Below are 115,343 nucleotides of genomic sequence, written 5' to 3'. Positions count from 1 at the left end.
CTAAGTTTTGAGAGTTGCGTAAATAGTTCCTTTTCTTTTTCTGAAAGGTTTTTTGGAAGCACAATTTTATAGGTAATATAGAGATCGCCGTGCTGGTCTTCCTTTTTGTATTTTGGCAAACCTTTGCCTTTCAGTTTTACTTTCGTGTCGTTTTGGGTTTCTGGTTTTACGTTTAGTTTCACCTTTCCCGTAAGCGTTTCAACAGTTATTTCGCCTCCCAATAGTGCGGTATAAAGCGAAATTTCCTCGGTGGAATAAATATCACTTTCCAGCCTTTTAAATTGAGTATTGTTGAATATTTCGAAAGTGATAAAGAGATCACCTTTCGGCCCGCCGTTCATTCCTTCGCCACCGTAGCCCTTTATTTTTATTGTCTGTCCGTCTTCAACTCCAGCTGGAATGCTAAGCCTGATTTTTTTCTCGCCAATACTGATGGTTTGTTTTTGGCTAGTAAGCACATCAGTCAAATTCAACCGTAGCGTTGCGTTCACATCCTGTCCTTTGAACTGTGCGGTCTGCCTACGTCCACTGCCGCGACTAAAGCCGCCCCCGCCAAACATGGATTCAAAAAAGTCTGAAAATTGACTTTCATCAAAACCCTCACCACCGCCGGAATATGTTCTTTGTCCTCCAAAACCACCGCCAAAACCTTGGGAGCCTTGTTGTTGTTTGGCTTTTTCAAAAGCATCAGCATGTTGCCAATCCTTTCCGTATTCGTCATATTTTTTGCGCTTTTCGGGATCGCTCAATACTTCGTTGGCTTCATTGAGTTGTTGGAATTTCTGTTGTGCCGTTTTATCGTTCGGGTTTAAATCTGGATGTAGTTTTCGCGCCAGCTTTCGGTATGCTTTCTTTATTTCAGCCGCCGTTGCGTTTTTGTTCAGCCCAAGTACCTTGTAGTAATCTATAAATTCCATTTAAGCTTTTTGTTTGTGCTATGAAATTATAAAAAGAAATTCAACAAGTCAATGACAAAGCTCATTCTTGGGAAAAGTTTAGTAGTTGCCTTTATTTTTGGTTAATAAATTCCTTGGCTTTTCAATTAGATAGCGCATTTTATAGTTCTTTAAAGGAGTCTGCGATTTGCAGGAAAGTGTTTGTATATTTTTTTGAATATTTATTTAAGGTCCAGCCCATAATCATATAAAGATCATTTTCGCCTTCAATAAATGTCAAAATATAGGATATTTCATCATCTACGCCTGAAATCTTCCCGACAAATGCAACCTGTTCACTGTTCATCCCGTTAAAGGTCTTTTTTTCAGAAATTTTTTCGTTACTGATATTAATGTTCTCTCTTAAAAGTTGCATTTGTATGTCTCGGTAGCTTTCTATAGTAGATTGGGAAAATTCATTAATTCCTGCTTCATTTATTGCTGAAACAAACTGTTCCTTGCTTTCGTCAATTACAATTACATAAGTTTCCTTAAAAAGATTGTTGTATTGCAGCGAAGCTTCGTCATTTAACTGGTTTGTCTGCTTCATATAATTAGGAATGGACATCTGGTATTTCCCCTTTATTTTAACGGTTTTAAAATCCTTTTCCAAAGAAAGATTTTCCTCTTTATTGGGTTGTAAATAGTTACACGATGTAAATAATATGAAAACAAGTAGCAGACCGGAAATTTGATGGATTCGTTTCATTTTAAAAATTGAATTGATTTTGTTTTTCAATATATTGAATACAGGCAAATCGAAATTAACACTGACTAATTGTTCTTAACAAAACTTGAAGAATTATTGTTAATTACTTTCAGAAGTATTGGTTTCGCAAGTGCTCCCCTATATTTATATTAGCCAAAGTACAGTAAATTTTTATGACTGACACACAATACTGATACCCTTTGGATGAGTGGTTTAAGAACTATAAAGAATAAATTTTCCTCAGCGGACGCAAAGTATCTTATACCCGTAATTTTATTTTTAATAATAGAATTTTTTCTAACCATAAACACCCCTTTTTTTTGGGATGCATTAACCAAGGGATGGCGCGCAAGTTGGATTTACGAAAATAACTTTAGCAGCCTTATTGTTCCGGGGTATATGAATTCTGGCCATCCGCCACTATGGATCACAAGCTTGGCGCTAACTTGGAAGGTTTTGGGAAAAACGTTGTGGGCATCAAGATTGCTGCTGCTGCTTGTGAATATTGGCGTTTTTTACCAGCTATTTAGATTGGTAAAATCACTATTTGCGGAAAATGTTCCGCTTTTTCTTTTCTTTTTTATCTGTTTGGAACCCACCTTGCTGGCACAGACCACCAATTTGAATAATGACATGTTGCTGATGTTTTTCACATTAATGGCCTGCAACGCTTTGTTGAGAAATAAAGCTCTTTTACTGACCTTGGCGTTAGCAGGGGTGCTATTGACAAATTTGCGCGGCGTGTATATATTTATTGCAATAGCCCTTTGTCATTTCATATTAAATAAAAACAATTATATAAAAAACAGTAAAAAATTACTTTCTGCATATTTGATTGGCGGAGTATTATTTTCCCTTTTTGCCCTTTATCAGTATAGCGAAATTGGCTGGGCCATTATTACGAAGCAAACTAATTACGCACCACATAGAGAAGTGGCAACAGGCCAGCACATAATTAGAAATGTGTTTGCACATATAAAATTCTATTTGGATTTTGGGAGGATTTTTATTGTTGTTCCCTTACTTTTTCTACTTTGGAAATATCGAAAACCCACCGTAAAATTTAATACGGCAACCCATAAAACTTTTTTGATGTTACTGATTTTTATGATTGTGCTTTTCTTTGGAATCGCTCCATTCAGTAATCCTTCGGGCCCTCGTTATATGATGGTTGCCTATATTTTTGTAATGATTTTATTTGTCAATCTTTTATATGATAAAAATATGCAGACCAAAATTAAAAAATGGCTTATCCCTTTGGCCTGCATTGCTTTGATCACCGGACATTTTTGGATTTATCCCCCAAAGATTGCCCAGGCTTGGGATAGCTCCTATGCGTATCTTAATTATTTTCCAATGGAAAAAAAGATGCGAAATTATATAGACGCAAATAACATCCCGAAAAATGAAGTTGCAACCTATTTAAGCTGGAATTCAGAAGATTTTTTCAACCCTAGCAATAACAGTGAAAAGTTCGCTTTACCAAATAAAGATTTGAGTAAAAACAAATACATAATTGTTAGTAATGTAGAAAATTTTATGGAGGAAAAAACCTTGGATATCATAATGGATTCATGGACATTAAAACAAAAGTTCTCTCAATTGGGGGTTTTTATTTCCTTGTATGAAAATACCAATTATTGAAAGCATTTATATCAAACATTGGCTTTTACGTTATTGGCTGTAAAATTAAAAGTTAACAATTTGATATAATTTATTGTTAATTACTTTCCAAAGTATCGGTTTCACAAGTGCTAGCGTATATTTATATTAGCAACCCTACATAAATTATCATGGCCGAAACACAATACACCGAAGACAATATACGCTCGCTCGACTGGAAAGAACACATCCGTATGCGTCCGGGCATGTATATTGGGAAACTTGGTGACGGTTCTTCGCCCGACGATGGCATCTATATCCTTCTAAAAGAGGTTATTGACAACTGTATTGACGAATTTGTAATGGGCGCCGGAAAGACCATCGAAGTCCGCATAAAGGATAAAGAAGTAAAAGTACGCGATTACGGTCGCGGAATTCCGCTGGGAAAAGTGATAGACGTAGTTTCAAAAATGAACACGGGCGGAAAGTACGACAGCCGCGCCTTCAAAAAATCTGTGGGTTTGAATGGCGTTGGTACCAAAGCCGTGAATGCGCTTTCCTCATTTTTTAAAGTGGAATCCATTCGCGAAAACCAATTGAAAGTTGCCGAATTTTCGCAAGGCGAACTCACAAATGATTCCGCAATAGAAGAAAGCACTAAGCGAAAAGGAACCAAGGTAGTTTTTGTTCCAGATGATAGTATTTTCAAAAACTTCAAGTATCGCACGGAATATGTGCAAAAAATGCTGAAAAACTACGTCTATCTCAATCCGGGATTGACGATAGACTTCAACGGCGAAAAGTTTTATTCAGAAAATGGTCTGAAAGATCTTTTGATGGAAACCATCAGTGATGAAGATATGGCATACCCGATAATTCATCTTCGCGGCGAAGATATTGAAGTTGCCATAACACACAGTAAAACCCAATATAGCGAAGAATATCACAGTTTTGTAAACGGTCAAAACACCACGCAGGGTGGAACGCATTTAGCCGCTTTTCGCGAAGCATTAGTGAAAACTGTTAGAGAATTTTACAATAAAAATTACGATGCAAGCGATGTGCGAAAGTCAATCGTTTCTGCAATCAGTATAAAAGTGATGGAACCCGTTTTTGAAAGCCAAACGAAAACAAAACTCGGTTCTACAGATATGGGCGGCGATTTGCCAACAGTGCGAACGTTTATAAATGATTTCTTAAAAACGCAGTTGGATAATTATCTACATAAAAATCCAGAGGCTGCGGATGCTATACAGCGTAAAATTGTTCAAGCAGAGCGTGAGCGTAAAGAATTAAGCGGTATTCGAAAACTTGCAAAAGACCGTGCTAAAAAAGCAAATCTTCACAATAAAAAATTACGCGATTGCCGTGTGCATTTGGCCGATATTAAAAACGAAAGAAATTTGGAATCGACCCTTTTTATTACCGAGGGAGATTCTGCGAGTGGAAGTATAACCAAAAGCCGTGATGTTAATACACAAGCCGTTTTTTCACTTCGTGGGAAGCCTTTGAACACCTACGGAATGACCAAAAAAATAGTTTACGAAAACGAGGAATTCAATCTTTTGCAAGCTGCGTTGAATATTGAGGATTCGATGGAAGATTTGCGGTACAATAACATTGTAATTGCTACGGATGCTGATGTGGATGGAATGCACATTCGTTTGTTGTTAATTACGTTTTTCCTTCAGTTTTTTCCTGAATTGATAAAGGAAGGCCATTTGTATATTTTGCAAACGCCGCTATTTCGTGTTCGTAATAAAAAGGAGACCATTTATTGCTATTCCGAAGAAGAAAGAGTAAACGCCATAGAAAAACTAAAACCAAAGCCAGAAATCACCCGCTTTAAAGGTTTGGGGGAAATATCACCAGATGAGTTTGTGCATTTTATAGGGAACGACATTCGTTTAGACCCTGTAATGCTTGATAAATCGATGAGTATTGAGGAATTGCTTTCGTTTTATATGGGGAAAAACACCCCTGATAGGCAGGAATTTATTATTGATAATTTGAAGGTTGAGTTGGACAGAGTGGAGGAGTAAACTTTTCACCTCTGTGAAACTCAGCAAAACCTCTGAGCAACTCTGTGTAACAACTATAACGCAGAGGCGCACAAAGAATCACAGAGTTGCACGGAGAAATAAATAAAAATAGAGAATAGAGAATAATAGAATGAGTGACGAACTCAACAATAACGAAGAAGAACAAACAGGCCCAGACTATTTGGGCGTAAACGACGATACCTCCGGCGAATCCATAAAAAAGGTAACCGGAATGTACCGCGACTGGTTTTTGGATTACGCCAGCTACGTAATTCTGGAACGCGCCGTTCCCGCTATTGAGGACGGTTTCAAGCCTGTGCAGCGCCGCATTATGCAATCCATGAAAGATTTGGACGATGGGCGTTATAACAAAGTTGCGAACATCGTTGGGCATACCATGCAATATCACCCACACGGAGATGCAAGTATTGCAGATGCAATGGTGCAAATAGGCCAAAAGGATTTACTCATAGACACCCAAGGAAACTGGGGAAATATTTTAACCGGCGATGGCGCTGCGGCTTCACGATATATTGAGGCACGACTTTCAAAATTTGCGTTGGATGTAGTTTACAACCCAAAAATAACCAAGTGGCAAGCTTCCTATGATGGACGTAGAAAAGAACCTATAAATCTTCCAGTTAAGTTTCCGTTACTTTTAAATCAAGGTGGGGAAGGAATTGCGGTTGGACTTTCAACTAAAATACTTCCACATAATTTTATTGAATTGATTGATGCTTCCATCAAGCATTTGCAAGGCAAGAAGTTCACAATTTATCCAGATTTCCCAACGGGTGGAATTATGGATGTTGCCAACTATAACGATGGTTTGCGAGGAGGAAAAATAAGAAGCCGTGCACGAATCAACCAGCTCGATAAAACCACGCTTATAATTACCGAAATTCCCTTTGGAACAAATACTTCTTCGCTGATTGATACCATTCTGAAAGCGAATGACAAAGGAAAAATAAAAATTAAGAAAATTGAGGATAATACCGCTGCTGAGGTAGAAATCCAAATTCATTTGCCCAGCGGAATTTCACCCGATAAAACCATTGATGCACTTTACGCTTTCACGGCTTGCGAAACTTCAATTTCGCCATTGGGCTGTGTGATTGAGGATAACAGACCTTTGTTTGTGGGCGTTTCTGAAATGCTCCGCGTAAGTACGGATCGAACAGTTGAATTGCTTAAAAGTGAATTGCAGATTCAACTAGATGAATTGGAAGAACAATGGCATTTTGCTTCTTTGGAACGCATTTTCATAGAAAACAGAATTTATCGTGACATTGAAGAAGAGGAAACGTGGGAAGGAGTTATTGCTGCAATCGACAAAGGTTTGCAGCCGCATATTCAGCATTTGAAGCGTGCCGTTACCGAAGAAGATATTGTGCGTTTAACAGAAATTCGAATCAAACGTATTTCAAAATTTGATATAGATAAAGCGCAGCAAAAGATCGATGCACTGGAAGATAGCATTGCTCAAATAAAGCATCACTTAGCAAATTTAATTGAATATGCGATTGACTATTTTAAAAGACTAAAAAAGGATTACGGTACCGGAAAGGAACGTAAAACCGAAATCAGAACTTTTGATGATATTGAAGCGACCAAGGTTGTAATTCGAAATACAAAACTATATGTAAACCGTGAAGAAGGATTTGTGGGTACAAGTCTGAAGCGTGATGAATACGTGGCAGATTGCAGTGATATTGACGATATTATCGTTTTCACTGAAGACGGAAAAATGATGGTCACTAAGGTGGATCAAAAAACATTTGTAGGCAAAGGAATTATCCATGTCGCGGTTTTCAAGAAAAAGGACAAGCGCACCATTTATAATATGGTTTATCGTGACGGGGCGCGTGGTGCAAATTACGTGAAACGTTTTGCGGTTACTGGCACAACGAGGGATAAGGAGTATGACATGACAAATGAAACGAAAGGCTCCAAGGTGCTTTATTTTACGGCTAACCCCAATGGTGAAGCTGAGGTTGTAAGTGTTTTTCTTCGCCAAACCGGAAGTATAAAAAAATTAAAATTTGATCTCGATTTTGCCGATCAATTAGTAAAAGGAAGAAATTCAAAAGGAAATATTGTTACAAAGTATTCCATCAAAAAAATTGAACTGAAAGAGAAAGGTCTTTCAACATTAAAACCAAGAAAAATATGGTTTGATGATTCCGTGCAACGATTGAATGTGGACGAGCGGGGAGAACTGTTGGGTGAATTTCGAAAGGAAGATAGATTGCTGATTGTAAAGCAAAGCGGGATTGTAAAAACCGTAGTTCCGGACATTCAACTTCGCTTTGATGACGATATGATTATTTTAGAGAAATGGGATCCAAAAAAACCCTTGAGCGCCATTTATTGGGAAGGCGAAAAGGAATTGTTTTATGTGAAACGCTTTTTTATTGAACATCCCGACCGCGAGGAAATAATTATTACTGAGCATCCAAATTCCTATTTGGAAAAAATATTCACGGATTACCGTCCAATGGCCGAAATAGTTTTTGCCAAAAAAAGAGGACAGGAGCGCGAAGAAAATATGGAGCTCAATTTAGAGGAATTCATCGCCGTAAAAGGAATTACCGCAATGGGCAACCAGCTTACCAAAGATAAAGTTTTGGAAATAAATACTTTGGAGTCGCTTCCTTATGAGCCACCAACCCCAATAGAACCTGAGGAAATTGATGTTATTGATGAGGAGGACATGGCTTCAAATGATGAAGATTCCGAAGACACAAACGACTCTGGCGAAAATGACTCAAATGATGAAAACGACTCAAAAATAGATGAAGGCGGGCAAGGGTTGTTGTTTTAAATTCCCGTTAATCTACCTTTTGATATTTCAAAACTTCATTCCCGTCAGCGTCATAAAAATAAAGCTGTAAACCATCAAGTTTATAGGTTTTCGTTTTCCCAAGTGCTGAAGTGTATTTTGAGGAAAGCTCCATATTTGGACAGGCCATTTTGGTTCCGCCAATGGCTCCAAATGCTATATTTTTTTCATCCAAAGTTTCAATGCTACCAAACATATTGTTGCAGCCGTCATTTCCGAAGATTTTCATTTCATTTAAATGAATTTCTAGAACGGGTTGCTTTTGCAGCTTTTCACTATCAATCATTTCGCCGTCAATTGCTTTTACTGCCCAAATATCGTTGAGTCGCATTTTTTCATCTCTGTTTTTTTCAATCACTTTTACCAAAGAATACTTTAAAGTTGAAGCATCGGCAGGAACGGTTGCGGGATCCAATTTTTCTTTTTTCACGGAAAGTTTATAGATATATCCTGGCTCATATTCAAAACCTTCAATGTTTCCGTAGAAATTTTTCCAACCGTTTGGCTTGAATGTTTCGGATTCTTGTATTTGTAAACATTGCATTTTGCTAACACCAGTGCATTCTACTTTTGAACTGTTCACAAAAAGGATTGTTTCTGCATTTTTTTCTGAGGAATTATCCCCGCAAGTGTTTAATGCAATGGCAGAAATGAAGAAGGCTAATAGGAATTTCATAAAATATCTTTTTTCGAATTGAAAGAACAAAGTTAAATAGATGATTATCAGCTAAAATAATTTTGTGAAAACTTTAAAGAACAATTTATTTAAAGTTTTGAAAATCAAAAGAGAAATAGTATTTTTGCACCCCTCTTAGCGACGAGTCAAGAATAAGAGGAATTAAAACAAAACAAAAACAAACCCTTCTGTGGGATAGTCGCAGTAAAATCTTGTAACAGCACAGAATACAAAGCATTGGTTTTTTTAGGAATTGTATTTCTGAAAAAATCAATTTTACAAGCAAATGGCTGATAAAGCAAACAAAGAAGAAGTGCAGGTAGAAGATACTGCAACTCAAAACGAGGCAACTACAAAGCCTCAAAAGGAAGTTTCCCTAAAGGAGAGCAATCCAGAAAAATTTCTTGCAGATTTCAACTGGCACAACTACGAAGAAGGAATTGATCCTATCGACGATGGTAAGCTTGAGGAATTTGAAAAATTGGTAGCAGAGAATTTCGTTGACACTCTTGATGACGAGGTTGTTGAAGGAAAAGTGGTTTACATCACTGACCGTGACGCAATTATCGACATCAACGCAAAAAGTGAAGGTGTTGTTTCATTAAACGAATTCCGTTACAATCCAGATTTAAAAGTTGGTGACAAAGTAGAAGTATTGATCGATGTTCGTGAGGACAGCACTGGTCAGCTTATTCTTAGCCACCGTAAAGCTAGAACCATTAAGGCTTGGGATCGCGTAAACGCTGCCCACGACGAAGCTACAATCGTAAACGGTTACGTAAAATGCCGCACAAAAGGTGGTATGATCGTGGATGTTTTCGGTATCGAAGCTTTCTTGCCAGGTTCGCAAATTGATGTTAAACCAATCCGTGATTACGACGTTTACGTTGGTAAAACAATGGAGTTCAAAGTGGTTAAAATAAACCACGAATTCAAAAACGTTGTTGTTTCTCACAAAGCGCTTATTGAAGCGGATATTGAAGAGCAGAAAAAAGAAATCATCGGCCAACTTGAAAAAGGACAGGTACTTGAAGGTGTTGTTAAAAACATTACTTCATACGGTGTATTCGTTGATCTTGGTGGTGTTGATGGACTTGTTCATATTACTGACCTTTCTTGGTCACGTATCAATCACCCGAATGAAATCGTTGAACTTGATCAGAAATTGAACGTTGTAATTCTTGATTTCGATGAAGATAAAACACGTATTCAATTAGGTCTTAAGCAATTGAACGCTCACCCATGGGAAGCTCTTGGAGAAGAGTTGAAAGTTGGTGACAAAGTGAAAGGTAAAGTAGTTGTTATTGCAGACTACGGTGCGTTTATCGAGGTTGCTGAAGGTGTTGAAGGTCTTATCCACGTTAGCGAAATGTCTTGGAGCACGCACTTGCGCAGCGCACAGGATTTCGTAAATGTTGGTGACGAGGTTGAAGCGGTAATTCTTACAATGGATAAGGAAGAGCGCAAAATGAGCCTTGGTATTAAGCAAATGACTCCAGATCCATGGACTGATATCACTAAAAAATACCCAGTTGGCTCACGCCATAAAGGTATTGTTCGCAACTTCACCAATTTTGGTGTTTTTGTTGAATTGGAAGAAGGTATCGATGGTCTTATCTACATAAGTGATCTTTCTTGGACCAAGAAAATCAAGCACCCAAGTGAATTCACTAACATTGGTGATGAACTTGAAGTGGTTGTTTTGGAATTGGACGTTGAAGGCCGTAAACTTAGTTTAGGTCACAAACAAACTGAAGAAAATCCTTGGGATAAATACGAAGACGAATTTGCTGTTGGAACTAAGCACACTGCCAAGATTGACGAGGTAGTTGACAAAGGAGCAACTGTAAAATTCAACGATGATATCGTAGCTTTCGTACCAGGCCGTCACCTTGAAAAAGAAGATGGTTCTATGTTGAAGAAAGGTGATGAAGCAGAATTCCAAATTATTGAGTTCAACAAAGAATTCAAGAAAGTGGTTGCTTCACACATGAGCATTCACAAAGAAGAAGAAGCAAAAATTGTAAAAGAAGCTGTTAAAAAACAAGCTGCTTCTGCAGATGAGGCAAAACCAACCCTTGGTGATGCTAACGCTAAATTACAAGAGCTTAAAGACAAAATGGACGGTAAAAAATAATCGTTGCATTTATAAATAATTAAAAGCCTTTCGGAAACGAAAGGCTTTTTTTATGCCTTAGATTTAATCAATTTCAAATACATCACTTTAAAAAGCCAAAAAAAATGTATTTTTGCTTTCTGAATACAATTCAGAACTTCCTATGAGCCAAAAAGTGTTATTGAACGCAACCGAGATAAACATTGCGCTTAACCGTTTGGCTTGCCAATTGATCGAAAAACACGACGACTTTTCAAAAACAGTACTTATCGGAATCCAGCCTCGTGGCGTTTTTTTAGCAGAAAGGTTGAAAACGCTGTTGGAAAACGAATACAAAATCAAAAATATAAAGCTTGGCTATTTGGACATCACATTTTACCGTGACGATTTCCGAAGAAGTGAAAAACCGCTGGAAGCCAACAAAACCCGAATTGATTTTATTGTAGAAGATAAAAATGTTGTTTTTATAGACGATGTGCTTTTCACAGGAAGAAGCATCCGCTCAGCATTAACAGCGATGCAATCTTTCGGAAGACCTTTGGAAATAGAATTGCTGACGTTGATAGATCGCCGTTTTAGCCGTCATTTACCCATACAGCCCGATTATCGCGGAAGGCAGGTAGATGCTATCAACGGTGAAAAAGTAAAAGTATATTGGAAGGAAAATGATGGAGAAGATGCAGTTTATCTCGTTAAAAATTGAAACCGAAACTGAAATCGAAAGACCGACAACTGAAAACCGATAACCGATAACCGATAACAGAAAACCGAAAAATGAGCGAACTAAGTGTAAACCACTTACTGGGAATAAAATACATCACCGAAGCCGATATCCAACTCATCTTCGAAACGGCAGATCATTTTAAAGAAGTAATCAATCGGCCAATCAAAAAAGTCCCATCGCTTCGTGATATTACCATTGCCAATCTCTTTTTTGAAAATAGCACTCGAACCAAACTATCCTTCGAATTAGCTGAAAAAAGGCTTTCGGCAGATGTTATAAATTTCGCGTCATCAAGTTCTTCGGTAACCAAAGGCGAAACGCTTATTGATACCGTAAACAACATTCTTTCAATGAAAGTAGATATGGTGGTGATGCGCCACCCAAATCCTGGCGCAGGCGTATTTCTTTCAAAACACGTTGATGCAAGTATAATTAATGCTGGAGATGGTGCGCACGAACATCCAACACAAGCATTGTTAGATGCTTATTCCATTCGTGAAAAGTTGGGTGATGTTGCCGGAAAAAAGATTGTGATTGTAGGGGATATTCTTCACTCAAGAGTTGCTTTATCAAACATTTTCGCACTTCAAAAACTTGGAGCTAAAGTTAAGGTATGTGGTCCTAAAACCCTTATTCCGAAATACATAGAAAAAATTAATGTTGAAGTTGAAACCAACCTTCGCAAAGCCTTGGAATGGTGCGATGTAGCAAATATGCTTCGCGTGCAGAACGAACGGATGGACATTAGTTATTTCCCTACAACTAGGGAATACACACAACAGTTTGGCTTAAACAAAAAGCTGCTTGATTCCCTAAATAAAGAAATTGTAGTAATGCACCCAGGGCCAATAAATCGCGGGGTAGAAATTACAAGTGACGTGGCAGACAGCAAACAATCCATCATTTTGGAACAAGTACAAAACGGTGTTGCCATACGTATGGCAGTTATCTATTTATTGGCTTCAAAAATAAAACATCATGAAGATTGATAATCATCCAAATTACGTTGTCCTTGAAGATGAAAAGGACGATATCATTGACTTTGCATCGTTTATAGAAAGTCAGGTTCCTTCAAAATACAAAGGACAAAATGTAATTTTAAATCTTTTGAAATACGATTCATTAGATCTTCCGCAACTATTGCAGTTCCTTAAAACGTCTAATCTTCACCGAAAAACAAAGCAATCTTTCGTTATAGTAAATGACGCTATAGATATTGACGATGTTCCTTTTGAGATGATCGTTGTTCCAACCCTGCAAGAAGCGGGTGACATTGTTGAAATGGAGGAAATAGAAAGAGACTTGGGATTTTAAAAAAGTTTGCGGTCGCAGTAAACAGTCACAGTTTATATTTTAAAATTGAACACTACTGTAAACTGCGACTGCGACTGAAAACTTACAATTTAAAATGAAAATAACAATCCTAGGATGCCATTCCGCAACACCAACAGTCTCACAGCACCCAACGGCGCAGGTTTTGGAAATGAAGGGCCATCTTTTTTTGATTGATTGTGGAGAGGGAACCCAAACCCAATTACGGAAATACAGGATTAAATTTTCGCGGATTAAGCACATTTTTATTTCACATTTGCACGGGGATCACTTTTTTGGATTGCCAGGACTTATTTCTACATTTCTTCTTTTGGGAAGAGAGGCTGAGCTTCACATTTATGGGCCAAAAGGTATTAAAGAAGCTATTTTGCTTCTTCTAAAACTTGGAAAAACATACACGAATTATCCGTTATATTTTCACGAATTGGAAGACACTTCGTCTCAAATGATTTTTGAGGATGAAAAGGTTTCTGTGGAGACCATTCCTTTGGACCACAGAATTTACACCAACGGATTTCTTTTCAAAGAAAAACCAGATGATCGCAAGCTAAATGTGGAAGAAGCCAGAAAACTCAATATCGATTTAAGCTATTACAACAAAATAAAGCAAGGGTTTGATGTTGAAAACAAAGATGGAAAGCTGATTGCAAACAAAGACATTACTTTTGATCCGCCACCAACAAAATCCTACGCATATTGCAGTGATACGGCCTATAATCCACAGATGGTTCCGCAGATTGAAAATACTACAGTTTTATATCACGAATCAACCTTTTTGGAAGAACACCACCATCTTTGTGATAAAACCAAGCACAGTACTGCTAAAGAGGCGGCGGTCATAGCTAAAAAAGCAAAAGTAGAAACCTTAATTCTTGGCCATTATTCTGGCCGTTACGGCAATTTGGAACTTTTCAGAAAAGAAGCACAAGAGGTTTTTGAAAACGTTGAATTGGCGGAAGACGGCAAGCATTTTTCTTTTTAAAGTTTAATACATATTTAATATGTCAGTGTTTCAAAAAAAAATTTAAAACACTTAACTTGCATTAAAACTTGAACTATGGCTGAAAAGCTTCACCATTACCGAAAATCTTACGAAAAGGGAGAACTTTCTGAAACATCTGTAGATGAAAACCCGATGCAGCAATTCCGCACCTGGTTTTTTGAGGTGAAGGATAATGGCGGTGTAGATGAAGTGAATGCAATGACATTGACCACAATCGGCACAGATGGTTTCCCGAAAGGGAGAGTTGTTCTTCTTAAAAAATATGACGAAAACGGATTCTATTTTTATACTAATTACAACAGCGAAAAAGGCAAATCCATAGCCAATAACAACAGGGTCTCGCTTTCCTTTTTTTGGCCAAATATGGAGCGTCAGATTATTATAAAAGGAACCGTTGAAAAAACTTCGGAAGCAGATTCAACCAATTATTTTCATTCCCGCCCCAAAGGAAGCCAGTTGGGCGCTGCGGTTTCACATCAAAGTGAAGTTGTAGCCTCGCGTGAAGTTTTGGAAAAAAACCTGGCTGAGCTTGAAAAAAAATACGAAAATAAAGAAGTGCCAAAACCCACAAATTGGGGTGGTTTTGTGGTAAAACCGGTTTCCATTGAATTTTGGCAGGGCAGACCCAATAGACTACACGACAGGATTCGTTATACTTTGAAGGACGATGATTGGGTTGTTGAGCGTTTGGCACCATAGTTTTTAAATCCCAAATCCCAAATCCCAAATCCCAAATCCCAAATGTTATAACCTGAAACAAGAAACGAGAAATAAGAAAAAAGAAACCTTTTTATGAAAACACTTTATTTGGTAAGACATGCAAAATCATCTTGGAAACACGATGTTGACGACCATAAACGACCATTAAAAAAAAGAGGGGAACGGGACGGAAAATTGGTTTCTGAAAAAGTAAAGACAGAAATTGATCCACCGCAAAAAATGATCAGTAGCGATGCTACACGTGCTTTTTCAACTGCACAGTTTTTTAAAAAGGCGTTAAATATTTCGGATGCAAATTTTGAAACAGACCACGGCCTTTATGATTTTAGTGGTCAAAACGTTATGCGAATTATAAAAGCACTAAACAACAATTTAGATTCCGTAATGATTGTTGGCCACAACCACGCCTTTACTTCCATTGCAAATATGCTCGGAAACCGCTATATTGAAAACGTTCCAACTTGTGGCTTTGTAATGTTGCAGTTTGACGAGAAAGAATGGAGCGAAATAACAACGGGTAAAACCGTAAAAACAATATTCCCAAGGGATCTAAAATAATGACTGAAAAAGTAGCAACCCATCCACATGTTCGCAATCATTATAACAATAGGGAACTAAGCTGGTTACAGTTTAACGCCCGTGTTTTGCAGGAAGCGAATGATAAAAAAATTCCATTGATTGAACGGCTTCGGTTTTTAGGAATTTTTTCAAACAATCTTGATGAATTTTTCAAAGTTCGCTATGCTACCATTAAAAGAATTGTGGAAGCTGGAAAAATGGGGCGTAACTTTTTGGGCGGTATTTCCGCAAAGGACCTTTTGGAAGAAATTACCCAAACAGTTATAGATCAGCAGGCGCATAGTTTAAAGATACTGAGTGATATTCAAAAAGAACTTCGAAAGGAAAATATTTTTATAATAAACGAAACGGAGGTTTCACCACAGCAGAGCAAATTCATTTCAGAATATTTTGTGAGGCACGTAAGCCCTGCCATGATGACGATAATGATTGGCGAACTGGAAGAGTTCCCAAGCCTTCGCGACAGTGCCGCCTATCTTGCCGTAACAATGGTGATGAGCAAGGAGGATAATACTTTTGAAACAAAACATAATTATGCACTGATAGAAATACCAAGAACTATAGATCGTTTTGTGGTTTTGCCCCAACAAGGCGAAAAACAATATGTCATTATTCTCGATGATCTTATTCGTCATTGTCTGCACAATATTTTCAGCATATTTAAATATGAAAGTATTTCAGCACATATGATTAAAATTACACGGGATGCCGAGTTGGATATAGACAGTGATCTAAGCCGAAGTTTTATCGATAAAATTTCTAAAAGCGTAAAAAACAGGAGCACGGGCGACCCGGTGCGTTTTGTTTATGACAAAAGTATCGACAAAAAAACGCTTCAGTTTCTGCTCAACAAAATGGGCATCGATAAAACGGATAGTATTATCCCCGGTGGGCGTTATCACAACCGTCGCGATTATATGGATTTTCCACGTTTGGGAAGACCCGATCTTCAGTATGAGCCCAAGGAGCCATTGCCAATACCGGGATTAAGCTTACAGGGAAGTTTGTTTGATAAAATTTTAGATAAGGATTATTTACTGCATGCGCCCTACCAAACATTTATGTATGTGGTAAAATTTTTAAGGGAAGCGGCACTTGATCCGAAAGTAAAATCCATCAAAATAACCATTTATCGTTTGGCTGAAGTATCACACATTGCCAGTTCACTTATTAATGCGAAGAAGAACGGAAAGGACGTTACCGTACAGATTGAATTACAGGCCCGATTTGATGAAGAAGCAAATATTGAATATGCGGAGTTGCTCCAAAGCGAGGACGTGCGCCTCATTTTTGGTGTGAAAGGTTTAAAAGTGCACTGCAAGGTTTGCGTAATTGAAAGACTTGAAAATGACAAGTTGGTTCGTTATGGGGTTATAAGTACTGGAAACTTTAATGAATCCACTGCAAAACTTTATACGGATTACACACTTTTTACGGCAAATCAAAAAATATGCAAAGAGATAAACAAAGTGTTTGAGTTTTTTGAAGTGAATTATCAAGTGAAGAAATACCGCCATCTAATAGTTTCACCACATTACACCCGAAACGCACTTTATCATTTGATCGAGACCGAAATAAAAAACAAAAAAGCAGGCTTGCCCAGTGGCATCAAATTGAAACTGAATAGTCTTTCAGATTTCAAAATGATTGATAAATTATATGAAGCAAGTCGGGCAGGGGTAAAGATAAAAATGATAGTCCGCGGTATTTGCTGCTTAATTCCCGGAGTGAAGGGAATGAGCGAAAATATTGAGGCTATAAGTATCGTGGGGAAATATTTAGAGCATCCGCGTTTATTTATCTTTGAGAATGCAGGCGATACAAAGGTTTATATTTCTTCGGCAGATTTTATGGGAAGAAACCTTGATAACAGGGTAGAAATAACCTGCCCAATTTATGATGGGGATATTAAAAAGGAAATCCTTGAAAACTTTGAAATTGGATGGAGCGATAATGTGAAAGCGCGGGTTATAAGCATTAAGAACGACAATGCGTATCTTAAAAATAACAAGCCGCCGGTTCGTTCCCAATTTATGATGTATGATTATTATTTAAACAAACTTGAAGTAAACTAATTTGTTGAACATTGAAAAATATGGCGCGGTAGATATTGGTAGTAATGCCATCCGGTTACTCGTGGTTTCCGTGATAGAGCAGGAAGGAAAGGATACTCTTTTTAAAAAAACATCTTTGGTGCGCGTACCCATACGTTTGGGGGCTGAAGTTTTTCTTGAAGGAAAAATTTCTGATAATAGTGCAAACAGAATGGTTGACGCGATGACGGCTTTTCGGCTTTTAATGAAAACCCATAACATCAACCGTTTTCGTGCGTGTGCCACTTCAGCGATGCGGGAAGCTTCCAACGGGCGTGAAATTGCAGAAATAATCGAAAAACGTAGCGGCCTAACCATAAATATTATAGACGGTAACGACGAAGCTGCCATTATTGCTTCCACAGATTTGAAGAATTTAATTCAGGATGATAAGGTTTTTCTGTATGTAGACGTGGGTGGCGGTAGCACAGAGTTTACCGTTTTTGCCAATGGACATATTGTGGCTTCGCGAAGCTTTAAATTAGGTACAGTGCGCCTTATAAATGATCGGGTGGATGAAAGTATGTGGAACGATGTGGAAGAATGGATCAAGAATGTAACTAAAAATTTTCACAAGGTTTCTTTGATTGGTAGCGGCGGAAACATTAACAGCATCTATAAAAGCAGTGGAAAGAAGATTGGCAAGCCGTTAAGCTTTTTCTACCTTTCATCTTATTACGAATACATAAAATCCTTCACCTACGAAGAACGCATTACCGAACTGGATATGAACCCAGACCGTGCCGACGTTGTGGTTCCCGCCACGCGCATCTATCTTTCTGCAATGAAATGGAGCAAGGCGAAAAATGTTTTTGTTCCAAAAATTGGACTTAGTGATGGTATTGTTCGCAGTCTCTACAATGAAAAGATTGCTGCTGAAATTGAAGTCCAATAACGAGTTATTTCTAAAATTACCTTAACGCTCGGTTAGACTTAAAGCTCCCTTTTGAAGCAGAAATTTTTCCTGAATCAAGATATCGTTTTGTTACGGCGGCTCTGTTTTTTGCATCAGTCATTGGCGAATTGCCGTAGGTTTCGCGAACATTGAGGTACTGATTGATTACCTTCATTTCTTCTTTGTCTCCACCATTTTTTAGTTGTTCGTAGGAAAGACCGGAATTGCTTATTGCTTTCGCCACACAGGGCCAAAGATAACCCGGCCTGTTCACGTGGTTGTCTAAAAACAGCGCTGCCGCATATTCTGAAGAGAGCAGATCAAACAATGAATTACCGCCCAGTTTTTCTGTTTTGTTGAAATAGAAAAGATTGAAGCGATTGATGGCGTGCAAAATTTGTACGGCGCAAACCCGTTGATCCATTCCAGCCGCTACAAAGCGATAAGCCACAATGTTACTTCGGAAGAATTGCTTTTCTGCTGCAGTATCTACTTTGTTATTATTATGAATTAAATACCCATAGGTGGCATTCGTATCTGCAGAAACATCGACACCAAATTGTCCGCAGAACTGCTGAAAAGCATCTGGATATTTTTCCTTTACTAATTTAATAAGAGCTGGTAATTCTCCTTCGCCAGTTCCTGCGCCCAGCGTCCACTGAAACATTCCAAAACTCATAAAGGAATTGTCCCAAGTATTTACAGCATCCAGATTTCCTTCGTTTTCTGAAGTGGCCAATAAAGCATTCACTTCAGATTTACTGATTTTTAAATCTGCTAATAGATTTGGATTTTGCTGAATAAATGTTTCGGTAATTTGACTACCCGGTCTAAAAATTCCTTTTCGGAACTTTTTGCCTAAATATTTTCGGGTTGTATCGGTTTGATATTGATAATATATTCGTGGGTCTTCCTCAATAATAACAACATCCGCACGTTCGGTGCTGGGCGTGGGTTCACTTTCTATTGGCAATTGCAATATTTGGCCCACTTCAATTTTGCTTGGGTTTACAATATTGTTCAGTTCTGCAATTTCGCGCCACTTGGCGGTTGCCCCTAATTGTTTGAAAGCTATTAGCCCCAAAGAATCGCCGCTTTTTACTGTGTATGTTTTCATGGTAACATTTTGATTAGTTACCATTAAAGATACACAATATCAGATGTTTATGGATTTATATGTTGAGTTTTGTTTTATTGAATGAAAAGTAAGCGTTTTTGACCAAAATATTTATTGGAGTACTATTTTGTTTACTGTTACACCATCATCAGAAATCAAATTTATCAAGTAAATACCTTTGGTAACATCTGATAGATCTATTTGAGAACTAGCTTTCAATTCTTTAATTTTTTTTCCTGTAATGTCGTAAACCACAATTTTCTTCAAATTTTTATTTCCAATATTAATAATGCCATTTGAAGGATTAGGATATATTATCACTTTTTGATTATTAAAATCTTTAATTTCCAACAATGGTCCTTCAACAAATACTGTTTCAATATATTCAGATTCAACTTCGCCTGGATTATAAACGGCTGTTACGTGTGCAAAAAACCCCTGGCCGTTATTATAGAGTAGAAAATCTTCTCCACAATTTGATCCTTGTTCTAAATTATACAACGAATTTTCGGTTTGGAATCTGTAAAGCTCATTTTCCCTATAAACGTTATAACCTATTAATTCGTCATGGGGAATTGCTGGTTCTTCCCAAGTCAATTCAAAGAAGTTATTTGGGTAAATGTAATGATGGTCCCAAAAGAGATTAGTAATTGGGTTAATTTGCCCAATTGACTGAAACATACAAGTCAATGAAATTACGATTGTTAGCGAGAAGATTTTCATATTTTATTTTTTTAACGTTGGGGTGGGATCGTGGCTATGGATTTCGTTTGTAAAAAACTTTTTTAATTCAGAAATGCTTTTGATTGAATATTATATCCGGCTACTTTTATTTCTCCGTTTTCATTTTTAATTAGGGTGATTTTAAGGATTGCATTGTCATTTTCAAATTCCCCATTATAGGATAAATTATAAACACCTTGCTCAATCGCCCCTTCTGAAACCACTGTATTCCAATCAGCCAGCTCTGTACTTTTCAATCTACCAAGCTTTTTTTGAGTCGATTCAAAAATTTCCATTAAATCTCCTTTTGAAGTTACTTTATAAAATTCATCGCCAAAAAGTTCAGTCGCTTTTTCAAATTCAGAGTTTTTTATATAATCAAAAAGTTCAGCCGTAACTTTTTCAGCATTTTGTCGGTCAGATTCTCGATTTTGATATTTGTTACTAAAATGGCAACTAGTAACTAAAATTGGAAGGATTAAAATCAGTAATATTTTTTTCATTGATTTGGTTCTAAATGTTTGCTCAAGTGTAGATAAACACTTAATGTGCTTTTTCTACTAAATAATTCGGTTGTCAATTATTTTTTATAATTTTCAATAGTAAATTTTGTTGTTCTTTCTAGTTCACTTTTATCACAAATTTCATAAAGAATTTTGATAAGATTATTTGCTTCTTCTGGTGGAAACATGGATTGAAGAATTTTCTTTTTACCATCATAATAAACGATTATTGTTTTTAAGGAGCCGTCGCAACAGCTGACTCCATCAAACTCAATATTTTCTAAACCAATAGATTTAGTTTCTTTGTTTAATGCTAGAAAAATACTGTCTTTAGCAAATCCTGTAAAATAGCCGACTTTTGTAGAATCTATCTCATAGGATCGTCCAATTTTATCTTTGTAAACTTTTTCTGCATAAAGTTTGACTCTTTTATCTGAGTCAATTTCTAAATGATATGTGGGACAAGTTCCGAAACATTCTGATGTATGAAAAATTATTTTTTTAAATGCAGAAGTTGGCTCCGTTTTATATTTGTAAGATTCGCCGCAATTTGAAAATAATACTGACAATAATAGTATTAGAAGTATTTTATTCAAAACAATTTTATTTAAATATGAAGATACTTTATTTCTTAAACATAAAATATACAGAAAGTATAAGCAATACGAAGGCTATAACGTGATTAACCCGAAATGTTTCCGTCTTAAAAACCAAGAGTGTAAAACCTACAAAAACCACGAGTGTAATTACTTCCTGTATCACTTTTAATTGCAACAATGAAAACGGACCACCATTGCCACTGTAGCCCATTCGGTTTGCGGGTACCTGGAATAAATATTCAAAAAGGGCGATCCCCCAACTTATGAGGATTATGGCTATTAACCCGAGCTTGCTAAACCATTTCCATTCAGCAAATTTTAGGTGGCCATACCAGGCAAGAGTCATAAAGGAATTGGAAAGTACGAGAAGGCAGATGGTGAGAATTGCTTTCATAATGTATAATTATTAATGACAAATGAATAATAGCTGACTTTTATTCTTTGGTTTTTTGAAATTTTTTCTGTGTGCTTTTTCGTTCTTTTTCCTCCATCTGTGCGCCAATAAATGGAATTCGTGGTGCAAGAAAATAACCCGTTAAACTAGCAAAAAGTATGGGAATAAAATACGTAAACCCAGTGAGTGTTGCCAAAAGAATGGTCGTGCTCATCGGTGTGCGCGTTACACAAGCGTTTATCGCCGCCATACAGCTAACTATGGTCAACGAAAGGCTGATGGATGGAAAAACACTATGGATTAAAAGCCCGAGCGCAGTGCCACAGAAAAACAATGGAATTATAAATCCTCCGCGCCAACCAGAGGTTACGGTTATGGCGATAGCTATGATTTTAAAAATCAAGACAGCTGCCAAGAATTCCATGGTAAGATCGCCCTTAAGCAGTTCTTCAATTTCAAAATGGCTAAAATATCTGGTTAATGGAATGTAAAAAGCGATGGTTCCCAACAAAAGACCACCGATTAATGTTTTCACATAAATTGGCGTTTTCAGTTTTCCGAAGAGATTTTTAAAGAATTTGGTGCAGAAGATAAAACCCCAGCCCACGATGGTAGCTATAACGGCGAAAAAGAATGCCCAAGCAAAGTCGAAAACAGTTGCCATTTCATAGGCTGGCAAATCCCAAGCGGGGCCAAGTCCCAAATGTACAATAAGGGCAAAAACAATATAACTGAAACCACTTGCGACAAGGGCTGGAATGATGGCTTGGTAATATTCCACAGCGTGTTTGTGGTGCAAAATTTCCAAAGCGAAAAGACTTCCGCCCAAAGGTGCGCCAAACAATGCCGTAAACCCTGAAGCCATCCCAGCAATGCTTAGTGAGCGTAATTCTTCGCCCTTTAACCTGAAAACCTTGCCCATCCAAGAACCTGTAGAACCAGTAACTTGAACTAAGGGTGCTTCCGGACCTAAACTTCCGCCTGAAGCAACGCAGAGCAAAGAAGACAAAATCATGGAAGGATTATTTTTTGGATCCAGCTTTCCTTTGTTAAAACGGATGTTGTTTACAATAAGTTGCATTTCTCCCGGATCGCCTATAAAATAGATTATTAAACCCGCTAAAAGTCCACAGACGGCCATTACGGGAATAACGAGCCAACCTTGATAAACGGCTAAAAAATCGGTAAGAAACATCAACACAACCCAATAAGCGCCTGAAATTATTCCACCAATCAGCCCGAGAACGGCCCAAAGAATAAACATTCTGCTGAATACAAAAGGATTGAACCGAATGGGTTTATCCAATATGTCAGCATATTTAACCAGTTTTCTTCTTCTTTTAAGTTTCATCTCGAAGAATTTAAATGTTATCCGTGAATAGATTGGTGTTTACTGAGATCTTTCATTACTTCAGCTTCAAAAACAAGTAAGTCGTTCCATTTTTGGTCAACTTCTTTTCTATCGCCATATTGTCGCGCAAAACCGAGAAACATTGTGTAATGGTTTGCTTCGCTAACCATCAGTTTTCGGTAGAATTCTGCCAATTCTTTGTCTTCAAGTTCTTCGCTTAAAAGTCTGAATCGCTCGCAGCTTCGTGCTTCAATCAGAGCTGCATAAAGTAATCTGTGAACTAATTGCGTGGTTCGGCTTCCACCTTTTGGAAAAAATTGAATAATCTGCATTACATATTCATCTTTTCGGTCGCGACCCAAAACCCAACCGTTTTCAAGAATTTTGTCGTGCACCATTTTAAAATGGCTTATTTCTTCCTTTACCAAAGCAATCATTTCCTGTATCAAATCTGTATATTCAGGGAAGCTTACAATCAAAGAGACTGCAGTGGAAGCTGCTTTTTGCTCACACCAAGCGTGATCGGTAAGAATGTCTTCTATGTTTTTTTCAACTATGTTTACCCAGCGCGGGTCTGTGGGAAGTTTTAAACCAAGCATAAAAATTGTTTCAAGTTCAAGGTTTCAGGTTTCAAGTTTTTCTTTAAAAGAATTCGGTCGTTGCGCAAGCCCGAAACGATTATGTAATTAAATATCCAAATCAAATTCCTTCCGCAATTTTTCAATCATCGGATTCATTTCCTTCATTTTTTCAAACTTTTCACGCGTAGTGTAAGCGTAGCGCTTTTCGACGGTCTCGTTTACGGTGATGTCTAAATCTATATCGTAATTCTGAAGCTTTTCACGTAAAAACCCAAGCAATTCATACTTGGCACGTTCTACTTCAGTTTTAATGGTTTGGTTTGGAAATTCAAGATGAATGATGGAGCCATCCAATTTTGGAACGCCCATTGTTAAATGTGAAAGCAGATTGTATTTTCCGTCGCTTTCAACGCTTGTGGTGTATTCCGTCCAAGCTGCCTGCATTTCTTCTTCTGAAAATTCATTTGAAGGAAGATTTTCAGCATCAGGTTGGTTTGCAACCATTTCCTGCTTTATTTCCTGCTTTTTTTGAATGCTTTTCAGGGATAGTGCGGAAACTTTTTTGGCGTTTCTTTCAGCGAGAATCTGCGGGCGTTCAATTACTTTTTGTGGCTCGCTGCCATCTGGATTTTCTTCGGAATTATTATTTTCAGAAGGAATACTTTCTTTGGAAAGTTCTTCCGAAGGTTCGCTGACATTGGTAATTTCTATTTCTTCGGAAAGTTCCTTAGCCTTTTCACCCTTTTCTATAGATTTAGGGACAATGCTTCCAGCAGAAGTTATCTTCTCCGAAGTAAATTTTTCGCTCTTAAAATAGGAGGGAGGTATTACGAAACGCCCATCGTTATTGGAGTTTTTTTTTTCGCCCTGAAAAGTTAGGGAAGCAAGTTGCATTAAGCAAAGTTCGACCAAAAGTCGTTGGTTTTGGCTGTTTTTATATTTTAGGTCGCAGGTGTTTGCAATGTCAATTCCATCAATCAAAAATTGTGTGCTTGTTTTTTGCGATTGCTCAAAATACATTGTTTTCACTTGTTCGCCAACTTCCAAAAGATTTATAGTTTCTTGGTTTTTACAAACCAACAAATCGCGGAAGTGGGAGGCAAGACCCATAATGAAATGATGGCCGTCAAAACCTTTTGAAAGAATATCGTTATAAGTAACCAAAACCTGCGGGATGTTGTTTTCCAAAAGCAAATCTGAAATCTGGAAATACCAAGTGTAATCAAGTACGTTCAGGTTTTCGGTAACTGCTTCGCGGGTAAGGTTTTTTCCGGCGAAACTAACTACTCTGTCAAAAATAGAAAGTGCGTCACGTAAAGCGCCGTCCGCTTTTTGGGCGATTATGTGAAGAGCGTCGTCTTCGGCTTCAATGTTTTCTGCCTTTGCTACCTCGGCTAAATGTTCCTTTATATCGCGAACGCCAATTCTCCTAAAATCGAAAATTTGACAACGCGAAAGTATGGTTGGAATTATTTTGTGCTTTTCGGTAGTTGCCAAAATAAAAATGGCATGTTTTGGTGGTTCTTCCAATGTTTTCAAAAAAGCGTTGAAAGCTGCTGAGGAAAGCATATGCACCTCATCAATAATATAAACCTTGTATTTTCCAACTTGTGGCGGGATTCGAACCTGATCAATCAAATTGCGAATATCGTCAACGGAATTGTTGGATGCGGCATCCAATTCGAAAATGTTGAAAGCGAAATCTTCGCCTTCCTTTTCATTCCCGTCTGAATTTATTTTTTTGGCAAGAATTCTTGCACAGGTTGTTTTTCCAACGCCACGTGGACCCGTGAAAAGCAAAGCTTGGGCAAGATGGTTGTTTTCTATGGCGTTTTCCAAAGTATTGGTAATTGCCTGTTGCCCAACAACGTCTTTAAAAACGGCGGGGCGGTACTTTCGGGCTGATACAATGAAGTGTTCCATAGTGCGGAAACAAATATAAAGATGTACAACGGGTTTTAAAAAAATAGCTGTTCGTATTTTCCCATATTTATTAACATTGGAGTACTTTTGCACAGCAGGCCGCCTTATCGCTGCCGAATTTAAATTCGGGAGAGGAAAGTCCGGACACCATAGGGAAGCATAGCGGCTAACGGCCGTCGTCCTCCTTCGCTTAAGCTTAGGAGGATAGGACAAGTGCAGCAGAAAGTATGTACAGGTAATGCTGTAGTGAAACCAGGTAAACTCTATGCGGTGAAATGCCACGTAAACCTGTGCTTGAGGGTTCCCGCCCGATGCAGGAGGGTAGGCAGATTGAGCGTTTTGGTAACTTAACGCCTAGATAAATGATAAGGATTCGTCTTTTTTGATGGATACAGAACCCGGCTTATAGGCCTGCTTTTTTTTCTTCTTCAGCAACTAAGTCCGCAATCCATTGTTGGGCTTCTTCCAGATTTTTGAAAACTTCAAACGGCCAATTGTAAAACGATTTTTCAAAATTAGCATTTTTGATTGCACTTTCTGTATAGCAAACAATGGCAAGACCAACCATTTTAGGGTAGCGCGAATTGTAGAGTTCGGGGCTTAGGTTTATGGCGTACTGATGCGCTCTGTTGTCTATATATCCAAAATTTCTAGCGGAATAATATTTTGCAAAAACCTCGTGAAGTGCCGCAATATGGTCCAATTCAATCAAAACGCCTTCTTTCACAGTGGCAATAACACAATGCTCGGAAAGTTCCATGCGAACGAAACCTAAATCAATAGTTTTGTTAGTAAACGACAAGGTTTATTTTGTTTAATTAAAAAAACTAAATACGGAACTTCCGTATCTGCGAGCTTCTACAAAATGTGGAAGTGAGGAAAGATCATTTTGCTTTGCGTGCTCAATAATAAGCAATCCCTCGGGATTCAACAAAGAATTGTTGAAAATTTCTTCTGTCAAACCTTTTAGAACTTCAGAAGTAAAGTCATACGGTGGGTCTGCAAAAATAACATCGAATTTTGCTGAAGTGTTTTCCAAATACTTTTTTACATCAGATTTTATCGTTGTGATTGGGAATTCAAATTCTTCAGAAATTTTATTGATATACTGAACACAACCGTGATGGGCATCTACTGAGGTTATATTTGGAACTCCGCGCGAAGCAAATTCAAAACTGATGTTTCCGGTGCCACTGAAAAGATCTAAAACCACAATTTCCTCAAAATAATACCGAACGCGCAGAATGTTGAAAAGAGCTTCTTTCGCAAAATCGGTCGTTGGCCGCACGGGTAGGTTTTTAGGAGCGGTAAGCCTTCTTCCTTTGTATATGCCAGAAATTATACGCATTTAGATAGTGTTTTGGAGAATAAAATGCTTGTGTGCTTTATCTTCGGCATCAATATTTATTTGGAAATGCTTTGTGTCTGCAAACTCAATATTTCGAATATAGGTGTATGCAATTTTATAATTTTCATCTTCTTTTTCAATATCACCGCAAAGTATTACGGGAAGGTTTTCAGGATTCAAATTTAATTGTTCCATGCAGAAAAGGGTATAGTAGATGAAATCTTCCGGGGTTTTGTAAGTGTATGTATTGCAAAGCTGCAATTCACCATTCTTCAAAACCACACAATCAAAAGTGTTTTTCTGAAAGTGCAAATACATTTTTGGCAGCGAATATTTTTCCTTTTCGAGAATGGTTTTCAGAAGTACCGTTGTGGAATGGTAATAATTGAACGATCCATATTTTTCAAAGAAGAAATTGTTTATGTTCATAAAAGGAACGTACACCACCACGATGTTTATATCTTCCAAAACATCATGCGCCATATAATCATTTGCCAGAATTTTAGAATTGAATTTTAAATATTCACTGGCTTTTGCCTCATCAAAGAGCTGGGCAGGAACAAGGCTGTAAACGGGCGTTGAATAAATGACGGATACTTCAGAAAAGTTTGTGTTAAGAATGTCGTTTTTGAACATAATGGATTCTATATCCATCAACAATTCCTCTGGCGTAGTGCTATGGTCGAGGGTTTTTTCAATAAAAAAAACAACTTCTTTTTCTTCAGGGTTTGTCACCAAAAAAGAAAGCCCGTTCAAAGAAACTTGAACGGACAGTCTGTTTTGTAAAATATTTTCTATGTTATTTGTCTTTTGCAGAATCGTAAATTTTTGGCCAGTTTCCAGTAGTGTTTATATCTTCCAAAGAACCTACACTAATATAAGGACCATTAACACCAGCAACAGATTGAACCTGTTTTTCCTGAGCTAAAAGATCTTTGTTAAGATCACTTAAAATTACATCTTTTGCAACTTTCACTTCAAAAACAGAGTAGGTAGCATCGTTCTTCACAATTTTACCAGCTTTAAGATCAAACTTAGCATTTACACCTTCCACGGGAATGTTCATCATAGTTTTGTACCTGTCTGAATTTCCATAAAGTGAATCTTTTACAGCTGTAAAGCTCAAAGTATCTATAAGTGATTCTTCTATAAAGTAACCTTCATTGATACCGAAGGCTTTGTTTTTTGCAACATCGGCATAACTGGTATCGCGTCTTTGTGTGATAGCAAACTTTGCGGTATCAATGAAACGAACCAAACTGTCCCAATCGCCAGTAAAGCTTCCTGTAATTTCTTTATGCGCCAATTCTGCCGCCTGAATATCTTTTAAATTCGCAATTACTTTGGCATATCGCGCTTCTTTAACTTTATTGAATTCTACGGGGCCCATTACGGAGTTATATAGTTTCCAGCCCAAAAAGATGATGACAATCCAAAGAACAATCTGAATTACTAATTTCATTATTGATATTATTTAAGTGTTGATTTACTAAAAGGTCTATCGCAAATCTACAATTTTTTTTTGTTCACAAAAGTATATTGCGAAAAAATCATACCTATCTTTAAACCCTCATTGACAGCAGCAAATGATGAATGTATCAGAATTTTACAGTTTTTTAAAAAATGATTTTCCACATAACACAACTACCAAGCAGGATATTGCACTTCAATTATTAGCGAAATTTGTGCTGGGCACGAACAAAAATGAAACCTTTTTATTGAAAGGATATGCTGGAACCGGGAAAACAACTATTGTAGGTTCTTTAGTGAAAAATTTAGCGAAAGCAAAAAAGAAATCTGTGCTACTTGCCCCAACGGGAAGGGCTGCGAAGGTTATCAGTAATTATTCAAACAAGCAAGCTTTTACAATTCATAAAAAAATATATTTTCCAAAAAGTGGAAAGGGAGGTTCCATTTCCTTCACTTTACAGGAAAATAAACACCGTGATACTATTTTTATTGTGGATGAAGCTTCCATGATTCCAGATATAAATCAAGATTCAAAACTTTTTGAAAACGGTTCATTGCTTGATGATTTGATGCAATATGTTTACAGCGGAAACAATTGTAAACTTTTGTTGATTGGCGATTCTGCGCAATTACCACCTGTGCATCTTTCCATAAGCCCAGCATTGGACGCCAGGGTTTTGGAAAACCAATACAACCGTGAAGTAATTCTTCTTGAATTGGATGAAGTAGTACGGCAGCAAAAAGACAGCGGTATTTTAGAGAACGCAACAAAAATCCGTGAGCGTTTGGATGATGAACTTTATGAAGCGTTTAAATTTTCAGGAATTGATTTTCCAGACATCATTCGTCCAACTGACGGACAGGAAATCATGGATGCCATTAATGATAGCTATTCAACTTTGGGAAATGAGGACACTGTTATAATTGTTCGCTCCAATAAACGCGCAAACCTTTATAATCAAAGCATCCGTGAACGTATTCTTTTCCAGGAATCGGAACTTTCTGCGGGCGATTATTTAATGGTGGTGAAGAACAATTATTTTTGGGTGGACAATGCCAGTGAAGCTGGGTTTATAGCCAATGGTGATATTGTAGAGGTTTTGGAAATTTTCGCTTTTAAGGAATTGTACGGTTTTCGTTTTGCTGAAGTGAAAATAAGGATGGTGGATTATCCTAATATGAAACCTTTGGAGACAGTACTTCTTTTAGATACACTTACTTCTGAAAGCCCATCGCTCACTTATGATGAATCAAACAAACTGTATCAAGAAGTGATGAAGGATTACGCCAATGAAAAATCAAAATACAAGAAATTTCTGGCTGTTAAAAACAATAAATATTTCAACGCGCTTCAAGTTAAGTTCAGCTATGCCATTACCTGCCATAAATCACAGGGAGGGCAGTGGAACACTGTGTTTGTTGAACAACCCTATCTTCCAAATGGAATAGACAGAGAATATCTTCGCTGGCTTTATACCGCCGTTACGCGCGCCCGTGAAAAATTGTATTTAATAGGGTTTAAGGATGATTTTTTTGTAGCTTAGTAGTTAATGGAAACTTTTGAAATAACAATCAGTATCTTTTTGGGCATCGGTTTAGCGGCTGCTGTTGGTTTCCGTGTTTTTTTGCCTTTGTTAGTTTTAAGCTTGGCGGGATATTATGATATTATTCCTCTAAATGAAAGCTGGCATTGGGTGGGAAGCCTTACTGCGGTAATCACAATGGGAGTTGCTACTTTGATAGAAATTTTTGGGTATTATATTCCTTGGTTGGATAATTTGCTGGATACAATAGCTTTGCCCTTAGCTACCCTTGCAGGAACGGCCGTTATGGTAGCAACAGTTACGGATTTAAATCCCACAGTTACTTGGGCCTTAGCCATAATCGCTGGTGGAGGTACCGCAGCTGCAATAAAAGGAAATGCAGCCGCAGCTAGGCTTACTTCTAGTACAACCACGGGCGGCGTTGCAAATCCTGTATTAAGTACTGTGGAAACTGGTACTTCCATCGTTATGGCAATCGCCTCTATTTTTATTCCCATTATAGCATTCATCTTAGTTATATTTTTGTTTTTTGTAATTTTTAGGTTTTATAAAAAGCTTCGAAAAAAACGATTGCCAAGAACTTAATCTTCTTATTTTTGAAATCATTTTAAAAACTCAGTCTTGAAAATAATAGCAATGATTCCCGCGCGATACGGCGCCTCTAGATTTCCAGGAAAATTAATGCAGGATTTGGGCGGAAAACCCGTGATAGTAAGAACTTACGAAGCCGCAAAAGCAACAAATCTTTTTGATGAAGTTTATGTGGTGACTGATAGTGATGTAATTTTTAATGAAATTGAAACTAACGGAGGAAAAGCCATTATGAGCCAAAAAGAACACGACTGCGGCAGTGATCGTATAGCTGAGGCCGTTGAAAACATGGACGTGGATATAGTGGTAAATGTGCAGGGAGACGAACCTTTTACAAGTAGGGAAGGGCTGGAAAAAGTGCTTGCAGTATTCAACGAGCCGGATGCCGATAAAATAGATCTGGCATCTTTAATGACTGAAATCCACGATTGGAAGGAGATTAGCGACCCAAATTGCGTGAAAGTAATTGTTGACAAAAATAATTTTGCACTTTATTTTTCACGTTCGCCCATTCCATATCCACGTGATAAAAATGTGGATATTCAATATTACAAGCATAAAGGTATCTACGCCTTCAGAAAGCAAGCAATTATGGATTTTTACCGTTTGCCGATGCGATCTTTGGAGGCTGTGGAAAAAATAGAATGCATCCGCTATTTGGAATACGGGAAAAATATAAAAATGGCCGTTTCAAATACTACAGGGGTTGAAATTGACACGCCGGAAGACCTTGTAAAAGCGAATAAAATTTTAAAAGATAGTAAGCCAGATACCGTCAATAATAAATTCAGGAATTTCCCAATGGTGCCCAAAGTGGTTTTTGGGGAAGGCTGTTTTGACCAACTTTCGTCTATTCTCTCTTCACAAAAACAGGAAAAAGCACCGTTTATATTTTTAGTGGATGACGTTTTTAAAGAGAATAAAGAGTTTTTGGACCGCATACAACTTCGCTTCAATGATAAATTAATTTTTGTTTCTGCAGAAGAAGAACCGAAAACCTCACAAGTAGATAATTTGGTCAATGATATTAAAGCAGAATTCATTCACACGCCATCCGGAATTATAGGCATTGGCGGCGGTACAGTGATGGATTTGGCAAAGGCAGTTTCAATTATGCTTATAAACAAAGGAAGTGCAGCCGATTATCAAGGCTGGGATTTGGTGAAACAAAAAGCCGTTTATCATGTGGGCGTGCCAACAATTTCTGGAACTGGCGCTGAAGTTTCCCGAACAACTGTTTTAACAGGGCCTGTGCGTAAATTGGGGATCAATAGTGATTTCACGCCTTTTGATCAAGTAATTCTTGACCCAGCGCTGACTAAGGGTGTTCCAAAAAACCAATGGTTTTATACAGGAATGGATTGTTTTATTCATTGTGTTGAATCGCTAAATGGCACATTTTTGAATGCATTTAGCCAAAGTTATGGCGAAAAAGCCTATGATCTTTGTATGGAAATATTCTTGGGCGACACTCTTTCAGAAGAAGAATCGCGAGCCAAATTAATGATGGCTTCCTGGCATGGTGGTATGAGTATTGCCTATTCACAAGTGGGTGTTGCACATGCAATGAGCTATGGACTGGGCTACGTGCTAGGAACAAAACACGGGGTAGGTAATTGCATTGTTTTTCAACATTTGGGAGAATTTTATCCAAAAGATGTGGCGCTTTTCAAAGAAATGGTTGAAAAACACAATGTGGAAATTCCACAGGGAATTTGTAAAAACCTTTCAGAAGCACAGATGGATACTATGATTACCGTTGCAATGGGTATGGTTCCGCTTTGGGAAAACGCTTTGGGCAGTAATTGGGAAACTATTATTACACCTACAAAATTGAAAGAACTTTACCTTAAAATGTAAGTTCGAGAGCTGCCTTTTATGGGAATCACAAAATTTGTATTTGAAAAGTTGATGGGCTGGAAACTGGAAGGCTCATTTGATCCGGCAATAAAAAAGGCTGTGGTTATTGTTGTTCCGCATACCAGTTGGCATGATTTCTATATTGGAGCATTTACAAGAAAATTATCTGGCGTCGAAATTAATTATATAGCTAAAAAGGAATTGTTTCAATGGCCGTTTGGTTGGTATTTTAGATGGATGGGGGGAGCGCCATTAGACAGGACTTCTGGACAAAATAAGGTAGAAGCTATCGCTCAAATTTTTAAGGAAAAAGATGAATTTCGCCTCGCAATGGCTCCTGAGGGTACTCGAAAAAAAGTAACAATCTGGAAAACCGGATATTATTATATGGCTTTAGCTGCAAATGTCCCTATTATTTGTGTGGCTTTTGATTATCTAACAAAAAAGGTGATAATAAATAAACCTTTTTATCCAACGGGAAATATTGATGCAGATACTATTAAACTGCGCTCATTTTACAAAGGTATTATTGGGAAGAAAAAGGAATATTCCTAATTAAAAAAATGTTATAACAGAGTCAGTAAAAATTAACTAAGTTATTGATAATCAATAGTGTCTTGTTAAAAGTTAGTTAAGCATTTAGCATATTTTTATAAATTCAAAATCTTATTATTAACTATGTATAAAAATTTAAAATGATATGAAAAAAATAAAATTTTTACTTCCACTCTTTGCTTTAACCCTTACTTTTTTCTCTTGCAGCAATGATGATGACCCAGGTGGAGGTGGCGGAAATTTGCCACCAACAATTCTAGCAACTGTTTATGCTACAAGCAATACAAGCAATAATATTGGTATTTACAATTTCACTCCGGATGGTGTTCTGCTAAATTCAGTTTCATCGGGATCTAATGATAATGAAGGGATTTATTATGATGAAGATGCAGATGAACTTGTAGTGAACTCAAGAGCACAATCTGTTATCAATACTTATTCAAATGTAGAAAATATTGCAAATGGAGGAACGCTAAACTTATTTCTATCAAGCAATGGTGTTTTGGAAAGCCCTAGAGATATTGCTGTTAAGGATAATGTTTATATAGTTTCTGACAATGCAGATGCGGATGGTGATCCAAATACAGATGATGGTAGGTTTTTTGTTTTTGTACGCGATGCAAGTGGATACACCCTTCGTAATATTGTAACTGTTAATTATGCCGTTTGGGGAATCCAATTAATTGGAAACGACCTTTACACAGTAGTTGATAAGACTGCGGATGTTGCCGTATTGAAAAATTTCATTTCAACTTATACCACTGATGTTACAGCAACACCAGATAAACGAATTACTATTGAAGGAATTACACGCACCCATGGAATTGCCGAAGATGGTGGATTTGTAATTCTTACTGACATCGGCGATGCTGCAAATGAAAGCGATGGAGGGTTTAACTTCATTAATGGTTTTGTAACAAAATTTGATGCAACTCCCGATGGAGGAACCTTAACTTTCGCCGGAAACCAAATAAGGGTTTCAGGATCATTCACACAACTTGGAAATCCAGTTTCAGTAGAGTATGAAAGTACAAGCCAAACAGTATTTATTGCTGAACGGGCTAATGATGGAGGTAAAATTTTATTCTTCAGTGAAATTGGTGCTGGGGGTAATTTAACACCAACATTAAGCTCCCCGTTTGCGGGCGCGTCGTCTTTATATTTTATTGACCGATAAAAAACAATGAAGCTATAATTAAAAAGCCACCTTTTGGGTGGCTTTTTATTTTGTATTTTTTTATTCTTCCGAAGACTCCTCCATAGTATGATATACGTTCTGAACGTCATCATCCTCTTCAATTTTTTCCAAAAGTTTTTCTACATCTGCAGCTTGCTCTTCAGAAAGTTTTTTTGTTACCTGGGGAATACGCTCAAAACCGGATGAAAGTATTTCAATTTTGTTTTCTTCCAAATAAGATTGGATGGAGCCGAAGCTTTCAAAAGGGGCGTAGATCATTATTCCATCCTCATCCTCAAAAATCTCGTCAACGCCGTGATCTATCAATTCCAATTCCAGTTCTTCAATATCCAAACCTTCTGGGTTTATCCTGAAATTACAAGTATGGTCAAACATGAAAGAAACAGAGCCTGAAGTACCCATACTTCCATCACATTTGTTAAAATAACTGCGAATATTTGCAACTGTTCTGGTATTGTTGTCGGTAGCAGTTTCAATCAAAATAGCAATTCCGTGTGGCGCATAGCCTTCAAAAAGAACTTCCTTGAAATCGCCCAAACTTTTGTCGCTTGCACGTTTTATGGCGCGTTCTACGTTTTCTTTGGGCATATTCACCGCCTTTGCGTTTTGAATTACCGCACGCAGTCTAGAATTGGCATCCGGATCTGGGCCGCCTTCTTTCACTGCCATAACGATGTCTTTCCCAATACGCGTAAAAGCTTTGGACATTGCAGACCAACGCTTCATTTTTCTTGCTTTTCTAAATTCAAAAGCTCTTCCCATAAATATTATCTATTTCTATTGTTATTATTTATTCTTTAAAGAATGGCTCAAATATAAAAAAAACCATATCTCTGAGACAAATTCCAAATAACAAAAAACCAAATTCCAAATAAATATCAAACCACAAAATTCAAACGTTTTGGCGCTTGGCAATTGATTTTTGGAATTTATTTGTTATTTAGTGTTTGTGTTTTGGAATTTCTAACCAATAAGATCATCAATAATCTTTGCCAACTCAAAATCCTTTTCCGTAACACCGTCTGCATCGTGAGTTGATAAATATATTTCCAAAGAATTATAAACGTTGCTCCATTCAGGGTGGTGCTGCATTTTTTCGGCTTCAAAAGCAATTCTTGTCATTGCTGAAAATGCTTCCTTAAAATCCTCAAATTCAAAAATGGTATGCAGGGCGCCTTCGTGATAATCCCAACCTTCAAATTCCTTTAATTTTTCATTAATCTGTTTTTCTGATAAAGCTTTCATAGTATCTTTTTTTATTTAATTGACATAATTTCTTCGTTTAGGCTACATTCTTCAATAACCTGTGAAACAGTAATTTGCTGTGAATTGGGAAGTTTATTTTCCTTCGGAAGAATTGCATTGTATTTTTCCTCATTACTGCTAAAAACACTTTTAAAGATAGGCATTTTATCCCCCATTTTTGAAGTGATTTCCCGAAAAAGGTCTTCGTGATGCACCATATCGTTACTCGCCAAATGAAAAATTCCACGAAGCGATTGGTTAATTATATAATGAATTTGTTGGCAGACTTTGTTAATTGTGGTTGCGGTAATTATCATATTTGGAAAAACCTCAAAATTCGCATTGTGGCGAATGCATTGTCGTAAATGTATAATTTCTGGGGAATTTATTCCCAAAACCATTGGCAACCTTAAGATCGTGGCTTGTTGCGGAATTGTTTCCAATAATAATTTTTCAACTGAAATCTTGAATTTCCCCAACGCAGTTTCCGAAAGTGTTAAATCATTTTCATAGGACGGATGCCTAAATTTTCCATCAAAAACTTCTGAAGAAGAAAGATACAAAACCATGCAATAGTCATTAATCAACGCGTAATTTACAATTTGTTGATGTGCTTCAAGCTGACATTTAAAATCTCCGCTTATAGCCGAAATTATAATCGTCGGCTGTATTTCATTTAGCAATAAAAACATTGAATCCTCTTCAACACAGAATTTATTGAAAATCTGGTTTTCAGAAAATGCGCCGTGTTGTTGACAATAGGTGCAATGAACCTCAAAGTAGGAGAGAAGCTCTTTATAGAGCGCATTGCCAACGAAGCCACTGCCGCCCAAAATCAAAATTCGTTGCTTTTCTAATTTCTTTCGCATTAAAATCCTCTTCAAACTTTTTAAAAAATCGACAATTTCGTTTTAGTTGTGAATTGCTCCAAAGCCTGCATTCCCAAATAGGAATTTCCTTTCGGATTCAGCGCAGGCGCCCAAGTTGCAATGGTGAAGCAATGTGGCAATAACGCTACAATTCCACCGCCAACGCCGCTCTTTCCGGGTAAACCTACTTCAAAAGCAAACTCACCGGCTTCGTCATAAAAGCCGCAAGTGAGCATTATTGCGTTAATTCGCTTTACTTGGCTGGAAGTTAAATGTTGAATATTTTTCAAACACTTACCTTTGTTAGCGAAAACGAAAAAAGCATTGGTAAGTTGTCTGCAATCCATCATTATTGAACATTGGTGGAAGTAAAAATCCAAAACGTCTTCAACTTTATTGTGAAGATTGCCGTAAGCCTTTAATAGATTGGCGGCAGCGTAATTATTAAAACCCGTAATCCTCTCAGATTCGGCTATTTTAGCGTTATACGAAATGGTTTTATCGTGCGCCAATTCCCGAACGAAATTTAAAAAATCTTCTTTCGGATTTTTTAAATGTGAAAGCAAAACATCCGCAACAACAATTGCTCCCGAATTAATCAACGGATTTCTCGGAATGCCATTTTCAAGTTCCAAAAGCGAAAGATGGTTAAAAGGGTTTCCAGAAGGTTCCACGTCAACTCGCTCCAAGAGGTCGTTTCCAACCAATTGAAAAGCTTTGGCAAGTGAAAGTACTTTTGAAATACTTTGGATTGAAAATTTTTCGGCAGCATCCCCAACCGAGTAATTTTCACCAGTAATCAGTTGCAAATGGATTCCAAATTTATCTTTTGGAATATCTGCTAATTCTGGGATATAACTTGCAACTTCCCCAGTGTTTTCAAATTTTCTGAGCGACTCGTGAATTTCTTCTAAAATTGCTTGGTAATCCTGCATTAACCTTTATAAAATGGAGTTTTCACCACTGTTGCTGCAACGGGTTTGTTTCTAATTTGAATAAAAATTTCAGTGTCCGGAGCGCTATTTTCAACGGTTACATAACCCATGCCGATGCCTTTGTTTAAAGATGGCGCCATTGTTCCGCTGGTAACAATTCCGATGTTTTTTCCGTCTTTATCAACAATTTCGTAGTCGTGGCGTGGAATGCCCCGTTCGGTCAATTCAAAACCGATCAATTTTCTTTTTACACCTTCTTCTTTTTGTTTTTTCAAACTCTCTGAATTTGTAAAATCCTTTGTGAATTTGGTAATCCAACCCAATCCAGCTTCCAAAGGCGAAGTATTGTCGTTTATATCGTTTCCGTAAAGACAGAAGCCCATTTCAAGGCGAAGTGTATCGCGTGCAGCTAATCCAATTGGTTTAATGCCGAAATTTTTTCCAGCTTCAAAAACTTTATTCCAAACTTGCTCAACTTCAGAGTTTTTACAATAAATCTCAAAACCACCGCTACCTGTGTAACCAGTCGCGCTGATAATTACGTGTTCAATTCCGGCAAAATCGGCTATTTTAAAATGATAGAATTTTATAGCACTCAAATCTTCCGAAGTCAATGATTGCATAGCTTCAATCGCTTTTGGCCCTTGAATAGCCAATAGTGAATAATCTTCGGAAAGATTGCGCATAGTCGCGCCAGCGGAATTATTTTTTGAAATCCAATCCCAATCTTTATCAATGTTTGAAGCATTTACAACCAATAAGTATTCTTCATCTTTTAGTTTGTAAACTATCAAATCGTCCACAATTCCGCCTGTTTCGTTTGGTAAGCAATTGTACTGCGCTTGCCCATCCACAAGTTTTGAAACGTCGTTACTACATACTTTTTGAATCAAATCCAATGCTTTTGGACCTGTAATCAAGAATTCGCCCATATGGGAAACATCAAAAACGCCAACTGCTTTGCGAACGGTTTCGTGTTCAGCATTTACGCCTTCGTATGAAACTGGCATATTGTATCCTGCAAACGGCACCATTTTAGCGCCCAATTGTTCGTGTATGTGTGAAAGTGCTGTGTTTTTCATCTAATAAAATTTTTTACAAAAGTATTATAATAGAAAAAGTGAACGAGTGTTTAAAGAGTTTATTTTTGAATGAATAGAAAAGAAAAACTACGAATACACAAAGTTTTATCAAAACATTCGGGTATTCGTGGCAGAACAATAGATTATCCTTTCTTCAAAAATTCTTCTTTGCTTTGAATTTCAGGCTTTTGAATATTGTTCTTTTCCAAAAATGAATTGAATTTCACCCCTTCTTTCGCCATTATTTCTTCATAGCGTTTCTTTTCCTTTGAAAAATCATCTGCGATCAATTCATAATTTGCTTGTGAAGCGCCAGAAACCTTGTTGAAATTTGTTGCAACATTGCTATAAAGATCTGCCATTTTCTCACGCAATTCTGGATCTGCGGATGCTACGTAATTATCACCCGTTGTGATTACCAAATCTTTGAGAAGATTTTCCAAAGCGTCAAATAATTTCTGCGCATCTTTTTTTCCTTTTGGATTGTTGGCGATTACTTCTGAAGCTTTTACTTGGGTTTCGGTTATTTCGTAAACCATATATGCCAAATCCTCAACCATATTGTAGAGTTTTTTGGTGAGGGCTTCTTGCTCTTTTCGCTGTTCCAGTGTTGTTACGGATTTGTCATCATACTTCACTTCAATCTCGTGCGTGTAGGTTTCGTTCCCTTTTGTCATCAAAATCTTATACTTTCCTGCAGGAACTCTGGGCGATGCAAAACCACCGTAGGCAAGGGTTTTGGCTTGTGCTACTTTTGGATTTGTTCCAGTAAAATTCCAAGAAACTATATTAATTCCCTTAGATTTTCCGGGAGCGATTGTTGTTATTCTGTTTCCGTTCATATCTTGGATTTCCATTTCCATTTTTCCGAAGGTATGCCGCTTTTTTAAATAATAAACAATTCGGGCATCGGTGTTTTTATTTTCTCCAACAAATTGCGTTTCGGCTCCAAAACTTCCACTGAAATCACTCGCTTCGGTCATAGTGAAAGGTTTTGTTTCGAAGAAGTGAACTTCTTTATTCATTACTTCCGGTGTAAGTTCCCGCAAAGGGCTTATATCATCAATAATAATAACACCACGTCCGTGAGTTCCCATTACTAAGTCGTTCGTGCGTTTTTGAAGATCAATAAAATGAACTGCAACGGGAGGCATATTGTTGGTGAATTGCGACCAGTTTTTTCCGCCGTCAATAGTGATGTAAAGCCCGAATTCCGTGCCAAGGAAAAGCAAATCTTCATTCACATAATCTTCCTGAATATTTCTGACGAAAGCCTTTGAATCAATATCATCTGAAATAATTGACTTCCAAGTTTTTCCGTAATCTGTCGTTTTTAAAGCGTATGGTTTCATATCACCCGAACTGTGGCCTTCAAAAACCGCATAGGCTGTGCCTTTTCCGTGAACACTTGCTTCAATGTGATAAACCCAAGTATTTTTTGGAATGCCAACAAGATTTTGGGTAAGGTTGGTCCAAGTTTTTCCGCCGTCGGTTGTAAGTTGCACGTTTCCGTCATCCGTACCGACCCAAATGATATTTTCATCCAAAGGCGATTCGGCAATAGTGAAAATTGTAGTGTATTTTTCCGCGCCACTATTGTCAACTGAAAGCCCGCCGGAGTTGGCTTGGTCTTGTTTCGCTTTATCATTTGTGGTTAAATCTGGTGAAATGATTGTCCAACTATCACCCATGTCATCCGAGCGGTGCACAAATTGACTTCCCATATAAAATCTATCAGGAACAAAATTGCTCACTGCCATTGGCGCATTCCAGTTGAATCGTAATTCTGGGTCGCCTTTTTTAGGTTGTGGTTGTACGGTAGTCGTTCTGTTTCTGTCAACATCATAACGCCAAACATTTGCGGCGCCTTGCATTTCAGAATAGATAATATTTTTTGTGGGATGTTTTAAAACTCGAAAACCATCTCCACCGCCAATGCTGTTCCATTCACGGGCAGTAACGCCGCCCGGAGCTGAGGATGGGCCGTACCAGCATCCATTGTCTTGCAACCCGCCGTAAACATTATATGGTTCAGCGTCATCGGTACTTATTTGATAGAATTGTGAAAGCGGAAGGTTTTCCACAATTTCAAAAGTGGAGCCTCCATTCCATGAACGGTAAACGCCTCCATCTGTTCCTGAATATATAATGTCGCTATTATTTATGTCGAAAACAATGTCGTGAATATCGCTATGCATATTCCCAAGATTTTTAAAGGTTTTTCCACCATCTCGGCTTATTGAACCACTAAGTCCGCCTTTGGCAATAATGTCTGGGTTTTTTGGATCTACGGTTATTCTTGAAAAGTAAAATGGGCGGACAGTTAAACCGAAATCACTGTTTAAATGTTCCCAAGAATCTCCTCCATCGCTTGATTTCCAAAGGCCATTTGTTTCTTTCTGCCCAGTTTCAATTACTGCGTAAATTATTTTGCTATCGCTTGGCGCCATTGCAATCCCGATTCTTCCCAACTTTCCCGTGGGAAGATCTTTTGTTAATTTGTTCCAAGTTTTCCCGCCATCTATTGATTTATAGATTGCGCTATTTTCTCCTCCGGAATTAAAGCCCCAAGCAGTTCTTCTAAATTCCCACATTGAAGCCAGTAATATATTTGGGTTTTTTGGGTCTATCAAAATATCAGAAACACCAGTCGATGGACCTGTATAAAGAACTTTATTCCAAGTTTTTCCACCATCGGTAGTTTTATAAATACCCCGATCTTCACTATCGCTCCAAAGAGCGCCCAAAACACCTACATAAACTTCGTCTGAATTGTTTGGATTAATAACGATGGAAGAAATGCGTTCTGAGTTTTCAAAACCTGGAATTTCCTTCCAGTTGTTTCCTCCGTCTGTACTTTTATATAAACCATTTCCAACGGAAACCGAATTCCGCGTCCAAGTTTCGCCCGTTCCAACCCAAATAACTTCATCTGGATTTTTTGGATCCAGTTTTACAACACCAATAGATTGCGCGTGCTCATCAAAAATAGGGGCGAAGGTTGCGCCGCCATCTCCAGATTTCCATACACCACCGCCTGCAGCGCCCATATAAATTATGCGTGCATTTGTGGGATGGTTTTCAATATCATTTACACGCCCACTCATAAGGGCTGGCCCTATGTGGCGGGCTTTCATGTTGCCGAAAAGTTCTTTTCCTTTTAAAGAAGTTTCCTGGGCTTGAACAAAGTTTAATGATAAAATGATTGCGAAAAATGTAAAAATGGACGTTTTCATTTTAGTTGGTTTTTGGTTATTCTGTTTGAACGGTAAGAAATTTTATTGAAAAAAAAATCCCCGACCGAGCAGGGATTTTTTCAAAATTAATATTGTTATTCTTTCTTTTCTGTATCACTTGCTACAGCAGGAAAAGCAAACATTGCCTCATCCATTTCAGGATTTAGAATCACTTCCTTTAGTTGAATTCCCTGACCTCCCATTGAAAGGGCAAAAGGAAAATAAAGACCATTAACTTCTTGATAGTCACTCATCGTGCTAACGTTCATCTGTCCTTTCATTGGCCCACTTTTTATTTCACTTTCAGTAACAATTGGCACATAGTTTTCAGTGTCAAAATAATAATAGGAAACGTTGGGTTCTTCCACACCATCAACCATAATAGGCTCTTGGGTTAGTTTTATTTTATAGGTTTCAGTCCCTTCTTTAGTTTCTTTACCCATCATTTCAACAGTAAACCCTTTTTCTTTGTAATTCATAAAAGGAGTAGGGAAATCCTTCATTTGTTTCTTCATATTTTCAGTAGCCTCGGCATCGCTCTTTTCAGGAGCCATCGTCATAAAATTCGTGCTCCACATAGTTTCTCCATCAAAAGCAAGTTGAGTAATATCTTGTCCTTGGAAATTAATTTTTATTAGTTGTTTACCATCTTTGGTTTGATATACTTCCACGGGAATTTCCATTCCTTGAGCGTTTGCTGTGGCGGTCATTTTTACACTTTGCAGTTTTTCCCAAGCAGCTTTACCGCCCGTGTTTTCTAGGTAATTGTTAATAATTTCATCTGCCGTTTGTGCAGATACGGGCACAATTGCAGTCAATAAAAAAGCGATGGTAAGTGTTTTTAAAATTTTCATCTGTATAGAATATTTGTTTTTTAATGGAAGTTGGAATGCCCCGTTTCCTTCTTCATTTTGTTTGAAATTTTATATTTGGGCATTTCATAAAACATTTTTTAAATTTTAGTAAATATAAGACTAACAGCATAATTAAAAGTTACAAAGGATTATTTTTTGAAGGTGAATTTTTTAAAAGTATCTTTACTTAAAAAGATCATAAAACATGAAATTCGGAAAAGTTGAAGATCCCGGCAATATAGATTTTACGCTTCCTCCAGATCATCCAGGAACGCAGGAAATTCTTTCAAAACAGAAGAAAGCCAAAAAACCTAATCTGTACGTGGGCTGTGCAAAATGGAACAAAGCCGATTTAAAAGGGTTTTATCCACGAGGCACAAAAGACGAACTTGCTTATTATTCAACCCAGTTTAATAGCATTGAACTGAACGCGACTTTTTACAGAATTTTTCCGGCAGATACATTTGCGGGATGGTATGAAAAGACGCCGCCCGATTTCAGGTTTTTTCCGAAGTTTTTTCAAGGAATATCACATTGGGGAAGACTTCAAAATTGTGAAGATAACCTCAACGAATATATTCTGAATTCCTCAAATTTGAAGGAAAAACTGGAAATGCCCTTTGTGCAACTGCCAGATAATTTCGGTCCTAAAAATATAGACAGATTGGAGCCATTCTTTAAAATGCTTCCGAAGGATATAAAACCAGCTATTGAATTTCGGCATACCGATTGGTTCAACAATGAAGAAGTTGCTAATGAATTGTATAAAATTCTTGAGAATTACAACATTACAAACGCCATTGTAGATTCCGCCGGAAGGCGCGATTTGCTTCATATGCGGCTAACGACGCCCACTGCTTTCATTCGTTATAACGGCGCAAACCACAAAAGCGATTATACGCGTCTCGATGATTGGATAGACCGTTTGGAAACTTGGATTGATCAAGGTTTGCAGAATATTTATTTCTTTGTTCACCAAAATCTTGAAAAAGCTTCGCCATTGCTTTCGGCACATTTTATTAAAAAAGCGAATGAACGTTTTGGAACGGATCTTCACATACCCCAAATGGATAACCCAGATACTTTATTTTAAATGAACTTTCATACAAGAAAATGGATTAAACCAGAAGATTTAAACCCCAACGGAACGCTTTTCGGCGGAAGACTTTTGGAATGGATTGATGAGGAAGCGGCACTTTATGCAATAATCCAGCTTGAAAACCCGCGCACGGTCACGAAATTTATGAGTGAAATAAATTTCAGAAGCTCCGCGAAAAAGGGCGATATTATTGAAATAGGCTTAGAAGTAACAAAATTTGGAAGAACTTCATTGACCCTCGCTTGCGAAGTGCGTAACAAAATGACACGCGAAGTTATTATCAGTATTGATAGAATTACGATGGTAAGTTTGGACGAAGACGGAAACCCTTTTCCGCACGGAAAGACTGAAACAGAATACGTAAAGGATCGATTGGCTAAATAATTTTAAGCCAAGGCTTGAAGATCTTTTCCCGTTGGCAATTCAAAAATCTCCAAATCGAAATAGGGGACAGCGGCCAGTAGATGGTCAAAAATATCTGCTTGAATGTGTTCGTAATTCACCCAACTTTTGTCGCGGCTGTAGCAGAATATTTCTATTGGAATTCCTTTATCAGTAGGCGCCAAATGTCGAACCATTAAAAACAGATCTTTATTGATGGCTGAGTTTTCATTTAAAAGCGCATCTGCGTAATAACGGAAAACACCCAGATTTGTTTGGTTTCTGCCGTTTATCAACAATTCCTTATCAATTTCGTTTTTTCGGTTGAATTTGTCAACGTCTTTTTGACGATGCTCCAAATAAGGTTTGATTAACTGAATTTTCTTTAATCCTTCAATATCTTCCTCGGAAAGAAAACGGATGGAAGATTGTTTTATAAAAATAGCGCGTTTTATTCTTCTTCCGTCGCTTTCCTGCATTCCGCGCCAGTTTTGGAAGGAATCTGCAATCAAGCTATAGGTTGGAATTGTTGTAAATGTATTGTCAAAATTCTGCACGCGAACCGTTGCAAGATTTATTTCAGTTACATAACCATCTGCGCCAAATTTGCTGAACGTAATCCAATCGCCAATGCGAACAATATCGTTCACTGAAACTTGGATACTCGCCACAAAACCGAGAATAGTATCCTTAAAAATTAGAAGAAGAACAGCCGAAGCCGCACCAAGTGTGGTAAGGCTAACAAGCGAAAACCCTGTTAGAAGTTGGATAATCCAAAAAATGCCCACTCCCCAAGCAAAAATCATCATTACCTGCACATAGCTTTCCAGTGGCTTGTCCTTAAAGCGCTCGCTTTCTTCAAGAAATTTTCGGGTGCTGCGCAGAATACTTCTGAAAATATAGATAAAAAGTATTACGGAAAAAACTTTCGCCACAATCAGCAAAAGCTCTGTCATAAAAGGAGATTCAATAAAAATTATTGGAATTATGTTCCATAAAATGACCAAGGGCAAAATATGGGCAACGAATTTAGGAAAATTACTTTTCACCAAATAATCGTCGAAAGTGGTTTTGGTTTTGTTACTGAAAGCTTTAAAAGCTTCAATTATAAATTTTCTAAAAACCACATCCAGAATAAAAACGCCAATAAAAGCAATAATGCAGTTTACAACCACATTCAGAAAAATAGCCCATTGCAAGGTCATTCCCTCGCTAACAAGATATTCCTGAAGCAAACAACTGTAATGCTGAAGCGTTTCTTTATTCATTATAGATATTTACGTTCCACATAAAAAGGACCAAAGGGCAGCACGGAGCACATAATAACGATAAATAAATCGGTTATTGACCACTTCAGCTTTTTGAACATATAAATGGCGCCGCCAACATAAAGCACAAACAGCACGCCGTGTGCCATACCTACTATGCGAACCATTTCGGGCATGTGCCAGATATATTTAAGCGGCATTGCAATTCCTAAAAGTACGAGAAAAGAAATAGCCTCCAACGTGCTTATCAATCTAAAGGTTTTTACTGAAAGTTCCACTGTTTTATTTTTTTGCAAAGATACATGTTGCAGGATGTCCTGCTAAATTTTAAGATTAATTTAAACGCAGAATTGTTTTGTGAAGAATGATTATCTTTAAAAGAAAAATATATGCTTGCACTTATACAATCGCCAACGGAAACAATTCAAAATTCCTTGGAAACTTATTACGAAGAATTTTTAAAGGTTTTGCCTCGAATAGCCTTGGCTATTTTAGTAATAATTTTGGGTGTTCTTTTGGCGCAATTGCTTACCAATTTTTACAAAAGACAGTTTCAGAAAAAATCTGAAGATCCTCTAATGTCCCGTTTTTTGGCGCAAGCTGTAAAGATCGTGCTTATTATTATTGCCATTATGCTCGCACTGCGAATTGCTGGATTGGATGGAATTGCCACAGGACTTTTAACTGCAGTTGGTGGTGGCGCAATAATTTTGGGATTTGCTTTTCAGGATATTGGGAAAAACTTTCTTGCAGGAGTTATTCTCGCTTTCAACAGACCCTTTAATATTAACGACACCATTAAGGTAGATGATATCTTCGGAAAGGTGAAAGCTTTGAGTTTTCGGTATTCCCACATAAAAACATTTGATGGTCGCGATATCTATATTCCAAATAGCGATGTGCTCACAAAACCGGTAGAAAATTACACCGCCGATGGGTTTTACAGAGTAGATTTTACCGTGGGCATTGGGTATGAAGATGACATTGAAGCTGCAAAAAAAGTGATACAGGAAATATTGGACCGCAATGCAGAGATTATTAGGGACGAGTTTCACGAAAATTTTGTTATTGAAGACGAACTTGCCGCAAGTACCGTTAATTTAAAAGTTTTCTTTTGGGTTGATACAGTTGATTATAGAAGGGCTTCGCGAGTATTGCGTGGTTTGATAATCAAAGAAGTAAAAGAAGCATTGGCTGCAAATGATTTCAATCTGCCATCAGATGTTGTTGAATTGAAACTTTATAAAAATACACCTGAAATTCCTTTTAAGATGAGTAAAGAAGTTCAAAGTGAACTTCCCGAAAAGGAAGATTGATCTAATCGCAGGGCAGGGGAACGTTCAAGGTTTTGTAGTTCCAGTTTTTTCGGAAGCTGAAATGCCACCATTCCGTACGTATTGTATTGAAGCCGAATTTTCGCATCCCTTCAAAAAGTAGCTTGCGATTGGCTAAAATTTCCTTTGAAAAGTTATAGTTGTCAATATGCGCTTCCCGCCCGAAGTAATCATAATCGCTTCCCATTTCAACATAACAGCCGTCCAAGGTCTCCAAAGTTATATCTACCGCTGCACCTTTGTTGTGAATGGAACCGTTACCGTAAGGATTGCCCACATAAGTTGCCCGAGGAACTTTAGCCCACATTTTTTTCTGCACGTCCAGCGGCCTATAACAATCGTAAATTTTTATTCGATACCCTTTTTCGCAAAAATACTGATTGGCTTTTAAAAGTGCTTCCGCAACATCGGGTTGTAGCAAACATTTTGGACAATCGTAAAGTGTTTCACCTATAAAATTATTTGGCGTGGCGTAACGGATTTCATAAATGAATTCTGTTGAAAGTGTTTCAAGATTTACAAGTGGGTCCTGCGATTTTTCTTCGGAAGAAAAACTAAAGAATAAAAAAGTGAAAAGGAGAATCGAAAACAATTTCATTTTTCAAATTTAAGCAGAATTTAATAACATTCGCTTTCGCTATTTGTAACTTTGGGAAAAACGAAAAACTATGAATGATTTAGGAAAAAAATCCGCACTCATTACAGGCGGTACAAAAGGAATAGGTTACGGAATTGCGGAAGCTTTGCTGAAAGAAGGCATTAACGTGGCAATAACCGGAAGAACAAAGGAAACGGCAGAAAAGGCCGCCAAAGATTTAAATTCCAAAGGAAATGATAGAGCACAGGCTATAGGCTTGGAGGCTGATGTCCGTGATTATAAAAGCCAACAAAATGCAGTTGAAGCTGCGATTGAAAAATTTGGAGGCATTGATATTGTAATTGCAAATGCCGGTTTGGGCCATTTTAATTCGGTGGAAGATATTACTATTGAAGAATGGAAGGAAACTATTGATACCAATCTTTCGGGACCTTTCTATTCGTTGAAGGCGAGCGTGGACCAATTGAAAAAAAACAAAGGTTATTTTATAAGTATTTCCAGTTTGGCGGGGACAAATTTTTTTAAAGGTGGAAGTGCATACAACGCCAGCAAATTTGGCTTAACGGGTTTCACACAAGCCGCGATGCTTGATTTACGCGATCACGGCGTTAAAGTTTCTACTATTATGCCGGGTTCGGTTTCCACACATTTCAACGGAAATGAGCCGGATGCCAAAGATGCTTGGAAAATACAAAAGGAAGATATTGGGAAGTTGGTTGTGGATTTATTGAAAATGAATCCGCGCACATTGCCAAGTAAGATTGAGGTTCGGCCTACAATGCCACCTTCAAAATAGTCTATTTGAAAGAAAATGATTGGGCCCACGCGCGAGCGTTTTCCAGATTGTTAAAAAAGGCAAAACTATGGGGAAACAGTTTTTGTTCCACAAGAGCTCTTTCCCTTTCTGCTTCCAAAGTGGAAACAATGGCCATTCCCTTTTTGTTCCTCATCTTTCCATTTTTATAAATGTCCAGATCGATGGTATGTTGGTATCTTCTATCAGCAATTACAACAAATGGTTTCTTGCCAAAATGTGCTCTGTAATTCGCCCTAATCCAATCATTTTTTTTTAGGTCTATATGCTGATTTTCAAAGACACGAAGTAGGGAATAGGTTTCATAAAGATATAGTTCACAAAAATCAGAAAGTAATTTTTTTTCCATCTTCTCTATTATCCATTAATTTGATTAAAGATATATCTTTTTTTGATTGCTTTAACAAGCGGTTTCTTTTTCCAAAACCAGTTAAATTAACTTGATTTTCAACAAATCAAAATTTATAAAAAAGTTGTTTAGTGAATAGAAAAAAAAGAGCGAACTATTTTTTAATAGTTCGCTCTTACCATAGTTATTTACCTTCTTTTTTAGTTGGCAGAAAGCAAGGCCAAAAATTTGTCAAGATTTGGCAGGATTACGATTCGCGTTCTTCTGTTGGTTGCGCGACCTTCCTTGGTCTCGTTTTCGGTAAGTGGGTGAAAACTGCTTCGTCCAGCGGCAATCAACTTTTCAGGAGCAACACCGTATTTATCCTGTAGAATTCGGATTACGGCTGTTGAACGATCAACACTCAACTCCCAGTTGTCTTTAATGTAAGCGCCCGGTTTTACGGTTTGGCTATCTGTATGGCCTTCAACCATAACTTCCAATGCTGGTTCGCTGTTGATTACATTTGCAAGACGCTCCAACAAAGGATTAGCCTTAGAATTAACGCTTGCACTTCCTGATTTAAACAATAACTTGTCAGAAATTGTAATCATTACCACAGTTTCATCAATATCAATATTGATATCATCTTCCTCACCTTCGCCAACTAAACTGTTGTCAAGGTTTTTCTTAAGATTGTGGGAAACAATAAGATTCATTGAATCTTTAAGAGTTTTTGCCTGGGCCAATTCTTGGGGATCTACATTGGCTAGAGCTTTTCTCATTTTTTCCTTATCGTTTTCTGAGACCACAACACCTTCAATTTCCTGAAGACGACTGTTGTTGCTATCAGTCAATGATTGGATTTTTGAATTGTAGCTTGCAACGCGCTCTTCAATCTTGGCGTATTTGGCTTCAATTTCTTCTTTTTCAAGCTGGGTTTTAGATAGGGTAGAGCGGGTATCATTGTACTGATTTTCCAGTTCTACATACTTCTTTTTTGATACACATGAGGTAGCAAAAATTGCTGTCGCCAGCATGGTTAGTGCAATAGCTTTTTTCATAATACTAAGTTTTAAGGGTTTGTTAAGCAAATATAACAGGCAACTACACCAAAAAATTAGTTAACGGATGCTATTGTTTTGTTAAAAGAATATTTTAGAAAACTTCGAATACATATCCCAATAACCAATAAAGAATTATAAAAACCACGATGGTCCCAATACAGCCGCATTTTCCGCCGCCAATTTTTTTTGCGCCCCAACCGGCGAGTAGAATTCTAAGCAACTTTTTCATAATGAATCTATTTAAAGGTAGTGTTGATTATAGTAAATTTATTCTTCTTTATTTGGCGCCATCTGCAATTTGTTCTTTCCAAAATCCAAGGTGCGGATAGGGAAAGGTATATTGATTCCGGCTTCGTCAAAGTTTTTCTTAATAAGTTTTATTGCTTTGTGTTGTGCTTCAAATTTAGGTCTAGGTTGTTGACTCTGTATCCAAAAGCGGGTGATGAAGTTAATGGAACTGTCGCCAAATTCAGTAAAATAAAATTCAACACCCTCGTTTTGTTGTTGTTCAAAATTTTCTGTAATTATTTTTGTGACCAAATCTTCCACTTTTTGAAGATCACTTTCATAGCCCACACCGCAGCTTACGGAAATACGGGCACGCTCTGTCCAAGAATAATTGGTGAAAGGGCTATCAACAAATATTTTATTCGGAATAATTACATAGTCATTATCGGTTTGGCGAATTGAAACTGCTCTTAGATCAATTTCTTCCACATAACCACTTTTGCCCTGGGCTTCAATAAAGTCTCCAATGCGTACTTTAGGTTGGAATGAAAGCATAAAACCTGAAACGGTGTTGCTTAATGTTCCCTGTAGTGCGAAGCCAATGGCCAGTCCCATAACACCCGCACCTGCCAAAATAGAGGTTAAAACCTTATCGAGTTGCAAAACGCCCAGCGCTACAAAAAAGCCAATTAATATAACAATGGTGTAAATTAATTTGGAAAGAATCTGTTTAATGGATTCATCACTAAGCTTTTTAAAAAGTACTTTATGCGAAAATTTTTTAAGACCTCTTGCAATAAAATAAAACAACACCATAACAAGAATCGCCACGGCAAAGTTGGGAAGTTTTAAAATGATGGCGTCAAGCCAACTGTCTAATTTGTCCCATAAATTTGATATAGAGTTGCTTACTGAAAATTTTTCTGACATAATATTTTAAGTTTAAAAAAGAGTGGAAAGCATAAAAGTACCCAAAACCCACAAAATAATGGATAGAATGCCTCCAATTATAAAGAAATGTTTGAACTTATAAAAGCCCATTCCATAAATTAAAGTATTAGTTTGATACCCCATAGGCGTGAAAAAGCTAAAATTGGCTCCGAACAGGACTGAAAGTATAAAAGGTTTCATAGATAAATCTAAACCTACGGCAACAGCAATAGCAATGGGGGTCATTATAATAGCGGTTGCATTATTGCTAACCACGCTGCTCATAAGCATCGTTATTAAAAATATGAGCCCGATTACTACTAAGTTTGATTGCCCGCTCAAAATAGCCAATAAATGATCTGAAATCCATTTGTCCGCCCCCGTATTGTTCATCGCAATTCCAAGGGGAATCATTCCCGCAAGTAAAAAAATTACTTGCCAGTTGACGCGGTGATACACATCATTTAAATCCAAACAGCGAGTTAGCAATAACAAACAGACTCCTGTGAGGGCGCTTACCAGAATTGGTAAAATGCCACTCGCGGCTAAACCAACAACCAATAGCAGTATAGCAAAAGACATTGTTCTTTTTGTATTATTGACCGAAGGTTTGGTTTTGTGCTCCTGAAGAATTGCTACGTTTTCCATGTCATAAAGTTGTCCTATTTCGTTCTTGGGAACTTCAACAAGCAACCTGTCTCCCGGTTTTAGGGTTATTTGGTCAATATCCTTTCTAAACAAGCGCTCTTTGGTGTTTCTGATATTTCTTCGTTTTCTAATGGCAATTGGCAATGCACTTTGAAAAGTCTGCTTTCTAAGCTGCTTCAAGTTTTTTCCAATAAGGATGGAACCGGGTAAAATCAAAAGTTCAACAAAGCCTAAGTCGTCTTGCTTCTTTGCGTTTTTATTTTCTTCACCATTTTCTATAACCTGTCTTTTTTTGTCTTTCTCCTGTGTTTTATGCACACTCAAACCTTCGGCATCGTTTAGTTTTGCTAGATTTTCAATGTCGCACATTAAAACCAATTTATCATTCGCTTTCAAGGTAATATAACGACCTGGGGCGTTTGTGATTTGTTTGTTTCGGGTAAGTTTTAATATTGAAATTTCAGGGTTGGTATATAGAAAAGTGTCTTCAATATTTTTATCGATTAAATTGGAGTCTTTACTGATTACAACAGTAGTTACATAATTTTCCAAATCGTATGCATCGCGTAAATTTTCTTTGGAATCATTCGGGAGCCAACGGGAAGCGATTGTTACCACAATAATCCCAACAATCAAAAAGATTAAACCGAAAAAGGAAAATTCAAAAAAACTGAATTTTTCAGCCCCCAAGTCTTTTGCTACAGAATTTACGATGAGGTTTGTGGACGTTCCCATCAGCGTACAACTTCCGCCCAAAATTCCAGCAAAGGAAATAGGTAATAAAAGTTTTGATTGTGGAAGATTGAAACGTTTGGACAGTTCTGAGATAATTTTTATAAAAACAATCACAACCGCCGTGGTGTTTATAAATGCTGAAATTCCACCCGTAATAAACATAAAAACGGGTAAAAGCAGAAACAACGGTAATACATGTAGGTTTTTCAGAAAACGCGCCAAAGAAGCAATAACGCCGTTGTCTTCGAGCGCTAAGGCAATAATCATTAATGAAAGCACCGTTATGGTTGCAGTATTTGAAAATCCTGAGATTGCTTCTTCCGGTTCCACCAAACCTGTAAGGGCAAGGGAAGCAATAATCAACATCGCAATTTTGTCTACTGAAAAGACTTCAAAAGCGAAAAGAATAATGGTAACAAACAGAATAGAAAAAACGAGTATTATTTCTGTGGTCATTTGGTTTGATGGTTTGTCTTATAAAGATAACCGCAGAAATAAAACCCGTTCCTAAGGAATTCATAAAATATTGGCGCACCCAATATTTTTAACATTTTTTATCCGAGATATTTTTTCAATATGTGGCTTTTCGAAGTTTGGCGAAGCCTTCTAATTGCTTTTTCACGAATCTGCCGAACGCGCTCACGGCTCAAATCAAAGGTATCCCCAATTTCCTGAAGCGTCATTGGTGGTTGACCGCAAAGACCGAAATTCAATTTAACAACATCAGCTTCACGGGGCGCTAAAGTATCAAGTGCACGGTTTATTTCAATACGAAGTGATTCGTGCAACAAACTTTTATCAGGATTCGGACTTTCCCCAGAACTTAAAACGTCGTAAAGATTGTTGTCATTTTCACCTTCCTGGAATGGAGCATCCATAGAGAGACTTCGAGTGGAATTTTTAAGTGAACTTTTCACTTTTGATTCACTGAAGTCAAGTTCTTTGGCAATTTCAGCTGCCGTAGGAATTCGCTGGAACTTTTGCTCCAGATGAATAGATGCTTTCTTTATTTTATTGATATCGCCAATTTTATTCAACGGTAACCTAACAACACGGGATTGTTCCGCGATTGCTTGCAAAATTGCTTGACGAATCCACCAAACGGCATACGAAATAAATTTAAAACCTCTAGTTTCATCAAATCTTTTAGCGGCTTTAACCAAGCCCACATTTCCTTCGTTAATTAAATCAGGAAGACTAAGGCCTTGGTTTTGATATTGTTTTGCTACGGAAATCACAAATCGTAAATTTGCTCTGCTCAATTTATTTAAAGCAGCCTGATCTCCTTCACGAATGCGCTGCGCCAACTCCACTTCCTCTTCTGCCGTTATTAAATCTATCTTGCTAACGTCCTGTAGGTAACTGTTTAAAGATTTGGTTTCGCGGTTGGTTACTTGCTTCGTGATTTTAAGTTGTCTCATATATTCTTTTTATATTTATAATAACACGGCATAGTACCATTTTATATGATAATTTCCAAATAGTTAACACTATTTGTTAAAATTTTACATTGCCTTATTTTTTATATATTTAAAAAAAATAAATTGAAATGATATATAGAAAAAGGAATGCTTTTTTGGCTTTGCTGTTTTACAGCATTGCCATAAACGCCCAAAAACCGACCGAAGTACCTAAGCCAAGTGATAAACCCATAGATTTAAGCAATCCTGCAGATATTATAATTTATATAATTTTACCCCTGTGCGCTGTTTTGTTTTTCTTTATTTGGCGCGGAAAGAAAAATAAATCGAAGAAATAATCTTTTAAATATTTAACAGCAAGTTATACTTTTTTGATATTATTTTTGGTGCAATTGTTGTGTTTGCACTTCAAAATATAAAAGTGATGATAAAAAATATATTTTCCGTAGTTTTTGTGATAATAGGAGGTACTGCTTTTTCGCAAATAGACTTGCCCAATAATTCCGTCCGTTTTGATGCTTCAGAATCTACCGTAGAAAGCACAACTGGATTTGAAATTCCTGCCGTAAAAGCTCCATCACTTTCAAAAACCCAAAATCCCAACTCCCCAAATAATTCTGATTTAGGGAAAGAAAAAGAAAATCAGTTGGATCTTCAAAACGGAGATGGGCTAATAGATTATACTGGCACAAACAAAGCTCCTAAATATTTCTCGCAGGACAAAGAGGAAAAGCCTGAATATGGAAAAGATCAATATTTAGGCGATTTTAAAACTACCGCCAAAAAAGCTACCATAATGTACCGCGACCACGAATTTGTTGATGGCGATATGATACGTGTGTATGTAAACGGAGAAATTGTGATACCTCAAGCTAGACTGGAAGGAAGTTTTAGAGGTTTTGACCTTCCATTACAAGACGGTTTTAATAAAATAGATTTTCAGGCACTTAACCAAGGGTCTTCCGGCCCAAATACGGCGCAGTTAAATATTTATGACGAAATAGGTAATTTGTTGGCTTCGTATGAATGGGATCTTCTCACTGGCAATAAAGCCACGGCCATTGTTGTGAAGCAATAATTTTGAAAATTAGTTTTTCTGATAAAGTATTTTTTTCCGATTTCGTTCTGTAACTTTACTTTGTAATTTACCGAAATATGAAAAAAGTACTGATTACTCTTGACTATAATCCAAATTCAGAAATAGTAGTAAACAAGGGGCACGAGCTTGTAAAGCTTATGAACGCTGAAGTTTGCTTGTTTCACGTTCTTTCTGAAATGCGCTATTACGGAATGCAATACGAACCTTTTATGGGCTATGAAGGCTATGCATTTCCGGTGGATTTTAAAATTCAGGAAGAATTTGTAAAAGTAGCTAAGGATTATTTAGATAAAACTGCAGCACATTTGGGAGAAAAGAATATTTCAACCCATTTGGCAGAAGGCGATACAGCCAAAATGATTTTGGAATATGCAAAAGAATGGGGAGCAGATTTGATTGTCATGGGCGCCCACCATCACGGCACTTTGGAAAAATTATTTTTGGGGACCGTGGCTTCCAGTGTTTTGGAGCATACAACTATTCCTGTATATATGGTGCCAACAGGTGAAAATAGGAGGGAAGCTGATTAATTTTATGAGATTAATAATTAAGCATACCTTTGGACAAACAATTTTTTTATGGCTTTAAGCAATAATGATATAATGAAAAAACTGCGCGTAGCCCACAAACTGCGCGATGAGGATATTGTAAAAATATGTTCTTTGGTAGATTTTGCCGTAACCAAAAGTGAATTGGGAGCCATTTTCAGAAATGAAAACCACGAAAAATATATGGAATGCGGGGATCAGTTTCTGCGTAATTTTTTAAATGGTTTGGTTATTCACTTACGCGGGCCGATGCCTGAAAAAAAAGAAATTGCAGCAAAACCAAAGCCTGTGCGTAAATACAATCCAAATCCCAAACAAAAAAAAAGCTGAATTAAATTTCTTCAATCCAGCTTCAATTGTTTTCTCTTTTTATATGTTTCAATAAGCGTATCTGCATGTTTTTCTGATTGTAGGATCTTCAAACAAGTGTTGGTTTCCGTTAAGGTAATTCAACGTATGTTGCTTTTGCGATCCGCATTTAATTCTTTTTTGAATGTTTCTCAAGGTTTTCATAGTTAATTGTTTTTGGGTGTTCTGTTGGTGCCGTTACTTAAAACGTCTTTTTAAATTCCAATTATAAGCTTTGGAATTAATGGGTCTGTGTTGTTTTTCGTTACTGTCCAATGTTCTCATGATTTTTAAGTTTTTATTGTTTCTGATTAATTGTTTAGCGAAACCTTCTTTTCATATTCCAAGTATATGCTCTTGAGGTTTTCATTTTTTCTGTTAAAAGATTGCTGTCTAAAGTTCTCATTGTATTTTAATTTATTGGGTTATACTTAAAAGACGCAACAGTTTCAGATTTGTTACAGTACTATGTAATACAAAGTAATGATTTAACGTAATATTAACTTTTAGGCTGAAATAAATCTTCAATATCATTAAGAGTTATTGTTTAACATACCATTAACCGTCAACGCTTTGCCAAATGATTGCAGGGTAGGTGTTTTCGGTATATATTTGCAACCAGAAATTAATTCACATTTTTATTGCCATTCAAGTTTCCATGAACACCGTTAAAAAAACTGAAACAAATAAATTAAAGCGCGCCCACTTATATTATAAATATACTGGGTTCTATTCTTTTGTGGGACAAAGCCTTAAGAAAGCCATTATTCCAATTATTGCGGTAATAGCTGCACTCATTGTTGTTGATTTGTATGTAATTGACTTTAGCAACCTTTTCACATATATCACTGAAACCTATGCACCAATAAATATACTTTTGGTTTTTCTTGCTTCTGAATCACTTTTAGGGTTGGTGCCGCCAGAAATATTTATTGCTTGGAGTGATAAAATGCCGGAGCCAATTCTGTATTTGACACTTCTCGCAACACTTTCATATATTGGGGGAATTATTTCCTACTTCATTGGGAAATGGATTTTCACCATTCCAAGAGTTTATGTTTATATGGAAGGAAAAATGAAAAAACACCTTAAGCAAATTCGCAAATGGGGTGGTTTTTTGATTGTGGTTGGTGCATTGTTGCCAATTCCATATTCCATAACAAGTATGGCCGCCGGAACCATTCACTATAAATTTAGAAACTATCTATTGTTTGGTTTACTTCGTTTTGTGAGGTTTTATCTTTATGCCATTGCCATATTCAGTTTGGTGTAGTACTTTTGATATTCCAAAGCATTTTGTTTTGGAAGAAATTACTTTTCATTAAAAAAATTCACCTTTCTTTTAAATGAAGAAAAACGATCCCTACGCTGCATTACGATTTCGGGAGTTCAATATTTTTCTGTTAGTCCGTTTTGCAATGGTTTTTGCGTGGAGCATGCAGTTTGTTGTTATTGAATGGGAGGTATATAGTATTACCAAAAATCCACTTTCCTTAGGAATAATAGGTTTAATGGAAGTAATTCCAGCGGTTTCCATGGCTCTATTTGCTGGCCATATTGTGGACCAGCGTGAAAAGCGCGGACTTTTATTTAAATGTATTTTTGGGTTTTCAGTGGTTAGTCTTGGCCTTTTTCTGCTTACTTGGCCGCGCGTAGTTGGTGACCTTTCTACAGATACTGTGCTTTACTCAGTTTATTTTTTAGTTTTTCTCGGCGGAATAGTTCGAGCGTTTTTGGGACCTACAATCTTTTCTTTATTCTCTTTATTGGTTCCAAAAAAAATATATCCTAATGCTGCTACTTGGAGTAGTTCCATTTGGCAAATGGGTTCAGTTGTAGGGCCTGCAGCGGGAGGTTTCTTTATTCATTGGATCGGGGTGCATTGGTCCATGTGCTTCGTTTTTGCCTTTTCATTAATGGCTTTGTTGCTTTTGTTGCAGATTCCGAAGAAACCTATTTTAAATCCAAATATTGGAGAGCCCGTTATGAAAAGCCTAAAAGAAGGAATCAAATTCGTTATGAATACTCGGGTAATTTTAGGAGCACTAACTTTAGATATGTTTGCAGTTCTTTTTGGTGGCGCGGTGGCTTTACTTCCTATTTATGCCCAGGATATTCTTAAAGTTGGCCCAGAAGGTTTTGGGATTCTTCGCGCAGCTCCAGCTGTGGGAGCATTGATTATTATGTTTACTTCCGCACATTTTCCATTGAATAAAAATGCGGGAATGAAACTGCTTGCAGCTATTTTTGGCTTTGGTATCTGCATTATAGTGTTTGGAGTTTCCACCTGGTTTTGGGTTTCAGTGATTGCACTTTTCCTAAGCGGTGCTACAGATGGTATTTCTATGGTTATCCGTTCTACAATTTTACAACTTAGAACTCCAGATGCAATGCGTGGGCGGGTAGCTTCCGTTAATTCTATGTTTGTGGGTTCTTCCAATGAATTAGGTGCCTTTGAAAGTGGACTTACAGCAAAATTAATGGGAACGGTGACCGCCGTAGTTTTTGGTGGCGGAATGACAATACTTACTGTTGTTGGGACAGGTTTCTTTTTCCCAAAACTGCGGAAATTGGATCTTCGGAAGGATTTGGAAGAACACGAAAAAGAGTAGTTCCGTTTTTATATTTTCTAAATTATTGTTTTTAGTTTTTAAAACGATAATGCCCAATAATTTTATATTTAAAAAGACAATCTTCCAAAACTTGGCCCGCGCCAATATTGTGGACTATTAAATTTCTTTTTCCGTTCGAAGCTTTTTTATTTACCACAATCCCAATATGGGTTAGGCCGCCGCCCAAACTCCAGCAAACAATATCGCCAGGCAGATAGTCTTTTAAATTCGCCGTTATTGGTTTTTCAGCTCCTTTTCGTTTAAAAAAAGTCATTAGATTTGGAACGCGACGGTGATCAATATTTTTATCTGTATTGCGCAGCCCCCAGTTTTGGGGGTATAAGCTGAAGTTTGCCTTCATATCTTCGTGAACTTCTTTTTGAAGATCAACGCCCAGTTTTCTATAGGCTCTAATGATTACATCCGTGCAAACGCCTTTATCACTGGGCACATCACCGTTGGGATAATCTATTGAAAAATAACTTGGATCGTAACTCACATTTTGTTTTGTGAGACTAAGCGCGGCATTTGAAAGCGCAAAACTGTCTGTGCTATTTTGACTGAAGCAACTTAAAGAAGCAACAAAAAGAAAGAACAGTATTTTTTTCATCGATTAATCAGTTTAACCCTCAGAATTTAAAAACCATTCCTCTGCACGAACAATTGCTTCTTTGATTGCCTTTTCTTCAGAAATACCACCTTTTTCCATTAAATGTTCCGCAATTTCCAAAGCTTTCTCACGAGCCTGGGGCGTTAAATTTTCCAAATGCGGCTTAAAGTTTTCAAAGGTCCAGTTCATATTTTTAAAGCTATTACTATCAAAGATATCATTAAAATTAATTGAATTTTTAAAAATCCGTTTCAATAACCCTAAATGGATAGGCTTCTTGCATTTTTTTCAATTCCTCTTTAGTAATGTTTTCAGAAGTGGTTTTCAAAACTTCGATGACGTATTTTTCACGAAGCTCAAAATAAGCTTTTGCAATTTCGTCTTGAACGGAAATAAAATTTTGATAAGGTGTTTCGCGATGGATTGACACGGAAATTGAAGCTTTCTGGGGGTTGTCTGAAAATGCAGGAAATTTTTCGCCTTTGCAGTATTTGCAGGATTCGTCGCCACCATTATCAATAAAATCCTTCAACTTTTCTTTCAAGTCTTCAATATTTGTTATTTCATTATTGGCGAATATTTCACCTTTTTCATTTAAGCTTATAGCAAAAAGATTGTTCTTTTTAATAGGAATATTGCATTCCGCACCGGGAGGGCAGGGCTGTGGAAGGTCGCGGGCTATCCCTTTGTCATTGGGAATCATGGAGGTTACCAAAAAGAAAATTAAAAGTAAAAAGGCGATGTCGGCCATACTGCCGGCATTTACGGAGGGCATTGAATTTCTCATAATTGAAAGTGGTTTAGTGTTCTTTTCTTGGAAAACAAAAAAAGTGCCACAGTTTTTTCCGCTTTGGAAACACGTTCCAAAAGAATAGCTTAATTTTAAGCATAAGTTAGAAATTCACACTTTTAATATGATTAAAAACGAAAACCATACAATTCCAAAAGATTTTACATCCTATTTGATGGAAACTGTTGGTTTATCTGAAGCTGATGCGGAACAACTATCGCTTCCATTAACACGGATGCGCTATGAAAGAGGAAGTATTCTCTTAAAAAGGGGAGATATCTGCAAGCATTCTTTTTTTGTTGAAAAAGGACTGTTGCGATCTTATATGCTGGATGAAAGTGGAAAGGAACACGTTATACAGTTTGCTCCGGAAAATTGGTTTATTGTTGATAGAAGTAGCGTTTATTTTAATGACCCTTCAGAAAGTTATATTGAAGCCATTGAAGATACGGATGTGGTCTTTATTGGGGAAGATTTTATGTGCCACGCCGCAGAAGTAAGCCAAATTTTTGGGCGCTACAATGATAAATTGTTGCACAACCATATTCGGCAAATGCAGAAACGCATCAACCTGTTGCTGGGAGCTACTGCAGAAAAAAGGTATTTAAGCTTTATTGAAATGTATCCAGATTTATTGCTTCGCGTTCCGCAATGGATGATCGCTTCCTATTTGGGTATTACACCCGAAAGTTTGAGCCGCGTTAGGAAAGAATTAGCTCATAAAAATTTTAAAACGAATTAATCCGGAAGTGGAACAAATTCTGTTTCTCCCGGTACTTTTGGAAATCGTTGCGCCTTCCAATCTTCGCGAGCCTTTTCAATAGTTTCTTTTTCCGAAGCAACAAAATTCCAGTGAATATGTCGCTCTTCGGGAAATGGCTCACCACCAAAAATGTATACGGTGGTGTTGTGGTCCATTTCAAATTCGCAGAGTGTGCTGTCGTTCGCAGCTAAAATTTGTTTGGGTTCGTAGGTATTTCCTTCGCTGAAAACGTTGCCTTCCAAAATATAAAGTCCGCTTTCGCCAAAAAGGTAATCGCCAAGTTTAACTTTTCGCTTTTTTCCACTTTTCAATTCAAGAAAATACAGATTACTGTGAACTGGAACAGGCGATTTTTTTCCGAAAACTTCCCCGGCAATTACTTTTATTAAAACACCATCTTTTTCGAAAGAAGGAATTTCCTGTTTTTCAGTATGATGAAATGAAGGCTCCATATTTTCCAAATGCTTCGGAAGTGCCACCCAAATCTGTAAACCGTGCAATGATTTCCGTGAATTGCGAAGACTTTCCGGCGTTCTTTCTGAATGAACCACCCCTTTTCCCGCCGTCATCCAATTTACGGCACCGGGCGTAATTTCAACTTCTGAACCCAGACTATCACGATGCATAATGCTTCCTTCAAAAAGATAAGTGAGTGTTGAAAGTCCAATATGCGGGTGCGGCGGAACATCGAGATTTTGTGTTTCATCCATTGTTACCGGGCCCATATGATCTATAAACGCAAATGGACCAACCATTCTTTTTTCACGAAAAGGCAACAAACGACCAACCATAAAATTACCAATATTTGCAGCGCGTTCCGGGATTATTGTTTTGAGGTTTGACATATTTCTAAAATTAAAAAGGATGCCAAATGTTGGTTATACCAATATTTAGCATCCCTAAGTTACTTAAATTTTATTATTCCAAATAACCAAATTTCCCCATATTAAAATCACTTATAGCTTGCACTATTTCGCTACGTGTGTTCATAACAAATGGGCCTTGGGCTGCAATCGGTTCATTTATGGGTTCGCCACTAAGTATTAAAACTATTGCATCATCCGTTGCTTCAATGGTGAATTCTTCGCCGTCATTTGCAAACAATCCCAAACTATCGGTTTTTATTTCTTCTTGATTGTTCACTTTTATATTTCCTTCAATCACTAAAACCGTAGTATTATAATTTTGCGGAAAATTGAAGGTTGCTTTTCCGCCTTTATTCAACTTTGCGTTCAGCATATGGACTGGAGTAAAAGTAAAAGCTGGACCTTTTTCACCCTTATATTCGCCAGCAATTACTTCAACTATGCCTGCATTATCGGGAAGTTGAACTTTTTTCATTTCAGCATTTGTAATCCCTTGATATTTTGGGGCGCTCATTTTGTCCTTCGCGGGAAGATTTACCCACAATTGCACCATTTGGAAATAACCACCTGCTTTGCTGAATTGCTCTTCGTGATATTCTTTGTGAAGAATGCCCGAAGCAGCCGTCATCCACTGCACGTCGCCTTCACCAATAATGCCACTATTTCCAGAGCTGTCGTGATGGGCAACACTTCCTTTATAGGCAATAGTTACCGTTTCAAAACCTCTGTGCGGATGTACATCCACACCCCGGGGTTGATCAGTGGGAGGGAAGTAAAACTTGCTGTTATAGTCCATCATAATAAATGGATCCATTCTTTCAAAACCTTCCTGTATTCCGGAAGGAATATATTGATGAACTCTAAAACCATCGCCAACCATGTGTGGAGCAGGAGGTGTTAATACGCGTTCTATTTGTCGTGTTTTCATTGTTTTTGTTTTTTATATTACTATGTAAAACTACAAACCAAAAGACTGTTTTACATTGATGTATGTTAAGAACTGTTATTAACGAAAAGGAAATAGCGATAAGGAAATAGTTCTTTTGAAAAATAAATCGAGAACTTTGTTTTCAATAAACAAAGCCCTCGATTCTTAAAAGGGGAACAGTAAAATCTTGGGGAATTATTGTTTTACGAATTGCAGTGAAGCAATCAATTTCACTTTGTCGCTTACAACCACGCTTCCAGCTTCGGTCACTGCGTTCCAGGTTAAACCAAAATCTTTACGGTTTATTTGGCCTTCAAATTCAAAACCTGCTTTTGTCTGTCCGTAGGGATCAACGGCGGTTCCGTTGTATTCAGTTTCCAATTCAACTTCTTTGGTAACACCTTTTATGGTTAAATCGCCTATCATTTTATTTCCGTCAAATGATTTTGATTTGAAAGTTAACTTCGGATTATTTTCGGCTCCAAAAAATTCATCACTCTTTAAATGATTGTCGCGATCTTTATTGTTTGTGTTTACGGAATCAATTTCCGCTGAAAAAGAAAAATTACCATTTTTAAAATCATCATTTGAAGCTTCAACCTTACCGTCAAATTTTTCGAAACTACCCGTTACGGTAGAAATCATCATATGTTTCACCTTAAAATTGATTTCTGAATGAGTAGTATCAATATTCCAAACTGTTTTTGCATTGTCCATAATATAATTTTTTTTGTTATTAATTATTTATGGTACAAAAGTATGGCGTGGTTTAAACCCACACATTGATGTATGATAAGAAATGAAAAAGGTGTGAGAAAGATTTATTTATTCAGCTCTTCCAGTAATTGGTCATAATCCTCAATTTTTACGTGAAGCACGCCGCCCAAACTTATTATTGGAGTGGTTACTGAATCTATTTTTACTGTCGCATTTGTAAATGCAGGCGCCAATTGGCCTTTCAACTCAGGTTTTTCGGAAAATCGATAGGAAGTATATAAATATCTGCTTTTATCAAGATTGGAAACAAGGCTGTCGCAAGTTGCGCAGTTTTCCGGTATATAAACAATTACTTTCTTTTTTGGCTCTATTTTTATAGGCTCAAATTCCCGTGGTAGTGCCCGCCGTGAAAGACTGTCATTTACAACCAATTTATAGGTGTAATTTGCTCTTTTACCTCTTTCAACAAACAAATTTGTAAGCAATACTTTAGATGCTGCAGGAACACGGATCATCCTTGGTTTACTTTTACTTTGGCGAAAGTTGGTTCCTTCAACGGTAATCATTACGTCCAGATCCTGTTCATTTTTGTTTAGGGCATACAGAAAAAGCCGATTTGCTTTTTCTTCCTCAACAATTTCTATTGGTTTTTCTTGGGAAAATAGGGAAGTAGGAGTATAGATTATTGCTATTAGCAATACAAAGAGTAATTTTTTGAACATTGGGAAGTTGTATTTATAATTGGTTCCAAGATATAAAATTGATTAGTATCTCAAAAATAAAGCTTCGAAAATTGGGCATTTTTGAAGCTTTATTTTTAAAGCGTTATAAAACAAATAGTTACTGATTCCTTGAAAGTATACACAAACCAATACGACAGAACTTACGTATATTTTCATAAAGTAGATAAACTTTAAAAGAAGAAATGTTATGAAAACCTCTTTATTAAAAACACTTACAGTTTCTTTTGGATTGATGATAAGCCTTACACAAATATCTTGTCAAAACAATCAAAAAAAAGAAACAGATAAAGCAATGAATACTTCTGTTAGGGAAGCAATGAGTACTTCAGAAGAAAGTGCAATGGCATCTAAATTTCCAGAGGCCAAGACAGAAAAGGAATGGATGAAGATACTCACTGCGGACCAGTTTGAAATTATGGTAAAAAAAGGGACGGAGCCACCTTTTAATAATGAATATTACGATAATCATGAAAAAGGTATTTACGTTAGTGCCGCAACTGGCGAACCATTGTTCAGCAGTGAAGATAAATTTGAATCGGGAACTGGATGGCCTTCGTTCACAAAACCAATTAATGATAGTGCAGTTGTTTGGGTAAAAGACAATAGCTTGGGAATGACCCGTGATGAAATAGTTGAAAAAGCAACCGGGTTACATTTGGGACATGTTTTTAATGATGGGCCTGAACCAACAGGTTTAAGATATTGTATGAATTCCGCAGCTTTAAAATTTATAAAGCAGAACTAAATAATTCCCCAATTATAGTTATGCTTGGAAAGCCTCTTTCGGGAGGCTTTTTTTATGAATTATTTTTTAAATTTGATATGATATATTTCTAAACCAATGGATTATAGGAGTAAAATATTGGAGTTTATGCAAAACAATGTTGAAAGCAATGCCGACTTTATTGTTTGGGTAAAAACATTTCCAGAAATGCAACAGGTTGAGCTAATGCGAGAACTAAATAGAATGACCGAAGAAAAAGCCAACGAAATTGGTTTGAATATGAAAGAGTACATTCCCAATTACGAAAAAGCAGATGAAACTCTGAACACTTTTGAAGATGCTATTCTCAATAAACGAATATTAAAAGATTATATAAAATCTTTAAATGTAGAGCAAGAGAAGCTAAAAACAAAAATGATACATGACATTGAAGAAAGTAAAATATATGTTATTAGCAGTATTTTAAACAATGCACCTAACGCTTTAGAAATGAAAAGAATTGCCAAACAAATGATTGCTGTAGAAAAGAAGTTTGGCGTTTATAATTCTGAAACTTGGGAAGGCATTGAATAAGCTTTCCTGGGGTTTTTCTCTTTTAACCCTTTTTATGATTTTAACTATTTAATTTACTGTACCTTTGTGCCACTAAGGTGAGCAAAATTTAAACCCCAGCTAGGTAAACCAATAAAACAACTAATTACATATTAACTAATTCAAAGGTCATCTGCTCACCGTGGATGACTTTTTTTATTTTAAAAAAAACAAATGGCAAAATCGCAACAAACATACAGTAAGAAAGAAAAAGAAAAAGCAAAGCTGAAAAAGCGGGAAGAAAAGCAGAAGAAGAAAGAAGCTCGTAAGGCAGATAAAACTCCCGGAATTGACTTTGTTTATGTTGACTATAATGGAAACTTGGTAGATACCCCGCCAGACCCATCAATGAAAGTTGAAATTGAGGCTGAAGACATCGTGCTTGGCATTCCTCCTAAAGAAGAAGGCGATCGCGAAGCATTTGATCCTGTTAGAAAAGGAACAGTTTCCTTCTACGACTCATCCAAAGGCTTTGGGTTTATTATAGATAATGAAAATAGCGAGAAGTACTTTACCCACGTAAGCGGTATTATTGACGAAATTTCTGAAAATGATAATGTTTCCTTTGAACTGGAAAAAGGACAACGCGGAATGAACGCTGTGAAGGTTACTAAAATATAAACATTAAGAATGTGTACAAAAAATCCCGCTCTAGGCGGGATTTTTCTTTTTTAATAACCAGAATATTAATTAGTAATATCGTTTGCTTCTTTTTTGGCAGCGTTTTTAAGCTGCTCATATTTTTCAGAAATGGTATCCTCAACTTCTCCAGCCTTCTCTTTTATTTTTCTGCCAGTTTCATTTGCTTTATCCTTAAGCCTTTGTTTTTCTTCAGGCGACATGTTTTTGTATTTCCAAAATGCAAATGCGCCAGCTGCTACTCCTAGCAATGCCAATATTCCTTTTCCTTTATTGTTCATGTTGTTTTTTTTAAATTTATATAAAGATACGCTTTTGGAAGTCTCCCTTATAATTTTGAATCTACTTTAGTATTTATTTAATACATAAGTATTTGATTTAATAAAGTATTCACAATTCTACATTTTGAAATTTTTTAAAAATCATTTCTTTTTGAATTTATATTCCAATAAATAAAAACCATCCTAAAATTTTTCTTGAAATTATTTCCTATCTTTAAATGTAAATAAAGCACATTTAACAATATGATTCACAGAAATTAAGCAAGTCCAAACCTCAAAAAAATTGTTTGGCGCATTGCATCTGAAAAAAGTACTAACCAAAAATCCGTACAGATGAAAATATATGACGACAAACACATTAAAAATGTAGTTTTTGTTGGCGCCCACAACAGTGGGAAAACTACACTTGCCGAAACGATGCTTTTTGAAGCAGGCCTCATAAACCGTCGCGGAACGGTTGAAAACAAAAACACGGTTTCAGATTATCATGACGTGGAGCACGAAAGGGGCAACTCCATTTTCGCCACACCGCTGCATACAGAATGGCGCAATTACAAAATCAACATTATTGACACTCCCGGTTTAGATGATTTTATAGGTGAAATCATTTCCTCTATTCGCGTTTCAGATACCATTCTTACTGTTATGAACGCACAACACGGCGTAGAGGTTGGCACAGAAATAATATGGAACTACATTGATAAATATCATAAACCCACAATTTTCGTAATTAACCAAATAGATCATATTAATGCGAAGTTTGATGAAAGTTTTAAAAGCATAAAAAACTTGGTCGGCAACAATGCCGTGAAAATTCAATATCCTTTGGTTGTAGATGGGGCACAGTGCATTATTGATGTGTTAAAGATGAAAATGTACAAATTCTCTCCAGATGGAGGAAAGCCTGAAAAGTTGGAAATTCCCGAAGATCAAAAGGAATTGGCCAACGAACTTAACAATGAATTGATAGAAAAAGCTGCAGAAAATGATGAAACATTGATGGAACTTTTTTTTGATAAGGGAACTTTGAACGAAGATGAAATGCGTCTCGGTATCAAAGCTGGTATGTTGAACCACGAACTATTTCCTGTATTCTGTGTTTCTGCCTTAAACGATATGGGTACGGGACGTTTAATGGGTTTTATTGATAATGTAGCTCCGGCCGCTGCCGATTTAAAACCCGAACAAAGCACCGAAGGAAAAGAAGTAATTTCCTCAAAAGAAAGTCCCACGGCACTCTTCGTTTTTAAAACCGATTATCAGCCCAATTTAGGGCAGATTACCTTTTTCAAAGTAATGAGTGGGGAAGTGCAATTGAACGATAAACTAATTAATTCACAAAACGGCGAAACGGAGGTTATTAACCAACTTTTCATAATGGACGGCAAGGAACGGCAACCCGTCACCAAATTAACGGTTGGCGATATTGGCGCGACCCTAAAACTTAAATACACTGAAACCAATGATACTTTGGGTTCACCAAAAAATGTGATTGCCATAAAACCCATTAAATTTCCTCAGCCAAGAATTAAAAAAGCCGTTTTTGCTGTAAATACAAAAGATGAAGAAAAACTTAGCGAGTCTTTAAAGAAAATCCATAGCCAAGACCCAACGGTTGAAATTTCCTTTTCAAAGGAAGCGAAACAACTCATTCTTTCCTGCCAAGGCGATCTGCATCTTGCCACTATTGATTGGACTTTAAACAATATTTATGGAGTGGAAGCAAAGTTCGAAAAACCTAAAATTGCTTTCAGGGAAACGATTCAACGGTCTTCGGCTTCAAATTATAGGCACAAAAAACAATCGGGAGGCTCTGGGCAGTTTGCAGAGGTTCACCTAAAAATTGAGCCTTGGTATGAAAATATGGAAGAGCCGCAGGGTTTCAACATTCGCGGCAGAGAAGAGGTTGACCTTTCATGGGGCGGTAAACTGGTTTTCTACAATTGTATAGTTGGCGGAGTGATAGACCAACGCTATTTACCCTCAATTATGAAAGGTGTTTTGGAAGTAATGGAAGAAGGTCCTTTGGTACGTTCGTATATTCGCGATGTGCGCGTTATGGTTTATGACGGAAAAATGCATTCGGTGGACTCCAACGACATTTCCTTTAAAATTGCGGGTGCGCATGCTTTCAAAGAAGCATTTATGAATGCGAATCCAAAACTTTTGGAACCCGTTTTAGAGCTTACCGTAAAAGTGCCCGAAGAAATGGTGGGTAACGTAATGACTGATTTACAGTCGCGCCGCTCAATGATTCAAGGAATTGAAAGCAACAATAATTATCAGGTTTTAAAATGTTTGACTCCTGAAGCTGAATTGTACGGTTTTTCAACAGATTTGCGATCGTTGACGCAGGGTAGGGCAACGTTTAAATCTTCGTTTTCATCCTATCAGCCCGTTCCGGCCAATGTTCAAAAGGAATTGGTTAATCAGTAACCAATTAAAATAAATTCTTTTGCACATTCAAACTGTGACTATATTTGCCGAAAATTAATTTATGTCGCAGCGGGTTTCTGAAACTGAAACTTCCACAAAGGAAGAAATGGAAAATTTGAAAAAAGAAGTTTCTAAAGTTGATTCCAACCAAGAAATCAATGCTGAAGAAATAGCTAAATGCATTGCTATTCTCGAGTATTTAAATAATAATACAGATCAAATATTCGAAATTCCAAAAGAACAGCGCACAGCTTTAATAAAAGCTTCAGGCCAGCTTTCAAGACCTGACCGCGATGAATTTTCTCGAAGAAAAAAAGACGCGAAGAAAGCCAAGAAGCGCAAACAAGCCAATAAAGACCGAACTGCTAGAAAAGAAACAGGAATAAGAAGCGCTCGCGAAAACATTGTCTTTGTTGCTCCAAAATTGCTTCAAACATCTGAGCTTTCCAATAAAAGGGAACTTGAACTTGAAACTCCCCGCAACTGTTACGTCTGCAAAACGCTGTTCACAAAATTGCATCACTTTTATGATACTATGTGTACTGAGTGTGGCGATTTCAATTATGCAAAACGTTTTCAAACTGCAGATTTAACTGGGCAAGTTGCAGTTATGACAGGGTCGCGTTTAAAAATTGGCTATCACATTTCTCTGATGTTACTTCGTGCAGGTGCTACCGTTGTTGCTACAACGCGATTTCCTGCAGACTCCGCATATCGCTTTGCACAGGAAGAGGATTTTCATCAATGGGCAGACCGATTAAAAATTCACGGACTGGATCTTCGGCATATTCCAAGCGTGGAAATTTTCTGCAATTACATTGAGCAGAAATATGAAAATCTTGACATTCTCATCAATAACGCTGCGCAAACAGTGAGAAGGCCAGCAGGTTTTTACCAACATTTAATGGCGAGGGAGGAAATGCCTTTTGAAGAGCATCCACAATTTGTGAAGGATTTATTGCATGACCATATGAATTGTTTGCAAGAGTTGAAAACACTTACGGCAGACATTGGCAAAAACAAAAATCTTCCCGTAACCTGGCATGGTTCGGAACCAGGAATTGGTATTCGCGCTTCGGCAAAACTTTCACAGATCCCGTATAGTTTTGACAATTCATTAAGCGCAAAAGAAGTTTTCCCCGAGGGAAAATTGGATGCCGATTTGCAACAAATTGACCTTCGAAAAACAAATAGCTGGCGTTTAAGGCTTGGTGAAATTGAAACTACGGAAATGATTGAAGTTCAATTGGTAAACTCAATCGCTCCTTTTGTGCTTTGCAATCGTTTAGGAGAAATAATGAAGAAAGAAAATACGGGCAAAAAACACATTATAAACGTTTCGGCAATGGAAGGGAAGTTCCATCGTTTTTTTAAGGAAGATCGCCATCCACATACCAATATGGCGAAAGCTGCGCTAAACATGTTGACCCACACTGCTGCCGGAAGTCTTGCAAAAGAAGGAATTTATATAAATGCAGTAGATACAGGATGGGTTACTGATGAAGACCCTGTAGAATTGGCGAAACGCAAAATGGAGCTACACGATTTTCAACCGCCTTTGGATATTGTTGATGGCGCCGCGAGGGTAATGGATCCATTAATTGATGGAATAAACACTGGAAAACATTGGAGCGGAAAGTTTTTGAAAGATTATAGGCCGGTTGATTGGTAGTTTTTCAAAGAGCCAAAAATCAAGATCGCTTCGCTGAACGAAACAAGACTAAACTTGCACAATAATAAGAATGGATAATCAACAGCCTAACAACCCATTACACGGAATTAAACTTGCAGATATTCTGGAATATCTTGTGGAGTATTACGGTTGGGAGGTTTTGGGTGAAAAAATTAAAATTAATTCCTTCAACAGCAATCCTTCCATCAAATCGAGCTTAACTTTTCTTCGTAAAACACCTTGGGCGCGTGAAAAGGTAGAGCAGCTTTATTTAAAAACCAAGTTTAAGTAACATCAGAAAATTCGTTCGTAATTAATTTGCCATTTCTTCGTCAAAAACCTACAAAAGGACGTAGTTTTGCAAAACTTCACAAATGGGGGATTTTATGACTGAGGCTAAAGACGCAATTCAAGAAAAAAAGACTGACAAAGAACTGTATAGTTACCAAAAAGGAGCTATTGACAGAATATTTGAAAAATTTGAAACCGCACCCGATGATTATCACTTGCTTTACCAATTGCCAACTGGTGGTGGAAAAACCGTTATCTTTTCTGAAATAGTCCGCCAATATTTAAAGCATCACAACAAAAAGGTGCTTGTAATGACCCATCGTGTGGAACTTTGCAAACAGACTTCAGAAATGCTTACAAGTTTTGGAGTAGTAAACAAAGTGGTTAACAGCACCGCAAACTTAGATGACCAAGAAAAGTACAGTTGTTTTGTTGCAATGGTTGAAACCTTGAACAATCGTTTGAACGATAACAAACTGGATATTTCAGACATTGGTTTGGTTATCATTGACGAGGCCCATTATAATTCGTTTACAAAACTTTTCAAATTTTTCGAGAAATCCTTTATTCTCGGGGTTACAGCAACGCCACTCAGTTCCAACAGAAACCTTCCTATGAAGGACAATTATCAGGAATTGATTGTTGGCGAAAGCATTCAGTCTTTAATTGATAATGAATTTTTGGCGCAAGTTGAGGTTTTCCAATATAATATGGGCCTTACTTCACTTGAAATAGGCTCCAATGGTGATTATACCGTAAAATCTTCCGACGATTTATATTCCGCAGTGGGAATGTTGGATCAGTTGTACCAAGCATACTTAAACCATTCCAAAGGAAAGAAAACCTTGATTTTTAACAATGGTATAAATACTTCCATTCAAGTGTATTATCATCTGAAGGCGGAAGGTTTGCCTATTATGCATTTGGATAATACAGCAACCAAAAAGCAACGTAAACAAATATTGCGATGGTTCCACGAAACGCCCGATGCTATTTTAACTTCAGTGAGTATTTTAACCACTGGTTTTGACGAACCAACAATTGATACAATTATTCTGAATAGAGCAACTCGCTCATTGACTTTGTATTTCCAAATGATTGGTCGTGGGTCGCGGATTTTAAACAATAAATCTCGTTTTTCTGTTATCGATTTGGGGAACAATTACCAACGTTTCGGACCTTGGGAAGCCCCATTGGATTGGCAGGCAATTTTCCGTTCGCCCGATTATTATATGGACCGCCTGTTGAGCGATGAAGACTTGGAAAGCACTTTTCGCTATGAAATGCCAGAAGAACTTCGCGCAGAGTTTGCGAAAAGCAAAGAAGTTTATTTTGATATAAAATCCACCTATCAAGAAGCTACTTATAGAGGCGAATCTTCAAAAGTAGTGCTTGAGCGTTCCATTGCGCAACACGCTTATATTTGTATAGAAAACAGTGAAGATGTATATGATGCGCTTGGTTTGGCAAAAATGCTTGGCGATGATATAGACCATCGTATTGAAAAATATTCGCAATGTATAAGTAAAAGTACACATAACTTTATTAGTTGGTTAAAGGACGATTATCGCTTAAAACTACGCAGTTACCTTCGCGATAATTTTGATACCGTTTTTGAAGAAATTCACGGTTATCCACCCGAAGATTAATCGAATATTCACCAACTTACAATTCACTACTTTTGCACTAAATAACCTTCCATGGAATCATTCAACGAGCTTAACATTTCCAAACAAATGCAGTATGCCATTGCAGATTTGGGTTTTGAAAAGCCAACGCCAATTCAAGCACAGTCGTTTTCGGTAATTATGTCGGGGACTGATATGGTTGGGATAGCGCAGACCGGAACTGGAAAAACCTTTGCATATATGCTTCCTATTTTGCAGGATTTGAAGTTTTCAAAAGAAACAAATCCGCGCGTTCTGGTAATGGTTCCTACCCGCGAATTGGTTTTACAGGTTGTTGAAGAGATTGAGAAATTTGGAAAATACGCTTCCATTCGTGTAATTGGAGTTTTCGGCGGAACAAATATAAACCGTCAAAAAGAAGCCGTTGCAGAAGGAGCAGATATTATTGTTGCAACTCCCGGAAGGCTTTATGATTTAGTAGTTAGTCGTGCGCTTCAGTTAAAAGCCATTAAAAAAGTGGTAATTGATGAAGTAGATGTCATGCTCGATTTGGGCTTCCGTTTTCAGCTTACAAACATTTTGGAATTACTTCCCACAAAGCGTCAAAATATTATGTTTTCGGCAACAATGACGGATGAGGTGAATGTTTTTATCCACGATTTCTTTATTGCGCCCACAACGGTTTCCGTGGCCGTTAGTGGCACACCCTTGGAAAATATTTCGCAGTTTGCTTATGCTGTTCCTAATTTTTACACAAAAGCAAATCTGCTGAAACATTTGCTTCAGAATGAAAAGGATTTCAAAAAGGTACTCATTTTTGTTCCGAATAAAAAAAGTGCCGATCTGCTCTTTGATATTTTGGATGAATTCTTCGGAAGTGAGGTAGCCGTAATCCATTCAAACAAAACACAGAATTACAGAATCCGTTCCATAGAAAACTTTAACGCTGAAAAAACGCGAATCCTTGTAACGACTGATGTCATGGCACGTGGTTTGGATTTAGACCAAATCAGTCACGTCATCAATTTTGACGTGCCAAACTTCCCTGAAAATTATATGCACCGCATAGGTAGAACGGGAAGGGCAGAACAGGACGGAACCGCTATTCTGCTTTACACCGAAAAGGAAAATGATGCTAAAGAATCCATTGAAACATTGATGGATTTAAAAATAAAAGAACTGGATTTCCCAAGCGAAGTTGAAATTTCAAAACAACTTACTTATGAGGAACAGCCACAAGTTGTAGAGATTAACAATCCCAACAATATGGAAGAGGTTGGTCCCGCTTTTCACGAAAAGAAAGAGAAAAACAAAAAGGAAAATCAGGGCGGTTCCTATAAGCGGATTATAAAGCAGAAATACAAAAAACCAAAAACCCGCGGCGATAAGAATTTCAGAAAAAATAAAAGGGGAAAATAAACTTTAAGCAGAAAGCAACCATCGATCGATCCAACCATCTAATAACCCAACAATCCCTTTACCCCTGAAGCCAAAAAGCAATCTTTTAATTATTCTTGCATTCTTCTCCATCTATGTTATTTGGGGTTCCACATATATGCTAAACAAAGTGGCGGTTGCAGAATTGCCTCCTTTCTTTTTGGCATCCATTCGTTTTACCACCGCCGGACTTTTAATATTTATTATTTCGAAAGCGATGGGCAAAAGCCTCGCTATTACTAGAAAGCAGTTTTTGAATGCTTTTATAGTGGGCGTTTTGTTTCTTTCTTTTGGCAACGGCATCATTGTTTGGGCCTTAAAATATGTTGACAGTGGTTTTGCGGCTTTGGAAATTTCTGCACAGCCTTTGGTTGTTCTTTTGCTAATGCTGCTTTTGCAGGGCAAGCGAATTAAACCAATGTCATTGGTAGGCGTAGGGTTGGGAATATTGGGTATTTTCTTGCTCGTTGGTCAAAAACAAATTATCGCCAAAGAGGGTACTGTTTTAGGAATGATAATGATTTTTGCCTGTATGCTCAGTTGGGCTTATGGCAGTCTTTTTGTGGGTAAAGCAGACCTACCTAAAAACTTTTTTGTAAATACAGGATACCAAATGTTTACAGCGGGTATTACGCTCGCACTTGCCAGTTTAACTTTTGGTGAACAATGGATTGCACCATCTGAATGGGGGCAACCTGTACAATTGAGTATGGTATTGTTGATTATTTTTGGAAGTATTGTAGCTTTTACGTCTTTCAACTATCTACTTAAAACAGTTTCCCCAGATAAAGTTGCTACTTCAACTTATGTAAACCCAATCATTGCACTTATTTTGGGTTGGTATATTTTAGATGAACAGATTACGTTGCAATCAATAATTGCTGCTGCGGTGCTTTTAACGGGGGTTTATTTTATTAATACTACTCGTACATCTATAACGCTTCCAAGGTTTTCTGGAAAAGTTAGCAAGCATAAAAAGTAGAGTAATTTATATCTTAGATAAAATTATTTTTCGATGAAGGAATACTTTATTATAGTTAGCCCACCCGAGCAAATTCAAAAATCAATAAATTTTTATAAAGATTTATATAAAAGAAATTTTGGTGATGCCACGTTCTTAAAATCAAAAGGCCATATTAGTTTGAATAAATTTGAGATGTTGGAAGAACGTGAAATATTTCTAAAGCGTGATTTAAATCTTTATTTCAATTCCTTTAAAAGTTTTGAAGTTCAAATTAATAGCTTCAACAGATTTGAAGGAAGCAATACTCTATATATGCAAGTTTCAAAAGATCAATTAATTAATCTATCGAGACATTTGGTAACCGTTTTGAGAAGTCAAGTAAAATTAAACGCTAAGCACGCAAAAATGATTTCTGCACCACATTTAACAATTGCTAAACTAAACTCATTAAATGATTTAAATAGAAGTTGGAATTTATTTAAAGATGAAAAGTTTGAAGATACTTTTCTTGTAAACAGACTTGTTGTTTTAAAAAGACCAGCAAAATCTTTACATAAGTGGCAATTGGCTTTTGAAGTTTGTTTTAAAGAGACTCCTAGATTTAGCCCACCAATTCATAGCACTTAAACCCAATACTCCTAACCTTAGCCACCACCAAATCAGAAGGAACTTCTGGGTTGCATTCAAGGCGCAATATGCGTTCCCAATTATCTCTATCAACACTAATATCAGTTACGCCTGGAAGGTCTTGCAATAGCACTTTCACAACAGTCTCCTTTAGTTGTGTGTCAATATTACTTCCAAAAACCAGTACCTGCTGGTTTAAGGTAGTTGTTTGGTTGAGGTCAAGAGTGGTTAGTTCAAACATAACTTTTAGAAATTTGGTAAAACAGTCCGTTAAGAAAGCAGATAAATTTTGCTCTATATAAGTGAAGACGACCGAATCTTGTTTTTACTTTAAAGTTTTCAATTTTTTTTATGAAAAAAGCCATCAACATATGTGATGGCTTTTATAAAACATTTTCAATATAATATTTTATCGCTTACAACGATCTTTCCAACGTTCTTTGAAAGCCGCTTTTTCCTCCTCGGTCATATTCATAAACTTTTCCTTAATGCTCGCTCTTCCGAATGAACCCTTTTTGCCACCACAGCGTTTGCCACCACAATGCTTGCCTCCGCCAAAACCTCCAAACAAAATCCGGCTTAGAACAAACAATCCCATGGCTTGCCAATAGGTTATTGTGGATACATTCATAATTTCTGGCAGAATACCGTTCCACAGTGCTTGTATTGCCAACGGTAGAAGAGACAGGAGCGCTAGAAAAAACAATCCCCCACACACTTTTCTTCCTTTTCTATTAAAAGCATTCATTTTCATAGTATTACTGATTTAATTCTTCGTATAAATAATTTAATTTTTTGCGTAAATGTTTTACGGCATAGCCTTTTCGGCTTATAATAGTTTTAATATTCTCACCGGTATTATCAGCTATTTGCTGAAGCGTCATATCTTCAATTTCGTTCCATATAAAAACTTCTCTTTGCTTTTCTGGAAGTTCCTCCAATGCTTCCATCAACTCGTCCCAAAAGTTTTCCTTGAAAAGTGTTAGCTCTGGGCTATTACTGTCGTCCAACAGTAACAATTCCTTAAACACACTATCTTCATCATCACTTTCATACACAAAATCTTCCAAGGAATCGGTTGTTTTTTTTCGGTAGCGATCCGTAACCCTGTTGCGGGCCACACGATAAAGCCACGCACCAATATTTTCCAAATCGGCCAGATTCGCAAAATTGCTCAACTGCAACCAAACATCCTGAAGAATATCTTCCGCATCCGCTTCATTGCGAACCCGTTTCCGAATAAATCCAGACAGTTTCCCTTCAAATTGCTGAATGGAATCATTAATAACACTGTCGTTTTGGTTACTCATTTGGGTTAGATAGGCGTCTTTATATTTAGGAAGACGAACGAAAAACTATTTTACTTTATTAAAAACGATTAAATTAACTCTTTCAGAAAAACATTGTGTAAAAACTTCCCAGAATCGCCAACTTATTACAATTCACTATCTTCGGATTATGAATCAAACTACCAATAAATCCATAATAAATTACCTTGATTGCTTTCAAAAACTAAAAACCAAATGAAAAATGATCTTCAGAGAAGCAATAGCGGCAGATATTAAGCAGATTCAGCTAGTAAGAAATGCGGTAACCGAAAATGCACTCTCCAATCCAGCCTTAGTAACGGACGAAGACTGTCTGGAGTTTATAATAAATAGAGGTAAAGGATGGGTATGTGAAATAGACAACCAAATAGTAGGCTTCGCTATTGCAGACTTAAAAGAAAATAACATCTGGGCTTTGTTTGTCCATCCAAATTATGATAAACGCGGAATAGGAAAACAATTGCACGACCTTATGCTGAATTGGTATTTTGCACAAACCAATAAAACCGTTTGGTTAGGAACCGCTCCAAACACAAGAGCTGAAAGTTTTTATAGAAAAGCGGGCTGGACAGAGATAGGAACCCATGGCAAAGATGAAATTAAATTTGAAATGACTTTTGATGCTTGGAAATAATGTGTTTCTTAAATAGTTATTTCCTCAATATTAAACTGTACTTTCGCGCCCGCAAAAACAGTAAGTAAATGAAACGCATCAGTGAATACAAAAAACTCTTTGGGGTTGAAAAGGAAATAGAGCTAAAAGCTTTAAAAACCAGTTATCGAAACCTGGTTAAAGAGTGGCATCCGGATAAATTCCAAGAAGGAGATGCTTTACGTGAAGAAGCAGAAGTTAACAGCCGAAAGATTATAGACGGTTATCATTTTCTAGTTAGTATTGCTCCAGAAACAAAAGCAGCAAACCTTGAAGAATACACTGAAACCATAACAAACTCAGGCATTGCTGATTTTCAACATAAAGGAATGCTGTTAGAGATTACTTATTTGGATGGCAATACCTATGAATATTTCGGTGTTACCAGACAAGTATATATAAAAATGGTAAACAGTGATAAACTGAACCGTTTTGCAAAGCGGACTATTTATCCAAATTATCTATACAGAAAATCAAAGCGAACCCTAGAACCTGCTTAATAGTTATTTAAGGTTTATTTCGGGTTTACTTCGGGTTTACTTAAGGTTTAATTAAGGTCAGGTAAGAAATAACCTACGCATAAATAAATCAAAAACTTTTCCCAAAAGAGCATTTCCCCTAAAAAATATTGTCATAGATTTGCACCTATAATTATGAAAAACTTTCGCTCAAATATCATTTGTAAGATGCACAGAGAAATCTCTGGGGTATAGGGCGATTATATATAAAATATAAAAAGCGTTCCTCCCCAAAGAGGAACGCTTTTTTCGTTTAACAAACTATTGAAAATGATAAATACATCACATTCCAATTCTATTAAGTGTAATATGCCTAAGCGTATTCGCAAGAATATACCTATACCTCAAAGTGAATAATAAAACCATAACAAACGTTTTAAACTCCCTTTGATAAAGCCAAAATCAAAGGGAGTTTTTTTATACAATAATTAAAATGAAAAGAGTTTTCGCCATCAAATTAGAAAAGCAAATAGTGCTTACAGAGCTAAAAAGTTATACCTATGTATTTCTGGGTTCCCTACTATTATCAATAGCTTATGCCTTGCTAATCATTCCGCACCACATTGTACCAGGTGGAATCTTGGGGCTGAGTATTGTTATCAAAGAACTAACGGGCTTTTCGGTTGGCTGGATAGCTTTATTGATAAACATACCATTACTGTTGTGGGGCACAAAGGTCTTGGGCGCCAAAACAGGAGTGAAGACTTTGTTTTCTATGGTATTGGTTTCTTTTTACATAGACCTAATAACTTCATTGACAGACGGAAGAGTTTTTATTAATGATGTATTGATGTCTTCGGTATTTGGTGGTGTAATCATTGGCGTAGCGGTTGCTATTGTAATGAACGCTGGCGCAACCACGGGAGGGAATGATATTTTGGTACGGATTCTTTCCACAAAAATAAGATTGCCCTACAACCAACTCATCTTGATTGTGGATGGAATTGTAATTCTCTTGGGAACAGTGGTATTTGCAGATTTTACGATGGCGGCATACAGTATCGTTGCTATTATAGCCATCAGTAAAACCATTGAATATTTTATGAAGAAATCTGTTCAGAACAAAACCATCTTGGTCTTTTCAGATAAAAACCTTTTGATACAGGAAGAAATTCTGTTAAACAGAAAAAGTACGGACGGCATACTAAAACTAATTCACCACGATAGCAATGAGAAAATGATTTTGGTAACGAAAAACACCAAAAAGCTGGAGGTAGTAAAAAACATAATCCACAAAATTGATCCCAATGCAAACATCACTGTTTTGGAATCCAACAATATCATGGCCTAAGTATTTTTGAAACTATAGAATAGAAAAAACGTTTTGGAAGAACACATATAGTGCTTTATCAAAACGTTTTATTTTATAGTTCATAGGCAATTACATTAACCAACCATTTCGAGCAGCACCTTTGCTGTAGAAATATTCAAATATTGCAATAGCTATAACGATAAGGGGCATAATCAAAGAGGATGGACCCATTTTCTCAACAATATCCATTGCGAACATCCAGTACAATTGCAGTGCCAGCACAGCAATTAGGGAAAGCATAAACACACCTACTGCCGATTTTTTTCGCATTAGCAGCAACAGGCTTGCCAATAGCCCAGTAATAACTGCAAGACCATACAAGTACATATTCCAAGCGGGCGCATTGGCCATAATCTCTACTTGCTCCGGAGGAAGGGAGTCTCTTATTTCGTCGGTCATTAGGAAATATTCATAAAGCCACATATAAACGCCTATAATATTCCATAAAAGTGCGAGCACGGCAATGATCCAAAAGGCCGTGTTTGGTTTTGGTGTAGTAGTCATATTAAATTGGTTTTAAGGTTGTTGCCATAAATGTAGGCAATTTTATTTACTCTATCAATCGCTAATTATGCTTCCGTATTTATTCATTGCTAATTGTTCATTGTATATTTACTTTTCTAAAAACAAAAAACAATGACTCCAACTATTCCAAAAGCTGCATTTGATTTCCTTTTAAAACTAAAAAAGAACAACAACCGCGAATGGATGCAGGAGCATAAAAAAGAATATCTGGCAAATGAAAAAGCTTTAAAAGAATTTTATGCAGCTGTAGAAAAAGGCCTGAATGTTACCGATGAAATTGCAACAACCAAGATTTTCAGAATAAACCGCGACATCCGCTTCAGTAATGATAAAACGCCGTACAACGTGCATCGCAGCGTAAGTTTCAGTAGGGCAGGAGCCCAGCGCCGGGGTGGTTATTACTTGCGTTTGGAATCAGGGAACAGCTATATGGCAGGAGGTTTCTTTGATCCAAATCCTGCAGATCTTTTAAGAATAAGAAAAGAGTTTGAAATGGACAGTTCTGAAATAAGGGAAATCTTGGATCAGAAAGATTTTAAAAATGCCTTTGGAAATTTCAATCAGGAATACGCCGTGAAAACCGCACCGAAAGGTTTTAATAAAGAAGACGAAAACATAGATTTAATAAGGCTTAAGAATTTCTTCGTAAACCATCGCTTTACCGACGAAGAGGTATTTGCCACAGATTTTAAGGATAATCTGATACACCATTACCAATTGCTCCGCCCATTTTTCAACTATATGAGCGACGTGCTGACCACCGATCTGAATGGTGAATCGTTGCTTGAAAATTAGTTTAAACGTTATTAAGCAAAATCGTATTCCAAAAGTTGGATATTGCTTTTCAGTCGTTCCTTCACTATGTCCATCATCCGCTTGTTTAGCGCAGAGGAGTTTTGTATATAAATATCAAACTCTTCCAAAGTGAACTGCCCAATTATAATGCCTTTCAGGGAATTTCGGAATTTCATATCCTTGTGGATGGCGTTTTCAATATAATCCAACCGCTTTTCTATGGTAAGATCATAAAAAACATTTTTGTGCTTTGCAGCATAGTTCCGGAAAACCGCCAGCAACAAATCATTCTGAAGCTTCGCCACAGGCCGCAATGTTTTGTTTTGAAAACATTCGTCGGCAGACATATTGGGTGTGATTTTGGCGGAAGGAATTTCGGGGCGCATACGAAGTAGCATACTATCTCTAGTTTCCATTGTGTGGTTTTTTCTAAAATTAAAGATTAAGCTGTGTTTATTTGTAAATCCTGGGATTAGTTATAAACTTTGTTTTCAACAATTACGAAGGAATGTTGTTATCTTTGAGAACACAGATGAAAACATAGTTGATTTATGAAAATATTCTCCGCTGAACAATTATACGAAGCTGACAAAATCACGATAGAAAAGCAACAAATCACTTCAGAAGACTTGATGGAACGAGCGGGAACGCAGCTATTTCAATGGTTGCACCAACGTTTAAATGGAGCGCCCGTGCCCATACATATTTTTTGCGGTATTGGCGATAATGGAGGGGATGGTTTAGTGGTGGGCAGGTTGCTTATTGAACACGGCTACAATGTGGTTGTATATGTTGTAAATTGTAGTGATAAGCGCTCTAAAAACTTTCTGCTGAATTATGACAAGATTAAAAATGTGACCAAAAATTGGCCCATTTTAATGAAAGGCGAAAACGATTTCCCCAAAATAAATTCCGAGGATATTATTGTGGATGCCATTTTCGGAATAGGTTTAAATCGCTGTCCCGGCGGTTGGGTGAAAAAATTAATCCAATATCTCAACGAAAGTAAAGCCTTTAAATTGGCGATAGATATTCCAAGTGGGCTTTATTCAAACTCACCATTGGAAGACTATGAAGCCGTATTAAAAGCAAACCACACCTTGACTTTCCAAGCTCCGAAGCTCGCTTTCTTTTTGCCTGAAACAGCTGGCTTTGTTTCAAATTTTGATGTTTTGGATATCGATTTGGATTTAGAGTTTTTATATAATACTGAACCAATAGCGCAACTCATTTCAAAACCTGAAGCACAACGTTTTTATCAAACTCGGGAAAAATTTGGACATAAAGGAACTTATGGCCACGCTTTGATTGTTGCCGGAAGCTATGGAAAGATGGGAGCTGCCGTACTTTCAACCACTGCTGCTTTTAGGATTGGCGCGGGAATGGTGACGGCTTTTGTTCCAAAATGTGGCTACAACATTTTGCAGACAGCCATTCCCGAGGCAATGGTCATTACGGATACTGAAGAAGAATTTATCAGTACTGTTTCTTTTGATTTTGAGCCTTCCGCAATTGGAATTGGGATGGGTATCGGCAAAAATAAAGCTACAGTTGCAGCTTTGAAAAAGTTATTTAAAGACAGTGAAATTCCTTTTGTTATAGACGCAGATGCCTTAAATAACATTTCTGAAAATAAAGAACTGTTGAAACTGCTTCCGAAGAATTCAGTTTTAACGCCTCATCCCGGCGAATTAAAAAGACTCATCGGCGAATGGAAAAACGATTACGACAAGCTTGAAGAAGTAAAGAAGTTTTCAGAGAAACACGAAGTTGTTATAGTCATTAAAGGTGCTTATACCATCACGGTTTATGGTGATAAACTCTATATAAACACTTCCGGAAATCCTGGAATGGCAACGGCTGGCAGCGGCGATGCGTTAAGTGGCGTTATTACTGGTTTGCTTTCCCAAGGTTATGATCCGTTATTGGCTTCAGTTTTTGGAATTTATATGCACGGTTGCGCAGGCGATATCACAGCGGGTCAAATGGGCTACGAAGCAGTAATGGCGGGAGATATTATTGATAATTTGGGGGAAGCTTATTTGGATTTATTTGCAAAGCCAGAAACTGATAATGAAGCGAATGGAAAAAATTAACCACGAATTCACGAATATTTTTATAAAGTATTCGTGAATTCGTGGCTTAATATTTATTGAATTAATAATTTACATCAATCCATCCAATGTTTTTCTTAACTCTGGATCTGAAGGTCGTGGCGCATCTGCAGAAACGATATTTCCTTTCGGATCAATCAATATAAATCTTGGGATTCCCATAATGGCGTAGTCTTCTATAAATTTTGATTTCCAGTTATTGTCTGCCAACAGTTGGATTCCGCCCAATTGTTTTTCAGAAACCATCGCTTTCCATTTGTCGTAATCCTTAGGCTCGTCAATGGAAATGCTTACAAACTCAATATTCTTTCCGTGATAATCTTTTTCAACCTGTTGCAATGAAGGTATTTCACGTAAACAAGGTCCGCACCAAGTTGCCCAAACATCTATATAAACAAATTTACCTTTTAAAGATGCCAAATCGGTAGTGCCACCTTTGTGGTTTTCATAATTGAAAGTAGGCGAGGGGTTTCCTTCGGTAATTGCTTTCAGTTTGTTGTAGTGTTCCGTGATCTTTGCAAGATTTTCAGGATTTGGATCGCTGTTTTTATAAATAGTATATGCTTCATCTAAAGTTGCATCTGGCTTAAGCCCAAACTGCAAATAGGAACTCATCATTTTATCTTTTGCATAGCCGTTAGGTAAAGCTTCATTTACCTTTTTTAGATACATAACATTTTGGTTATTGTTTCCACTTTCAAAAGTTTCTTCATTCACCAATCTGTTGAAATGTGCCTCCAGTAAATTTTGGTATGCTACTGAATTTCGGTAGGCAAGCGTGTCTTTGAAATTTATACTTTTCAATTCATCATAAAAACCATCGGAAACCCTAAAATCCTGTTCTCCTGAATAATATCTGTGGGCGTCTTTATAGTTTTCAAGCATAATTGCCCGTGAATATTTGTCTTCTTCAGCGAGTTTACTCTTAAAGTTATCATCTGTAATTTTGTTTGCGGCGTAAAGGCTATCCACGCTTTTTTGGTTGCTTTCCAATTGCTTAATAAAACCTTCCTCATCCATTGAAAAAACTTCTTTAAAATCAAGATTCTTCTCGTTCCAGAGATATTTTGCCGCTAAAAAATTATTCACATTCGCCAAATCTCCGGAATATTTCAACGTTTCGTCAAATTCATCGGCATTTAAATTTACGGAAAGGTTTTTCCCCTTTTCAAGATAGATTCCAGTCCGCTCCCTGCCTACATACAGATCATAAAAACCATCATTGGCAATATGAAGTGTATCTGCAAATGTGCCATTTTCAGCAATTGGGATCTTGGTTTCAAAGTTATTTCCGCGTACCAAGACAGTTTCGGCGGTATTGTTTTCAACTGTTCCGTTAATCACGGAATATTGTGGTTTTTCTTCTTGTTTGCAAGAAATTACAAAGAGCACTAAAACGAATAAACTTAATTTTTTCATCTGAACAAAATATTTGAGAAATTGGAATGTAAAATTACATATTGCGCAGATAATTCACTCCACTTCATTTTGTTAATTTTATAAGGATTTAATATTAAAAGAAGCGCCCAAATATGCTTTTGAAACAAAGAAAGGTGGCGCAACAATTTAAAAATAGTATTTTTGCGAAAAGATTACCTTCCCAATGCAAGAAACTCATTACATAAGTTCAGAAATCTTGGACTTGGCCCTCGTCAAAGAAATTATAGATAAGCATAAAACCCTTGAGCTTTCAGAAGAAGCACAATTAAACATTAAAAAGTCACGGGAATATCTCATTCATAAAATGAAGGATAACGAAACCCCTGTTTATGGTATAAACACAGGTTTTGGGTCTTTATGCAATGTGAAAATCTCTTCCGAAAACCTTTCGAAACTTCAAGAAAATCTCGTGATGTCCCACGCGTGTGGCACGGGTGAATTTGTTCCAAAACCTATCATAAAATTGATGCTTTTGCTCAAAATTCAATCGTTGAGTTATGGCTACAGTGGGGTGCAACTTGAAACCGTGGAAAGGCTAATCGATTTTTACAACAATGATATTTTACCAGTAATTTACAATCAAGGAAGTTTAGGTGCTTCGGGCGATTTGGCCCCATTGGCGCATCTGTCCCTTCCTTTGCTTGGAAAAGGCGAAGTGTATTACGGCGGGGAACGGATTTCTTCCGAAAAAATGCTGAAAAAATTCAATTGGGAGCCAATTACATTGCAAGCAAAAGAAGGTTTGGCGTTGCTCAATGGCACACAGTTTATGAGTGCCTACGGCGTTTATTGCCTTTTGAAAAGTTTTAAACTCTCTTATTTGGCTGATTTAATTGGTGCTATTTCCGTTGATGCTTTTGATTGTAATATGAGTCCTTATAATGCTTTGGTGCATTTGGTTCGTCCACACAGAGGGCAGGTAAAAACAGCAGAGCAGATTTTAGAGTTTTTGGAAGGAAGCGAATTGGGTCTTTCCGAAAAGAAAAATGTGCAAGATCCTTATTCTTTCCGTTGTATTCCGCAAGTTCACGGGGCAACAAAAGATACATTGCATTTTGTTCATAAAACCTTTAAGACCGAAATAAACTCGGTAACAGACAATCCCAACATTTTTGTAAACGAGGATGTTATTATTTCCGGAGGAAATTTTCACGGACAACCTTTGGCCTTAGCTTTAGATTATTTAGCGATTGCAATGGCTGAATTAGGCAATATTTCAGAAAGAAGAACCTATCAATTAGTTTCCGGTTTAAGGGATCTGCCAGCATTTTTGGTAAACAATCCGGGGCTTAACAGCGGGTTTATGATTCCGCAATATACAGCCGCAAGCATTGTGAGCCAAAACAAACAATTGGCAACTCCAGCCTCGGTAGATTCCATAGTTTCATCAAATGGTCAGGAAGATCACGTTAGTATGGGGGCAAACGGAGCTACAAAATGTTTGCGGATTATTGAAAATATTGAAACCATTCTATCCATTGAATTGATGAACGCCTCTCAGGCACTTTGTTTTAGAAGCCCAAAAAAATCTTCTCCCTTTATTGAATCATTTTTAAAACCATACCGTTCCGTAGTTTCATTTATAGAAGATGACAGGTTGATGGCTGACGATATTCACGCAACTGTAGCATTTTTGCAAGCTTTGGATGTTGATTCGGAAATTTTGTTCGGATAACTTTTAAAAAACTAAAATCCTAATTATGAAGAAAATTATACTCCTTTCAATTTTTTCTGTTTTTAGTCTGCAAGGTTATTCCCAGGTATACAAACCGTTATTGGACAACTTGAACGAATGGCACGTTACCACTTGCTTTTCGGGTTGTTTGACTGATGTTTATTACACTGATGGCGATACTATTGTTGATGGAAAAGCCTACAAGATTTTGGATGGTTTTCACTACATATCCCGCACATTTTTGCTTCGCGAAGAGGTAAACAACAAAAAGGTTTTTCTGAATAAAGTAGCTCTGGGTCACAATGAAGAATTTTTGCTTTATGATTTCTCATTAAATGAAGGCGATACTTTTAATATGCTGAATCCGTATAGTCCATTTCCTCAGGATGGCGGTGCGTTTATATTGGATTCAATAATTGAAAGACCATTGGCTGACGGCAATGATTACAGACATTTTTATTTTTCACCAGCTCCGGGAAATACAATAAGTACAGAAAACGCGGTTTGGGTTGAAGGTGCAGGTTCTTTATCTATAATCAACGCCCCGGGCGGCCACCCCGACATAAATGGCAGCGGACATTTGAGCTGTTTTTTTAAGGATACAGAAGTTTTTTATGCAAATTTAGATTCCATTAATGATTGTATTCCGCTTCATTTAGGAATAGAAAAGTACAGTTTGGAAAACGTAGTGATTTCAAAAGGAAATAATAGCGGTGACTGTGTGGTAAGCAATGCTAAAAATGTGAAAAGTATAACAGTTTTTAATCTTTCGGGGAAAAAGCTAAAAGTTATAAAGAACGCTGGTCGAAATTCATTTAATATAGATTTTTCAGGTTATCAAAGTGGGATGTATATTGTTGTTGCGAATGGATTTGGGGGAGCTAATAAATCTTTTAAAATAATAAAATAACCAGCTTTTATTTTTAAGCCCCTTCTTCGATTAGCCCGTTTATCCAATCTTTGGCATCGTCTAAATTAATGAAATGTCTGAGAGGCTTTTTTAAAAATCTTTTTTCCAATTCTAAATTGCTGACCTTTAATCCTTCTGAGGAAACCACGGCAAAGCCTATCAAATTTTCAATTTTTGAAGTTTCTATATAAACCATTGGATTTACAGAATAGGAATTTTTTCGATATGTTATATAACCAAAAGGTCTTTCATTAAAATACTTTTCTGAAATAGCTATTAAATCGTTATTGTATTCAGGTTTTACGGTAATACCTTCTTTCATAACCACGACTACAAAATTTTTAAAAATTCTAATTTCCCCAAATTCAAAATGTAAAGTTTCAATCATCAATATGCGCATTTGAATAGTTAAGTTACGGATTTTTAATGTTTTAACAATATAAATACAAGTAAAAAGCTAAACCCATCTATAAATTAAAAAATCCCTAAGTTTTCTTAGGGATTTTTTTAGGGGTTTAAACTAAAAACTAAGACTCAGTTGTTTTCTTCTGTTTCTTGATTTTTATTGTAAGTTCATTTGTTTTTTCGTCTAAATCCATTGTTATACCATCACCTTCCTGCAAACTGCTATTGATGATTTCTTCAGCCAGTGCATCTTCAATATACTTTTGAATTGCCCTGTTTAAAGGTCTTGCTCCATATTGCTTGTCAAATCCTTTGTCTGCAATATAATCCTTCGCTTTATCAGTAAGCTTTAATTCGTAACCTAAATCTGCAATTCTGGCAAAAAGTTTATCAAGCTCAATATCGATGATTTTATGAATATCTTCTCTTTCCAAAGGATTAAAAACCATTACGTCATCAATTCGGTTCAAAAATTCAGGTGCAAAGGTTTTCTTCAATGCATTTTCAATTACACTTTTGGTGTGTGTTTCTTCTTGGCTCTTTTTCGCAGCGGTTCCAAAACCAACTCCTTGTCCAAAATCCTTTATTTGGCGCGCACCAATATTGGAAGTCATAATAATGATTGTATTTCTAAAATCAATCTTTCTTCCAAGACTATCGGTTAAATATCCATCATCCAAAACCTGTAGCAACATATTGAAAACATCTGGATGTGCTTTTTCAATTTCATCCAAAAGAACCACTGCATACGGTTTTCTTCTAATTTTTTCGGTCAACTGACCGCCTTCTTCATAACCCACATATCCTGGAGGCGCTCCAACCAAACGCGAAATGGCGAATTTTTCCATATACTCGCTCATATCGATCCGTACTAAAGCGTTGTCTGAATCAAACAGCTCACGTGCCAAAACTTTTGCAAGTTGTGTTTTACCAACACCCGTTTGTCCCAAAAAGATGAAAGAACCAATTGGTTTATTGGGGTCTTTCAATCCTGCGCGGTTTCGCTGGATTGCTTTCACCACTTTTGCAACGGCTTCGTCTTGACCAACTACTTTTCCCTTAATTCGGTCGGGTAGGGCGGCAAGTTTGGTACTTTCAGTTTGTGCAATTCTGTTTACGGGAATACCGGTCATCATTGAAACTACTTCAGCAACATTTTCTTCATCAACGGTTTCTTTGTGAAGTTTTGAATCTGCTTCCCATTGTTCCTGTTGCACAACAAGTTCCTTTTCAAGATTTTTCTCATCGTCACGAAGCTTTGCGGCTTCTTCGTATTTCTGTTTTTTTACGACAGTGTTTTTTAATTCGCGAACTTCCTCCAATTGTTTTTCAATTTCCAGAATTTTATCGGGAACGTGAATGTTTGTGATATGCACGCGAGAGCCTGCTTCGTCCAATGCATCAATAGCCTTGTCCGGAAGGAAGCGCTCCGTCATATATCTGTTGGTAAGAGTTACGCAAGCTTTTATGGCTTCATCAGTATAAATTACATTGTGGTGCGCTTCGTATTTGTCTTTGATATTGGTCAAAATTTCAATGGTTTCTTCAACCGTTGTAGGTTCAACCAATACTTTTTGAAAACGGCGTTCCAAAGCACCGTCTTTTTCAATATACTGACGATATTCGTCTAAAGTAGTAGCACCAATGCATTGAATTTCACCTCTTGCAAGTGCAGGTTTAAACATATTTGATGCATCCAATGAACCTGTAGCTCCACCGGCACCAACAATTGTGTGAATTTCATCTATAAAAAGAATAATATCGTCATTCTTTTCAAGTTCGTTCATTACGGCTTTCATACGTTCTTCAAACTGCCCGCGGTATTTTGTTCCCGCAACTAGGCTAGCTAAATCTAAAGTAACAACTCTTTTATCGTAAAGGATTCGCGAAACTTTTCGTTGAATTATTCGCAATGCCAAACCTTCGGCAATAGCAGATTTTCCAACACCAGGTTCGCCAATCAATAATGGATTGTTTTTCTTTCTCCTGCTCAAAATCTGTGACACACGTTGTATTTCGCTTTCGCGGCCTACAACAGGGTCTAATTTTCCTTCTTCTGCCATCGCAGTTAGATCTCTTCCGAAGTTATCCAAAACAGGGGTTTTGGATTTTTTGTTCGTTTTTGCGGTAGTTCCCGAAAAAAGGTTCTCCTTGTTAGCATCCTCAGCAGAAGTGTCGTCATCATTTGGGAATGATTCGGCACTTGGGGTGTTGTCTATATAATCGTCGTCGTTCGTTATCATAAGTTTAAATTGGTCTTTCACTACGTCATAATCCACTTTCATTTTGTTCAACAGCTTTGTTGTTGGGTCATTTTCATTCCGAAGAATACACAATAGCAAATGTGCGGTATTAATGGAATTACTTTGAAAAAGTTTCGCTTCCAAAAATGTGGTCTTCAGTGCCCTTTCCGCTTGACGGGTTAGGTGAAGGTTCTTTTTATCGTTTGTATTTGTAGTCACGCCCGGGTTTGCAGGGCTTAATATTTCTACCTTTCTTCTTAAATGGTTTAAGTCTATAGCAAGTGCATTCAGAATAGTTACTGCCTTGCCGTTACCATCTCTTAAAAGGCCTAGCATTAAATGCTCAGTGCCAATAAAGTCGTGGCCTAAGCGCAGCGCTTCTTCTTTGCTGTATGCTATTACATCTTTTACTCTGGGGGAAAAATTATCATCCATATTTTAAAAACCTCTCTTCTGTTTGGTACTAAATTAACCAAAATAGGACAAAAACTGTTCCTCTTTGATATCATTTTAGTAAAAGGACAAAATATATAGTGGAATTCAAAGGATATGCAACGATACTTATTAACGATTTTGACCCCCAATTTTGTTAATAAATTCGTGAATAACGAATGGCAAAAACCCCTGTTAAACCTACGAAAAAGTGTATCTTGCTCCATTAGTTTAACAACGATAATTAATCCTATTTTTTATGGCTGAAGGTGATAAAATAATCCCTATTAACATTGAAGATGAAATGAAATCTGCCTACATCGATTATTCGATGTCGGTCATAGTGTCACGTGCGCTGCCAGATGTTCGCGATGGAATGAAACCTGTACACAGAAGAGTTTTGTTCGGAATGCACGAACTGGGCATTAGAGCTACGGGCGCTCATAAAAAATCCGCGAGAATTGTGGGAGAGGTTCTCGGTAAATACCATCCACACGGAGATACATCTGTTTATGACGCGATGGTGCGTATGGCGCAAGAATGGAGTTTGCGCTATTTGCTGGTTGACGGCCAGGGAAACTTTGGCTCAGTTGATGGTGATAGCCCGGCTGCAATGCGATATACAGAAGCGAGAATGCAGAAGATTTCTGAAGATATGCTCGCTGATATTGATAAAGAAACCGTTGATCATCAATTAAACTTTGACGATACCTTAAAGGAGCCAACTGTCCTTCCAACTCGTGTTCCTGGACTTTTAATCAATGGAGCTTCCGGAATTGCGGTAGGTATGGCAACAAATATGCCTCCACATAACTTAACCGAAGTTGTAAATGGAATCATCGCCTATATTGAGGATAACGATATAGATATCGATGGTTTAATGCAGCACGTAAAAGCGCCTGATTTCCCAACGGGTGGAATTATTTACGGCTACGAAGGTGTTCGAGAGGCTTTCCATACAGGTCGTGGCCGCGTAGTAATGCGTGCCAAAGCGAGTTTTGAAGAAGTTCAAGGCCGCGAATGCATCATCGTTACTGAAATTCCATATCAAGTGAACAAAGCGGATATGATCAAAAAAACCGCTGATATGGTAAACGAAAAGAAAATTGAGGGCATTTCAAACATTCGAGACGAGAGTGATAGGAATGGAATGCGCATCGTTTACATTTTAAAGCGTGACGCCATCCCTAATATTGTTCTAAATACCTTATATAAATACACTGCATTGCAATCCAGTTTCAGCGTGAATAATATTGCGTTAGTAAAAGGAAGACCGCAAATGCTGAATTTGAAGGAATTGATCCACTATTTTGTGGAACATCGTCACGAAGTTGTGGTTCGCCGTACTGAATATTTGCTTCGCAAAGCAGAGGAGCGCGCTCATATTCTTGAAGGATTGATTATTGCTTCTGATAATATAGATGAAGTAATTAGACTGATTCGCGCTTCTTCCAATGCAGATGAAGCAAGGGAGAAATTGATGGAAGCTTTCAAACTCACCGAAATCCAAGCCAAGGCCATTGTTGAAATGCGTCTTCGTCAATTGACGGGTCTGGAGCAGGATAAACTTAGAAGTGAGTATGAAGAATTGATGAAAACTATTGGTGATTATAAAGACATTCTTGCGAGCAAAGAACGTAGAATGCAGATAATCAAAGAAGAACTTGAGGAAATTCGCGCAAAATACGGTGATGAACGCCGTTCAACTATTGAATATGCTGGCGGTGACGTGAGTATTACAGACTTGATAGCCGATGAACAGGTTGTTTTGACTATTTCGCATGCAGGTTATATTAAGCGTACCTCGCTTTCAGAATACAAAACCCAAAATAGAGGTGGGGTTGGCCAAAAAGCTTCCGCTACAAGGAATGAGGATTTCTTAGAGCATCTTTTTGTAGGAACCAATCACCAATATATGCTTTTCTTCACCCAAAAAGGAAAATGTTTCTGGATGCGCGTTTTTGAAATTCCAGAAGGAACAAGAACTTCAAAAGGAAGAGCGATACAAAACCTTATTAATATTGAGCCAGATGATAAAGTGAAAGCTTTTATCTGTACACAGGATTTGAAGGATGAAGATTACATAAACAGTCATTATGTAATTATGGCCACTAAAAAAGGGCAAGTTAAAAAGACACCTTTGGAGCAATATTCACGTCCAAGAACAAATGGTATAAACGCCATCACTATTCGTGAGGATGACGAATTGCTTGAAGCAAAATTGACAACCGGTAAGAGCCAAGTAATGCTTGCCGTAAAATCTGGGAAAGCCATTCGCTTTGAAGAAGAAAAAACCAGACCGATGGGAAGAAATGCTTCTGGGGTTCGCGGAATTTCACTAGGCAATAAAAATGACGAAGTAGTAGGAATGATTGCAGTAGATGAAGGTGATTCTGAAATATTGGTTGTTTCTGAAAACGGTTATGGTAAACGTTCATCTATTGAAGACTACCGAATCACAAACCGTGGCGGAAAAGGAGTAAAAACTATTAATATTACCGAAAAAACCGGTAAATTAGTGGCAATCAAGAACGTAACCGATGATGATGATTTAATGATCATCAACAAATCTGGAATTGCTATCAGAATGGCCGTTGCAGATCTTCGCGTTATGGGCCGCGCCACACAAGGCGTGCGATTGATTAAAGTTAGGGAGGATGATGCCATTGCCGCAGTTGCAAAAGCAATGAAGGATGAAGAGGAAGAAGAAATCACTGATGCAATGGATGATTCCAATGATGGCACTACTCTTGATAATAACGAAACTCAAACCGAAAATAACGAATAAACTTTAACACATGAAAACACGAATTTTAATAACAGGACTGGCTTTTGTATCTGCTATTTCATTTGGACAGAAAAAGGAAATTAAAAAAGCCGAAAAAGCAGTTAAATCCAATTCTTATGCAGAGGCTTTAACCTATTTGGGTGAAGCGGAAGGGTTGCTCAGCGCTGCTGATAATGAGACAAAAGCACAATTTTATGCTATAAAAGGCCAAGCTTTATTAGGGCCTGGCGGATCAGATTTTACAAAATTGAAAGCTTCGGCCGAAGCTTTTGAAACAGCAATTTCTTTAGATCCCAAAATGAAAGATGAATTGGCTGATCCAATTCAAAACCTAAGAGCAGCGTTAATTAATGGTGCTATTAAAGATCAAAATGCGCAGCAATATAAATTAGCTACAGAAAAACTTTATGCAAGTTATATGATTAGCAAAGATCCTTCTGATTTATATTATGCAGCTGGAAATGCAGTAAATGGAAAAGATTATGATACCGCATTGAAATATTATCAAATGGTATTGGATTCTGGTTATACTGGAGAAACTGAAGAATTTATTGCAACAGATAAGGAAACCGGTGAAGTTAAAGCATTTGAAAGTGAAAATTTAAGAAATATAGCTTTAAAAACTGGCCAATATATTAAGCCTGAGAAACGCGTTACTGAATCCAAAAAAGGGGAAGTTCTTAGGAATATGACTCTTATATATATAGAACAAGGGGACACCGAAAAAGCAACAGCTTTAATGAAAACCGCCCGTGCGGAAAATCCAAGCGATGTTTATTTAATGCGTGCTGATGCCGATATGAGTTATAAAATGGGAGACGTTGCCAGATATAATGAATTAATGGAAAAAATTGTTGCCACAGATCCTGAAAATCCTGAGCTTTATTTCAACTTAGGTATCAGTAATGATCAGCTTGGAAATAAGGAAAAAGCTTTGGAATATTATACGAAAGCTTTGGAATTAAAACCTGAATACGAAGCTGCACTAATCAATCTTGCTGCCTTAAAACTTTCAGGAGAGGATAAGTTAGTGGAGGAAATGAACAGTTTAGGAAACTCAGCAGCAGATAATAAAAGATATGATGAGCTTAAAATTGAGCGTCAAAATACTTATAAGGAAGCCTTGCCATATTTAGAAAAGGCATATAATATAAATCCTTCCAATCAAAATGTGGTTAAATATTTAATGAACATTTATGGTCAGATTGGTGAAGATGCAAAATACAAAGAAATGAAAACTAAACTTGAAGCTATGGAAGCTAAAGGATAATAAATCCTGTTTAATTTTTCACAAAACCCCTGAAATTTCAGGGGTTTTCGTTTTTTAAATAATTCGTTTTATAACCCGAAGTTTGTGGGTGTGGTTGCGCATTTCATAATTGAAAATTCCACTGTGGTCCAATCTGTCAATGCGAACTTTTCCGTGGGCGTGAATTATATAATTATCCTTCATTATGATGCCCACGTGCGTAATTTTTCCTTCGTCATTGTCAAAAAAAGCTAAATCGCCAGGTTCGCTTTCTTCAATAAAACTTAATGCCTCCCCTTGCGTTGCCTGTTGGCTGGCATCGCGAAGCAATTTGTAGCCGTTCAACTTATAGACCATTTGCGTAAAGCCACTGCAATCAATGCCGAACGGACTTTTACCTCCCCATAAATACGGTGAATTTAAATAGAGTAATGCGGTTTCAATTAAATGTTCCTTCGGAAGAATTTCGGAAATAGACTTCCCTTCAAAATGGTGTTTTAAAAATGCAGCGGAAGAAATGTTGCTTCCCAAACAAATGGAAAACAATTGATTGTCCTGCGCGGTAACAAAATCAACCAAATCTGAAGAAAGTTCAAGTTCTTTCGCTTCAAAATCGGAATAATTTTCCTCGGAAATAGTTATGTATTGTTTGTTGTCTATCCAGCCTTCATATTTATCAAACGCCAAACGGATGCGGCTCCATTTTTTTCGGGTTTCCAATATTTTGAAATGTTCGCCGTAAAGCACTTGCGTCACCATTTCACTCGCATCGGAAGCTTCGGCTCGGAGAGGAACAATACTTAAATTACTGATGCCGTAATCCATTCAGAATTTATTGAAATATACGGTTTAGATTCTTTCAATTACCATTGCAGATGCACCGCCACCGCCGTTGCAGATAGCTGCGGCACCAATTTTGGCATCGTTTTGTTTTAAAACATTTAGAAGTGTAATCAAAATACGAACGCCACTACAACCAAGCGGATGGCCTAAAGAAACTGCGCCTCCGTTCACGTTTACATTACTGTCGTTAAGCCCTAAAATTTTCATATTGGCAAGCCCTACAACTGAGAAAGCTTCGTTGAATTCAAAATAATCCACATCTTTAATATCAATTCCGGCTTTTGCAATGGCTTTTGGAAGTGCCTTTGCCGGAGCGGTAGTAAACCATTTTGGTTCCTGTGCGGCATCGGCATAACTTTTTATATAAGCCAAGGGAGTTAAGCCCATTTCTTTCGCTTTCGCTTCGCTCATCAAAACCATCGCGCCCGCACCGTCATTTATTGTTGATGCGTTTGCGGCTGTAACGGTTCCGTCTTTTGAAAATGCTGGACGCAAAGAAGATATTTTGTCCATTTTCACATTTTTGTATTCCTCATCTTCTGAAACTATAACTGGTTCTCCGCGACGTTGTGGGACTTCAACGGAAATTACTTCATCTTTAAACTTTCCGTCAGCCCAAGCTTTTGCGGAACGTTCGTATGATTTTATAGCGAAAGCATCTTGTTCTTCACGCGAAAAATTATATTCGGTAGCACAAAGATCTGCGCAGGTTCCCATTGCATTATGATCGTAAGCATCAACCAAACCGTCTTTTTGCATTCCGTCAATCAATGAGGCAGGGCCAAATTTTGTTCCGTTACGCATATGCACATAATGTGGAATATTGCTCATGCTTTCCATTCCGCCGGCAACCACAACATCTGCATCGCCAAGCGCGATTGCTTGTGCGGCTTGCATTACGGCTTTCATGCCAGAGGCACAAACTTTATTAACAGTGGTAGCGGGAACAGTGTCTGGTAAGCCGGCGCCCAAAGCAGCTTGGCGTGCAGGAGCTTGGCCAACGCCCGCTTGCACAACATTACCCATAAAAACTTCCTGCACCAAAGATGGGTCAAGGTTTATTTTTTCCATAGCGCCTTTAATGGCAGCTGAACCCAATTGGGTTGCGGTTAATGAAGAAAGACTTCCCATAAAACTTCCAATGGGGGTTCTGGCTGCGGATACTATAACTACTTTATTGCTCATGCTACTTTTTTATATATTTGAAATAAGGACTGCGAAATTACGGATTTCTAACTTAATTATCAATCTTTGCAAGTATTGGTTTTGGGATAACTCGTTCCTTATTTATACCTTTACTTTAAGTAATAAATTTATGAAGAACCTTTTTTCTTTGTTCGCAAAAAACCAATCCCTTATATACAAGGTTTTTCTTTTCATAGTTTCCACGCTTTTAATTATTTACTTCCTGCCGAAAGGCGGCCAATTCAAATACAATTTCCAAAAAGGAAAGCCTTGGCAGTATGAAAATTTATATGCGCCTTTCAGTTTTACCATAAAAAAAGATGATGAAACCCTAAAAAAGGAAAAAGAAGAAATTCGTGCCAATGCCATCCCTTATTTTGAATATAATAGCGAGGTAAAAGAAAACGTTTCAGAAAGTTTTCATAATAATCTTGAAACAAGGTATGTTGACAGTCTATACAAAACACCGAAGAAAGTTGTTGAAAACCTGGGCGAAGCCATAATAAAGGAAGCTTATGAAAATGGGGTAACAGATGAAATCCACGCCTATGATGACGACAAGCTTATCTATTTAAAAAACGGGAACGAAATAGGGGAGCGCAACTATTCGCAATTGTTCAAAAAAGAAGACTTGAACAAAAAGGTGCGGGCTATAGTTGAAAAAAATAAAACCGAAGATATTCAAGTGCTTCTTTATAATGTACTGAACGAAGTTTTTGAGCCCAACGTAAAACTAAACGGTAAACTGACGGAATCTTCCATAGATGCTGAAATTAAAGCACTAAACCCAAATCGCGGAATTATTGAAAAAGGAGGAAGGATTATTGCCAAAGGTGAAGTAGTGGAGGGTGATAAATTCCAAATACTCAATTCGTTGAAGGCTGAATTCCAAAGCCAGATTTGGAGCAAAAATAATTATCTGTGGCTTTTGGTGGGATACTCTATGTTAGTGTCTTTGGTGTTTTTGATGCTTTTCCTCTTTTTGAAAAATTATAGACCGTATATATATAACAACAACACAAAGGTCACCTTTATATTTTTCAACATCTTTTTGATGGTTTTTCTAACCACGTTGGTGTTGAAAGTGCATGCAGATTATGTTTATGTTGTACCAATCTGTATTTTACCACTTATTCTGAAAGCCTTTTTTGATCCTCGCGTTGGGCTTTTTGTGCACGTTTTGACGATTCTCCTGCTCGGGTTTATAGTCCCGAATAGCTTTGAATATATGTTCCTTCAGTTTATTGCGGGAATCGTTACAATACTTACCGTGTCGGAATTATATAAACGCGCCAATCTTTTTATTTCCGTTGGGCAGATTACCTTGATTTATATTCTGGGTTACTTTGCTTTCTTCGTAATTCAGGAAGGAAATATACAAACCATGGAATGGCAGAATTTCCAGTATTTTATTCTTTGCGGTCTTGCCACGCTTTTTGCACATCCACTGATTTATTTATATGAAAAAGTCTTCGGCTTGGTTTCAGACGTTTCATTGCTGGAACTTAGTGATACCAATTCAAAATTGTTAAAAGAACTATCAAACAAAGCTCCCGGGACCTTTCACCATTCGTTAAATGTGGCAAATTTGGCGGAAGCTTCCGCGAACGAAATTGGTGCCAACAGTATGTTGGTTCGAGTAGGTGCGCTTTATCACGACATTGGCAAAATGCTTAACCCAACAATGTTTACAGAAAATCAAGCGAATTCAATCAATTCACACAACGAGCTCGATCCAAAAGAAAGTGCCCAAATTATTATTGACCACGTTATAAAGGGAATAGAAATAGCCCGAAAAAATAATCTTCCCGACAGGGTAATTGATTTTATTCGAACCCACCACGGAACAAGTTTGGTCTATTATTTTTATAAAAAGGAACGAGAGCAACAAGGCGAAGCAAACAAGGAAGATTTTATTTATCCCGGACCAATTCCCTTTTCAAAGGAAACTGCAATTTTGATGATGGCAGATAGTGTAGAGGCAGCAAGCAAAAGCCTTAAAGAACCTTCATCTACAATAATTGATGAGTTTGTTGAAAAGATAATAAACAATCAAATGGCGCAGGGTCAGTTCTTAAATGCGAACATTACGTTTAAGGAAATTGAAATGATAAAGAAAGTTTTGAAAAAGAAACTGAACAATATTTATCATCTTAGGGTTGAATATCCTGAATAGTTTAATTTGTATTGTGTTTTTTACGATTGTAATATGCTCATAAAGAGAGCGGTTTAATTTTATAAAAAAAACGTAAAATTTTTGTTGCGTTATAGCATTTATAAAGTTACATTTGCAACCGCATTTTAGGATGACACGTTCATAAAAAACTGGAGAGGTGCCGGAGTGGTAACGGAGCAGATTGCTAATCTGTCGACGGGTAACCGTCGCCAGGGTTCGAGTCCCTGTCTCTCCGCATTATAGAGTTTAAACAAAACTCCAAAATTACAGTGAACAATATTAATTGCTGTTCACGGGGTGTAGCGTAGCCCGGTTATCGCGCCTGCTTTGGGAGCAGGAGGCCGCAGGTTCGAATCCTGCCACCCCGACAAAAACCGGACACACTGTTCGGTTTTTTTGTTTATCAATGGTCGCGTAGCTCAGCTGGATAGAGCATCTGCCTTCTAAGCAGACGGTCACAGGTTCGAATCCTGTCGCGATCACTTTAAATCCCCATCTTTTGGGGATTTTTTGTTTTTGGAAATTAAACTTTAAAACAAATCAACATTTGTTTTTTGTCCTCTAGATTGGTTTCAAAAAACAAATATACATCTCCACCATCCGCTATTTTCCATTTTTTTCGAAGTGTCTCAACAGATTCAGGGAAATTCCGGGTTGCAATATTTGCTTTTTTGAAAGTTAGCGTAGCCCGCATTTCGCTTTTGGAATAAAGAACTGCTTTTTCAATTAAAAAACTTCTCCCCGGGAAATCAACTAAGGTTTCACTTGTGTAAAGATGTGTGTTTTTGTGAAGTTTGTTTACTTTCAGTTTTTCGGAAATTAAGTCGAAAGCCCCGCTTTTTAAAATGGCAGCGTTTGGTTCAAAAAGATATTTTTGAGGCAAACTGAAATTGGCGGTTGCTGCTTCGTTCCAATCAAAATCAAAAGTTTCGGCGCCCGATTTTATAAAATTTATCGTTTTTATTTTTAGTGCTTCGGAAGTATCTTTTTTTAACAGCCAAAGAAGTTCCTTCACTTCATTATCAATCGCAACTATATGAATTTCTGAAACATTTTGCAGTTCATTCAAGCCAACTGAAATGTCGAGCATTGGAGATGTCTTCAAAAGAAATTGGTCACACTGTGCCATTATTTCTGAAATATTTTCAGGAATGTTTGGCTGGCAGTCTTTCAAAAAAAACACTTTTCCTTTGCAATCGTGGCGACGGGAAGGATCGGCATAAATTACATTGTATTTTTTGGCTAAAACTGCCTGTAATCCATCTTCGGAAAAACATTTTATATTTTCTTTCCCGAAAACTTTAAAATTATGCGCAGCTATTTCTGAAAGCGCAGGATTTATTTCAAAATGATGCACCGTGGCAATTTTTTCAGAAAAGAAAAAACTGTCAATTCCGAAACCTCCCGTTATATCTGCAAGATTTTCACCTTTTAATAACGAAGCTTTGTATTCAGCTGTTATTTTGGAAGAAGTCTGCTCAAGATTTAATTTGGGTGGAAAAAGAATATTTTGGGTTTCAAACCAGTGTGGCAGTTTTTTTTCAGCCTTTTTTCTGCTTTCAATTTGCTGCATCAACTCTTGCACCGAAACATTTTCAAACGGGCTTCCTGCAAAGGCCAATTTGGAAACTTCCCCTTCAAAGTTTTGAATGAATTTCTGAACTTCTTTATTTAATAGCGCTTTGTTGAGCAATGGCTACATGTTTTTGGTGAGACGCTGCACCACTTTATATTCTGAAAGAAATTCCTTCGCTATAACTTTTAAAGTAGTGTAAGTAGGCACGGCAAGTATCATTCCCGGAATGCCAAAAACAAAACCACCGATTAAGATTACAATAAAAATCTCTAAGGGATGGGAGCGTACACTATGACCGAAAATAACGGGCTGGGAAATTAAATTATCAAATAATTGGGCCAAGGCATAATACCCGGAAGCCCAAAGTAAAGGTGGCAAAAGTCCCGATGAGAAATCGGCTCCCAAATTATTTGAAACAATTACTAAAAGCATCAAAATCCAACCAATTAATGGGCCCAAATAGGGAACTATATTTAAAAAAGCGCAAATTATTGCAACGGCAACGGCATCCTTAATGTCCAAAAAGAGCAATAAAACCGAATAAAAAAGCGCCAGTATAGAAATCTGGAACAAAAGCCCAATAAAATATCTGGAAAGCAATTCCTTTACTTTTATCAATATTCTTTTGAATTTTTCTTCATCACCCCTTTTTGAAAACGCCAGCACAGAACGGGCTATTAGGTACTCGTCTTTGAGAAGGAAAAAGGAAATAAACAAAACAGAGAAAAGACCAACAATGGTGCTGCCAATGTTTCCAAAGAAAATATCTATAAAACTGGGGATTATTTCCACATCCAGATTTTGAACATATGAGGTGCGTTTTATAGCTTCAACCAGCTGAAAATGGTCCACACCAAGATAATCACTGGCTTGTACATTCAGTTCGTTTAAATCGCGCTTAACCTGCTCAAAATCAATTTGGGAAATATGTTTCCCCTGTTCAATAATAATTGGAACAAAAATGCTCAACAACAAACCGAAAGTCCCCATAATTAAAAGGAGCGTAACTACAGAGGCGAACGTATTGCCCAGTCTCAACCGACGTCTTAAAAACAAAACAACGGGTCGTCCAACCAATGACAGTACAAGCGCAAGACCAATGTAGAGAATAAGGGCTTGGATATCGAAAAGAAACCATAACAAAATAAAAATACCCGCTATTACAGCGAGTGCTCTAAGTATTCCTATAGTTATTGCATTTGCAGTGGCTTTCACAAAGTAAATATACTATATTCCTTTGTAGAAAAAATCAAAGTTTTGTTAAGGGTGTTGGATGCGGGGTTTTGGGTGAAGTCAATTCTCAAAAACGTATTTTATGATATTGGCTCCCATTTGCAGTGCTTTCAGCCTAACATCCTGCGGATCGTTGTGTACTTCAGGGTTTTCCCAACCGTCACCAAGATCGGTTTCAAAAGTGTAAAGTAAAACCAATCTGTCTTCCACAAAAATGCCAAACGCTTGTGGTCGTCCGCCGTCGTGCTCGTGTATTTTGGGCATTCCCTGTGGAAATTTGTAAAAATAACTGAACATCGGGAAATTGGCTGGAAGCTCTTTTAATTCCTTATTTGGAAATATTTTTACGATTTCTTTTCGAATATATTGGTCAATCCCGTAGTTGTCATCAATATGGAGAAAGCCACCGCTCATCAAGTAATTTCTTAGGTTTTCAGCTTCTTCAGCAGAAAAATAAACATTTCCGTGGCCCGTCATATGCACAAAGGGATAATCAAAAATATCCACACTTCCGGGCGTAACCGTTTGCGTTTTTTCCTTTAGGGAAGTATCAATATGCTCATTGCAGAATTTGGCCAAATTGGGAAGTGAAGTTGGATTTGCATACCAATCGCCACCGCCGCCGTATTGCAAAAGCGCGATTTCTTGGGCTGAAAGGCTTCCAATAAAAACAAAAAAGAAAATTGAAAAGAGTTTTAAGCGCATAGTTTTCAAAAGTACTAATTCAGGAAGAATAAATGTAAAAAACAATTTTTGAAAATACTCGGTATGTAAGTTTTTTGGGAACGTACGGACAAAGTTTAAAATATTACTATGAAATTTTTAGCGTCTTTGCTTATTTTCCCAGTTATTTTAGGAATGTGTTCTTTCAATAAAGAACCTAATAAATCTTCGGAAATAACAACCAAAACTACAATCACACCTGAAAACAAACCCTTTGCCATTGTTCAACTTTTTACTTCACAAGGATGCAGTAGCTGTCCAAGTGCTGATTTACTTTTGGAAAAAGTGGAAAAGGAATATGAAGGAAAAAATGTTTTCGTGCTTTCCTATCATGTAGATTATTGGAACCGTTTGGGCTGGAAAGATGTTTTCAGTAAAAAGGAATTTTCAGACTTGCAATACAGCTACAGCAGTAAATTTGGGAGCTCCAGCGTTTACACTCCACAGGCTATTGTAAATGGAGGGGTTCATTTTGTGGGTTCCAGTGAAGCAAAAATGAACAGTTATTTATCAAAATATTTAGGGATGGATTCTGAAAATACCTTAGAAATTTCTGAATTGAAAAAGATGGACAACCAAATAGAATTTAATTATAAAGTGGAAGGAAATGTTGCCGGAAAAAATTTAAAAATTGCTTTGGCTATCGAAAAAAAGGAAACAAATGTGAAACGCGGCGAAAACAGTGGACGTAAGCTTTCCAGCGTGAATATTGTGGTTGAACAAATAGAAATTTCCCTGAATAAAACCTCCGGAAGCGGAATTATAAAAATCCCAGAGTTGGTTGAAAATGGAGATTCGCTCACTTTGATTGGATTTATCCAATCCCAAAATTTTGATATTACTGCTGCTGCGCAGGAAAAAATATAATCGGTTCCTTTGAAACCCAACAGATTTATCCTCCAATTTTGAAGGTTTTTCCCAAAAATTGAAATCTGTTGGGTTTATTTATTCGTTTACGAATGCAACACTATGACAAGCCACAACTGCTGCAGTTTCCGTGCGCAAACGGCTTTCACCCAAAGTGACGGGAATAAAGCCATTTGCTTTTGCAAGTTCAATTTCTTCGGAAGAAAAATCGCCTTCGGGACCGATTAGAATGGTGATTTTCTGATTAGGTTTCAAAACAGATTTCAAGGATTTTTTATCAGTTTCTTCACAATGTGCAATACACTTTAAACCTTCGGAATTCTTTTCAGAATTTATAAAATCTTTATACGAAACGGCTTCGTTCAAAATTGGCAAATATGCCTTCAACGATTGTTTCATCGCACTTTGAAGGATTTTTTCGTAACGTTCGGGTTTTATTGTTTTTCGTTCGCTGTGGTCGCAGATTATCGGGGTTATTTCTGAAATGCCGATCTCTGTGGCTTTTTCCAAAAACCATTCATAGCGATCGTTGAGCTTTGTGGGCGCAACTGCCAAATGAAGCTGATAGGGAAGGGGTTGCTGCATTTCTTCCGAAAGAATTTTCACCAAACAGCCCTTTGGATTCGCATTAATCATTTCCGCAGAAAAGAAAGAACCTTTACCATTTGTTATTTTAAAAGTATCACCGTCCTTCATCCGTAAAACCTTTACAATATGGCGGCTTTCCTCTTTGTCAAAAGTTACTTCTTTTTCTAATTTTGAAATGTTTGGATTGTAAAAAAGCTGCATTTATTTCAGTTTTGTTTTTGCGTGTGCAACGCCTATTTCGGCCCATTGCTGTAATTTTTCCTCTGTATCAAAACCTTGTTTTGTTACAAAAATGAATTCCTTCATCGGTTTGCCCGTAAAATTCATTGGGCCAACAAATGGATTGGTCAGTACTTCTTCCATTTTTTCGCGCGGCACGCGAACCATAAGCCGTTCCTTGGTTTCGCCCACGCACATTTTTCCTTTAAAAAGAAAACAAGTGCCACCAAACATTCGCTTTTCCTCAATATCCTTTTTCCAAGGTTGGAGTGCAATTCTAATGCGTTTTAATATTTCTTCGGAATTGGGATTCATATTCTTAAAACTTCATACGTGCCGAAGCTACAACATTATTTTCAGCAAAATTTTGAGTTTTATATTTCAACTCGCCCACAATGGCAATCATTGCCGCATTATCTGTACAAAACTCAAATTTGGGAATATGCGTTTTCCAACCGTATTTTGTTTCAGCTTCTTTTAAAGCATTGCGAATACCGCTATTTGCTGAAACGCCACCGCCAATGGCTATTTCCTTTATACCAGTTTTTTTCACAGCATTTTTCAGCTTGTCCATCAAATAATCAACAATGGTAAACTGAAGGCTTGCGCAGATGTCTTCAATATTTTCGGAAATAAAATCAGGGTTTTGTGCTACTTCTTTTTCTACAAAATAGAGTACTGAAGTTTTCAAGCCGCTAAAACTGAAATCCATCGGACCAACTTTTGGCTTCGGAAATTTGAACGCTTTTGGGTTTCCTTGTTGTGCATATTTGTCAACCAGCGGACCACCGGGGTAGGGTAGCCCAAGTATTTTCGCACTTTTATCAAACGCTTCGCCTACGGCATCGTCAATAGTTTGACCAATTATTTCCATTTCAAAATAATCCGTCACTTTCACAATCTGTGTGTGGCCACCACTGATTGTCATCGCCAAAAATGGAAAGTTAGGTGCATTCTGTCCTTCAGCTTTAATAAAATGCGCCAAAATATGTGCCTGCATGTGGTTCACATCTATCAGCGGAATGCCCAAACCCAAGGCCAAAGATTTTGAAAATGAGGTGCCTACGAGCAACGAACCCATCAAGCCAGGTCCGCGTGTAAAAGCAATGGCTGATAACTGATTTTTATCGATATTTGCTTTTTGTAAAGCCTGGTGCACAACGGGTACAATATTTTGTTGGTGCGCACGCGAAGCAAGTTCGGGAACCACACCGCCATATTGTTCGTGAATTGCCTGAGTAGCAACAACATTGCTGAGTATTTCGCCGTTGTTGATTACGGCAGCAGCAGTGTCATCACAGGAAGATTCAATGCCGAGGATATAACAATTTTTTTGTGTCAAAGCAAAAGAGGTATATTTATTGGGTATAAAATTAAAACTTTAAAAGCGTATCAAAAAACTTCGGAAAATAATAGTTCGCACCTTCGTAATCATTGTATTGCTGCTCGTGCTTATAGTGATTATTTTTTCCATTCCCGCAGTGCAAACTTGGGTCGCCAATAAAGTGACTACAAACCTTAACGAAACTTACGGCACCGATATCAATATTAAACGCTTAGGCCTTAACTGGAAGGGAGAAGTTGATATACGTGAGGTTTATATTGCCGACCATCATCAAGATACTTTAATTTATAGTAAGGAAGTTCAAACTAATATTATCAGCTTTCAAAATTTAATTCAAGGCGATTTGGGTTTTGGAAATATTGCCTTGGACCGCGCCAAGCTTTACGTTAAAACCTATAAAGGTGAAGAAACCGATAATCTTTCCATTTTCGCAAAAAAGTTTGATACCGGCAAACCAAGTACTTCGCCTTTTTCACTTTTCAGTAATGACGTGAGCTTGACCAATAGTAAAATAAAGATTACTGACGAAAACCTTGAAAATCCTGATGTTTTTATTTTGAACAGCGTAAATGTTGTTGCCGATAATTTTAAAATTGAAGACACAGATGTAAAGGCAAACATAAAATCCCTTTCATTAATTGCCGCACGCGGAATCACAATTAAGGATATGCAAGCTGATTTTGCTTATACCGCTACAAATATTACGCTTAAAGATTTAAATCTTGAAACAGAAGAATCTAAAATTGTTGGTGAAATTGATTTGGACTATTCCAAAAATGGAATGGCGAATTTTGTAAATGACGTTGTGATCATTGCCAATTTGAAGGATTCAAAAATAGCAACAAATGATTTGAATGCGTTTTATAATGAATTTGGCCCCGACCAAATGATTTTACTCGATACGGAGTTTAAGGGAACTTTAAATAATTTTACTGCAAACAATCTTAAATTTCAAACGGGAGATACAAATATTGAAGGAGATTATTCTTTTGAAAATATTTTGGATTCCGAAAAAGAATACGCCATTACTGCAACCAACCATAATATTTCTACCAATTATTTCGATCTAAGACGTTTTATGCCCAAAGTTTTGGGTGATGTTGTTCCTGTGGAATTGAAAGAATTGGGCGCCTTCAATCTCAGCGGAAATACTTCAATAATTGGCAGTGAACTTAATACAAAAAGCAATTTACGAAGCGGAATAGGGCAGGCCAATGTTGATCTTAAAATGGGCAATATCAATAATATTGACAATGCCTATTATAAAGGAAATGTTGTTCTGAAAGACTTTAATTTAGGAAAAATTGCCAACACCACTTCCTTGGGAAAAATGACCGCCGATCTGGATTTTGATGGGCGTGGTTTCAGCAAAAACACTGTAAATACAGAGGTTTCGGGTACCGTATCTTCTTTTTATTTTGAAGATTATAATTATCAAAATATTGTGGTTTCCGGGAATCTGAAAAATCCTCTTTTTAACGGGGAACTTTCCATTGACGACCCAAACTTGAAGTTGCAATTTAAAGGTTTGATTGATGCTTCGGCAGAGACAAACCAGCTTGATTTCGAGGCAGATATTGAATATTCAGATTTGAACAAACTGAATTTAATAAAGCGTGATAGCATTTCCGTCTTTACGGGAAAAGTGGTGGTTGATATGGAGGGAAAAACCATTGACGATGTTGTTGGCACAATCAATTTCGCCCAAACTTTTTACCAAAACGAACGAGACTATTACTATTTTGATGATTTCACCATTACTTCCTCTTTTGAGGGAAAAGTTCGCACTATTGAAATAAATTCACCAGATATAATAAACGGAAAGATTTCCGGGGAGTTTTTAATTGAAGATATTCCCAACCTTTTCCAGAATGGAATTGCCAGTATTTATGCGAATTATATTCCGCAGGAGGTCACAACGAATCAATATATTGATTACGAATTTGTTGTTTATAATAAAATTGTTGACGTCTTCGTGCCCCAATTAAAACTGGGGGATAATACGCAGGTAAAAGGTTCTGTTTCTTCGGATGAATCAAAGTTTAAACTCGATTTCCGTTCGCCGGAAATTTTGCTTTTTGATAATTACATAGGTAAATTGAACATTCAGGTAGATAATGATAACCCTTTATATAACACATATATAGCTGCCGATTCTGTTTACACGGGATTTTATAACATCAAAGATTTAAACATCATCAACAAAACCTTGAACGATACTATGTATGTGCGTTCGGAATTTGCGGGTGGTACCAAAAAAGAGGATCTTTTTAATCTTTCACTTTATCACACCATCAACCCTGCGGGAAAATCTGTTATTGGCGTTAAAAAGTCTGATATAACCTATAAAGGCAAGGTTTGGTATTTAAATGAAAACAACAACCGCTTGAACAAAGTTGTTTTTGATGATAATTTTACCGAAATCCGTATTGATTCCTTGGTTTTAAGTCACGAAGAACAACTGATACAAATGGCTGGGGTTCTTCGGGATTCTACTTACAAGGATTTAAAAGTTCGCTTTAAAGATGTCAATATTGGCGACATAACCCCAGAAATTGACAGTTTACGCCTTAAAGGAAACATGAATGGAAAATTTGATTTTCTTCAGAAAAATGGCGCATATTACCCAAATAGTACCGTAACTATTGATGACGTTAACATCAATGAAATTCCTTTTGGGGATTTAAGTTTGAAGATTGACGGGAATGAAGATCTTACCAAATACCGCATAAACACTTCGCTCACAAACAATGATGTGAAATCAATAAACGCCGTGGGTGAGATTGATGTTTCACCCCGAAACCCGCAAATACAGATGAATGTGGATTTAAACCAGTTCAATATGCAAGCTTTCAGTCCGTTTGGCGGGGATGTAATTACCAACATTCGCGGGTTGATTTCCGGAAATGCAAAAGTTTCCGGCAGTTACAAATCGCCGGATATTTTAGGGCGCTTTTCTTTGGAAAACAGCGGGTTGAAAATTCCGTATTTAAACACGGATTTCGATATTGAAAACAACGCACAGATTATTGTTACCAAAAATAAGTTCCAAATAGGTTATACAAATATTACCGATACCAAATACAAAACCGAAGGACTGCTCTCCGGAAACGCTACGCACACCAATTTTGGCAATTGGGAGCTGAACTTGAATATAGATGCTCCGGAAAGACTGTTGGTTTTAGATACGCCGCCTGATGAAGACGCACTTTATTACGGAACTGCATTTATTAGCGGCGACGCAAAAATCAGGGGCCCCATTGACGAGCTTGTGATAGATGTAAATGCAACAACGGAAGAGGGTACAACCTTCAAGATACCAATAAGCGATACGGAATCTATTAGTGACGATTCGTTTGTGCATTTTCTTTCGCCTGAGGAAAAAGAAGCGCGTATTAATGGAGAAACCATAGTTTCTGAAGATGTGAAAGGATTGTCCCTTAATTTTGATCTGGACATCAACAAAAATGCAGAAGTAGAAGTAGTGGTGGACAAAGTAAATAATTCCACATTAAAAGGCCGTGGGGCTGGAATTCTACTTATCGAAATAAACACCAACGGAAAATTCCAGATGTATGGCGATTTTCAAGTTTATGAAGGGCAATATGATTTTAGATACGGTGGAATTATACAACGAACAATAGATGTTGTTCCCGGAGGAAATATTACTTGGGACGGCGCACCTGAAAAGGCAAATCTAAACCTAAGCGCAGTATATAGAACACAAGCTAATCCATCTGTTTTATTGGACAATCCTTCTGCTAATACTAAAATACCTGTAGAAGTGTATGTTGGCCTTGAAGGCCAACTGGAACAACCCGAGCTCTCTTTTAGCATAGATTTCCCAAGGGTTAGTTCCACTTTAAAAAGCGAGTTACAGTATAAACTGCAAAATCAGGAACAGATGCAGAATCAAGCGCTTTTCTTGCTGGCGTCCAATTCTTTTGTAAATGATAATTATGCAGGCTCCAACGCCTTTGCGGGAACTGTGGCCGATAGGGTTTCTTCACTTGTGAGCAGTCTTTTTGCGAACCAGGACGGCAAGTTCCGTGTTGGTTTGGATTATGAAGTAGGTAATAGAACACCAAATCAAGAAACTGCAGATCGTTTTGGGATTACACTTTCCACACAAATTAGTGATCGTATTATTATCAATGGAAAAGTAGGTGTGCCCGTGGGTGGTGCCAACGACAATGCCGTGGCTGGTGATGTGGAAGTGCAATGGCTCATAAATGAAGACGGAAGTCTACGGATGAAATTCTTTAACCGTCAGGCAGATTTACAATTTATTGGCGAAGACCAAATTTTTGAACAGGGTACGGGAATTTCGTATTCGGTGGATTTCAATACCTTTCAGGAGCTTTACAGAAAACTCTTCAACAAGAAAGTGGAAACTGAAGAAGAACTGCCCGTAACACCGGATGACAATAGTGCTCCGGTAGATTTTAAACCACAGGGTACTAAAGTGGAAGAGGAAGGAGAGTAAATGGAGCTAAGCTATAACTATTGAATTAAAGCGAAGCAACCACAGAAATCTCCACATTAACAAACTTAGGCAAGTTTGCAACTTCAACAGTTTCGCGGGCCGGAGCAGTGGCTTCGTTAAAGTAACTTGCGTACACTTCATTAATTGCTGCGAAGTTGTGCATATCGCTAATAAAAATAGTGCTTTTAAGTACATTTTCAAACGTCATTCCCGCTTCCGTAAGGATGGCTTTTAGGTTTTCCATCACGAGTTTGGTTTCAGTTTTAATATCGTCCGTAACCAAGTTTCCTGTTCTGGGATCAATGGCAATCTGCCCAGAAGTGTAGAGCATATTTCCGTTAAGTACAGCTTGATTGTAAGGCCCGATTGGTGCAGGCGCGTGGGGAGTGGTGATTATTTTTTTCATAATTTTTTATTTAAAGTTTATGGATTATAGTTTGTGGTTTTGGTTTAACTAAAAACTATAAACCCCAAAATATAAAAGCTACAAGCGTTTATCGCTCTCCCTCCGTTTATCGTATTTAATATCACTAAGCACAGATGATTTTATCCCAATAAAGAAATACCAAGCGGTATTGATGCTTCCAATGGGCGTCCAGTTAAAACTCATTTGCCAGCTTTCCAGATCGCGCTGGAAACGGAACTGTGTTAAGGTAACCCCCTTATTTTTAAAATCATAACCCGAGGAAACGCCCACCGTCCAACGAGGTGCCAGTTCCATATTGGTGCTCATCATAAACGATTGGCTGGAAATTTCGCTCTGCCGTTGATTGTTGCCGTAAGTTATGGTGTAGGCAAAACGTACATCCCAGGGGATGTTGTAATTGTACCATTCAATATTGGTTTTATCTACATCGTCATCTCCTTCTTTATAAATTTGACCGTCATAAATGTCTGCGGCTTCCCCAAAAAGGTCATCGGGTCGTCCGCCATTCCTAAAAGTTTCGTTTTCTATTCTATCAGTATCTTTTGTTTTTGTTTCAAAATCTTTACTGGAGAAGGAATAATTGATGCTCACATTGGCATTGGTAAGCCTGAAAAGACTTCCGCCATTGTTTATATTGAAAACATCTATCTTTTGGTTATTGTTGTCAAGTGCATAGGGATCTAAGGTACCGCTGAAGTTGAAATCCAACTTGGGAATAATGGGGATGCTTCCCGAAAACTGCAAAGGGCTCCATTGCAATGAATCGCCAGCAAGATTATAAGCCGTAGAAAAGTTAAGGTTATTTAGCAACGTAACTTTTTTGGGTTCCAAAGCGGTGGTATCGCGATCCCTGATTTTTGCTTCAAAAGTATTGCTAAGTGACATCCCGATGCTGCTGGAATACACTTTGCTTGGTGCCCCGTATAGGGTATTCTCAAAACGGGAGTATTGCACAACTTGGGCAGCTTCACCTGCAGTGGCCGGCACAATAAATTCATCATAATACCTATCAAAAGCAGGATTGATGTTATACCCAATGGAAGGACGCATTACGTGGCGGATGGCCTGTATTTTCTTGTCCGTTCCAAAATTGAAAAGACCGTAAACCGTGGTTCCCAAACTGGTTGAAAAATTATAGGTTCGGTAGCTTTCAAAGCCGGAAACAGTGTCTTTAACGATACCGCCCAAACCATTATTTGCGGTTTCGTCGTAACGCTGTCGGGTGCTTTTCAAAACCCAGGTTTCGCGGTAATTGGTTCCCATGGAAGCACTTAAATACTTAAGAATCTTGAAGTTTGTTGTAACAGGAATACTGTGCTGCGCGCCAATCTGTGCGGTATTGAACATTTCAGATTTAAAGAAAAGCGAATCCGTGGTCTGGATTCGGTTTTCGGCAGTAAGATCGTATTGAAAGTTTATGTTTTCAATAATGCCCTTTTTTATACCATCTTTGGGGGCGAATGGATAAATTCTCGAAACACTTGTGTTCAGGTTTGGCAAAGACATTGAAATTTGTTCCGTCTGCGTATTCTGCGAATGGGTTGCGGCAACGGAAAGATTTACCTGCGGTTCCCCTTCAAAAGTTTTTGAATAGGAAATAGAGGAGCTCAAAGTGTTTACAAGCGCACTCGCATTGTTGGTTTGACTAATGGACTGCGTAAAATATTTACTGCTACCAATATTCACCGAAGCCGAAAAACGTGAACTTGGGCTGCTTTTTGTGTCTTGGGAATGCGTCCAACGTATATTGTAAATACTGCTCTCGCTAAAATCTGGAAAACCACGTTCGCTGTTTACAAGGCTTTCATAACGCGCACTTAAATTTCCCTTGAACTTATACCGTAGTGCATAACTGGTTTCCCCGCGTAGCGCATAGCTTCCATTGGTGTAATAATCGCCCAGCAAGCTAAAATCCAAATAATCATTGATGGCAAAATAATACCCCCCATTCTGAAAGAAGAAACCTCGATTGTTGTTTTGTCCAAACGTAGGAATAATAAAGCCGGAAGTGCGATCTGCAGTTAAAGGAAAAAAGGCGAAGGGCAGCCCAACAGGCGTAGGCACATCTGCAATATACATATTGGTGAGCCCCGTAACTACTTTCTTTCCTGGGACAAATTTTGCCTTTCGGGTGTAAAAATAATATTCGGGATCGTCAATATTTTTTGAGGTGGTAAACTTCACATTCCGAAGATAGATTACGGAATCGTTTATTTTTTTTGTTACTTCAGCAATTGTACTAATGCCATTTTGTTCTGTTCGGCTATTAAAAACAAGCGTTTTTTCAGTTTCAAAATTATGCCTGATGGAATCGGGTTCCACACGATTTTGCCCTTGCACAAATACGGGGCGTTGGCTATAAACGCCTGCACTGTCAATTCCTTTGGCATATACTTCGTTTTTATTGTAGTCGAGGATAATCATTCCCGCATCAATGCGCATATCTTCATAGATTATATATGCTTTGTTGTACATATACACCTTGTTTTCCTTTCTGTCCAAAAAGACGTAATCTTCCCCATAATAGTCCACAACATTGCTCAAGGTTTCTTTGGGAGGCTTTACGGAATCGGTTTTAACGGTATCTTGGGCCTGTTCGCTTATTTCGCCAATAATTGGTTTCAGGTTTACCGAAATTGTATCGTCTTTAGTGGTTTTCGGGATATTGGCTTCGTTTTTTGGCGGAATGTCCTGCGCATGCAAAACTGCACTGCCAAGAAGCAGGAATGTTAAGAAGATTGTTAAGTAATGCCTGTTGGTCTGCAATGCTACGATGCTATTATTTTGTAGATTTGGCTCAGTATTTGAAACGGTCAAAAATAAACATATTTTTTCGGGTACGTTTTTTTAAATCATTTTTTTAAAATATCAAATTTTATTAATCGTTAACAGGTATATGCAAACGAAATTTCTTTCTTCTTTCGTATTAATTATAAGTATTTCATTTTTTTTCTTCACTGCTTCTGCAGCTGAAAACCCTATAAAACCCTTTGTTGTGGTGTTGGATGCGGGTCACGGAGGTCACGATACGGGGAATATTGGCAATGGCTATAAAGAATCTGAAATAGCGCTGAGCATTGTATTGAAAGTAGGTGCCGAGCTTGAAAAACTTCCAAACGTAAAAGTAATCTACACGCGCAAAACAAATGTTTTTATTGAATTGCGCGAGCGTGCTGCAATTGCAAATAGGGCAGATGCAGATCTTTTTGTCTCTGTGCACTGTAATGCACATAAAAGCCAAGCGTATGGAACAGAAACCTTTGTGCTCGGTCTTCATAAAAGCCAGGCTAACTTTGAGGTTGCCAAAAAGGAAAACGAAGTGATTTATTTGGAAGATAATTATCAGGAAAAATACGGTGGTTTTGATCCAAATGCCCCAGAATCATTGATTGGGATGGTATTGATGCAAGAAGAATATTTAGACCAAAGCATTCTTTTGGCAAGTTTGGTGCAAAACAATATTGTGAATAATTTAAAGCAAAATGACCGAAGTGTTAAGCAAGCGGGGTTTTGGGTGCTTCACAATACCTATATGCCCAGTGTTTTGATTGAAACGGGTTTTCTTACCAATAAAAATGAAGGGGCGTATCTAAATTCCGCAAAGGGACAGATTGAAATGGCGCGCGAAATAGGGAATGCTATCAAAACATATATAAGCAGTCTTTCCGTTGCCAATGAAAAAATAAAAGACCCCGAGATTGAACAAATTCAGGTAGATAAAGTTATTGAAACCACAAAAGAAGATATATATGAAGGCGTTACCTTTAAAGTGCAATTGGCAGCCAGCGGTAAAAAACTGGATCCCAAGCCAAGTAACTTTAAGGGACTGAAAGAAGTAACTCGTGAAAAGGAAAATGGATTATTTAAATATTATTACGGGGAAACTTCAGATTACAATAAAATTCAGGTTATGAAAACCTTTGTACAACAAAAAGGGTATCCCTCTGCATATGTTGTCGCTTTTAAAAAAGGAAAAAAAGTTAATCTACCAGAAGTGTTAAAATCGAAAGCCAATTAAAGGGCTTTCTTTATATTTATCACTTAAATTTGTTCAAAATCTAAAATTACAATCTTGAGACTATCGAAAGAAGTTAAAACCGGAATTCTCGCCATTGGCGCCATATTATTATTGATTTTTGGCTACAGTTTTTTAAAAGGAACCAACCTGCTTGACAAAAACCGGGAATTCTACGTAAAATATCAAAACGTGGAAGGCTTGGCAAAAGCGGCTCCCGTAACCATTAACGGTTTAACCGTAGGAAAGGTGCAAGACATCAGTTTTGCCAATGAAAAAGGAGGACTTGTTGTAAAATTTACCGTTGAGGAAGATTTTGATTTTTCGAAAAATAGTGTTGTTAGAATATACAGCACAGGACTTATAGGCGGTAAATCCTTGGGAATATTCCCAGAATATGATGCGAATAATTTAGCCAAGAGCGGAGACACCCTTCGCGGGGAAACAGAAGATGGAATGCTTACCGCGGTTACAAAAGCCCTTGGCCCTTTGGAGAAAAAAGTGAACAATACCCTCGCAACCGTTGATACCCTATTATTAAGTTATACTGCAATTGTTGATGAAGACACCAGAAAAAATTTGAAAGAAGCAATCGCAAATCTTAATAAAACCCTCAATTCCTTCTCCGGGGTCTCTGAAAACCTGAATCATATTCTTGCCAACAATACAGGAAAACTGGATAATACATTTACCAATTTGGATAAAACCGCAGGCAATCTTTCGCAGCTTACAGATTCCTTGGCGCAACTGGAAACTGGAAAATTGGTAACAGATCTGCAAAATGTGGTTGACAAGATGGATAAGATCGTGTCTGGCGTAGATAATGGTGAAGGTTCCATAGGAAAACTTTTAAAAGACGAACAACTGTACGAAAATTTAGAAGGTGCTTCAAGGCAGCTTGAACAACTTCTGCAAGACGTAAAACTGAACCCAAAACGATATGTTAACATCTCTGTATTTGGAAAAAAACAGAAAGAATACGTAGAGCCGGACAACCCAGACCAATAAACCATGCAGTACATTCCGAATATACTTTTTTGCATCGCCCTTGCGGCGGGTATCGGGTATTTTACCCTTAACATCCGAAAGATAATCCGCAACATCAAGTTGGGCCAAAAGGTTGATGCTTCTGATAATATAAGCCAAAGGTGGAGCAACGTTTTCCGAATTGCGCTGGGGCAATCAAAAATGGTGGTTCGGCCCATTCCCGGTTTACTTCACATTATTGTTTATTTAGGTTTTATAATCATCAACATTGAAGTACTCGAAATAATTATAGACGGTATTTTTGGAACACACCGCATCTTTTCTTCCTTGGGAGGATTTTACGGGTTTTTAATAGCTTCCTTTGAAATATTGGCGTTACTCGTCTTTGTTTCCGTTGTACTATTTTGGTTACGAAGAAACGTTCTAAAATTGCAGCGTTTTTGGAAACCGGAAATGAAAGGCTGGCCAAAGAATGATGGAAACTTCATTCTCTATTTTGAAATGGTTTTAATGGCGCTTTTCCTTTTAATGAACGCCACGGACCTCCATTTTCAGGAAATGAATAATGGCAACATTATTTCAAAACACATTGCCGGTTTTTTCAATGGCACGCCAGAATCAACGCAGCATATAATTGAACGCACCGCATGGTGGCTGCATATTTTGGGAATATTGGTATTTCTAAATTATTTATACTTTTCAAAACACCTTCATATTATTTTGGCCTTTCCAAATGTTTACTTAGGAAAAGTAGTTCCAAAAGGGAAATTCAAAAATTTGGATTCCGTTACCGCAGAAGTAAAAATGATGATGGATCCAAATGTAGATCCATTTGCAGCACCCGCAGAAGGAGCAACCGAAGCTCCCGCAAAATTTGGCGCAAGCGATGTGATGGATTTAAACCAAATTCAATTATTGAACGCATATACCTGTACAGAATGTGGCCGCTGCACTAGTGAATGTCCCGCAAATATTACCGGTAAAAAACTTTCTCCCCGAAAAATAATGATGGACACCCGTGACCGTTTGGAAGAAGTTGGGAAGAACATCAATAAAAATGGAGAGTTTAAACCCGATGGCAAACAACTGCTGGATGATTATATTACCCGCGAAGAACTTTGGGCGTGTACAACCTGCAACGCTTGTGTTGAAGCTTGCCCGGTGAGCATCGATCCCTTGAGTATTATTATGGATATGCGCCAATATTTGGTAATGGAGCAATCTGCTGCGCCAATGGAATTGAACGGGGCAATGACAAATATTGAAAACAATGGTGCGCCTTGGCCGTATAACCAAATGGATAGATTGAATTGGAAAGATGAAAATTAATTCACTCACTGTGAAAAAATGATTAATGAAATGAAGAAAGAAGAAGTAGAAAAATTGCTGCACGAGAAAGTAGAAAAAGGCGAACACGTAAGCCCAATTCTTCCCGAAGGAATAAAAAACTACTTGATTGATATAGACGGAACAATTACCGAAGATATTCCCAATGAAGAACCGGAACGTATGGCAACTTGTTTACCGTTTCCCGATGCTTTAAAAACTTTGAATAAATGGTATGAAGAAGGCCACATTATTTGCTTTTTCACCTCGCGTACTGAAGCGCATCGCGAAGTAACCGAAACTTGGCTAAACAAACACGGTTTTAAATATCACAGCATGTTGATGGGAAAACCACGTGGCGGCAACTATCATTGGGTAGATAACCATTTGGTGAGAGCAACACGTTATAAAGGTAGATTTACAGATTTGGTAGAAAAGGAAGTAACCATTGAAGTATTTGAAGATTAATCGAAAAACTCCAAAGTTCTAAACTTTATACTTGGAACTTTAAACTTTTAACTTAAAGAAATGAGCGAACAAATAAAAGTCC

General features: G+C 37.4%; 111 protein-coding genes, 3 tRNA genes, 1 other RNA gene and 1 pseudogene (2 of these 116 running past the window's edge). 60 read left to right on the top strand and 56 right to left on the bottom strand.

Going from position 1 to position 115,343, the window contains the following annotated elements:
* Together A7A78_RS01110 and A7A78_RS01105 are read right to left on the bottom strand one after the other, a co-directional pair.
* On the bottom strand, nt 1-917 hold the 5' portion of the coding sequence (locus tag A7A78_RS01110) for a DnaJ C-terminal domain-containing protein (protein ID WP_068760392.1). It extends 4 nt beyond the left edge of the window; the window shows 917 of its 921 coding nt (coding positions 1-917); the start codon lies at nt 915-917; its stop codon lies off the left edge, out of view.
* 139 nt (nt 918-1,056) lie between these two features.
* Nucleotides 1,057-1,644 carry a hypothetical protein gene (locus A7A78_RS01105; protein WP_131811080.1) on the bottom strand — a complete coding sequence of 196 codons (588 nt, stop codon included), beginning with the start codon at nt 1,642-1,644 and terminating at the stop codon, nt 1,057-1,059.
* Nucleotides 1,645-1,848: 204 nt separating this feature from the next.
* Between A7A78_RS01105 and A7A78_RS01100 the strand changes: the two genes are divergently transcribed.
* The 3 genes from A7A78_RS01100 (at nt 1,849) to A7A78_RS01090 (ending at nt 8,112) form a co-directional block, all read left to right on the top strand.
* A complete protein-coding gene (locus A7A78_RS01100; protein WP_068760388.1) occupies nt 1,849-3,288 on the top strand; it encodes a glycosyltransferase family 39 protein in 1,440 nt (479 codons plus the stop codon).
* 149 nt (nt 3,289-3,437) lie between these two features.
* Complete coding sequence (locus tag A7A78_RS01095; protein WP_068760386.1) at nt 3,438-5,288, top strand: DNA topoisomerase IV subunit B; 1,851 nt, start codon at nt 3,438-3,440, stop codon at nt 5,286-5,288.
* 130 nt (nt 5,289-5,418) lie between these two features.
* On the top strand, nt 5,419-8,112 hold the full coding sequence (locus tag A7A78_RS01090) for a DNA gyrase/topoisomerase IV subunit A (RefSeq protein ID WP_068760384.1): 2,694 nt from the start codon (nt 5,419-5,421) through the stop codon (nt 8,110-8,112).
* Between the two features lie 7 nt (nt 8,113-8,119).
* On the opposite strand, the gene A7A78_RS01085 is transcribed toward A7A78_RS01090, so the two are convergent.
* Nucleotides 8,120-8,806 carry a DUF4377 domain-containing protein gene (locus A7A78_RS01085; RefSeq protein ID WP_068760381.1) on the bottom strand — a complete coding sequence of 229 codons (687 nt, stop codon included), beginning with the start codon at nt 8,804-8,806 and terminating at the stop codon, nt 8,120-8,122.
* 286 nt (nt 8,807-9,092) lie between these two features.
* On the opposite strand from A7A78_RS01085, the gene rpsA reads away from it, so the two are divergent.
* The 9 genes from rpsA to A7A78_RS01040 all read left to right on the top strand — a co-directional run bounded on the left by rpsA (nt 9,093) and on the right by A7A78_RS01040 (nt 18,268).
* Entirely contained in the window at nt 9,093-10,943 is a 1,851-nt protein-coding gene (rpsA, locus tag A7A78_RS01080; protein ID WP_068760379.1) for a 30S ribosomal protein S1, read from the top strand.
* 142 nt (nt 10,944-11,085) lie between these two features.
* Nucleotides 11,086-11,625, top strand: coding sequence for a bifunctional pyr operon transcriptional regulator/uracil phosphoribosyltransferase PyrR (gene pyrR / locus A7A78_RS01075; RefSeq protein WP_068760377.1), 540 nt, complete (start codon nt 11,086-11,088; stop codon nt 11,623-11,625).
* A gap of 71 nt (nt 11,626-11,696) precedes the next feature.
* The gene (locus tag A7A78_RS01070) at nt 11,697-12,635 is read left to right on the top strand and encodes an aspartate carbamoyltransferase catalytic subunit (protein ID WP_068760375.1); all 939 of its coding nucleotides are present in this window, start codon (nt 11,697-11,699) and stop codon (nt 12,633-12,635) included.
* Nucleotides 12,625-12,960 carry a ribonuclease Z gene (locus tag A7A78_RS01065; protein ID WP_068760373.1) on the top strand — a complete coding sequence of 112 codons (336 nt, stop codon included), beginning with the start codon at nt 12,625-12,627 and terminating at the stop codon, nt 12,958-12,960. Before A7A78_RS01070 ends, A7A78_RS01065 begins: the two co-directional genes overlap by 11 nt.
* Before the next feature lie 94 nt (nt 12,961-13,054).
* Complete coding sequence (locus tag A7A78_RS01060) at nt 13,055-13,960, top strand: ribonuclease Z (protein WP_068760371.1); 906 nt, start codon at nt 13,055-13,057, stop codon at nt 13,958-13,960.
* A gap of 75 nt (nt 13,961-14,035) precedes the next feature.
* Complete coding sequence (gene pdxH / locus A7A78_RS01055) at nt 14,036-14,680, top strand: pyridoxamine 5'-phosphate oxidase (RefSeq protein WP_068760369.1); 645 nt, start codon at nt 14,036-14,038, stop codon at nt 14,678-14,680.
* Nucleotides 14,681-14,773: 93 nt separating this feature from the next.
* On the top strand, nt 14,774-15,259 hold the full coding sequence (locus A7A78_RS01050) for a SixA phosphatase family protein (RefSeq protein ID WP_068760367.1): 486 nt from the start codon (nt 14,774-14,776) through the stop codon (nt 15,257-15,259).
* Nucleotides 15,259-17,355, top strand: coding sequence for a polyphosphate kinase 1 (gene ppk1 / locus A7A78_RS01045; RefSeq protein ID WP_068760365.1), 2,097 nt, complete (start codon nt 15,259-15,261; stop codon nt 17,353-17,355). Before A7A78_RS01050 ends, ppk1 begins: the two co-directional genes overlap by 1 nt.
* 1 nt (nt 17,356) lies before the next feature.
* Complete coding sequence (locus A7A78_RS01040; RefSeq protein WP_068760363.1) at nt 17,357-18,268, top strand: Ppx/GppA phosphatase family protein; 912 nt, start codon at nt 17,357-17,359, stop codon at nt 18,266-18,268.
* A gap of 16 nt (nt 18,269-18,284) precedes the next feature.
* Here the strand turns inward: A7A78_RS01040 and A7A78_RS01035 are convergent, their stop codons facing one another.
* From A7A78_RS01035 to A7A78_RS01000, 8 genes are all read right to left on the bottom strand, one after another.
* Nucleotides 18,285-19,385, bottom strand: coding sequence for a LysM peptidoglycan-binding domain-containing protein (locus A7A78_RS01035; protein WP_068760361.1), 1,101 nt, complete (start codon nt 19,383-19,385; stop codon nt 18,285-18,287).
* A 111-nt stretch (nt 19,386-19,496) separates the two neighbouring features.
* The gene (locus tag A7A78_RS01030; RefSeq protein WP_094745989.1) at nt 19,497-20,108 is read right to left on the bottom strand and encodes a T9SS type A sorting domain-containing protein; all 612 of its coding nucleotides are present in this window, start codon (nt 20,106-20,108) and stop codon (nt 19,497-19,499) included.
* Between the two features lie 62 nt (nt 20,109-20,170).
* Nucleotides 20,171-20,611: a hypothetical protein gene (locus A7A78_RS01025; RefSeq protein WP_068760353.1), complete on the bottom strand. Its 441-nt coding sequence runs from the start codon at nt 20,609-20,611 to the stop codon at nt 20,171-20,173.
* 77 nt (nt 20,612-20,688) lie between these two features.
* Entirely contained in the window at nt 20,689-21,207 is a 519-nt protein-coding gene (locus A7A78_RS01020) for a DUF6438 domain-containing protein (RefSeq protein ID WP_131811079.1), read from the bottom strand.
* 28 nt (nt 21,208-21,235) lie between these two features.
* The gene (locus A7A78_RS01015; protein WP_068760349.1) at nt 21,236-21,604 is read right to left on the bottom strand and encodes a DMT family protein; all 369 of its coding nucleotides are present in this window, start codon (nt 21,602-21,604) and stop codon (nt 21,236-21,238) included.
* A gap of 40 nt (nt 21,605-21,644) precedes the next feature.
* Entirely contained in the window at nt 21,645-22,955 is a 1,311-nt protein-coding gene (locus tag A7A78_RS01010) for a chloride channel protein (protein ID WP_068760347.1), read from the bottom strand.
* A gap of 17 nt (nt 22,956-22,972) precedes the next feature.
* Complete coding sequence (locus A7A78_RS01005; protein ID WP_068760345.1) at nt 22,973-23,554, bottom strand: MiaE family protein; 582 nt, start codon at nt 23,552-23,554, stop codon at nt 22,973-22,975.
* An 87-nt stretch (nt 23,555-23,641) separates the two neighbouring features.
* On the bottom strand, nt 23,642-25,459 hold the full coding sequence (locus tag A7A78_RS01000) for a DNA polymerase III subunit gamma/tau (RefSeq protein WP_068760344.1): 1,818 nt from the start codon (nt 25,457-25,459) through the stop codon (nt 23,642-23,644).
* Between the two features lie 91 nt (nt 25,460-25,550).
* Here A7A78_RS01000 and rnpB point away from each other — a divergent pair.
* Nucleotides 25,551-25,881, top strand: an RNA gene (gene rnpB, locus A7A78_RS00995) — RNase P RNA component class A.
* Nucleotides 25,882-26,273: 392 nt separating this feature from the next.
* Here the strand turns inward: rnpB and A7A78_RS00990 are convergent.
* The 3 genes from A7A78_RS00990 to A7A78_RS00980 are packed head-to-tail and all read right to left on the bottom strand — an operon-like array spanning nt 26,274 to nt 28,269.
* On the bottom strand, nt 26,274-26,807 hold the full coding sequence (locus A7A78_RS00990) for an RsmD family RNA methyltransferase (RefSeq protein WP_068760342.1): 534 nt from the start codon (nt 26,805-26,807) through the stop codon (nt 26,274-26,276).
* Nucleotides 26,808-27,563, bottom strand: a complete 756-nt coding sequence (locus A7A78_RS00985) for a DUF3822 family protein (protein WP_242649237.1) — start codon at nt 27,561-27,563, stop codon at nt 26,808-26,810.
* Between the two features lie 43 nt (nt 27,564-27,606).
* Nucleotides 27,607-28,269: a hypothetical protein gene (locus A7A78_RS00980; protein WP_068760338.1), complete on the bottom strand. Its 663-nt coding sequence runs from the start codon at nt 28,267-28,269 to the stop codon at nt 27,607-27,609.
* 127 nt (nt 28,270-28,396) lie between these two features.
* Here A7A78_RS00980 and A7A78_RS00975 point away from each other — a divergent pair, with 127 nt between their 5' ends.
* The 6 genes and pseudogenes from A7A78_RS00975 (at nt 28,397) to A7A78_RS00955 (ending at nt 34,004) form a co-directional block, all read left to right on the top strand.
* Nucleotides 28,397-29,821: an ATP-dependent DNA helicase gene (locus tag A7A78_RS00975; RefSeq protein ID WP_068760336.1), complete on the top strand. Its 1,425-nt coding sequence runs from the start codon at nt 28,397-28,399 to the stop codon at nt 29,819-29,821.
* A gap of 6 nt (nt 29,822-29,827) precedes the next feature.
* Nucleotides 29,828-30,406: a DUF4126 domain-containing protein gene (locus tag A7A78_RS00970; protein ID WP_068760334.1), complete on the top strand. Its 579-nt coding sequence runs from the start codon at nt 29,828-29,830 to the stop codon at nt 30,404-30,406.
* 51 nt (nt 30,407-30,457) lie between these two features.
* A pseudogene (gene kdsB, locus A7A78_RS15255) lies at nt 30,458-31,168 on the top strand (3-deoxy-manno-octulosonate cytidylyltransferase); the annotation flags it as partial.
* 45 nt (nt 31,169-31,213) lie between these two features.
* Complete coding sequence (locus A7A78_RS15250; RefSeq protein WP_068760887.1) at nt 31,214-32,272, top strand: iron-containing alcohol dehydrogenase family protein; 1,059 nt, start codon at nt 31,214-31,216, stop codon at nt 32,270-32,272.
* 18 nt (nt 32,273-32,290) lie between these two features.
* On the top strand, nt 32,291-32,827 hold the full coding sequence (locus A7A78_RS00960; RefSeq protein WP_068760332.1) for a 1-acyl-sn-glycerol-3-phosphate acyltransferase: 537 nt from the start codon (nt 32,291-32,293) through the stop codon (nt 32,825-32,827).
* A gap of 145 nt (nt 32,828-32,972) precedes the next feature.
* Nucleotides 32,973-34,004: a hypothetical protein gene (locus A7A78_RS00955; RefSeq protein ID WP_068760330.1), complete on the top strand. Its 1,032-nt coding sequence runs from the start codon at nt 32,973-32,975 to the stop codon at nt 34,002-34,004.
* A 60-nt stretch (nt 34,005-34,064) separates the two neighbouring features.
* Here A7A78_RS00955 and A7A78_RS00950 read toward each other — a convergent pair whose 3' ends face one another.
* The 7 genes from A7A78_RS00950 to A7A78_RS00920 form a co-directional block, all read right to left on the bottom strand.
* Nucleotides 34,065-34,787: a YebC/PmpR family DNA-binding transcriptional regulator gene (locus A7A78_RS00950; protein ID WP_068760328.1), complete on the bottom strand. Its 723-nt coding sequence runs from the start codon at nt 34,785-34,787 to the stop codon at nt 34,065-34,067.
* A gap of 201 nt (nt 34,788-34,988) precedes the next feature.
* The gene (locus tag A7A78_RS00945) at nt 34,989-35,270 is read right to left on the bottom strand and encodes a 4a-hydroxytetrahydrobiopterin dehydratase (protein ID WP_068760326.1); all 282 of its coding nucleotides are present in this window, start codon (nt 35,268-35,270) and stop codon (nt 34,989-34,991) included.
* Nucleotides 35,271-35,281: 11 nt separating this feature from the next.
* The gene (locus tag A7A78_RS00940) at nt 35,282-36,139 is read right to left on the bottom strand and encodes a sugar nucleotide-binding protein (RefSeq protein WP_068760324.1); all 858 of its coding nucleotides are present in this window, start codon (nt 36,137-36,139) and stop codon (nt 35,282-35,284) included.
* 20 nt (nt 36,140-36,159) lie between these two features.
* A complete protein-coding gene (locus A7A78_RS00935) occupies nt 36,160-37,074 on the bottom strand; it encodes a glutaminase (RefSeq protein ID WP_068760322.1) in 915 nt (304 codons plus the stop codon).
* Nucleotides 37,074-38,156, bottom strand: a complete 1,083-nt coding sequence (gene gcvT / locus A7A78_RS00930) for a glycine cleavage system aminomethyltransferase GcvT (RefSeq protein ID WP_068760320.1) — start codon at nt 38,154-38,156, stop codon at nt 37,074-37,076. The genes A7A78_RS00935 and gcvT overlap by 1 nt, the downstream gene beginning before the upstream one ends.
* Before the next feature lie 143 nt (nt 38,157-38,299).
* Entirely contained in the window at nt 38,300-41,392 is a 3,093-nt protein-coding gene (locus tag A7A78_RS00925) for a WD40/YVTN/BNR-like repeat-containing protein (RefSeq protein WP_068760319.1), read from the bottom strand.
* A gap of 95 nt (nt 41,393-41,487) precedes the next feature.
* Entirely contained in the window at nt 41,488-42,246 is a 759-nt protein-coding gene (locus A7A78_RS00920; protein ID WP_068760317.1) for a LolA-like protein, read from the bottom strand.
* A gap of 205 nt (nt 42,247-42,451) precedes the next feature.
* Between A7A78_RS00920 and A7A78_RS00915 the strand changes: the two genes are divergently transcribed.
* Both A7A78_RS00915 and A7A78_RS00910 read left to right on the top strand, forming a co-directional pair.
* The gene (locus A7A78_RS00915; RefSeq protein WP_068760314.1) at nt 42,452-43,339 is read left to right on the top strand and encodes a DUF72 domain-containing protein; all 888 of its coding nucleotides are present in this window, start codon (nt 42,452-42,454) and stop codon (nt 43,337-43,339) included.
* Nucleotides 43,340-43,729 carry an acyl-CoA thioesterase gene (locus tag A7A78_RS00910; RefSeq protein WP_068760312.1) on the top strand — a complete coding sequence of 130 codons (390 nt, stop codon included), beginning with the start codon at nt 43,340-43,342 and terminating at the stop codon, nt 43,727-43,729.
* Between the two features lie 2 nt (nt 43,730-43,731).
* Here the strand turns inward: A7A78_RS00910 and A7A78_RS00905 are convergent, their stop codons facing one another.
* Together A7A78_RS00905 and A7A78_RS00900 are read right to left on the bottom strand one after the other, a co-directional pair.
* Nucleotides 43,732-44,994, bottom strand: coding sequence for a mechanosensitive ion channel family protein (locus tag A7A78_RS00905; RefSeq protein ID WP_068760311.1), 1,263 nt, complete (start codon nt 44,992-44,994; stop codon nt 43,732-43,734).
* Nucleotides 44,994-45,272, bottom strand: coding sequence for a DUF3817 domain-containing protein (locus A7A78_RS00900; protein ID WP_068760886.1), 279 nt, complete (start codon nt 45,270-45,272; stop codon nt 44,994-44,996). Before A7A78_RS00900 ends, A7A78_RS00905 begins: the two co-directional genes overlap by 1 nt.
* A gap of 111 nt (nt 45,273-45,383) precedes the next feature.
* Here A7A78_RS00900 and A7A78_RS00895 point away from each other — a divergent pair, with 111 nt between their 5' ends.
* Nucleotides 45,384-46,310, top strand: coding sequence for a mechanosensitive ion channel family protein (locus tag A7A78_RS00895; protein WP_068760309.1), 927 nt, complete (start codon nt 45,384-45,386; stop codon nt 46,308-46,310).
* Between the two features lies 1 nt (nt 46,311).
* Here the strand turns inward: A7A78_RS00895 and A7A78_RS00890 are convergent, their stop codons facing one another.
* Nucleotides 46,312-46,926 carry a M15 family metallopeptidase gene (locus A7A78_RS00890; protein WP_068760308.1) on the bottom strand — a complete coding sequence of 205 codons (615 nt, stop codon included), beginning with the start codon at nt 46,924-46,926 and terminating at the stop codon, nt 46,312-46,314.
* A 70-nt stretch (nt 46,927-46,996) separates the two neighbouring features.
* Between A7A78_RS00890 and A7A78_RS00885 the strand changes: the two genes are divergently transcribed.
* On the top strand, nt 46,997-47,722 hold the full coding sequence (locus A7A78_RS00885) for an SDR family oxidoreductase (protein ID WP_068760307.1): 726 nt from the start codon (nt 46,997-46,999) through the stop codon (nt 47,720-47,722).
* Nucleotide 47,723: 1 nt separating this feature from the next.
* Here A7A78_RS00885 and A7A78_RS00880 read toward each other — a convergent pair whose 3' ends face one another.
* The 6 genes from A7A78_RS00880 to A7A78_RS00860 form a co-directional block, all read right to left on the bottom strand.
* The gene (locus A7A78_RS00880; RefSeq protein ID WP_068760306.1) at nt 47,724-48,089 is read right to left on the bottom strand and encodes a hypothetical protein; all 366 of its coding nucleotides are present in this window, start codon (nt 48,087-48,089) and stop codon (nt 47,724-47,726) included.
* A gap of 200 nt (nt 48,090-48,289) precedes the next feature.
* Complete coding sequence (locus A7A78_RS00875; RefSeq protein WP_068760304.1) at nt 48,290-49,132, bottom strand: OmpA/MotB family protein; 843 nt, start codon at nt 49,130-49,132, stop codon at nt 48,290-48,292.
* A 94-nt stretch (nt 49,133-49,226) separates the two neighbouring features.
* Complete coding sequence (locus A7A78_RS15035) at nt 49,227-49,364, bottom strand: hypothetical protein (protein ID WP_165593532.1); 138 nt, start codon at nt 49,362-49,364, stop codon at nt 49,227-49,229.
* A gap of 38 nt (nt 49,365-49,402) precedes the next feature.
* Complete coding sequence (locus A7A78_RS00870) at nt 49,403-50,293, bottom strand: mechanosensitive ion channel family protein (protein ID WP_068760302.1); 891 nt, start codon at nt 50,291-50,293, stop codon at nt 49,403-49,405.
* Between the two features lie 12 nt (nt 50,294-50,305).
* Nucleotides 50,306-52,132 carry an SLC13 family permease gene (locus A7A78_RS00865; protein ID WP_068760301.1) on the bottom strand — a complete coding sequence of 609 codons (1,827 nt, stop codon included), beginning with the start codon at nt 52,130-52,132 and terminating at the stop codon, nt 50,306-50,308.
* A gap of 98 nt (nt 52,133-52,230) precedes the next feature.
* Nucleotides 52,231-53,097: a sigma-70 family RNA polymerase sigma factor gene (locus tag A7A78_RS00860; RefSeq protein ID WP_068760299.1), complete on the bottom strand. Its 867-nt coding sequence runs from the start codon at nt 53,095-53,097 to the stop codon at nt 52,231-52,233.
* 128 nt (nt 53,098-53,225) lie between these two features.
* On the opposite strand from A7A78_RS00860, the gene A7A78_RS00855 reads away from it, so the two are divergent.
* The 6 genes from A7A78_RS00855 (at nt 53,226) to A7A78_RS00830 (ending at nt 57,704) form a co-directional block, all read left to right on the top strand.
* Nucleotides 53,226-53,435 (top strand): hypothetical protein, encoded by a 210-nt coding sequence (locus tag A7A78_RS00855; RefSeq protein ID WP_068760297.1) that lies wholly within the window; start codon nt 53,226-53,228, stop codon nt 53,433-53,435.
* Nucleotides 53,436-53,521: 86 nt separating this feature from the next.
* Nucleotides 53,522-54,175 carry a hypothetical protein gene (locus tag A7A78_RS00850; RefSeq protein ID WP_068760885.1) on the top strand — a complete coding sequence of 218 codons (654 nt, stop codon included), beginning with the start codon at nt 53,522-53,524 and terminating at the stop codon, nt 54,173-54,175.
* Nucleotides 54,176-54,252: 77 nt separating this feature from the next.
* Nucleotides 54,253-54,726: a universal stress protein gene (locus A7A78_RS00845; RefSeq protein ID WP_068760295.1), complete on the top strand. Its 474-nt coding sequence runs from the start codon at nt 54,253-54,255 to the stop codon at nt 54,724-54,726.
* Nucleotides 54,727-54,774: 48 nt separating this feature from the next.
* The gene (locus A7A78_RS00840; protein ID WP_068760293.1) at nt 54,775-55,074 is read left to right on the top strand and encodes a DUF1456 family protein; all 300 of its coding nucleotides are present in this window, start codon (nt 54,775-54,777) and stop codon (nt 55,072-55,074) included.
* Between the two features lie 676 nt (nt 55,075-55,750).
* Nucleotides 55,751-56,365 carry a YqaA family protein gene (locus A7A78_RS00835; protein ID WP_068760884.1) on the top strand — a complete coding sequence of 205 codons (615 nt, stop codon included), beginning with the start codon at nt 55,751-55,753 and terminating at the stop codon, nt 56,363-56,365.
* Nucleotides 56,366-56,438: 73 nt separating this feature from the next.
* Nucleotides 56,439-57,704, top strand: a complete 1,266-nt coding sequence (locus A7A78_RS00830) for an MFS transporter (protein ID WP_068760291.1) — start codon at nt 56,439-56,441, stop codon at nt 57,702-57,704.
* Between the two features lie 31 nt (nt 57,705-57,735).
* Here A7A78_RS00830 and A7A78_RS00825 read toward each other — a convergent pair whose 3' ends face one another.
* From A7A78_RS00825 to A7A78_RS00820, 3 genes are read right to left on the bottom strand one after another with little or no spacing between them, the layout of a single operon-like run.
* Complete coding sequence (locus A7A78_RS00825; RefSeq protein WP_068760289.1) at nt 57,736-58,314, bottom strand: DUF1287 domain-containing protein; 579 nt, start codon at nt 58,312-58,314, stop codon at nt 57,736-57,738.
* 12 nt (nt 58,315-58,326) lie between these two features.
* A complete protein-coding gene (locus tag A7A78_RS15030) occupies nt 58,327-58,503 on the bottom strand; it encodes a hypothetical protein (RefSeq protein ID WP_165593531.1) in 177 nt (58 codons plus the stop codon).
* 49 nt (nt 58,504-58,552) lie between these two features.
* On the bottom strand, nt 58,553-59,101 hold the full coding sequence (locus A7A78_RS00820) for an ExbD/TolR family protein (RefSeq protein WP_068760287.1): 549 nt from the start codon (nt 59,099-59,101) through the stop codon (nt 58,553-58,555).
* Between the two features lie 127 nt (nt 59,102-59,228).
* Between A7A78_RS00820 and A7A78_RS00815 the strand changes: the two genes are divergently transcribed.
* Nucleotides 59,229-59,846, top strand: coding sequence for a Crp/Fnr family transcriptional regulator (locus A7A78_RS00815; protein ID WP_068760285.1), 618 nt, complete (start codon nt 59,229-59,231; stop codon nt 59,844-59,846).
* On the opposite strand, the gene A7A78_RS00810 is transcribed toward A7A78_RS00815, so the two are convergent.
* From A7A78_RS00810 to A7A78_RS00795, 4 genes are all read right to left on the bottom strand, one after another.
* Complete coding sequence (locus A7A78_RS00810; RefSeq protein WP_068760283.1) at nt 59,843-60,712, bottom strand: pirin family protein; 870 nt, start codon at nt 60,710-60,712, stop codon at nt 59,843-59,845. The two genes, A7A78_RS00815 and A7A78_RS00810, sit on opposite strands and share 4 nt — an antisense overlap.
* Nucleotides 60,713-60,785: 73 nt before the next feature.
* Complete coding sequence (locus tag A7A78_RS00805; RefSeq protein WP_068760282.1) at nt 60,786-61,661, bottom strand: pirin family protein; 876 nt, start codon at nt 61,659-61,661, stop codon at nt 60,786-60,788.
* Nucleotides 61,662-61,856: 195 nt separating this feature from the next.
* The gene (locus A7A78_RS00800) at nt 61,857-62,378 is read right to left on the bottom strand and encodes a YceI family protein (RefSeq protein WP_068760281.1); all 522 of its coding nucleotides are present in this window, start codon (nt 62,376-62,378) and stop codon (nt 61,857-61,859) included.
* 104 nt (nt 62,379-62,482) lie between these two features.
* On the bottom strand, nt 62,483-63,100 hold the full coding sequence (locus A7A78_RS00795) for a hypothetical protein (protein ID WP_068760280.1): 618 nt from the start codon (nt 63,098-63,100) through the stop codon (nt 62,483-62,485).
* A gap of 208 nt (nt 63,101-63,308) precedes the next feature.
* On the opposite strand from A7A78_RS00795, the gene msrB reads away from it, so the two are divergent.
* From msrB to A7A78_RS00780, 3 genes are all read left to right on the top strand, one after another.
* The gene (gene msrB, locus A7A78_RS00790) at nt 63,309-63,866 is read left to right on the top strand and encodes a peptide-methionine (R)-S-oxide reductase MsrB (protein WP_094745984.1); all 558 of its coding nucleotides are present in this window, start codon (nt 63,309-63,311) and stop codon (nt 63,864-63,866) included.
* A 126-nt stretch (nt 63,867-63,992) separates the two neighbouring features.
* Nucleotides 63,993-64,418, top strand: a complete 426-nt coding sequence (locus A7A78_RS00785) for a hypothetical protein (protein WP_131811078.1) — start codon at nt 63,993-63,995, stop codon at nt 64,416-64,418.
* 192 nt (nt 64,419-64,610) lie between these two features.
* The gene (locus A7A78_RS00780) at nt 64,611-65,057 is read left to right on the top strand and encodes a cold-shock protein (RefSeq protein ID WP_068760276.1); all 447 of its coding nucleotides are present in this window, start codon (nt 64,611-64,613) and stop codon (nt 65,055-65,057) included.
* Between the two features lie 65 nt (nt 65,058-65,122).
* On the opposite strand, the gene A7A78_RS00775 is transcribed toward A7A78_RS00780, so the two are convergent.
* A complete protein-coding gene (locus A7A78_RS00775) occupies nt 65,123-65,356 on the bottom strand; it encodes a hypothetical protein (protein WP_068760275.1) in 234 nt (77 codons plus the stop codon).
* A 333-nt stretch (nt 65,357-65,689) separates the two neighbouring features.
* Between A7A78_RS00775 and A7A78_RS00770 the strand changes: the two genes are divergently transcribed.
* From A7A78_RS00770 to A7A78_RS00740, 7 genes are all read left to right on the top strand, one after another.
* Complete coding sequence (locus A7A78_RS00770) at nt 65,690-67,792, top strand: elongation factor G (RefSeq protein WP_068760273.1); 2,103 nt, start codon at nt 65,690-65,692, stop codon at nt 67,790-67,792.
* A 106-nt stretch (nt 67,793-67,898) separates the two neighbouring features.
* Nucleotides 67,899-69,464, top strand: coding sequence for an SDR family NAD(P)-dependent oxidoreductase (locus A7A78_RS00765; RefSeq protein WP_068760882.1), 1,566 nt, complete (start codon nt 67,899-67,901; stop codon nt 69,462-69,464).
* Between the two features lie 70 nt (nt 69,465-69,534).
* Nucleotides 69,535-69,756, top strand: coding sequence for a VF530 family protein (locus A7A78_RS00760; protein ID WP_068760271.1), 222 nt, complete (start codon nt 69,535-69,537; stop codon nt 69,754-69,756).
* A 94-nt stretch (nt 69,757-69,850) separates the two neighbouring features.
* Nucleotides 69,851-71,404, top strand: a complete 1,554-nt coding sequence (locus tag A7A78_RS00755; protein WP_068760881.1) for a DEAD/DEAH box helicase — start codon at nt 69,851-69,853, stop codon at nt 71,402-71,404.
* 51 nt (nt 71,405-71,455) lie between these two features.
* The gene (locus tag A7A78_RS00750; protein ID WP_068760269.1) at nt 71,456-72,802 is read left to right on the top strand and encodes a DEAD/DEAH box helicase; all 1,347 of its coding nucleotides are present in this window, start codon (nt 71,456-71,458) and stop codon (nt 72,800-72,802) included.
* 64 nt (nt 72,803-72,866) lie between these two features.
* Nucleotides 72,867-73,802: an EamA family transporter gene (locus tag A7A78_RS00745; RefSeq protein ID WP_068760267.1), complete on the top strand. Its 936-nt coding sequence runs from the start codon at nt 72,867-72,869 to the stop codon at nt 73,800-73,802.
* A 33-nt stretch (nt 73,803-73,835) separates the two neighbouring features.
* Nucleotides 73,836-74,411 (top strand): 2'-5' RNA ligase family protein, encoded by a 576-nt coding sequence (locus A7A78_RS00740; RefSeq protein ID WP_068760265.1) that lies wholly within the window; start codon nt 73,836-73,838, stop codon nt 74,409-74,411.
* Here A7A78_RS00740 and A7A78_RS00735 read toward each other — a convergent pair.
* From A7A78_RS00735 to A7A78_RS00725, 3 genes are all read right to left on the bottom strand, one after another.
* A complete protein-coding gene (locus A7A78_RS00735) occupies nt 74,386-74,652 on the bottom strand; it encodes a hypothetical protein (RefSeq protein WP_068760263.1) in 267 nt (88 codons plus the stop codon). The two genes, A7A78_RS00740 and A7A78_RS00735, sit on opposite strands and share 26 nt — an antisense overlap.
* A gap of 168 nt (nt 74,653-74,820) precedes the next feature.
* On the bottom strand, nt 74,821-75,165 hold the full coding sequence (locus A7A78_RS00730; protein ID WP_094745983.1) for a hypothetical protein: 345 nt from the start codon (nt 75,163-75,165) through the stop codon (nt 74,821-74,823).
* A gap of 4 nt (nt 75,166-75,169) precedes the next feature.
* On the bottom strand, nt 75,170-75,721 hold the full coding sequence (locus A7A78_RS00725; protein ID WP_068760261.1) for an RNA polymerase sigma factor: 552 nt from the start codon (nt 75,719-75,721) through the stop codon (nt 75,170-75,172).
* Between the two features lie 220 nt (nt 75,722-75,941).
* On the opposite strand from A7A78_RS00725, the gene A7A78_RS00720 reads away from it, so the two are divergent.
* The 3 genes from A7A78_RS00720 to A7A78_RS00710 all read left to right on the top strand — a co-directional run bounded on the left by A7A78_RS00720 (nt 75,942) and on the right by A7A78_RS00710 (nt 78,200).
* Complete coding sequence (locus A7A78_RS00720; protein ID WP_068760259.1) at nt 75,942-76,373, top strand: GNAT family N-acetyltransferase; 432 nt, start codon at nt 75,942-75,944, stop codon at nt 76,371-76,373.
* A gap of 68 nt (nt 76,374-76,441) precedes the next feature.
* Nucleotides 76,442-76,891 carry a KTSC domain-containing protein gene (locus A7A78_RS00715; RefSeq protein ID WP_068760256.1) on the top strand — a complete coding sequence of 150 codons (450 nt, stop codon included), beginning with the start codon at nt 76,442-76,444 and terminating at the stop codon, nt 76,889-76,891.
* Nucleotides 76,892-77,342: 451 nt separating this feature from the next.
* A complete protein-coding gene (locus A7A78_RS00710; protein ID WP_068760254.1) occupies nt 77,343-78,200 on the top strand; it encodes a YitT family protein in 858 nt (285 codons plus the stop codon).
* Nucleotides 78,201-78,290: 90 nt separating this feature from the next.
* Here the strand turns inward: A7A78_RS00710 and A7A78_RS00705 are convergent, their stop codons facing one another.
* The gene (locus tag A7A78_RS00705; protein WP_068760252.1) at nt 78,291-78,725 is read right to left on the bottom strand and encodes a hypothetical protein; all 435 of its coding nucleotides are present in this window, start codon (nt 78,723-78,725) and stop codon (nt 78,291-78,293) included.
* Between the two features lie 132 nt (nt 78,726-78,857).
* Between A7A78_RS00705 and A7A78_RS00700 the strand changes: the two genes are divergently transcribed.
* Complete coding sequence (locus A7A78_RS00700; RefSeq protein ID WP_068760250.1) at nt 78,858-79,541, top strand: DUF2461 domain-containing protein; 684 nt, start codon at nt 78,858-78,860, stop codon at nt 79,539-79,541.
* A gap of 11 nt (nt 79,542-79,552) precedes the next feature.
* On the opposite strand, the gene A7A78_RS00695 is transcribed toward A7A78_RS00700, so the two are convergent.
* Nucleotides 79,553-79,957, bottom strand: a complete 405-nt coding sequence (locus A7A78_RS00695; protein ID WP_068760248.1) for a glyoxalase — start codon at nt 79,955-79,957, stop codon at nt 79,553-79,555.
* A 135-nt stretch (nt 79,958-80,092) separates the two neighbouring features.
* Between A7A78_RS00695 and A7A78_RS00690 the strand changes: the two genes are divergently transcribed.
* On the top strand, nt 80,093-81,637 hold the full coding sequence (locus A7A78_RS00690) for a bifunctional ADP-dependent NAD(P)H-hydrate dehydratase/NAD(P)H-hydrate epimerase (RefSeq protein WP_068760246.1): 1,545 nt from the start codon (nt 80,093-80,095) through the stop codon (nt 81,635-81,637).
* 69 nt (nt 81,638-81,706) lie between these two features.
* Here the strand turns inward: A7A78_RS00690 and A7A78_RS00685 are convergent, their stop codons facing one another.
* Nucleotides 81,707-83,074, bottom strand: a complete 1,368-nt coding sequence (locus A7A78_RS00685; RefSeq protein WP_068760244.1) for a TlpA family protein disulfide reductase — start codon at nt 83,072-83,074, stop codon at nt 81,707-81,709.
* 184 nt (nt 83,075-83,258) lie between these two features.
* Between A7A78_RS00685 and hutH the strand changes: the two genes are divergently transcribed.
* Nucleotides 83,259-84,770, top strand: a complete 1,512-nt coding sequence (gene hutH, locus A7A78_RS00680) for a histidine ammonia-lyase (RefSeq protein ID WP_068760242.1) — start codon at nt 83,259-83,261, stop codon at nt 84,768-84,770.
* A 25-nt stretch (nt 84,771-84,795) separates the two neighbouring features.
* On the top strand, nt 84,796-85,680 hold the full coding sequence (locus A7A78_RS00675) for a T9SS type A sorting domain-containing protein (protein ID WP_068760240.1): 885 nt from the start codon (nt 84,796-84,798) through the stop codon (nt 85,678-85,680).
* A gap of 13 nt (nt 85,681-85,693) precedes the next feature.
* Here the strand turns inward: A7A78_RS00675 and A7A78_RS00670 are convergent, their stop codons facing one another.
* Complete coding sequence (locus tag A7A78_RS00670) at nt 85,694-86,068, bottom strand: hypothetical protein (RefSeq protein WP_068760238.1); 375 nt, start codon at nt 86,066-86,068, stop codon at nt 85,694-85,696.
* Nucleotides 86,069-86,207: 139 nt separating this feature from the next.
* Nucleotides 86,208-88,763 (bottom strand): ATP-dependent Clp protease ATP-binding subunit, encoded by a 2,556-nt coding sequence (locus A7A78_RS00665; RefSeq protein WP_068760236.1) that lies wholly within the window; start codon nt 88,761-88,763, stop codon nt 86,208-86,210.
* Nucleotides 88,764-89,019: 256 nt separating this feature from the next.
* On the opposite strand from A7A78_RS00665, the gene gyrA reads away from it, so the two are divergent.
* Nucleotides 89,020-91,548, top strand: coding sequence for a DNA gyrase subunit A (gene gyrA / locus A7A78_RS00660; protein ID WP_068760234.1), 2,529 nt, complete (start codon nt 89,020-89,022; stop codon nt 91,546-91,548).
* 10 nt (nt 91,549-91,558) lie between these two features.
* On the top strand, nt 91,559-92,818 hold the full coding sequence (locus A7A78_RS00655) for a tetratricopeptide repeat protein (RefSeq protein WP_068760232.1): 1,260 nt from the start codon (nt 91,559-91,561) through the stop codon (nt 92,816-92,818).
* Between the two features lie 54 nt (nt 92,819-92,872).
* Here A7A78_RS00655 and A7A78_RS00650 read toward each other — a convergent pair whose 3' ends face one another.
* Entirely contained in the window at nt 92,873-93,622 is a 750-nt protein-coding gene (locus tag A7A78_RS00650; protein ID WP_068760230.1) for a C40 family peptidase, read from the bottom strand.
* Between the two features lie 24 nt (nt 93,623-93,646).
* On the bottom strand, nt 93,647-94,825 hold the full coding sequence (locus tag A7A78_RS00645) for an acetyl-CoA C-acyltransferase (protein WP_068760228.1): 1,179 nt from the start codon (nt 94,823-94,825) through the stop codon (nt 93,647-93,649).
* Between the two features lie 130 nt (nt 94,826-94,955).
* Here A7A78_RS00645 and A7A78_RS00640 point away from each other — a divergent pair, with 130 nt between their 5' ends.
* From A7A78_RS00640 to A7A78_RS00625, 4 genes are all read left to right on the top strand, one after another.
* On the top strand, nt 94,956-97,001 hold the full coding sequence (locus A7A78_RS00640; RefSeq protein ID WP_068760226.1) for an HD family phosphohydrolase: 2,046 nt from the start codon (nt 94,956-94,958) through the stop codon (nt 96,999-97,001).
* A gap of 151 nt (nt 97,002-97,152) precedes the next feature.
* A tRNA-Ser gene (locus A7A78_RS00635) sits at nt 97,153-97,236 on the top strand.
* A gap of 58 nt (nt 97,237-97,294) precedes the next feature.
* Nucleotides 97,295-97,369: transfer RNA gene (locus A7A78_RS00630), tRNA-Pro, on the top strand.
* Between the two features lie 40 nt (nt 97,370-97,409).
* Nucleotides 97,410-97,483: transfer RNA gene (locus tag A7A78_RS00625), tRNA-Arg, on the top strand.
* A gap of 41 nt (nt 97,484-97,524) precedes the next feature.
* Here A7A78_RS00625 and A7A78_RS00620 read toward each other — a convergent pair.
* From A7A78_RS00620 to A7A78_RS00610, 3 genes are all read right to left on the bottom strand, one after another.
* Complete coding sequence (locus tag A7A78_RS00620) at nt 97,525-98,694, bottom strand: THUMP-like domain-containing protein (RefSeq protein ID WP_068760224.1); 1,170 nt, start codon at nt 98,692-98,694, stop codon at nt 97,525-97,527.
* 3 nt (nt 98,695-98,697) lie between these two features.
* On the bottom strand, nt 98,698-99,792 hold the full coding sequence (locus tag A7A78_RS00615) for an AI-2E family transporter (protein WP_068760222.1): 1,095 nt from the start codon (nt 99,790-99,792) through the stop codon (nt 98,698-98,700).
* A gap of 78 nt (nt 99,793-99,870) precedes the next feature.
* Nucleotides 99,871-100,515: a DUF4159 domain-containing protein gene (locus tag A7A78_RS00610; RefSeq protein WP_068760220.1), complete on the bottom strand. Its 645-nt coding sequence runs from the start codon at nt 100,513-100,515 to the stop codon at nt 99,871-99,873.
* Nucleotides 100,516-100,623: 108 nt separating this feature from the next.
* Here A7A78_RS00610 and A7A78_RS00605 point away from each other — a divergent pair, with 108 nt between their 5' ends.
* On the top strand, nt 100,624-101,400 hold the full coding sequence (locus A7A78_RS00605) for a DUF1223 domain-containing protein (RefSeq protein WP_068760218.1): 777 nt from the start codon (nt 100,624-100,626) through the stop codon (nt 101,398-101,400).
* Between the two features lie 78 nt (nt 101,401-101,478).
* Here the strand turns inward: A7A78_RS00605 and A7A78_RS00600 are convergent, their stop codons facing one another.
* From A7A78_RS00600 to tsaD, 3 genes are read right to left on the bottom strand one after another with little or no spacing between them, the layout of a single operon-like run.
* Nucleotides 101,479-102,189 carry a 16S rRNA (uracil(1498)-N(3))-methyltransferase gene (locus A7A78_RS00600; protein WP_068760216.1) on the bottom strand — a complete coding sequence of 237 codons (711 nt, stop codon included), beginning with the start codon at nt 102,187-102,189 and terminating at the stop codon, nt 101,479-101,481.
* Nucleotides 102,190-102,522: a TfoX/Sxy family protein gene (locus A7A78_RS00595; protein WP_068760214.1), complete on the bottom strand. Its 333-nt coding sequence runs from the start codon at nt 102,520-102,522 to the stop codon at nt 102,190-102,192.
* 4 nt (nt 102,523-102,526) lie between these two features.
* The gene (gene tsaD / locus A7A78_RS00590) at nt 102,527-103,549 is read right to left on the bottom strand and encodes a tRNA (adenosine(37)-N6)-threonylcarbamoyltransferase complex transferase subunit TsaD (protein ID WP_068760212.1); all 1,023 of its coding nucleotides are present in this window, start codon (nt 103,547-103,549) and stop codon (nt 102,527-102,529) included.
* Between the two features lie 163 nt (nt 103,550-103,712).
* Here tsaD and A7A78_RS00585 point away from each other — a divergent pair, with 163 nt between their 5' ends.
* Nucleotides 103,713-108,038, top strand: coding sequence for a translocation/assembly module TamB domain-containing protein (locus A7A78_RS00585; protein ID WP_242649235.1), 4,326 nt, complete (start codon nt 103,713-103,715; stop codon nt 108,036-108,038).
* Between the two features lie 25 nt (nt 108,039-108,063).
* Here A7A78_RS00585 and A7A78_RS00580 read toward each other — a convergent pair whose 3' ends face one another.
* The gene (locus A7A78_RS00580; RefSeq protein WP_068760208.1) at nt 108,064-108,444 is read right to left on the bottom strand and encodes a RidA family protein; all 381 of its coding nucleotides are present in this window, start codon (nt 108,442-108,444) and stop codon (nt 108,064-108,066) included.
* Nucleotides 108,445-108,522: 78 nt separating this feature from the next.
* Nucleotides 108,523-111,282: a putative LPS assembly protein LptD gene (locus A7A78_RS00575; protein ID WP_068760207.1), complete on the bottom strand. Its 2,760-nt coding sequence runs from the start codon at nt 111,280-111,282 to the stop codon at nt 108,523-108,525.
* Nucleotides 111,283-111,361: 79 nt separating this feature from the next.
* Between A7A78_RS00575 and A7A78_RS00570 the strand changes: the two genes are divergently transcribed.
* The 5 genes in view from A7A78_RS00570 to A7A78_RS00550 are tightly spaced (at most 60 nt apart) and all read left to right on the top strand, a layout consistent with a single transcriptional unit that may run on beyond the window.
* The gene (locus A7A78_RS00570; RefSeq protein ID WP_068760205.1) at nt 111,362-112,483 is read left to right on the top strand and encodes an N-acetylmuramoyl-L-alanine amidase family protein; all 1,122 of its coding nucleotides are present in this window, start codon (nt 111,362-111,364) and stop codon (nt 112,481-112,483) included.
* A gap of 54 nt (nt 112,484-112,537) precedes the next feature.
* Nucleotides 112,538-113,488: an MlaD family protein gene (locus A7A78_RS00565; RefSeq protein WP_068760204.1), complete on the top strand. Its 951-nt coding sequence runs from the start codon at nt 112,538-112,540 to the stop codon at nt 113,486-113,488.
* Between the two features lie 3 nt (nt 113,489-113,491).
* Nucleotides 113,492-114,796, top strand: a complete 1,305-nt coding sequence (locus A7A78_RS00560) for a 4Fe-4S dicluster domain-containing protein (RefSeq protein ID WP_068760202.1) — start codon at nt 113,492-113,494, stop codon at nt 114,794-114,796.
* 30 nt (nt 114,797-114,826) lie between these two features.
* Complete coding sequence (locus tag A7A78_RS00555; RefSeq protein WP_068760879.1) at nt 114,827-115,261, top strand: LNS2 domain-containing protein; 435 nt, start codon at nt 114,827-114,829, stop codon at nt 115,259-115,261.
* A 60-nt stretch (nt 115,262-115,321) separates the two neighbouring features.
* Nucleotides 115,322-115,343, top strand: the start of a protein-coding gene (locus A7A78_RS00550) for a (Fe-S)-binding protein (RefSeq protein WP_068760200.1). 770 nt of this gene lie beyond the right edge of the window; only the first 22 of its 792 coding nucleotides appear in the window; its start codon is at nt 115,322-115,324; its stop codon lies beyond the right edge, outside the window.

Source organism: Aequorivita soesokkakensis (assembly GCF_001641085.1).
Classification (GTDB): domain Bacteria; phylum Bacteroidota; class Bacteroidia; order Flavobacteriales; family Flavobacteriaceae; genus Aequorivita; species Aequorivita soesokkakensis.
The sequence above is the reverse complement of the archived record's forward strand: the minus strand, read 5'-3'. Positions and strand labels throughout refer to the sequence as shown.

What these genes read in the sequence shown, in the direction of transcription:
- A7A78_RS01010 (WP_068760347.1), bottom strand. Translation starts at nt 22,955, where the DNA reads ATGAAACTTAAAAGAAGAAGAAAACTGGTTAAATATGCTGACATATTG.
- A7A78_RS00855 (WP_068760297.1), top strand. Translation starts at nt 53,226, where the DNA reads ATGATATATAGAAAAAGGAATGCTTTTTTGGCTTTGCTGTTTTACAGC.
- A7A78_RS00895 (WP_068760309.1), top strand. Translation starts at nt 45,384, where the DNA reads ATGCTTGCACTTATACAATCGCCAACGGAAACAATTCAAAATTCCTTG.
- A7A78_RS01030 (WP_094745989.1), bottom strand. Translation starts at nt 20,108, where the DNA reads ATGAAAATCTTCTCGCTAACAATCGTAATTTCATTGACTTGTATGTTT.
- A7A78_RS00800 (WP_068760281.1), bottom strand. Translation starts at nt 62,378, where the DNA reads ATGGACAATGCAAAAACAGTTTGGAATATTGATACTACTCATTCAGAA.
- A7A78_RS00870 (WP_068760302.1), bottom strand. Translation starts at nt 50,293, where the DNA reads ATGTCAGAAAAATTTTCAGTAAGCAACTCTATATCAAATTTATGGGAC.
- A7A78_RS00840 (WP_068760293.1), top strand. Translation starts at nt 54,775, where the DNA reads ATGGCTTTAAGCAATAATGATATAATGAAAAAACTGCGCGTAGCCCAC.
- A7A78_RS00650 (WP_068760230.1), bottom strand. Translation starts at nt 93,622, where the DNA reads ATGGATTACGGCATCAGTAATTTAAGTATTGTTCCTCTCCGAGCCGAA.
- A7A78_RS00890 (WP_068760308.1), bottom strand. Translation starts at nt 46,926, where the DNA reads ATGAAATTGTTTTCGATTCTCCTTTTCACTTTTTTATTCTTTAGTTTT.
- A7A78_RS00595 (WP_068760214.1), bottom strand. Translation starts at nt 102,522, where the DNA reads ATGAATCCCAATTCCGAAGAAATATTAAAACGCATTAGAATTGCACTC.
- A7A78_RS00825 (WP_068760289.1), bottom strand. Translation starts at nt 58,314, where the DNA reads ATGAAAAAAATACTGTTCTTTCTTTTTGTTGCTTCTTTAAGTTGCTTC.
- gyrA (WP_068760234.1), top strand. Translation starts at nt 89,020, where the DNA reads ATGGCTGAAGGTGATAAAATAATCCCTATTAACATTGAAGATGAAATG.
- A7A78_RS00865 (WP_068760301.1), bottom strand. Translation starts at nt 52,132, where the DNA reads ATGACCACAGAAATAATACTCGTTTTTTCTATTCTGTTTGTTACCATT.
- A7A78_RS00815 (WP_068760285.1), top strand. Translation starts at nt 59,229, where the DNA reads ATGATTAAAAACGAAAACCATACAATTCCAAAAGATTTTACATCCTAT.
- pdxH (WP_068760369.1), top strand. Translation starts at nt 14,036, where the DNA reads ATGGCTGAAAAGCTTCACCATTACCGAAAATCTTACGAAAAGGGAGAA.
- A7A78_RS00935 (WP_068760322.1), bottom strand. Translation starts at nt 37,074, where the DNA reads ATGCAGGATTACCAAGCAATTTTAGAAGAAATTCACGAGTCGCTCAGA.
- A7A78_RS00765 (WP_068760882.1), top strand. Translation starts at nt 67,899, where the DNA reads ATGGAAAATTTGAAAAAAGAAGTTTCTAAAGTTGATTCCAACCAAGAA.
- A7A78_RS00960 (WP_068760332.1), top strand. Translation starts at nt 32,291, where the DNA reads ATGGGAATCACAAAATTTGTATTTGAAAAGTTGATGGGCTGGAAACTG.
- A7A78_RS00775 (WP_068760275.1), bottom strand. Translation starts at nt 65,356, where the DNA reads ATGAACAATAAAGGAAAAGGAATATTGGCATTGCTAGGAGTAGCAGCT.
- A7A78_RS01065 (WP_068760373.1), top strand. Translation starts at nt 12,625, where the DNA reads ATGAAGATTGATAATCATCCAAATTACGTTGTCCTTGAAGATGAAAAG.
- rpsA (WP_068760379.1), top strand. Translation starts at nt 9,093, where the DNA reads ATGGCTGATAAAGCAAACAAAGAAGAAGTGCAGGTAGAAGATACTGCA.
- A7A78_RS00760 (WP_068760271.1), top strand. Translation starts at nt 69,535, where the DNA reads ATGGATAATCAACAGCCTAACAACCCATTACACGGAATTAAACTTGCA.
- A7A78_RS00820 (WP_068760287.1), bottom strand. Translation starts at nt 59,101, where the DNA reads ATGAGAAATTCAATGCCCTCCGTAAATGCCGGCAGTATGGCCGACATC.
- A7A78_RS00695 (WP_068760248.1), bottom strand. Translation starts at nt 79,957, where the DNA reads ATGGAAACTAGAGATAGTATGCTACTTCGTATGCGCCCCGAAATTCCT.
- A7A78_RS00990 (WP_068760342.1), bottom strand. Translation starts at nt 26,807, where the DNA reads ATGCGTATAATTTCTGGCATATACAAAGGAAGAAGGCTTACCGCTCCT.
- A7A78_RS00940 (WP_068760324.1), bottom strand. Translation starts at nt 36,139, where the DNA reads ATGCGAAAGAAATTAGAAAAGCAACGAATTTTGATTTTGGGCGGCAGT.
- A7A78_RS00600 (WP_068760216.1), bottom strand. Translation starts at nt 102,189, where the DNA reads ATGCAGCTTTTTTACAATCCAAACATTTCAAAATTAGAAAAAGAAGTA.
- A7A78_RS15035 (WP_165593532.1), bottom strand. Translation starts at nt 49,364, where the DNA reads ATGAAAAAGTTGCTTAGAATTCTACTCGCCGGTTGGGGCGCAAAAAAA.
- A7A78_RS00780 (WP_068760276.1), top strand. Translation starts at nt 64,611, where the DNA reads ATGGCAAAATCGCAACAAACATACAGTAAGAAAGAAAAAGAAAAAGCA.
- A7A78_RS00785 (WP_131811078.1), top strand. Translation starts at nt 63,993, where the DNA reads ATGCAAAACAATGTTGAAAGCAATGCCGACTTTATTGTTTGGGTAAAA.
- A7A78_RS00705 (WP_068760252.1), bottom strand. Translation starts at nt 78,725, where the DNA reads ATGACTACTACACCAAAACCAAACACGGCCTTTTGGATCATTGCCGTG.
- A7A78_RS00710 (WP_068760254.1), top strand. Translation starts at nt 77,343, where the DNA reads ATGAAAAGAGTTTTCGCCATCAAATTAGAAAAGCAAATAGTGCTTACA.
- A7A78_RS01015 (WP_068760349.1), bottom strand. Translation starts at nt 21,604, where the DNA reads ATGAAAGCAATTCTCACCATCTGCCTTCTCGTACTTTCCAATTCCTTT.
- A7A78_RS00975 (WP_068760336.1), top strand. Translation starts at nt 28,397, where the DNA reads ATGAATGTATCAGAATTTTACAGTTTTTTAAAAAATGATTTTCCACAT.
- A7A78_RS00740 (WP_068760265.1), top strand. Translation starts at nt 73,836, where the DNA reads ATGAAGGAATACTTTATTATAGTTAGCCCACCCGAGCAAATTCAAAAA.
- A7A78_RS01025 (WP_068760353.1), bottom strand. Translation starts at nt 20,611, where the DNA reads ATGAAAAAAATATTACTGATTTTAATCCTTCCAATTTTAGTTACTAGT.
- A7A78_RS01090 (WP_068760384.1), top strand. Translation starts at nt 5,419, where the DNA reads ATGAGTGACGAACTCAACAATAACGAAGAAGAACAAACAGGCCCAGAC.
- A7A78_RS00835 (WP_068760884.1), top strand. Translation starts at nt 55,751, where the DNA reads ATGAACACCGTTAAAAAAACTGAAACAAATAAATTAAAGCGCGCCCAC.
- A7A78_RS00980 (WP_068760338.1), bottom strand. Translation starts at nt 28,269, where the DNA reads ATGAAATTAGTAATTCAGATTGTTCTTTGGATTGTCATCATCTTTTTG.
- A7A78_RS00860 (WP_068760299.1), bottom strand. Translation starts at nt 53,097, where the DNA reads ATGAGACAACTTAAAATCACGAAGCAAGTAACCAACCGCGAAACCAAA.
- A7A78_RS00795 (WP_068760280.1), bottom strand. Translation starts at nt 63,100, where the DNA reads ATGTTCAAAAAATTACTCTTTGTATTGCTAATAGCAATAATCTATACT.
- A7A78_RS00905 (WP_068760311.1), bottom strand. Translation starts at nt 44,994, where the DNA reads ATGAATAAAGAAACGCTTCAGCATTACAGTTGTTTGCTTCAGGAATAT.
- A7A78_RS00945 (WP_068760326.1), bottom strand. Translation starts at nt 35,270, where the DNA reads ATGAAAGCTTTATCAGAAAAACAGATTAATGAAAAATTAAAGGAATTT.
- A7A78_RS00755 (WP_068760881.1), top strand. Translation starts at nt 69,851, where the DNA reads ATGACTGAGGCTAAAGACGCAATTCAAGAAAAAAAGACTGACAAAGAA.
- A7A78_RS00955 (WP_068760330.1), top strand. Translation starts at nt 32,973, where the DNA reads ATGAAAAAAATAAAATTTTTACTTCCACTCTTTGCTTTAACCCTTACT.
- A7A78_RS01070 (WP_068760375.1), top strand. Translation starts at nt 11,697, where the DNA reads ATGAGCGAACTAAGTGTAAACCACTTACTGGGAATAAAATACATCACC.
- A7A78_RS00715 (WP_068760256.1), top strand. Translation starts at nt 76,442, where the DNA reads ATGAAACGCATCAGTGAATACAAAAAACTCTTTGGGGTTGAAAAGGAA.
- A7A78_RS00915 (WP_068760314.1), top strand. Translation starts at nt 42,452, where the DNA reads ATGAAATTCGGAAAAGTTGAAGATCCCGGCAATATAGATTTTACGCTT.
- A7A78_RS00665 (WP_068760236.1), bottom strand. Translation starts at nt 88,763, where the DNA reads ATGGATGATAATTTTTCCCCCAGAGTAAAAGATGTAATAGCATACAGC.
- A7A78_RS01100 (WP_068760388.1), top strand. Translation starts at nt 1,849, where the DNA reads ATGAGTGGTTTAAGAACTATAAAGAATAAATTTTCCTCAGCGGACGCA.
- A7A78_RS00950 (WP_068760328.1), bottom strand. Translation starts at nt 34,787, where the DNA reads ATGGGAAGAGCTTTTGAATTTAGAAAAGCAAGAAAAATGAAGCGTTGG.
- A7A78_RS01035 (WP_068760361.1), bottom strand. Translation starts at nt 19,385, where the DNA reads ATGAAAACATACACAGTAAAAAGCGGCGATTCTTTGGGGCTAATAGCT.
- A7A78_RS00805 (WP_068760282.1), bottom strand. Translation starts at nt 61,661, where the DNA reads ATGAAAACACGACAAATAGAACGCGTATTAACACCTCCTGCTCCACAC.
- A7A78_RS00875 (WP_068760304.1), bottom strand. Translation starts at nt 49,132, where the DNA reads ATGAAAAAAGCTATTGCACTAACCATGCTGGCGACAGCAATTTTTGCT.
- hutH (WP_068760242.1), top strand. Translation starts at nt 83,259, where the DNA reads ATGCAAGAAACTCATTACATAAGTTCAGAAATCTTGGACTTGGCCCTC.
- A7A78_RS01000 (WP_068760344.1), bottom strand. Translation starts at nt 25,459, where the DNA reads ATGGAACACTTCATTGTATCAGCCCGAAAGTACCGCCCCGCCGTTTTT.
- A7A78_RS00555 (WP_068760879.1), top strand. Translation starts at nt 114,827, where the DNA reads ATGAAGAAAGAAGAAGTAGAAAAATTGCTGCACGAGAAAGTAGAAAAA.
- A7A78_RS00750 (WP_068760269.1), top strand. Translation starts at nt 71,456, where the DNA reads ATGGAATCATTCAACGAGCTTAACATTTCCAAACAAATGCAGTATGCC.
- A7A78_RS00730 (WP_094745983.1), bottom strand. Translation starts at nt 75,165, where the DNA reads ATGAAAATGAATGCTTTTAATAGAAAAGGAAGAAAAGTGTGTGGGGGA.
- A7A78_RS15250 (WP_068760887.1), top strand. Translation starts at nt 31,214, where the DNA reads ATGGTGCCCAAAGTGGTTTTTGGGGAAGGCTGTTTTGACCAACTTTCG.
- A7A78_RS00970 (WP_068760334.1), top strand. Translation starts at nt 29,828, where the DNA reads ATGGAAACTTTTGAAATAACAATCAGTATCTTTTTGGGCATCGGTTTA.
- A7A78_RS00810 (WP_068760283.1), bottom strand. Translation starts at nt 60,712, where the DNA reads ATGTCAAACCTCAAAACAATAATCCCGGAACGCGCTGCAAATATTGGT.
- pyrR (WP_068760377.1), top strand. Translation starts at nt 11,086, where the DNA reads ATGAGCCAAAAAGTGTTATTGAACGCAACCGAGATAAACATTGCGCTT.
- A7A78_RS00655 (WP_068760232.1), top strand. Translation starts at nt 91,559, where the DNA reads ATGAAAACACGAATTTTAATAACAGGACTGGCTTTTGTATCTGCTATT.
- A7A78_RS00735 (WP_068760263.1), bottom strand. Translation starts at nt 74,652, where the DNA reads ATGTTTGAACTAACCACTCTTGACCTCAACCAAACAACTACCTTAAAC.
- A7A78_RS00720 (WP_068760259.1), top strand. Translation starts at nt 75,942, where the DNA reads ATGATCTTCAGAGAAGCAATAGCGGCAGATATTAAGCAGATTCAGCTA.
- msrB (WP_094745984.1), top strand. Translation starts at nt 63,309, where the DNA reads ATGAAAACCTCTTTATTAAAAACACTTACAGTTTCTTTTGGATTGATG.
- A7A78_RS00685 (WP_068760244.1), bottom strand. Translation starts at nt 83,074, where the DNA reads ATGAAAAAATTAAGTTTATTCGTTTTAGTGCTCTTTGTAATTTCTTGC.
- A7A78_RS00560 (WP_068760202.1), top strand. Translation starts at nt 113,492, where the DNA reads ATGCAGTACATTCCGAATATACTTTTTTGCATCGCCCTTGCGGCGGGT.
- A7A78_RS00675 (WP_068760240.1), top strand. Translation starts at nt 84,796, where the DNA reads ATGAAGAAAATTATACTCCTTTCAATTTTTTCTGTTTTTAGTCTGCAA.
- A7A78_RS00605 (WP_068760218.1), top strand. Translation starts at nt 100,624, where the DNA reads ATGAAATTTTTAGCGTCTTTGCTTATTTTCCCAGTTATTTTAGGAATG.
- A7A78_RS00910 (WP_068760312.1), top strand. Translation starts at nt 43,340, where the DNA reads ATGAACTTTCATACAAGAAAATGGATTAAACCAGAAGATTTAAACCCC.
- A7A78_RS00580 (WP_068760208.1), bottom strand. Translation starts at nt 108,444, where the DNA reads ATGAAAAAAATAATCACCACTCCCCACGCGCCTGCACCAATCGGGCCT.
- A7A78_RS00845 (WP_068760295.1), top strand. Translation starts at nt 54,253, where the DNA reads ATGAAAAAAGTACTGATTACTCTTGACTATAATCCAAATTCAGAAATA.
- A7A78_RS00725 (WP_068760261.1), bottom strand. Translation starts at nt 75,721, where the DNA reads ATGAGTAACCAAAACGACAGTGTTATTAATGATTCCATTCAGCAATTT.
- gcvT (WP_068760320.1), bottom strand. Translation starts at nt 38,156, where the DNA reads ATGAAAAACACAGCACTTTCACACATACACGAACAATTGGGCGCTAAA.
- A7A78_RS15030 (WP_165593531.1), bottom strand. Translation starts at nt 58,503, where the DNA reads ATGAACTGGACCTTTGAAAACTTTAAGCCGCATTTGGAAAATTTAACG.
- A7A78_RS00885 (WP_068760307.1), top strand. Translation starts at nt 46,997, where the DNA reads ATGAATGATTTAGGAAAAAAATCCGCACTCATTACAGGCGGTACAAAA.
- ppk1 (WP_068760365.1), top strand. Translation starts at nt 15,259, where the DNA reads ATGACTGAAAAAGTAGCAACCCATCCACATGTTCGCAATCATTATAAC.
- A7A78_RS01105 (WP_131811080.1), bottom strand. Translation starts at nt 1,644, where the DNA reads ATGAAACGAATCCATCAAATTTCCGGTCTGCTACTTGTTTTCATATTA.
- A7A78_RS00570 (WP_068760205.1), top strand. Translation starts at nt 111,362, where the DNA reads ATGCAAACGAAATTTCTTTCTTCTTTCGTATTAATTATAAGTATTTCA.
- A7A78_RS01005 (WP_068760345.1), bottom strand. Translation starts at nt 23,554, where the DNA reads ATGCTTGGTTTAAAACTTCCCACAGACCCGCGCTGGGTAAACATAGTT.
- A7A78_RS01050 (WP_068760367.1), top strand. Translation starts at nt 14,774, where the DNA reads ATGAAAACACTTTATTTGGTAAGACATGCAAAATCATCTTGGAAACAC.
- A7A78_RS01095 (WP_068760386.1), top strand. Translation starts at nt 3,438, where the DNA reads ATGGCCGAAACACAATACACCGAAGACAATATACGCTCGCTCGACTGG.
- A7A78_RS00700 (WP_068760250.1), top strand. Translation starts at nt 78,858, where the DNA reads ATGACTCCAACTATTCCAAAAGCTGCATTTGATTTCCTTTTAAAACTA.
- A7A78_RS00670 (WP_068760238.1), bottom strand. Translation starts at nt 86,068, where the DNA reads ATGATTGAAACTTTACATTTTGAATTTGGGGAAATTAGAATTTTTAAA.
- A7A78_RS00920 (WP_068760317.1), bottom strand. Translation starts at nt 42,246, where the DNA reads ATGAAAATTTTAAAAACACTTACCATCGCTTTTTTATTGACTGCAATT.
- A7A78_RS00770 (WP_068760273.1), top strand. Translation starts at nt 65,690, where the DNA reads ATGAAAATATATGACGACAAACACATTAAAAATGTAGTTTTTGTTGGC.
- A7A78_RS00690 (WP_068760246.1), top strand. Translation starts at nt 80,093, where the DNA reads ATGAAAATATTCTCCGCTGAACAATTATACGAAGCTGACAAAATCACG.
- A7A78_RS01060 (WP_068760371.1), top strand. Translation starts at nt 13,055, where the DNA reads ATGAAAATAACAATCCTAGGATGCCATTCCGCAACACCAACAGTCTCA.
- A7A78_RS00925 (WP_068760319.1), bottom strand. Translation starts at nt 41,392, where the DNA reads ATGAAAACGTCCATTTTTACATTTTTCGCAATCATTTTATCATTAAAC.
- A7A78_RS00640 (WP_068760226.1), top strand. Translation starts at nt 94,956, where the DNA reads ATGAAGAACCTTTTTTCTTTGTTCGCAAAAAACCAATCCCTTATATAC.
- A7A78_RS00645 (WP_068760228.1), bottom strand. Translation starts at nt 94,825, where the DNA reads ATGAGCAATAAAGTAGTTATAGTATCCGCAGCCAGAACCCCCATTGGA.
- A7A78_RS01085 (WP_068760381.1), bottom strand. Translation starts at nt 8,806, where the DNA reads ATGAAATTCCTATTAGCCTTCTTCATTTCTGCCATTGCATTAAACACT.
- A7A78_RS00830 (WP_068760291.1), top strand. Translation starts at nt 56,439, where the DNA reads ATGAAGAAAAACGATCCCTACGCTGCATTACGATTTCGGGAGTTCAAT.
- A7A78_RS00880 (WP_068760306.1), bottom strand. Translation starts at nt 48,089, where the DNA reads ATGGAAAAAAAATTACTTTCTGATTTTTGTGAACTATATCTTTATGAA.
- A7A78_RS00850 (WP_068760885.1), top strand. Translation starts at nt 53,522, where the DNA reads ATGATAAAAAATATATTTTCCGTAGTTTTTGTGATAATAGGAGGTACT.
- A7A78_RS00610 (WP_068760220.1), bottom strand. Translation starts at nt 100,515, where the DNA reads ATGCGCTTAAAACTCTTTTCAATTTTCTTTTTTGTTTTTATTGGAAGC.